A 115,343-nucleotide genomic window follows, 5' to 3' on the forward strand; every position below is an offset into this window, starting at 1 on the left:
TTGAAAGCTTTGAAGATGGTGGGAGGCTTTTTTATATTGGTAGTGGCACAAGTGGAAAATTAGGAGTAATGGATGCATCGGAATGTCCTCCTACCTTTGGTACCGATGATTCTATGGTTCAAGGAATTATTTCTGGTGGAAAAGAGGCAATAAGTGGATGGCTTGAACATACAGAGGATGATCCAGAACTGGCGATTCTAGATTTAGAAAAGGTAAATATAAATAAAAAAGATGTAATAGTCGGTGTAACAGCTAGTGGAAATACACCTTATGTTGCAGCTGCTATGGAATACGCTAAAGAAATGGGTTGCAAAACTATAGGACTTATATGTAATTCAAATGGTAAAATCAAAGGCATTTGCGAAGTTACTATAGCTCTAGAGGTTGGACCAGAAATAATACTAGGGTCCACTAGAATGAAGGCGGGCACCGCACAAAAAATGGTTTTAAATATGTTAAGCACTGTGCCTATGATAAAACTTGGCAAAACTTATACTAACTTGATGGTTAATGTACGACCTATTAATAAAAAGCTAAAGCAACGTGTACGTGAAATAGTAAAGATTGCAACAGGTGTAGATGATGTCCTAGTAAATAAAAATTTAGAAATCTGTGAATATGACCCTAAAGTGTGCATTGTTAAAATTAAAAAAGATGTAACCCTTAAAAAAGCAAAAGAAGCCTTGGATAAGAGCAAGGGAAATGTAGCAAAGGCATTAGCAATATTATAATAATTATATTCAAATATTTGATGAGGTGATGGATATTAAAGCTATAGTTAATGGAAAACTTATTATGATAGATAGGATAGTTTATGACAGCGTAATAATCTTTGATACAAAGATTATAGATATTATAAATAACGATGACTTCCTTCAGTATAAAAAAGAGTATAAAGAAGAGTATAAAGAAGAAATACAAGTAGTAGATGCTAAGGGTAAATATGTATCCCCTGGTTTTATTGATATTCATATCCATGGGTCTGGGGGCTGTGACACTATGGATGCGACGCCGGAAGCATTAAGAATTATAAGTACTACAATAGCAGCAAATGGAGTAACAGCATATTTACCTACTACAATGACAATGGATACTATTAGTATATATAAAGCACTAGACACTATAAGAGAAGCAATGAAGCTAAAAGTTGAAGGGGCAAAGATTTTAGGGGTACACATGGAGGGACCTTTCATAAATGAAAAGTACAAAGGGGCTCAGAAGGCAGATAATATTATAAAGCCCAATTATGATATTATAAAGGATTATTTAGATATTATTAAAATTATAACCCTTGCGCCAGAAAAGGATGAAAATCATAGTTTTATAAAAAAAGTAAAAAGTAATTCTAAAATTACATTATCGGTAGGTCATTCAGATGCAAGTTATGAAGAGGCTGTGCGAGCTATTGAGGATGGAGTAACGCATGCGACACATACATTCAATGCTATGACTCCCTTGAATCATAGAAAACCAGGAATTGTAGGTGCAATTTTTACAAATGATATAACATGCGAGCTAATAGCGGATCTAATACATGTTCATCCAGCCATTTTTAAGATGCTCATAAATATCAAACATAAAGATAAAATGGTACTTATAACAGATTCTATGAGGGCTGGATGCATGAAGAGTGGCAATTATGAGCTTGGTGGGCAGAAGGTAATAGTTGAAAATGGAGCTGCAAGGCTTCAAGATGGTACTTTAGCAGGCAGTGTTTTAACCTTAAATAAGGCCGTGAAAAACATGTTAAATCATAGTGATTTAGAAATCTATGAGGTAGTGGCAATGGCATCGCATGTTCCGGCAAAGGTTATTAATATGGATAATAAAAAGGGAAGGTTAGAGGGCGGATTCGACGCAGATATAGTTATTTTTAATGATGATATAGGTGTATTTTTAACGATAGTAGAAGGCAAAATAGTTTACGAAGCTCAAGAGTAAAATTTTGAGTATTATTATGAGGTGGTGCGAATATGAGAATATTAGTTTTAGACAATTATGAAGAAATGAGTAAAAAAGCTGCTTTGATGATTGCAAGCCAAGTTATGTTAAAGCCAGATAGTGTATTAGGTCTGGCTACTGGAGATACACCACTTGGAATGTATAAGGAATTAATTGAGTTGTATAACAAAAAAGAAATAGATTTTAATGAGGTCGAAACATTTAACCTGGACGAATATTATGGAATTAATAGAGAAAATCCTCAAAGTTACTATAATTATATGATTAATAATTTGTTTAATAGTATAAATGTAAACAGAAAAAATATTAATGTGCCTGATGGTATGGCAATGGATGTTGAGGCTGCATGCAGAGGCTATGAGAATAAAATAAAAGAAGCTGGTGGTATAGATATGCAAGTGCTGGGCATAGGTGGAAATGGGCATATTGGATTCAATGAACCAGATGAAAACTTCGAGGCAGAAACGCATTTGGTTAATCTTAATGAACAAACAATAGAAGCTAATTCTAGGTTTTTTAAATCAATAAAGGATGTACCAGTAAAAGCGATAAGTATGGGAATAAAGACAATAATGAACTCTAAGAAAATCATTTTACTTGCCAATGGTTTAAATAAGGCCGAAGCTATAGAAAGAGCTGTTAAAGGTAAAATAAATCCTAACATACCCGCTTCAATTCTACAGCTTCATAATGATGTAACAATAATTTTAGATAAAAAGGCTGCTAGTAGTTTATAAAAGTAAAACACCTATACTAGATATTAAGCTAGTATAGGTGTTTTATTTTAAATTATATATTTATTCTAATATGCTTTATGTTGCTATTAAATTAAAGCTTTCAATTCATTATGTTCGTATAATAAATTATAACAATAAGTTATTATATCACTTCTTTTAATTATTCCTATAAAAACACCATTATCATCTACGACGGGGACAAAGTTTTGATCCTTTGCTAGTGATATTAAACTCTCTATATCTGCACTAATTAATACTGCTTTATTAGAGATATGTCTTGGTATATCTTCAATTAAAATTTTACTTGTATCATTAAAACTTAAATTTGGAGTATTCTTTAGTTTCCATAATAAATCACCTTCTGTTAAAGTACCTACATAATTACCTGTTTCATTTACTAATGGCACAGATGTATACCTGTGGTACTCCATCCGTTCTAATGCTTGCCGCATCGTAGAACTTGGCTTTTCATAAACAACTTCATTTTTAGGCGTAAGAAAAAATGCTATGTTCATAGTTTACCCATCCTTTAAAAATTTATATTTTAATTTGTTAGATATCTTACAATATCATTATATCATGTTTAATAGGGTTATTTATTAATAATCTATTAAATCATCTAATTCTGAAATGTCATTAAACATATCTATATCTTCCAAAATGTTGTTAAATACAGTTTGGAAGATTATAATATATAAAAGAATATTTTCTATAATAGGCTATTATGGTAATGGTATGAATAGCTAAAAAAATATTAGGTATCTGAAAAAACTAAGGGGTGAGTGTATGATCAATTTTTCATCTGTTGAAGAGTATAAAAAGGCTAGCAAATTGGCTAAAGTTAAATACTACATGGACATATCAAGAGGGACTTCAGGTCATATAGCATCCCTAGATAGTATTTTAAAAAAAATGGATATAGTAGCGGAAGTGCCTTTAGGAATAAAAAGCATTCCATTAAAAAAAATAATAGGATCTTATTTTTATACAAGGAGCAGAGATTTTGCAACGAACTTTCTTCCTCTAGCTAGTATTGATAGCGAGTTTTCTATGAAATGGCAAGCGGTCTATACTCATCATATTAAGGATGGAATAATTGACCCTGTAAGAATTTATGAGTACATGAATGAATTTTACGTTATGGAGGGAAATAAGCGTGTAAGTGTATTAAAATACGTGGATGCATATGCAATAGAGGGAGATGTTACTAGGCTAGTCCCTAAAAAGGATGAAAAGGATTTAAATAACATAATATATTATGAATTTTTGAACTTCAATAATAAGACAGGGATAAATGATATTTGGTTTTCCAGGGAGGGTAGCTTTACTGAGCTTTTGAAGTATTTAGATGAGTATAATCCGAAGCTTAACTTGTTTTCAAACAAATACGAGCATTTTTTAAAAAATGTTTATTCACCTTTTAGAAACACATTCTACGAATTAGGTGGAGATAAATTAAATATTACCACTGGGGATGCGTTTTTAAAATATATAAAAATTTATGGAATATCAGACGAATTCATAGAAACAAAAAGAAAATTAAGGGTTCATAAGTTCTTAGGAGAACTTAAAATACTTTCAAAAAACAATGCAGTAGATATCCAAACAGAACCTTTTGATGTGCATAAGAAAAATGTTATTACATCATTTACAAATTTAGTAGCCCCACATAAAAAGTTAAGAGTGGCTTTTGTTTTTGAAAAGACTATCGATACATCGGGTTGGAGTTATGTTCATAATCTAGGAAGACTGTATGCGCAAAACCAATTAGAAGGCGAAATAGAAACTTTTGTTATAGATAATTTTCAAACTGATGGAGATAGTTATGAAAAATTAAGTGAGTTATGTGAAAAAGATTATGACATTATATTTACTACATGCCCATCTTATCTTAATATGACGTTGAGGGCAGCTTTAAAGTATGACAATATTAAATTTTTTAACTGCTCGCCAGTAAAGGCTTTTAGAAATGTAAGCACTTATTTTGGGCGTTCTCATGAACCTAGGTTTTTATTAGGGCTTATTGCTGGGGCTATTACAAAATCAAATATTATAGGATATATAGATATTTATAGTGAAACAGAGGTTATAACAGGTATTAATGCTTTTGCATTAGGTGTTAAAACTGTAAATCCAAATGCGAAAGTTTTGATTTCATGGCTTAATGAAACAGGGGATATTAATCATTCAAAAGAATTAATTCAAGGACTTCAAAGGCATGGTGCAGATCTTATAATGCAAAATGACCTAATTGCTTTAGGTAAGGGGTCAAGAGACTTTGGACTATATTCACTAAAATATGGTGAAAAAGAGGAGAAATGGATACCGGAAGTAAACTTTGCTTTAATTACATGGGATTGGGGACAGTTTTATGAGAAAGTACTTAGAAATATAGTAAATGGTAGTTTTAAAGGTATTTTTAGTACTGAATCTAAACGTGTAAGTTTTTGGTGGGGGATGGACTCAGGACTCGTGGATATTATATATTCAAAACATAATGTACCAATTCAAACTCAAAAGTTAGTAGATATAATGCGCGAATTAATTATTGAAAACAGATTCCACACTTTTGTTGGCCCGGTGTACGATGCACAAGGTCAACTTAGGATAAATGATGGTGACATAGGAAACTATGAGGATATGTTATATATGGAATGGTTTGTAGACAATGTTGTAGGAAAACTTCCGGTGGAGTAGTAGAATAATCAGAAGATAAGTAGGTGATTAAAGTTAAAGTTCTATTAGTGTCAGATGTAGAAGATAGTTATATTTGGGATCATTTTGATTGTGAAAGGTTTAAAGAAATTCAGATGGTAATTTCATGTGGAGATTTAAAAGCAGATTATTTAGAATATCTAGCTAATATGATTAAAGCACCTGTATTTTATGTTAACGGTAATCATGATATAGCATATTTAGAAAAACCGCCAGCTGGATGTATCCCTATTGATGATAAGATAATAGTATATAAAAATATTAGAATACTAGGCCTTGGAGGATCTATTGACTATAATAAAGGCCCTTTTCAATATTCTCAAAAGGAAATGCAAAAAAGAGTTTCGAAATTAAAATTGTGTTTATGGAAGAATAAAGGGTTTGATATATTAGTCACCCATTCACCTGCAAAAGGTATGGGGGATGGAAAGGATCTTTGTCATCAGGGATTTGAAGTATTTATCGATATTTTAAATAAATACTCTCCGAAATATTTTTTTTACGCTCATCAGCATTTGGACTATGGGAAAGGTGATAGAAAAATGATTTATAACACCACCACTCTTATAAATGCATTTAAATATCATATTATTGAAATATAAAGAACTCATGGGCAATGATTTTGCCCATGAGTTCTTTATATTTGTTTTATGGAGTAGCGGATATTTTTTTGATTTTTAAGAAATTCAATTTAGTTTCTGTTGTTATAATTGCGATAAATATAGTTAAACATCCTAAAATCATTTTTGATGTAAATATCTCATTAAGCATTACAACAGATAAAATAGAACCGAAAACAGATTCTAAACATAAGATAATAGCAGCATGAGTAGAAGTGGTATATTTCTGTGCTACATTTTGTATAATAAATGCAATCATTGTGCTAAAAATTGCTAAATAACCAATTGCAAATATTGTATCTGAATTTAATGATTGTGGCATTGGTTCATAAATTAAAGCGGCTATAATTGAAAATACTGCAGCGGCACCTAACTGTATTATTACAAGTGATATAGCATCAACTTTTTCAGTGAAAAATCCAACAGAAACTATATGAGCTGCAAAAAATACTGCACATAGTAGAGTCAAGCCGTCACCTAGCCCAATATGTATACCTCCATCTAAGGTTAGCATTCCTATCCCAACAAAACACAAAAATGCAGATATTAATGAATATGTATCTGGCTTTTTTTTGCTGATTACCCAATAGAGGAAGGGTACAATAACTACGTTAGTCCCAGTCAAAAAAGCATTTTTACCAGCAGTTGTATATTTCATACCAATAGTTTGAGCAGCGAATCCTAAAAACAAGAGAAGTCCAACCAAAGTTCCAACCTTAAGCTCATTTTTAGTAATAAGTTTAACTTTTTTTCTGAAAATTAATAGCATAATTATTGCAGAAATACTAAAACGCATTGCCATAATATAAAAAGGTGTAAGACTATCTAAAGCACCTTTTACAGCTATAAAACCACCTCCCCAAAAAATTGCAACTAAAAGCAAAGACATATCCGCGATGATACTCTTTTTTTTGTCAGTATTTTTCATGGTTATCACTCCTTTAATTTGTGTGTGTAATACTAAGGTTAAATAATTTAAATTAACGACATTTCAGAAGGAAGTCTACCATTTCTGTAAGTGAGAGTTACATACCCTAACAAACAGAAAACTTCAGTGGGGGGATAACAATTGAGAATCGTTATCTACCCCAGAGGTCTACAAAGGGGTAAATCTCCTTCTGAAGTCGTTAACACTTCAGCTCCGCAGGAGATGATTTAACCCATAAATTTAGTGAAATTACTCAAATGTCAGTTGATAAATTCTATTCTCCAATAAAGTTATTTTACCATAAAAGTAAGCATTAACCTATATATTATATCCAAATAAGTCAATATGCTTGTCGATTATCATCTTTTAATGACATTTCAGAGGGAGATGATTTAATGGATTATATTTATTAAAAATATTTTTATATAGTCGTCTACATTTTTTATACCATAAATTACGTGTTTTAGTAATTGTTAGTTGAGGGATATATGCTTACTTTTTTATTTATTGACATTGATTATTAACATATTTATAATTAAATAAAACAGAGCGAAATAGTAAGAATTAATGTATACATTTAGTAGATTTTTTAAAGGAAAATATAGATAGGAGAGATAAAAAATGGAAATATATTTAGATAACAGTGCAACTACCAAGCCTTATGAATTGGTTATTAAGGATGTATGTAGTACTATGAAAAATTATTATGGTAATCCATCTTCAGCACATAGTTTGGGGTTTAAGGCAGAGCAAAAACTTAGGGAGATAAGAGTAAATATTGCAAGTAGCATAAATGCTAGCAGTGAGGAAATAATATTTACATCAGGAGGAAGTGAAAGTAATAATTTTCTTATAAAGGGGTTTGCTAAAAAATCTTCAAATATAATAACTACTAAAATAGAGCATCCGAGTGTATTAAACACATTTAAGGCATTACAAGATTTAGGAATAAAGGTTACTTATATTGATGTAGATGAAAGTGGTAGAATTGATATAGAAAATCTTATAGACAGTATAGATAAGAATACTCAAATTGTTAGCGTAATGCACGTTAATAACGAAGTAGGTGTAGTGCAGGACATTGAGCTTATAGGGAAACGAATTAAAGAGAAAAGTAGTAGGGCTAAATTTCATGTGGATGCAGTACAAAGTTACGGAAAGATTCCTATTGATGTACAAAAGTGTAATATTGATTTATTATCTACTAGTGCACATAAAATACATGGACCACGCGGAATTGGATTTGCATATATAAGGAAAGGACTAATGCCTGGTAGTTTAATAAATGGTGGAGGACAAGAAAGAAATTTAAGATCTGGTACAGAAAATCTTGCTGGAATTGTGGGATTTGGAACTGCAGTACAGATTAGCTACAAAAATCAACATGAGAATTTTAATAAAGTTTTAGAGGTAAAGAAATATTTTATAGAAAAACTGTCTAAGTTAGATGATGTTATAATTAATAGCAAACTAGAAGAGCACTTTACACCGTATATATTAAGTGCTTCATTTAAAGGGGTTAAAGGAGAAGTATTACTTCATTCCTTAGAAGAAAAAGGAATATATGTGTCTACAGGATCAGCATGTTCTTCTAAAAGTCATAAAAGCAGTGAAATATTAAAGGCACTTGGAAGAAGTTTAGATGAGCAAGGTGGAACTATACGGTTTAGTTTTTCTGAATGCAATAATAAAGATGAAATAGACTATGTTATAATCGAATTAAATAAATCACTAAAGTTTTTAAGAAAGATGAACAAAAGATAATGATCACAGAAGGAGTGTCAAAAGATGAGAAAATTAATTTTAGTAAAATTTGCACCAGAAATCTTTTTAAAAGGGCTCAACAGAGGTAAATTCGAAAAAAAACTTAAAGACAATATAAAAAATGCAATAAGAGACTTAAATTACGAATTTGTTGAGGATCAAGGAAGATGGTTTATATACTCAGAAATGATGGAGGCAATTATAGAGAAGGTTAAAAATGTTTTTGGAGTAATGGAGGTTTGCGTAGTTACGCAGGTTGAAGCTTCCATGGAGAGTATTGAAAAGCAAGCACTTTTAGACATGATAGAAAGCTCCGCTAAAACTTTTAAAGTAGAAACTAACAGAGCAAACAAAAAATTTAGCCCAGGGTCTATGGACGTAAGTAGAAAAGTAGGTGGCTATATATTACAAAATAATGAAGACGTAAGTGTAGATGTGCATAACCCAGAGTGCACAATAAATGTTGAAATAAGAAATATGGCATATATTTATTCTAAAAGAATAAAGGCAGTGGGTGGATTACCTTATGGGATGAATGGTAGTACTATGCTTATGTTATCAGGTGGTATAGATTCTCCTGTTGCAGGCTATATGATGGCAAGACGTGGGGTAGAACTTCATGCGGTTTATTATCATAGCCATCCGTATACTAGTGAGAGAGCAAAGGATAAGGTAAAGCAATTAACTAATATTTTAAAAGAATATACTGGTAAATTGACTTTGTATGTTGTATCTTTTACTGAAATACAAATGCAAATTATAGAAAAGTGTAGAGAAGATGAATTAACAATAATTATGAGAAGATTTATGATGAGGCTTGCTTGTACACTCGCCGAAAAATATGGTATAAATTCAGTAACTACAGGAGAAAGCATAGGGCAGGTAGCTAGTCAAACTATGGAAGGCCTTGTAGTAAGTGATGATGTTTCAGATAGACCAGTGTTTAGACCACTGATTGCTATGGATAAAGTAGATATTATAGATGTGTCAAGAAAAATAGAAACTTATGAAACCTCTATTTTACCTTATGAAGATTGTTGTACAATTTTTGTTCCTAAACATCCAAAAACAAAACCAAGGTTAATTGAGATTATTAAATCTGAATCAGTTTTAGATATTGATAGTCTAGTTGAGAAGGCTATTTTGGATATGGAAATTTATAAATAAATATATTTATGTTAGTTAACCAATCATGTGTATTAAATTAAAGAAAGTGTAAATAATAAAATAATAAACACATATCGAAGGGGTGATTAACATAGCTAAAAAAGGTACAGAGAAAAGATCGGGTTCTAAGGACACAAAAGATAAAACTCAGAAAAAGAATCAAAAGGGTAATACAGTCAAATAAAAAGTAACATAAAAAGTAACATAAAAAACTAAAGATGTAATTGCAAAAAATAAGCTAACAAAATGATTTATAACTTTGTTAGCTTATTTTTATTCGATAGAGAAATTTGTCATTAAAAAAAATCAATTATTAAAAGCTAATAGCGTTATTAAAGATATTAAAAAAAATGTTGAAAAAAGTAATAATGCATGATATTATGTATATACAAGATGAAAATGAGTGTGAGTCTGCGTGTAAAAGTTTACAATGAAAACTAATTTAATAATTAAAATTGCGTGTTACTGATACAATCAGGCATGAGCAAAAGTTGTTATAATATTATAGCTACATTTAGGTGAAGCTATAATATTATAATGACTTTACTCATGTTTTTTGTTTTTGCTACATGCCACAAAAGAGAGGGGAATATAAATGAAAAAAGCTTTTGGTGTTTTACAAAAGGTAGGAAAAGCTTTAATGCTACCAGTAGCGCTATTACCAGCTGCAGGGTTACTACTTGGATTCGGTAATATGTTTCAAAGTGAACAATTTTTAGTGAATGCTCCGATATTTAATGCTGGTTGGTTCCAATTAGTAGCTAAAATTATGGAACAGTCTGGGGATGTTATTTTTGGTAATCTTGCATTATTATTTGCAGTAGGGGTTGCAGTAGGTCTAGCCGAGGGCGAAGGAGTTGCAGGACTTGCAGCAATAGTTGGGTTCTTAATAATGAACAAAACTTTGGGTATCGTTGCTGGTGTTACTCCAGAATTAATAGGTAAAGCACATCCAGAGTTTGCAAGCGTATTAGGAATTCCATCACTTTCAACAGGAGTATTTGGCGGTATTATAATAGGTATTGTAGCTGCACAATTATATAAAAAATATTACAACATTGAGTTACCTTCTTACCTCGGATTCTTTGCAGGTAAGAGATTTGTACCTATAGTTACAGCAGTATGTGCAATTGGAATAGGTATTGCAATGAGTTTCATATGGCCTCCAATTCAAAATGCTTTAAATGTTTTTTCAAAAAGTATGATTGAGGCGAATCCAACAGCAGCAGCGTTAATATTCGGAGTAATAGAAAGATCATTAATCCCATTTGGATTACATCACATTTTCTATAACCCATTTTGGTATCAATTTGGTGAGTACATAAACAAAGCTGGTCAAGTAGTTAACGGAGATCAAGCTATTTTTATGGCTCAGTTAAAAGATGGAGTATCATTTACAGCAGGTACATTTATGGCCGGTAAATTCCCATTTATGATGTTTGGGCTTCCAGCAGCAGCGCTTGCAATGATACATGAAGCAAAACCTGAAAAGAAGGTATTTGTAACTGGTATTATGGTGTCTGCGGCTTTAACTTCTTTCCTAACAGGTATTACAGAACCAATTGAATTCTCATTCTTATTCGTAGCACCAGTATTGTTCGGAATCCACTGTGTATTTGCAGGATTATCCTTTATGACAATGCAGCTTTTAAATGTTAAAATAGGAATGACATTTTCAGGTGGACTTATAGATTACTTGTTATTTGGTGTAATTCCAAATAGAACAGCTTGGTGGTTAGTAATCCCTGTAGGATTAGTATTAGCAGCACTTTACTACTTCGGATTCCGTTTTGCTATAAGAAAATGGAATCTTAAAACTCCAGGTCGTGAAGTAGATGAAGAAGAAAACGCAAGTACTACAAAAACTAATCTTAAAGGTCAAGAACATGCAATATTAGTATTAAAAGCATTAGGTGGAAAAGAAAATATAACAAATTTAGATGCTTGCATTACTCGTTTACGTGTAAGTGTTGTAGATGCTAAAAATGTCGATAAGGCAGAACTTAAGAAATTAGGAGCTGCGGGCGTTCTTGAAGTTGGTGACAGTATTCAAGCAATATTTGGAACAAGAGCAGAGCATATAAAAACAGAGGTTAAAGAAGTTATAGCTAAGGGTTTAGAGAAATAAAACTCTTATCCCTAATTAGAAATAAATTATAACATGAAAAAACATTAGATAAGTATAAAATGTACCCTATAGAGTAGACGATTTAAAAAAAACTACCCTATGGGGTTTTTCTATGTATAATGGAATAAAGGATTAGGGGTGAATAAATGAGCATTAAGAATTTTACAGAAAAAGAAGTGAAAGTGTTATCCAAAAATAAATATGTAACAAATGTTAGTATTAAAGGTATAACTTACACTGATGAATATAAACGCATTTTTGTAACAGAGAATGAAAAGGGCAAATCTATAAAAGAAATATTTAAAGAATATGGTTTTGATATAGACGTTCTTGGAAATGATCGAATTAGATCAGCAGCTTACAGATGGCGGACTGCATATAGAAAAAAAGGTGTAATAGGACTGAATGATACAAGGAAATCAATGTGCGGAAGATCAAGAGGGAAAGATCTTCCCATAGAAGAAAGATATAAACGTCTTAAGGTCCAAGTTAATTTACTTAAAGCTGAGAATGAATTACTAAAAAAAATCGACATCCTAGAAAGAAGGCTGGTAAAGAAAAAATAATATTAGTAGCAGAAGAAAAATATATTCTTATCAATTCACAAATTAAAAAATATAAACTCAGAAATATGCTTAGCCATTTATGCAGTGTGTCGGGGGTATCCCGTTCAGGCTACTACAACTATTTCTCAGTTAGTTCACAAGGAGTTAGGAATCAACGTGACGATCATGATCAAATAGTGCGAGATACTATCTTAAAAGCATATAACTTTAAAGGCCGCAAAAAAGGAGCTAGACAAATTAAAATGACGTTAGAAGGCGAATTTGGTATCGTTTACAATTTGAAACGTATCCGTAGGATAATGAAGAAATACCAAATTGTATGTCCTATTAGAAAAGCAAATCCTTATAAAAGGATGATGAAAGCCACCCTCGAACATGCTGTTTTACCAAATCTATTAAATAGAAACTTCAAGCAAAATATACCTGGCAAGGTATTGCTTACAGATATAACTTATTTGTTTTATGGAAAGGGTCATAGGGCGTATTTATCAACGATTAAGGATTCCTCTACAAATGAAATACTGGCATATAATGTGTCAGCTAATATTAAGATGGATATAGTCACTGATACTATACTAAAGCTAAAAAAGAATAGAAATATTAAAATATCTAAAGATGCATTTATTCACTCAGATCAAGGTTGTCATTATACAAGTCCAATCCTTCAAAATCTCGTTAAAAGTTGTGGACTAGGACAATCTATGTCAAGACGTGGAAACTGTTGGGATAACGCTCCACAGGAATCATTCTTCGGTCATTTCAAAGATGAGGCAAACATAAAAGAGTGTCAAACATTAGTAGAGTTAAAGAAAGAAATTAAAAAATATATGATCTATTATAATAGATATAGATATCAATGGGATTTGAAAAAGATGACTCCTGTTCAATACAGAAATCATCTTTATAATTCAATATAGTTTTTTCTAATTGTCCTTGACAAAGGGTACAGATTAGTATGTTACTTATCTAATGTTTTTTATGTTTATTATGAACTGTATTGCTTTTTAGTGTTAATATGAGAAAAAATATGGGAAAGTTGTATAGAATAATAAAAAAGTTATATTAAGGTAAAGCCCTAATTATTCAATTATGAATAATTAGGGCTTTATAGTATAGTAAAATTAATTAGATTTTGGTTTATGTTTAAAAATATTAAGTTTAATAGTGAAATGTTCATCTAAATATTCGTTTAGGCCTTTGTTCATACAAAACCTATAAGCTGCAAGACTAATGAAAGACCATAGTATAGCGATAAACCATCCACCAAGCACATCTGTTGGATAGTGAACACCCACATAAACCCTACTAACTCCTACAAGAATTAAATATGCGAATATAAAACAGCTAAGTAGATAGGCAATTTTTTTATTCTTCATTCGCTTAAGTATAAAGTAAATAAGAACAATACCAATAGCTGTAGAAATTGAAGAATGGCCGCTAGGAAAACTATAGCCATCAGCTTCAACTAATCTTATTCCCATGGGTCTAGATCGTTGTACCGTGTTTTTAAGTATCAAATTGGTAAAGCCAGTAATTCCAATATTAAATACACAGCAAATGGCTTCCAATTTGTTATTCAAAAGATATAATATAATAAAAACCAACAGGGTTATTAAAATCTGTAATTCAGGGTCAGAAGATTTTGAAACAGCAATATAAAATTGATTCCATCCCAAATTCATAGAAGTTGCTAAATAATAAAGCATGTTAATTTAATCATCCTTTCTATATTACATTGAACATTAATATTCATTCGATAGTTAATGTATAAAATTCCAATTAAGTCATAAGCATCAGCTAATATTATATCAAAATCTACAATTAAAAGATACATTTATATTATTTGTTAACACAGGGGTAAGATATTATTCATGGTTTACAATTTTACAATTATATAATTATATAATTATACAATTGAATAGAAATGCATATCAATATATTTTTATTGAAAAACAATAAAAATATATTGATAAATAATTCATATAGTAGTAATATAGAATTTGTAGAGAGTTGAAATGCATATCAGGGAATATATTTGAATGCAGGGTAGAACATTAAAATTACGGAGGGGTACTTATAATGGAGAAGAGGTTTGTGCAAGCTATTATTATAAAAGATGATAGGGTTCTTATGGCATATGGTCATAAAGAAAATAAAGAACCTATTAATTTTTTTGTAAAAGGAGCAATTAATGAATGGGAAAGTGCTGATAATGCAATTGGTCGCGTGATTACAGAGGAAATAAATATGCCTTATAAAGTTGTTTTTAAACTTAATACACAGTCTTGTTTAGATACAGAAACTTATTTAGTTAATATAGAAAGTGTAAATGATAAATTTGATTTTTCACCAATAAAAATTGAAAAACCTATAGATAATTTAGAGATGGAGGGTCTTAAATGGATTTCTTTATCTGAAAAAGGACAATTTCGTAGAAGTGTTATAAATTATTTGAGAATTTTAGTGGAAGAATGTATAGAGCAAGATTATAGTGAAAATTGGTTGAAATCAGTGGAAAACTTACTGTTTTCTTATCCGGATTATAAGTATAATAATATGCAATTATTAAAGAAAAAACGTATGAAAGAAATAAAAAATATAGATTCCCAAATTGGTATGAATGAAAAAATATGTACTATGGGCATCGCACTTATTTTATCAATAATTTGTGAAAGATTTTTTAATGGTAAACAAATCGGTGTGTCTATTCCTATTTTTTACATTATGTTTATGGGATTTTTTTTATGGAGTGTAAGAGAAAAGATTAGGGTTAAAAACAGTATTGGACTTATTGCCATTATTCCTACATTGCTAATAGCATTAAATTATTCTATTCATTCTAATAATATTTTGAACTTATTTAATGGGATTATGATATTGGTACTCACTGGAGTAAGTACAGTATTAATTAGGTATGAGAATATAAAATGGGATAGTACAGATGTAATAAAGAAAGCGGTTAGCATAGCTATTAAAGCTATTGTAGAGAATGCTCGTAAGCCTTTCACATTTAGTAAATGTAGTATAACTACGAGAAATAAAAAAGAAATAAGTTCTACAAAGAAAAATATATTAAGAGGAGTAATTATTTCTATCCCATTATTAATTGTTATTTTAGTTTTATTAACATCAGCAGATATGGTATTCAGGGACTATGTAACTAATTTTTCAATTGGACTTAAGGATATAAGCATAGGTAAAATCATAGGCAGTTTATTAGTTATTATCATAGCTTTCATAATTATATTTTCATATATATGGAGCTTTAAATATAGCTGTGATTGGGGCGAAAATAAAAAGAAGGATATACAATGGGAACCAGTTACTGTATTAACAATTATTTTTATGATAAATATAGTATATCTTTTATTTTCAATAGTACAGTTTTCTTATCTTTATGGTGGAGGAGATAATTTTCTTCCTCACGAATTTACTTATTCAGAATACGCACGAAAAGGGTTCTTTGAGCTTGTGGCTGTTACAATAATTAATTTTACAATATTACTAAGCAGTATGAAATTTATTAAAAAGGACAATAAGACAATAAACATGATATCCAATGTATTTTTAACCGTGCTTGTAGCATTTACATTAAACATGCTATTTTCAGCTCATTATAAGATGTCTTTATATGAGCAATTTTATGGGTTTACTTATTTAAGGATTTTCGTTCATATATTTATGCTAATGTTATTTATGTTATTTATAGTAGCTGTAATTGGCATTTGGAATAGAAGAATACCGCTTAATAAGATTTTAATAGTAATTGTTTTGAGTATGTTTATATTAGTGAACTATATTAATGTAGATAGAATAATTGCTGAAAAAAATATAGACATATATTATAAAACTCAGAAAATTGATGTACAGTATCTAAAAACTTTATCATATGACGCTATTCCAGAGATAGTAAGACTAAAAGATGATTCTAATGCTTTCATTTCTAGTGAGATAAATACTTATATAAATAATGTGAAGAAAGAGTTATTAGAAGGCGATTCCTGGTATGAATTTAATTATTCTAAATATAGAGCTAGAAAGATTATAGAGTAAGCAGGAGGAATTATAAGATGAAAAAAATAAGAGAAAATTTATTAGGTGTTTACGACTTGATGTTAGCAGTAGGGGCTATTTGCATTGGAGTAATGATGGTAAGTTCAAGTAATGGAATATTTAGTGAGTATCCAAAAGAATGGCTATCAAAAGTTCCATTTGAAAGCTGGGTTACTCCTGGTATTATTGCAATGATATTATTTGGAGTCGGAAATATTATAGCAGCAATCTTTAGTTTTAGAAAAGGAAATAGTAGGTCGTGGGTTGTGTCTGCTGTAATGGGTGGCATATTAATTATGAGCCTTATTGCTCAAGTAGTAATCCTTGGGGAATGGTACTTGGCAACTGTGGAATTTATGATATTAAGTATAATTCAGTTATGTTTATGTTGGTATGTTTTTGATGGCTATAGTAAAAATTTAATATAATATTGGGGGCTTAAAAAATATATTATTATTTCACAATCTTCTTAAAATGGGAACTAAAAACTAATAAAAATAGAAAGGATTATTCATGTTAGCCCGCTTAAAGGAAGCCGGGTTAGTAATAACTAGGATTTTTTATTGGCTTTCAAGCTTTTGGGGATGGTAAATATATGGAGAGAGAGGGCAAGGTATGACTTACAAACGTAATAGGTTATTGTATTCGGTCATGATAATAATTGTAGTTATTTTAGGATTATGTTCAAGAAAGTTGACTAATGCCATACCATCTTTTTTGAATACATATTTGGGCGATGCTCTGTGGGCGTTGATGATTTTTATTGCTTTTGGTTTTATTTTTAGAGAGATGAAAACAAAGATAATTGCATTAATCGGAATATCATTTTGCTATCTTATTGAGATGAGCCAATTATATCATGTTAACTGGATAGATAATATCAGAAAAACAACTTTAGGTGGATTGGTATTAGGATATGTATTTTCGTGGATTGACTTAATAGGGTACGCTATAGGAATTTTAGTAGGCATAATTCTTGATATTTTAGGGGGAGTAATTCAAAAACGTAATGAAAAAAATAAAATTGATTTGGATGTGAATAAAGTCGTAAAGCCTAATTGAATACACTGAAATATTTTAGTAATAAATGACACTGTGGTTACGTATACATCTATATATAAAGAAAAAATTACTTTAGGGGGAATTGTAATGAATAGAGAACATTTACGTAATAGTGGATTTGCAACTAAAGCTATACATGGTGGAAATAAGAAGGATCAATATGGTGCATTGGCAACTCCAATACATCAAACAGCCACTTTTGTTTTTGATTCAGCACAGCAAGGTGGAAATAGATTTGCAGGAACGGAAGATGGCTATATTTATACAAGACTTGGGAACCCTACTAATACAGTTTTAGAAGAAAAATTGGCAATGCTTGAAGGCGGAGAAGCATGTATGTCTATGGCATCAGGCATAGGAGCTATATCTTCAACTATGTGGACAGCATTAAAGGCTGGAGATCATATAATTGCAGCACAAACCCTTTATGGCTGTACTCATGCATTTTTGGCTCATGGTATTTCTAGATATGGTGTTGAAGTTACTTTTGTTGATGTTTCAAATCCAGAAAATGTTAGAAATGCTATGCAAGAAAATACAAAAGTTATTTTCTTAGAAACACCTGCAAATCCAACATTACTTATAACAGATATTGAGGAAATAGCAAAGATTGCTCATAAAAAAGAAAATTGTATGGTTATAGTTGACAATACATTTAGTACTCCATACATACAAAGACCATTAGAACTAGGTGCAGACGTTGTAGTACACTCTGGAACTAAATTTATAAATGGGCACGGTGATGTAATTTCTGGTTTTGCTGTTGGATCTAAAGAATTTATTGATGCAGTTAGATTATTTGGTGTTAAGGATATGACTGGAGCTAGTTTGAGTCCTTTTGATGCATTTTTGATTATAAGAGGAATGAAAACACTAGAAATAAGAATGGAAAGACACTGTAAAAATGCAATGGCTGTAGCTGAATTTTTAGAAGCTCATCCAGCAGTAGAAAACGTATATTACCCAGGACTTAAAAGTTTTCCTCAATATGAATTATCAAAAAAACAAATGGATCTTCCAGGCGGGATTATTGCTTTTGTAATAAAAGGTGGAATTGAAGAAGGTAAAAAGGTTATAAATTCTACTGAACTGTGCAGTATAGCTGTTAGTCTAGGAGATGCTGAAACTTTAATTGAACATCCTGCTTCAATGACTCATTCACCATATTCACCAGAGGAAAGATTAGAAGCTGGTATAAGTGATGGTTTAATAAGATTGGCAGTAGGCCTTGAAAATGTTGAGGATATTATTGCTGATTTAGACCAAGCTCTTAATTTAATTATTAAATGTTAAGTAGCATAATAAATAAGTGAAAGAAGGAATTATTATCTACGTGTTAACATGTAGATAATAATTCCTGTTTTTTTTATTTTCTCTTATCTGTTATTGATAATCTTATTAATACATTCCATATAACATCAGTATCCTCATTTTTATCTTATATTAATTAAACCCTCTAATCATGATTATATCGGATATTTTGATTGGGTGTTTTTGTTTGTTATTGTAGTTATTAATTTCCTTAAATGTTGATCTTCTTGAAGTTAGAGGGCCATAAAAATTTATTAGTCCCCAAGATGCCAAAAATTTATTGTATTTAGATTTAATTGAAATTGTGATCAGTAATGCTCCTTTATATATATTGATTCTAAATATTATATAATACATGTTAGAAAATTGTGATTTAATAATTAATTGATTTGTGCATTTGGACATAGAAGCCATGAAAAAAGTGTCCTTCGTATAGTTGATTTTTTATAAATTATATAAAGGGTGGATTTCATATTTTTAATTTTTATTATATAAGAAACAGCTTGCGGAAAATAATGTGGATAGCTTGAACTCATAGGCCGCAGGTCTTCTCTAGCATTGATTTTAAGAATTTATGGGTTACCGCACTTCGATTTCATTTCACCGAAGCGCAAGAGATTCTTCTTGGATGATAGATATACTGATTGCACTCTTATTTTATGCAAGGTTTAAAAATTGTTTTACTCTGGAATGGTTAGAATTAGAAAATAATGATTCTGGAGCGGAGTTATCTAGTATTTCTCCATTTTCCATGAAAATAATTCTATCTGATATTTCTCTTGCAAATTGCATTTCATGTGTAACTACTATGAGTGATATTTTATCAATGGCAAGAGATTTAATGACCTTCAACACTTCGCTTACTAGTTCAGGGTCTAATGCAGAAGTTGGTTCATCAAAAAGAATTAATTCTGGATTCATTGCAAGACATCTAGCAATTGCAATTCTCTGCTTTTGTCCACCAGAAAGAGTACAAGGATAAGAATTTATTTTATCTAATAAATCCACTTTTAAAAGTAGTTTTTCTGCAATGTCTATAGCATCTTTCTTATCTATATTATTTACTATAATAGGAGCTTCAATTATATTCTCAAGAACGGTTTTATGAGGGAATAGATTGAAGTTTTGAAAAACCATACCTATTTTTTTAGCAGCATTAATTGATTCAATATTATTAATTTTCTTTTTAGATTCTGCAATAGTTGCGCCATTAAATTCAATGAGTCCATTATCTATATGCTCAAGACGACTTATGCACCTAAGCAGAGTGCTTTTTCCAGAGCCAGAAGGACCGATAATTGATATTACTTCGCCTTTTTTTAAACTTAAAGATACATTCTTTAGAACCTGGGTTTTATCATAACTTTTATTTATTTTACATATTTTGAGTAAATCCATAGTAGCACCATCCTTCATTTAGCAGGTTTTTCTTTATTCGTAAACTGAATATTTTTTTTCTAGTTTTTTAAAAGCCAACACAATAAGAGAAGTAAAGATTAAATATATTATTGCGGCAATAAAAAAAGGAGTGATTGTAAAATCTCTAGTTACAATTTCTCTAGCAGCTCTTAGTAAATCTTGTAATCCAATTGCGGCTACTAAAGCAGTATCTTTTATTAGAGTAATTGCCTCATTACAAGTTGGTGGAATTATACGTTTAAAGGCTTGGGGAAGTATTATTTTTGACATAGTTTGTCTATAATTCATGCCTAACACTTTAGCGGCCTCATATTGGCCTTTATCTATAGATTGAATACCGGATCTGAATATTTCTGTAAAATAAGCTCCGTAATTTAAAGAAAAGGTAAGAGCTGCTGCAGTAAAAGGAGAAAATCTAATCCCAATAATAGGTAGCCCGAAATATGTAAAAAACAGTTGGAGAAGTAAGGGTGTTCCGCGAAATAACCAAGTATAGAGGTCCACAATCTTACTAAGTATTTTTAAATTTGAGACTTTAATTAGTGCGCATATTATTCCAAGTGGCATGCAAAAGATTATTGTTGCAAAATACAATTTAATTGTAAAGAGGCTCCCTTTTAAAATATAAGTTGTAATGTCTATATAATTAGCCAAATATAACACTCCTTCAGAATAAGTTCATGATTATTTGAGTAGAAATTTATTGTTTATAAATTATATCTTTTCCGAACCATTTCTTTGATATAGTATTGGCAGTTCCATCATTTTTAATTTCTACTAGTAGTTTATTTATTTCTGCAGTAAGGTTTGTATCAGTTTTTCTTATACCTACGCCATAATCTTCTACTCCTAGGTTTTCATTAAGAACTTTATAATCACCAGGTTTTTTACTAGCATAGTATCTGCCAACTACTTCATCCATTATAACAGCATCAATACGATCAGCGTTTAAATCGAGTAGTGCTTCTGTATTGTTTGAATATTTCTTGGCCTCTTTTAGTGAATTAGTAAGCAGCGAATCTTTAGTAAGTGCAGTTTCGCTGCTACTACCCATTTGCAGGCCTACAATTTTATCATTTAAATCACTTTTTTTAGAAATACTTGACTTGTTTTTTACAATTATTATTTGCTTATTTTGAAGGTATACTTTAGAAAAAGCAATTTGTTCTTTTCTCTTATCTGTCATTGTTAATCCATTCCATATAGCATCAATATCTTTATTATTTAGACTTAATATAATGCCGTCCCATTCTACTGGTTTAAAGGTTACTTTAACGCCCATTCGCTTGCCTACTTCTTTAGCCATATCAATGTCAAAACCTACAATTTCACCGCTATTATCTCTAAATCCCATTGGTGGAAAGTTATCATCAAGACCAATTATTAGTTCTTTTTTATCTTTTATATCATTTAAAGAATTATCAGCTGTGGGGGTGTTTCCGCAGCCAGTTAAAATAGAGGTTGAAAGTATTGCCACAATTAGTAAGTTAAATTTAATTTTCATTATTAACACTCCTTTATAAATCCTATAAATATAATATTACTTTATTACGTTAACTATGTAAAGTGGTAAAATAAAAATAGTTAAACATTAATTAACTTATATATAAATATAAAATCATTACAAGTAGAAATTTTATTAATTTTTTTAGAATAGATGGGAAAATCATAGTAGTATAAATCTCTTTTCCAGTGGAAAATATAAATGAATCTTCTAAAAGTGTTTATAGCTAATATTCTGATTAATTGTTTATTTTTACAGAATTTGCTTGACACTAAAATAACAAAGTGGTATTCTTAAGTTGAAAATTTAATAGATCCTTCAGGGTAGGGTTAAATTCCCAACCGGCGGTATAGCCCGCGAGCCGATAGGTAGATCTGGTTTAATTCCAGAGCCGACAGTAAAGTCTGGATGAGAGAAGGAGAATAATGATAAATATAGGAGATTTCCATTTATTAACTATGGAAGATAGTTAATACTGCTTTTGTATTTTATTGTGAATATATTTAGTAAACAGCACCAGTAGGTGATGATTTAACAGCACCGCAAGGTGATGATTTAACAGCACCGCAAGGTGATGATTTAACTAGATATGTAATTAGTTTATTAAGCCCTGAAAACTTTGTTTTCAGGGCTTTTATTATTTTAGTTAAATATATGATTTTATTTGACCAAAGTTATGCATACTAAGAAAGAAATACTTATGAAGATTGGCGCCATAATTATAGAATTAGGGGTGATAAATTGGACAATTATTATATGAGAAGAGCACTAGAATTATCTAAAAAAGCGGTGGGGTTCGTAAATCCTAATCCATTGGTTGGTGCTGTTATTGTAAAAGATAATAGGATAATCGGTGAAGGGTATCATGAATATTTTGGTGGACCACATGCAGAAGTAAATGCTTTTAAAAATGCCAAAGAAGATGTAGAAGGTGCAACCATGTACGTAACTTTGGAACCTTGTTCGCATTATGGTAAAACGCCACCTTGCGCTGATGCTATAGTGCGAAACAAAATATCTAAAGTAGTAATTGGAATGATAGATCCTAACCCGATGGTAGCAGGGAGAGGCATAGAAATTCTTAGAAACAACGGTATAGAAGTTACTACGGGCATAATGGAAACTGAAATAAAGAAAACAAATGAAATATTTATAAAATACATAACTCATAAAAAACCATTTTGTATCATGAAAACTGCTATGACAATAGACGGAAAAATAGCAACTGAGATTGGTGATTCAAAGTGGATAAGTAATGAAAAATCTAGAGCATATGTGCATGAATTAAGGCAAATGGTAATTGGAATTATGGTGGGAATTGGAACTGTATTAAAGGATGACCCAGAACTTACTACAAGAAGAGAAGGCAAAATTAGCATAAATCCCATAAGAATAATTATAGACAGCACGGCAAAAATACCCTTAGAATCAAAGGTATTAAAATGTGATGATAATACAAAAACTATTATCGTTACAACAAAACTTGCGAAAGATACTAAAATTGAAGCTATTAAACAAAAAGGTGCAGAGGTTATTGTAACTCCGAGTAAAAATAATCGGGTGAATTTAGAATATTTAATGAGAGTACTAGGTGATATGGGAATAGATAGTATTCTGCTTGAGGGTGGCAGTACTCTAAATTATTCTGCATTAGAAGAAGGCATCGTTGATAAGGTTATTACTTTTATTTCTCCGAAAATATTTGGGGGAACAACAGGTAAGACTCCAGTAGGAGGACAGGGAATAGAACATGTGAGTGATGCTATTTTGCTTACGGATACTGAAGTAACTAGATTTAACGAAGACATTATGATAGAAGGTTACGTAAAGAAAGTTGATTAATTGAAAACTATCATCTGATAGTAGTCAATGATGATAATTTATATCGCAACATAGAAAGGAGGTGAATAGATGTTTACAGGGTTAATTGAGGAAATTGGAGAAATAAAGTCTATAGAAAAAGGTGCGAGGTCTGCGAGAATTGCCATAAAAGCTGCAAAGGTTATGTGTGGAATAAAGATTGGTGACAGCGTTAGTACAAATGGAGTGTGCCTTACCGTAACAGAATTTAATAAAAATAGCTTCAGTGTAGATGTAATGGCAGAGACTATAAGAAGTAGTAATTTAGGAAAATTAAAACCTGGTTCTCATGTCAATTTGGAAAGGGCATTAATGGCTAGTGATAGGTTAGGAGGCCATATAGTAAGTGGACATATTGATGGAATAGGAATCATTGTAGAGTTGTGCATCGAAGGAAATGCCACTTGGGTGTCTGTTGAAACTACAAAGGATATATTAAAGTACATTGTACATAAAGGATCAATAGCAATTGACGGTATTAGTTTAACTGTAGCATATGTTGATGAAAACATTTTTAAAGTATCAATTATACCTCATACAAAAGGTGAAACTACTTTAATAAGTAAAAAGATAGGTGACGAGGTTAACCTTGAAAGTGATATGATGGCGAAGTATATTGAAAAACTACTTAAATATGGTGAAACTCCAAAAGAAAAGGAATCTATTGGTATGGATTTTCTCGAGAAAAATGGATTTGTATAGGGCATCAGTCGTAGACACAAGAAATAATATTACATCACCAAAAGTGATGATTATAGCACGAAAGTGATGATTACAGCACGGAAGTGATGATTAAGGGGTGGAAAAATGTATAAATTTAATACTATTGAAGAAGCTTTAGAAGATATTAAAAATGGAAAAATGGTTGTTGTGGTAGATGATGAAGATAGGGAAAATGAAGGAGATTTAATTATAGCAGCCGAGAAAGCTACTCAGGAAAACATAAATTTTATGGCTAAGTATGCACGTGGACTTATATGCATGCCTATAGTTAAAGATAGATTAGATAAGTTAAATATAAATCCAATGGTTGTAAATAATACTGATGTGCATGGAACAGCATTTTCTGTTTCTATTGATGCTGTAACTACCACTACAGGAATATCAGCTGCAGAAAGGGCAACTACTATATTAAAGGTGATAGATCCGGAGGCTTCATCAAAAGATTTCAATAGACCAGGCCATGTATTTCCTCTAGCAGCAAGAGAGGGTGGCGTACTAAATAGGGGTGGTCATACAGAAGCTGCAGTTGATTTAGCAAGACTTGCAGGATTATATCCTGCAGGTGTGATTTGTGAAATTATGAATGAAGATGGATCAATGGCTAGGGTGCCAGAGCTTATGGATTATGTGAAAAAACATGATTTGAAAATGATTACCATAGTAGATTTAATTGCTTATAGAAGAAAAACTGAATGCCTTGTAGAAATGGTTACGGAGGCACAAATGCCAACTAGATATGGAGAATTTATTATCTATGGATTTGTCAATAAGATAAATGGAGAGCATCATGTAGCATTAGTTAAAGGTGATGTAAGAAGTAGTGAATCTGTACTTGTTAGGGTGCACTCTGAATGTCTTACTGGAGATGCACTAGGCTCTATGAGATGTGATTGTGGAGAACAATATGATGCGGCCATGAAAGCAATAGCAAAAGAGAAAAATGGAATTTTGCTTTACATGAGGCAGGAAGGACGCGGAATAGGATTAATTAATAAGCTAAAGGCATATAATCTCCAAGATAAAGGAATGGATACCGCAGAAGCAAATTTAGCTTTAGGTTTCCCCGTAGATATGAGAGATTATGGCATTGGAGCTCAGATATTGGAACTCTTAGGTGCTACAAAGATAAGACTCATGACTAACAATCCTAAAAAAATAACAGGAATTTCAGGCTATGGTATTGACATAGTTGAAAGAGTACCAATAGTGATGAATCATAATGAAAAAGATAAGTTTTATTTGCAAACTAAAAAAGAAAAAATGGGACATATACTTGATTTTAAACAAGTGTAAGTGTTAATCACATTAAAGCAAACAACAAGATATTAAATTAATAGGAGGAATAGAAATGAAAACGTATGAAGGTAAATTAATAGCAGAAGGTTTAAAATTTGGAATTATAGTAGCAAGATTTAATGAATTTATAGGTGGGAAATTATTATCAGGAGCACTAGATGGTTTAAAACGTCACGGCGTTGCAGAAGAAAATATTGAAATTGCATGGGCGCCAGGTGCTTTTGAAATACCTTTAGTTGCAAAGAAAATGGCTAAGTCTGGTAAGTATGATGGTGTGATATGTTTAGGAGCAGTAATAAGAGGCGCTACATCTCATTATGAATATGTGTCTGGTGAGGTAACTAAAGGAATTGCATCTGTATCACTCGAAACAGGAGTTCCAGTTATTTTTGGAGTGCTTACTACTGAGAATATCGAGCAAGCTATTGAAAGAGCGGGTACAAAAGCAGGTAATAAAGGATATGATGCTGCAGTATCTGCAATAGAAATGGCAAATTTATTAAAAGAAATATAGGGAGAAAAGGTATGCAATTTCTCAAGTGTGTCTTCCTGGTAGTCTTACGAGGATTATAGTTGCAAAAGAAGAATTGATAAATAGAATTTAATAGTTTCTACGTTTCTTATTGCAAGTCACTTCGGAGAAATTCCATACTTACTATTTAGTTACTACCTGACACTTGCCTACATGCTTTCAACTTCATCTATACTTATGATATACTATTCTTAAAGATAAGTAGAATGGGGGTAGTCCAAATGGGTATAGGCGATAGTGTATTTACTATTATATTTATTATGATGGGTGCGTCGGCTGTTGTTTCTGGCTTGAATTTTGAGAAGAAGCAAGGTGAAAAATATAAGGGCGAAAATTTAGATGAATATATAAAATTAAATAAGGTTATTCTAATTTCAATGGGAGGAATAATCCTAATTGGTACTTTCCTCGGACAAGGGATACCTTTATTAAAAGATATAATAACAAATATAACAATTGGGATTTTGTTTCTCATATGGATTGTTTATTCGGTAGTATCCAAAAAGAAATTTCCAACCAAAAAATAATAAAGAGAATGGAAGGTTACGGACTTCCATTCTCTTTATTATTTTTTTAGATGAAAATATTATATTTCAATGTGTTCTGGTCTTAGCTTGTAAACCACATCTTTTCTTTCTAGCATTATATTGATTTTTTCTTTTAATTCATCATCGTCTAGAATCATTAGTAATAATTCTTTAGTGGGGTTTATTGTGGTAGGGTTACCAATTAGCTTTAACATGGTGTAATCTCCGGAAGTATCCCCATAAGCATAACTTTGATCCAAATCAATATTATATTTACAAACAAAATTTTCTATGGCAGTTTTCTTACTGACACTATCCCACATAGGAATAATATCACCAGTGTAAATATCATTTTCGTTTAATATATACTTTGTTCCTATATAATCATCAAAACCGTATTTTATAGACATTTCGCGTACAAGTTCAATGGGGCTACCTGAAACGGTAATAATTAAGTGACCCTGACTTTTGTGCCATTTAATTCTATCACGAGTGTATGTGTAAACTCTATCCCCTTTTTGCTTTATAACTTGCTTAGCTATAAACTCGATTTGAGACCTATGAAGTCCAATTATGGCTTCTGTATAAATATCAGCCATTTTAAGAAGGTAATTATCATAATTTCCTATTCGCTTATCCCATTTAAGGTAATAGGGTTTTACTTCTTTGTACCATTTATCATTTTCTATTATTTCACTTTTGATTAATTTTTTAAATACCTCTGTTAATAAACCTTCCCTATAGAGAGTACCATCAATATCAAACAAAGCAGCTATTCTTTTTTTCAAAGGGATCGCCTCCAACATCAGTATAATATAATTGTTTAAAAATTTATAATTGGCTATTCGGGAAATATTATTCTTTTTTCAGTGATTATGAAATCCAATGGCACATCATATTCACCAGTGGGAACTTTATCAACTATTTGATAGTCATAGGCTATGCCTATAGTAGGAGTAAGTTTCGTTTTTTTAGGTAAAAATCTATCATAATAACCAGCACCAAAACCTATCCTATTACAATGTTTATCAAATACTACGCCAGGAACTATAATTAAATCTATATCCTCAATATTAACTTTCTCTAATGAATCATGTTTTGGCTCCATAACACCGAGACTAGATTTAGTAAGATCATTTGTAAGATTATTTATTTTAAAAGGTATTATTTCCCGATTAGATTGTATACAATAGGGTGCAATTACTGTTTTGCCATTATCCAAACACCATTTGGCAAGAGGATATGTATCCACTTCTTTATTGAAACTTAGGTATAACATGATATTTTTGCAGTTTATAAATTCAGGTAACCCCATAATAGTGCCTATAATTTTATTACTAAAATCACTTATATTCTGGATATTCATGTTTTTTCTTTGATGTAGCATATTTTTTCTTAAAATATCTTTAAGATTATCTTCCATAAGTACCCTCCCCTAGAAATTATTTAACTATTATACTATAAAATTTTAATTAGTATAACATATGTTTATCATATATGCAATTTATAGAATTATATATAAGTTTATATTATTTTAGATAACCAATCTTAAGCAAAATAAACACTTTTGTAAGTCTCCAGTAATATATTAATACATTAAAAATTACAAATTGGGAAGTCTATAATTATAATATTAAAGATGCAGGAGTATTAAAAATTACTAGGTATCTTTAAGAAATATAAGGAGGAATATTCATGGACAATTCAAAAATAAGAGAAGTTAATGGAATAGACCACGTTGGAGATGTGCCAAGTGCAAAGAAAGGAATCGTAGATTTTCTTTCAGGTGAGGACAGATATAAAGACTCTATCCCACAGGATAGGCTTAATTCTTACAAAAAAGGTCGTGAAATAGCAGTAGAAATAGAGAATATTTTAAATGGGGATCAAAGGGATTATTAGAATTAAATAAATTTAATATTATTCAAAAATGGGTATAGAGTTTTAAGTCTATACCTTTATTCTTTTTAATGCAGTTTAAATTGATAAAGTTGAAAAATGATTATAGATTTCTGAAAAGTCTGATACTAATCATTATTATATCTGTAATAGTGTTTGTAAAATTACGAAGACATAAAGAACTTTTTACGTGTTTTTATGTATATTCCAAGCAATATAGAGAGGTTATTTTTAAAATATATATGCTATAATGTATATTGTATTTAAAAACAATCTAGGGGTGGTGATGTACCATAAAAGGTTCACGTAAAACATGTCATATACTATTATTATTATTGTCCATTTCAATATTTTTAACATCTTGCAAAGGTAACACAAAACCTGTTGAAAAAGAGACCTACCTGATGGGCACGATTGTTCAATTAAAGGTATATGGTGGAAACGCGGAAAAAGCAAGCGAGAAAGCATTAAAGAGGGTAAGTGATATAGAAGATAAAATGTCTGTTAATATTGAAACTTCTGAAATTACAAAATTAAATGCTAAAGCTGGGATTTCAGGTGAGAAACTTAGTGCCGATACATATTACGTAATAGAAGAAGCTATTAAATATGGTAAATTAACTGGAGGTGACCTTGATGTAACTATAGAACCAATTGTAAAGCTATGGGGTATAGGTACTGACAAGGAGAGAGTTCCATCAAAAAATGAAATTGATGAAAAATTAAAGCTAGTTGATTATAATGATATTATTCTAGATAAAAAAAATTCAACTATCAAGTTAAGGCGAGCGAGTCAAGCTATAGATTTGGGTTCTATAGCAAAGGGATATACGGCTGATGAGATAAAGAAGGTTTTAATAAATAATAAGATTAGCAGTGCGCTTATAAATTTAGGCGGTAATGTTTATGCTGTAGGAAGTAAACCAGACGGAACTAGCTGGAATATAGGAATACAAAATCCACTAGATACGCGTGGACAATACTTAGGAACTGTTAGTTTTACTGATAAATCCGTGGTTACATCAGGTAATTATGAGAGATATTTTATAAAGGATGGTGTGCGTTATCATCATATATTTGATCCTAAGACTGGATATCCAGCAAATAACGGTATTATAAGTACAACTATAGTATCAGATAAATCAATTGATGGAGATGCACTATCTACAAGTACTTATATAATGGGCCTTGAAAAAGGGATTAAATTGATAGAGTCTATTAAAGGTGTAGATGCTATTTTTATTACCGCGGATAAAAAAGTATACGTTACAGCAGGGCTAAAAGATAGTTTTAATCTAACAAACAAGGAGTTTATTTATGAAAAAGGGCGATAAGATAGTTTTCATAATGCTTTTAATTATTGTAGTAATAACTTTAAGTGTAGCTTCGATATACAAAATCGCAATCAAAGGGTCAGAAAACATTGCGGTTATTAAAAGCGCCGGCAAAGTACTTAGAACTATTGATTTAAATAAGGTAAAAGAGCCACAAGAGTTTACTATAAAAACAGAACATGGCCATTATAATACCATACTACTTACTCATGATGGTGTTAAGATGAAAGATTCTGATTGTGCACATAAAGAGTGTGTTAAAAGTGGAAGTATATCAGAGCCAGGTGGGATGATTGTATGTCTACCCAATAAACTTATGATTAGTATTGAAGGAAAAGCAAATAAAGACATTGATGGCGGGACTTTTTAAAATTAAAAAAATGTAGGTGAAAATATGGGAAAGATTAAAAGGATGGTTTTACTCAGTGTGCTAGTTGCAATAGCATTAGTTATTTATTTAATTGAGGCTCAAATTCCAGTACTATTTCCAGGAATAAAATTAGGGCTTGCTAATTCTATATCGTTAGTTGCATTAATAATACTTGGGTGGAAAGAAGCGTTTTTAATAATGATTTTAAGAACATTATTAGGTTCTATTTTTGGAGGAAGCATGTCAGCCTTTATGTTTAGCATTGCAGGTGGATTGCTAAGTAATATAGTAATGGTATTGCTTTACAAGTATCTTAAGAATTTCTTAAGTATACCTACAATAAGCGTTTGTGGATCTATTTTTCACAATGTAGGTCAGCTACTGGTAGCTGCTTTTATAATTAATGATTTAAGAATATACGTGTATTTACCGGTTTTATTAATTTCAGCTATTGTTACAGGGTATTTTATTGGAATCCTATCTAGCATTTTAAAAAGCAGATTAGAAAAAATATTATAAAAAGGATAGAAAATTTCTCCTGTGTGCCTTGAAATAAGAGTTTGAAACGTGAAATTCTATTAAGAAATTCTAATGTTTCTGCACTTCTTATTTCAAGTCACTTCCGGAGAAATTTCCTATCCTCTTATTATGCCTCGAAGGGGGAGAACACTTTTTCACAATATTATAAGTTTCATAAATCATAATTCTACGATAGTTAAACAATTGTAAGATATTGTTCATCAATATAAAATTCAAAATTAATATTTGTTTTTTAAGGAGATTTAAAGATGAAAAGATTGAGGTTACTGAATTCTATACCACTATTGATAGCAGCCCCATCAATAGTTATTGGTGTAATAGCGATGTACACCAATAAAGTTCCAATCTATATTTTCGGACAAAATATTTTTTGCTTAGTAATAGCAGGATTAATTTCTTATTTTATAATATCAAAAGAATCTAAAGTAAAAAAGAATACAAGTACTATTTCTATTCTAATAGCGGTAATGTTTTTATTTTTAACTTTTATTAATTCAGGAATAGGGGGAGTTCATAGGTGGGTATCTATTGGACCAATTAAGTTTTATGTTGCAGTTATCGTATTACCTATTATAATGATAGACTTATGGAGGGCATTACAAATCAAAAATTGGTGGTTTTCAGCCGCTATTACAATAGTTATATCAATATTACTTGTTCTACAGCCCGATGCTTCTATGTTAACTGCATTTGCTATTCCAATGATAATATTGTTATGGAGTAAGACTAATAATAATATTTTTCGTTCTTGTGTTGTAGCGTTACTTTTTGTTTTGATTATTTTTTCGTGGATGTTTTTAGATAGATTACCAACTGTATCCTACGTTGAAGGAATAGTTAGTTTGGTAGCAAATATGGGAATAATATGGCTTAATTTAGGGGTTATTTCTCTTGCAATATTGCCATTGCCATTTATATTTTTTTCACCAAAGAAATATAAACTATTATCAGTAAGTATTGGTATTTATTTTATAATTATTTTGATTTCTACTCTATTTGGGAATTTTCCAGTTCCATTGATGGGATATGGAGTTTCCCCATAGCCATCAAGCTAAGAGAATTCTATAAAAATAAAACCCCCCATTTGTAAAAATGTTATCATTTAAAAGATAATAAAAACACATCAATGGGGGTAATTTACAAATGATAGAAGAAAACTTAAAATTGGATAAAGATATGAAACATTTTGCAGCTGAAATTAAAAGATGTTTTTCAAAAGAGGAGATTGAAGAAATTGCGAGAGAAACAGGTTTTGTGAAAAGAAAAGGTAAGATTTGCGCATGGGAATTCATTTGCTTATGCTGTTTTATGGATGCAGAGGTTGCGAATAATACACTTGTTACCTTATGTACAAAACTTAGTGCAAAAATAGGAATAATTATTTCTAATCAAGCATTAGATCAACGTTTAAATGAAAAATGTGTTGAATTTTTAAAGAAGATTTTTGAGAATCTGTTGCTCCAAACAATAACGAATAATACTTGTATACCAAGTGTATGGGATGAACATTACAAACGAATAAGAATACTTGATTCTACTGCTTTTCAAGTACCGGAAAGCTATAAAGATATTTATCCTGGGTCTGGCGGCTGCTCTCAAGCTTCAGGTGTAAAAATACAACTAGAATATGAATTGAAATCTGGAAATCTTCTTAATGTACAAGTAGGAGCTGGTTCGGGAAGTGACAATACTTTTGGGAGCAAAATAAGAGATACTATCAAATCTGGTGATCTTATTTTAAGAGATCTTGGATACTTCAATTTTGAAGATTTTTTGGATATAGAAGATAGAGAAGCATTTTACATATCAAGACTCAAACCTAATATAGCAGTATATATAGAAAATAAGGATATAGAGTACTATAAGAATGGTTCCCCTAAAAAATCAAGCTTTTTTAAAAGAATCTACATTTCTGACATAATGAAACAGATGGGCGAGGGTGACCGTTATGAAATTAAGGATGTCTATGTAGGTAAGGAAAAGACGCTAAAAACAAGGCTTATTTTATATAAACTAACAAATGATCAATTAAAAAAAAGAACAGAAAAGTCTGTGAAGAATGCTAAAAAGAAGGGCATAGAAAAAAGTGATAATACTATTGAATTATTAGGAATATCTATTTATATAACCAATATTACAGAAGAAGTTTTAAGCGCAAAACAGGTTCATGAGTTTTACAGCTTAAGATGGCAGGTGGAAATAATTTTTAAAACGTGGAAATCCATATTTAGTATACATGTTGTAAAGTTAGTTAAAATAGAACGGTTTCAATGTCAGCTTTATGGAAAACTTATTTTGCTACTCATAAGTTCTGCTGTAATGTTTAAAATGAGGACTTTAGCATTAGAAAATAAAGGCCTTGAAGCCAGTGAAATTAAGACTTGTGAAATAGTTCATGAATATATTGATAGTCTATATTTTGAGTTTATCAAATTCCCTAATAAAGTTTTTAATACCTTAAAATTAATATTTGAAAATGTAGTTAGGAATGGTCTGAAATCTCATAAAAAGGATAAGAAAACTGTTTTTGATATTCTTGGAGTTTGTTATAAATTAACATCATCGCAGGCTAAAGTTGCAGCATAAACCAATTTAACAAAATTGCGAATATTCCCACTATATAGTGGTTTTTTTGGCGTGCCATGAAATTATTTGAATACTAGTATGCACTTAAAATACACCATTTAAATTCACAAATGAAAAATTAATGGTAAAATATTGTAGTTGGTGATAATCCAATATTATTTAATGTGGCTTAGCTTGATGGCTATGTTGCCGTACCCCGGTTAAGCTCGTAAGAAGATGAGAACAGGATACTATTTCTTTTACAGGTAGGTCATTAAATGGCGCCATAGCATGATCGAATAATTGTAATCTTGCAGTACCAGTCCATGCCTCATGTATAGTAATCTCCGTAATTTGTGTAGATATGAGCTCGGAAATTCTTTGAGTTCCATCATAATTAGGTACAATTTTTAGCATAAAATTAGGACGGCTGTACGTGTACGTCTATGTGAATGTTTGCGGTGACGTGTACGTGCCTGTTACCGTTTAAAATGATAGTGGATAAAGATAAAAACAAGATAAGTAATTTATTAAAATGTAACTGAAATTATTAATATAACATGAGAAGAAATTGCTCACGTTCTATTGATGTGAGCAATTTTCTCTTTTATAATATAGCTTCAGATTATTTAATAGCATTAGAAAAAGAAGGATTTCTATCATCTCAAATGGTTGGTAAGGAAAAGATTTATCTTAACAAGAGGTTATTTGAAATTGTAAAAGGATCAAATGTACAGTGAGGTATAATCAGTAATGGAGCAGAATTCAGTAGCGCCCATAAACCCGTGAGACTTGACCCTAGAAAAGACCCCGGAGAACTATCCCAGCAAATACCACTTGTGGTAAAAACCTTAGGTAACTACATAATAAAGCTCGTGTTTTCATTAAAATAGCTATTTTAAAATTTAAATATAAACCTAAAATTTACGATTAGCTATTTTATGAGAAAATCGTTAGCTGGTTCATAAAACCTCTACACCTGAGAGAACTACTAAACCATCTTTATATCAAAGGGAAGTAAAAAAGGTTGGACTATGAAAAATCAGTATACTTAGTATAGTAAATATACTAGTCATAGGAATAAAGTAAGCCTCTAATAATTATTATAAACTAACTTTAAACTTAATTTAAAATAACGTTTAACGACATTTCAAAAGGAAAGTCTCCCACTTCTATAAGTGGGGATCCCATACTGTAACAAAGAGAAAACTTTAGTGGGAGTATAAATCTCCTTTTGAAGTCGTTAATATTTCAGCACCGCAGGTGATGATTTAATAAAGATATAAGATTAATCTTTTAGTATTAATTAAGTTTAAATCATAGCTAAGGACATTGTACCTATCAAAAATGCAGATTGGATCTATGTCAATATCTTAGACATAAAAAGTCGAACTTTTTATGAAGCCTTTTTAGCCAAATCTTCACTCTGTTGAGGAGTGATATATCCAATGCAAGCATTATCATATGGGCAACCCTTGGCACTAAATGAGTGTTTAATAATTTTAGTGCTTTCTATATATTCTTTAAAATCGGAGCTTGTATATCGGAATACTAAATCACTATGAAGTATTAGATATTTAGTTGGCTTTTGTAGCTGGTTACTATTTTTGACAGCCTGTAGAGCTAATGTAGTGTCTACAATATTATAGGCGTACTCAGTACCGGCTTGCATGATGATGTATGTTTATTTTTAATATTTCAATAATTACCACAATCCGACAAAAAAAATGAAAATTATGATGTATAATATGTTTGTCCACAAAAATATTAAATTATTAGGAGGAATTAGCATATGAAAAATAAACTTAAAAAGGGTATGGCAATGATACTAACATTGGTACTAACATTGGGGTTAGGTATAGTAAATACTAAACAAGCGAGTGCAGCATCAATAACAATAGATGGAATAGCCCCATCAAAGATTTTGGTTAATACATCTAAAACCTTTTCTGTGACAGGATCTGGACTTGATTTAGTAGATCATATTAAAGTACAAGACCATTATTATTCAATATATGAATGTGTAATAATATATCAAGATGCAGATGTAATTAATGTAAAAATACCTGGAATTAGAAACTATGGGTTAGCTACACTTAATTTATATGATGCTAGTGATAATTTATTAACAAGTTCTTCATTCGATGTAACAAGTGGTATAACAATAACATCTTGCCCAACAACTGTTACTAGGGGAACAAATTTTACAATAGGTGGAACAAACTTAAATAGTAATTTAAGTTTTAGACTACTAACTAGTAACTATGATTGGGTAGGAGATGCAACTACAATTGGAACGCCTACATCTACATCAAGAGTATTAAATATATCAAATAGCTTACCTCAAGGAACGTATAAATTAGCTATGTATGATGCACCTACAGGATATCAAATAAGCGAAAATACAATAATAGTTAAATAATAAGGGGCTAGAAATAGCCCTTTTTTAATTAAATTACTACTTTAATAACATAACATTTTAACTATATATTTTCTGTTGCCGCTTTGCTTATCGAACCGAAAATAATTTATTTTAAAATATGATTTAACTAATTATTATGAATGAATATGATTTTAAGAGTATAGACCTTGTATATAAACATGTAACTACCACTTCTATAACTGGTAGTTACATGCCCTAACAAATAAAAAATTTCAGTGGGAGTCTAAACCTCCTTCTGAAGTCATTGATATTGCAGGTCCTCAGGAAATTATTTAATATAGTTTAAAACAATAAAAACTCTAAGGAAATATTAATCCTTAGAGTTTTTTATTTTTATAAAAACAACATGCAGGTTTACAATTTACTAATTAAAGTCTTCTTAATATACGTAAATGTTAAATTTACAAATATAAAAATAAAAAGGAGACTTTAATATGTTATTGAGAATGGGTAGCACAGGAGATTTAGTAATAGAATTACAAAAGGCGCTTATAGCAAAAGGTTACAATTGTGGTTCATACGGAGCAGATGGAACTTTTGGACAAGGCACTTATGATGCAGTTGTTAAATTACAAAACGATCATGGATTATCAGCAGACGGTATAGTTGGTCCTGATGTTTGGAATGCTTTAGGTAATTCTACAACAGGAGGTTCTAGTTCAACTTTATTGAGAATGGGCAGCACAGGAGATTCAGTAACAAGGTTACAAAGTGCGCTTATAGCAAAAGGTTACAATTGTGGTTCATACGGAGCAGATGGAACTTTTGGACAAGGTACTTATGATGCAGTTATTAAGTTACAAAATGATCATGGATTATCTGCAGACGGTATCGCAGGTCCTGATGTTTGGAATGCTTTAGGTAATTCTACAACAGGAGGTTCTAGTTCAACTTTATTGAGAATGGGCAGCACAGGAGATTCAGTAACAAGGTTACAAAGTGCGCTTATAGCAAAAGGTTACAATTGTGGTTCATACGGAGCAGATGGAACTTTTGGACAAGGTACTTATGATGCAGTTATTAAGTTACAAAATGATCATGGATTATCTGCAGACGGTATCGCAGGTCCTGATGTTTGGAATGCTTTAGGTAATGGAGGCTCTAGTTCTAGTTCAACTTTATTGAGAATGGGTAGCACTGGAGATTCAGTAACAAGGTTACAAAGTGCGCTTATAGCGAAAGGTTACAATTGTGGTTCATACGGAGCAGATGGAACCTTTGGACAAGGTACTTATAATGCAGTTGTTAAATTACAAAACGATCATGGATTATCTGCAGACGGTATTGCAGGTCCTGATGTTTGGAATGCTTTAGGTAATTCTACAACAGGAGGTTCTAGTTCAACTTTATTGAGAATGGGCAGCACAGGAGATTCAGTAACAAGGTTACAAAGTGCGCTTATAGCAAAAGGTTACAATTGTGGTTCATACGGAGCAGATGGAACTTTTGGACAAGGTACTTATAATGCAGTTATTAAGTTACAAAATGATCACGGATTATCTGCAGACGGTATTGCAGGACCAGATGTTTGGAATGCTTTAGGTAATGGAGGTTCTGACTCTAGTTCTGGTTCATGTTTTGTACCAGGAGCACCTGGAATTAATAAATTTATTGCGGTTGCAAAGCAAGAATTGTCAAAAGGATTTAGTGAACATATTATATCTAGTAATGGAGAAGGTGACAATATGACTCCATATGGTGCATGGTATGGAATGAATGGCGAACCTTGGTGTGCTATGTTTGTATCTTGGTGTGCAAATCAAGCAGGAATACTTGGAAATGTCGTACCTATGTATGCTTATTGTCCTTATGGTAAAAACTGGTATGCCGACAAAGGAAGGTACCGTTTTCCAATAATGGGCTATACACCAAAGGAGGGCGATGTAGTATTTTACCAGTCAAATGGTGTAAGTTGTCATACTGGTATTGTTATAGGTTGTAATGCAAGTACACATATGATAACTACAATAGAAGGAAATGAAGCACAAGCTGTTCGCAAAGTAGAACGTTCTTATTTAAACAATTCCTATGTAGACGGATTTGGAGATAATGGAGGCCCAACTGCTACTATAAAACCTACTCCTATGCCAGACATAACGAGTAATGCTGAATATGATAAAGCAAAAGTTAAGCTATGGGATGTAGTTTATCAACAGTACCCAGCAGCACGCATAAGATTCAATCAAAAAAATAAAATTGAAGATGTTCTAAAAGACTATAAGGATGAAATAAATAAAGCGGCTAAAAAATATGGTGTTCCTCCTGCATTAATAGCTGGTATAATTGTTAAAGAACAAATTACACAATCTATTCCTGATGAAGTCGCGCTAATAGATTCTGTCATTAGAGAGAACCTACATTCTACGGGGTTAGGAGCTATTTTCGCATCGACAGCACAAAAGGCTTGGTACACTGTTGATCCTCGTGTGGCTTATATAAATAGTATGGATCATTCTGCTATTGAAATCGAATTAATTCTTGCATCTAATAATATAATTAGTATTAATACAATTGCTGTTGTGTTAACATATTATGCAAGGGAAAAATATATTACAAAGGATACATCAAGTCTAACAATGGAGCAATGGAGGATTGTGGTTGGAAGATATAACGCTAATTATGATAATCCTAACGCTCAAAAAAAATATTCGAATAATGTTTATGGTTATCTAGACTCATTAAATACAATGTTAAAGTAAGGAGGAAAGTATATTGAGGTTAAAGGTAATATCGATTATTACTATAATAGTTTCTGTTTCGTTAATTTTTGGAACAATTTATTATGTGAAAAGTGGTCCTAAAATTATTAACGAAAGTATTCCTGATAATAAATTTTCGGCAAAGGAACTTGTAAAAATATCAAAAATATATGTAGATAAGTTCTGGAGTAAAAAAAACTATCATATTAGTAAAATAAATATGGAATTGGATAAAGATCAGCGGGGTAACGTTGAAATATGGTACGAGGATGATAATGAAAATAAAAATGGTGTGCCTAATATAATAACAGTAGAAATAAATACTAAAAGCAAGAAAATTCTTAAAATAGCTACTCAACCCAGAGACTCAAAAATTGCAACTGGTGATGACCTAAATATTGAAAAATGGTCTATAGATAGTAATGAGGCAATTAACATAGCAAAAGAAAGGTTTAAGAGCAAAGGTAACTTTGAACTCGCTTATATTTCAGGTGAAAAGCAGTGCAACACCGGTAAAGAAACATGGGATATTATTCTTTGGAATGAAGTGGTATGTCATATTAAAATTGACGTTTATACAGGGGAAATTTACACAAGTGAGGAACAATAAATACAAAAGTTATATTAGTATTATGTAACATTCAATTTATGCTTTTAATATAAAATATTCAAAATCATTGTTAAATAAGGGGTAGTGCTCGCAATTTGTGCAAAAGTCCCATTAATAAAAAACAGTTACCATAAATTCAATTTAATTGAAAAAGGAATTCAAATATATAACACCCTTCATAAATAATAAAATAACTAGTGTAATTTTTAAAATTACACTAGTTATTTTATTTGAAGTTGGATTTTACAATTTTAAATCCCCTCTCCCCTATATCAATTAATAACGTTTATGATTTGTCATTGACATTGAGCCTCTATGTATATATTTTTCTGACATAAAGAAACTACCATAAATAATGTGATAGCCATGTATATAGGCTATCATATAAGTCCTCAATTACTTTTATGTTATATTCAGAATAGTAATATAGCAAAAACCCATATCTATAATTGATATGGGTTTTACTTACGACGACCTGTATGAGACTGTGAACTATTTTTTTATTGCTTATAATCATCTTTCATTCGGACATCATAAGCTACTCGGAGTACAGTGCCAATTATACTTGCCATTACTACACTTATATACACGCACGCTATCATCCCTAGACCCAAAAGCCCAGCGCCAAAATCATTTGGATGGGTATGAGTGTTGAAAAAATTTGGTACTTCAAATGTGATTTTAGGAGAATAAACTAAATAATAAGGAACAGAAATTAATGGTATATTTATCCAATTTGCTTTTAAAAAAAATGTTATTATAATTATATAAAATAATGTTAATAAACTAATCCCCAACACTAGTATTATACCATTCTTAAACATCAAATCGCATTGTAAATATACTCCTCCAGTAATAGCAAAAATAATACTTATTATTTGAGTTATAATAATCTGTTTTAAAACTTTTGAAATATTTCTTTTAATATAATTCACCTTCTTCATTTAATACTTCAGCTGCGCAGGAGATGATTTAACAATCACTTTGCCAGTCGTATCAATAAATTTTGCTGTAGAACTATCAGTTTTAAAAACAATATGTACTTTAGAATGTATTGATATAATAAAAATTAGTTTATACTTTCAATAGTACTTACAACCGATGAGAGTTCTTTAGAAAGTTTTCTATAATTAACGTACTCAGGGTGGTCGGGTGGAAAACCTACATCCTGAGGACCACCTATAATATAAGTAACTCCCTTTGCAGTAATATATCTTTTACCTATATCATCCGACATACCTTCATTAAAATCGGGGGATTTCTTTACAATTTCAAAGAGCATACCCCCATCTATAGGATTACTAGCTGGTTTAAATTTTATAACTAACCCATTATTATCTTCTTCAACCGTATACTTATTTTCCCAAGATGCTGGGAAAGTAACAGAAAAGCCCAAATTATTACTGACATATTCTTGCGGTGATGCTGAGATAACTTTTTTTTGTGAAGTCACTGTTTTTGCTGAAGGAACCGTTTGTTTTGAAGAAACAATTTTTTCAGAAGGCGCTGTTTTTTCTGGAGAAACTGTTTTTTCAGAAGGCACTGTTTGTTTTGGGGAAACTGTTTTTTCAGAAGGCGTTGTTTTTTCTGGAGAAACAGTTTCTTCAGAAGAAGGCTGTGCCTTCGAATCTTGTACTGCTTCCGATTGCTGTGGTGATGCAGCCTGTGAAGTAACTGATGGTTTTGTATTTGCAGTTTTTTCACTAGATGATGACTTTGAACTAGGTGCAGTATTACTAGCAATCTTTGTGCCCGTGGTGTTTTTATTTGTGGTAGTAGTATCTTTATTTGGTTGTTTTCTACCTGTTATACAAAAAGTTCCAACTAAAATAATGAATACAATAACTATTATAGACCATCTAGCTGATTTTTTTTTAAATAAGGCAATCATATTTATTCTCCTTTTAATGTTAGATTTATTATTAAACAAAGTGGTTATACCTAAAAGATTTCTTTGTGAGGATGTTAATTTATATAGGGAAATAAGAACATTCCCATATTGAGATTTTTTTTCAGGGGTTATATGTCTTAATACCATTGTGTCACAAGCAATCTCACAATCTTCACTCATTATATAAAACCCATACCAAATAAGCGGATTAAACCAATTTATGATTTTTAGAAAAGTTATTAATAAATTTATTATATTATCTTTTCTTTTATAGTGAGAAAGTTCATGCATAATTATATATTTTAAATCTTCATCAGTTAATCTATTTTCTAAAGATATAGGTATTAAAATCTTTGGTTTTAAAACTCCAAGCAATGATGGAACATTAGGACATTTAGCTGTAGTATAAATAGGTATAGCTGATTTTATTTTCATTTTATATTTACAGTGTTGAAGAATTTTTTCCAATCTTTCATTTTTATATAATGGATCTATTTTTAGATTCCTATATGATAGTATATTTATTATTAAAACATAAATTAATATAGCTATTGATCCAACAGCCCAAATAATTGATAATATCGATATAGGTGTTAAATAAATACTATTATTTGATTTAATAATAGGTTTTTGCGTTTTAGAAGTTTCTGAAATAGACCTAAATGATGTATTGTGAATAACTTCAGCATTGCTTATGGTATATTCCGGTAAAAATCTTTGTGCAATATTTAGCCTGGTAATATTACTATGATTATATAAACTTAAATCTGCTTGTATATTATAAGGAATAAGCAATTTTAATAAGAGTAGCATCCAAATATAATAATTCCATTCTCCCGTTAAGTGTTTTTTTAGTAATAATTTTGCAAATAAAATTAACAAAACAACTAAACTTGCCATTAAAGATCCTAAAAAAACGTGATTATATACTATAGAATGAAACATATCTACTCCTCACTTTCGTGTATATTTTCATCTAATATATCCTTTAGTTCTTTCACTTCGGTTTCACTTAAATTTCTAGCTTTTAAAAAATTTGACATCATTAAATTAAATGATCCTCCATACACTTTGTTTATGAATGAATCATTTTCTAATCTACAACAATCTTCTTCTTTCACAATAGGATAATATAAATAACAATTACCATCTTGATTAAAAGCTACCGCATTCTTTTTTATTAGTCTTCTAATAAGAGTTTTTATAGTTTTAGGTTGCCAGTTGGCTATATTGTCAAGTCTCTTAATTACTTCAATTGCCTTTAGTGGGCTCTCTTTCCAAAGAACTTTCATTACCAGCCATTCTGAATCTGATATTTTAGGTAAATCTTTCATTGCCAACACCACCTATAAGAATTTAAAATCATAATTGACTACACTTGTATTCCATATGTTTAGTGTAACAGAAAAATTTGTAAAGTCAATATTTTCTTTAGCCATATCAAATTTATTTTTAACAAAATTTCAGTTCCGCAGGAGATGATTTAATAACCGATTTACTCAAAATTATATACTAAGTTTAAAACGCAAAACAATCGTAACCCTTATAAATTAAAGATTCACGATTGCTTCATCAATTCAACACAATTTCCATTGTGTTGAATCACATTTATGTTATAAGATTAAATCTAGTTATCTAAAAGCATTCCAAGTATCAGATCCTACTATGCCGTCTGCAGATAATCCATGATCTTTCTGAAGCTTAACAACTGCATCATAAGTACCTTGTCCAAAATCTCCATCTGCTCCAGTCGAACCACAATTGTAGCCATGAGCAATAAGTGCATTTTGTAATGTTTTAACAGCATCACCTTTACTACCCACTCTAAGCAATGAAGATTTATTAGTAGTGTTATTTAAAGCATTCCAAGTACCAGGACCTACTATGCCGTCTGCGGATAATCCATGATCTTTCTGAAATTTAACAACTGCATTATAAGCACCTTGTCCAAAATCTCCATCTGCTCCGTACGAACCACAACTATATCCACGTGCAATAAGCGCATTTTGTAAATTTCTCACTAAATCTCCCTTACTACCCATTTTCAATAAAGTTGAGTTAGAACCTGCTGAATTACTTAAAGCATTCCAAGTAGCAGGTCCCACTATACCATCTGCGGATAATCCATGGTCGTTCTGAATCTTAACAACTGCATTATAAGTACCTTGTCCAAAATCTCCATCTGCTCCAGTCGAACCACAACTATACCCATGAGCAATAAGCGCATTTTGTAATGTTTTAACATCGCTGCTTTTGCTACCCATTCTCAATAATGTTGAATAGTTATTTATAGAATTATTTAATAAAGCATTCCAAGTATCAGATCCTACTATGCCATCTGCGGATAATCCATGATCTTTCTGAAACTTAACAACTGCATTATAAGCACCTTGTCCAAAATCTCCATCTGCTCCGTACGAACCACAACTATATCCACGTGCAATAAGCGCATTTTGTAAATTTTTAACCGAAGTACCCCTACTGCCTATTTTTAATAATGCGGAGCTATTGCTACTTGAGGAATTGTTTATTAAAGCATTCCAAGTGTCAGATCCAACTATACCATCTGCAGATAATCCATGATCTTTTTGAAGCTGAAGAACCGCATTATAAGTGCCTTGTCCAAAAGTTCCATCTGCTCCATATGAACCACAATTGTAGCCATGGGAAATAAGCGTATTTTGTAATGATTTAACATCGCTACCTGCACTACCCATTCTCAACAACGTTGAATGGTTATTTGCAGAATTATTTAATAAAGCATTCCAAGTGTCAGATCCGGCTATACCATCTGCAGATAATCCATGATCTTTTTGAAGTTGAAGAACCGCATTATAAGTACCTTGTCCAAAAGTTCCATCTGCTCCGTACGAACCACAATTGTAGCCTTTTGCTATAAGTTTTGTCTGTAAATTTCTAACAGCATCACCTGCACTACCCATTCTTAATAAAGTAGAACTATCAACTGTTGATCCACTTGCGGACCCATCGCTTACTCCATATCCATGTATATATGTGTTATTTATATTATATTGATGTGTTACAACAGCATCTCCAGAATTACCCTCAATCGTAGTTACAGTATTTGAACCATAATTTGTAACAATACCTGTATGCGAAACAACTCCACCACTTTGAAACATAATAACATCTCCAGGATTAGGAGCATATCCTGATGATCTCCTTCGATATTTACCACGGCCTTCATACCAATTTACCCCATAAGGACAATAAGCATACATAGGTATATTACTTCCAATTATTCCCGCTTTATTTGCACACCAAGATACAAACATAGCGCACCAAGGTTCTCCATTCAATCCATACCATGCTCCATAAGGAGTTATATTGTTACCATTATTTTCTTTAAATCCTTTTTTTAGTTCCTCTTTTGCTACAGCGATGAATTTATCAATTCCTGCTTCACCTAAAGTGGTTGGTTTACCAGCCCATTCAATTGTTTTTACAATTATTTTAAATTCTTTAATTATACCCGAATCTAGCAATATTTTACCATAATCATTTGCTGCATTTGGAGCAGTCTTATTTTTGAAAAATCTAAAGTTATCAAAATCATAATCATCATTTATTTCAACATATAAATTACCATCATCGCGTATTTCTCCCTTCATTTCTACGGCACCAAATGAAACATATAAATCTTTTATAATACAATTACTTTTGAATTCAACTTCCCTGGTATTCCTATTAGTAATAAAAGTTCTTTTTCCATTACTTTTATAAGTTTTTATCCATTCTGCGATTTTAGTCTTATACTCAGATGATTTTCTGATTGTTTTTGAGACATCAGAATCATTGTTAAATGTTAGTGCAGACCCTCCTCCATAGAGCGCGTGTGACATTAATGTCGCAGTAATATCCCAATTTTCTAGTTTACAAGTAGCAATTCCAGCTATCCAAATAGCTTTTTCCGTAAAATGTGGATCAATCATACCCATAATATTATCCATCTCCTCAATATTTTTAATTTGCAATAAAGCTTGATTGTTTTGTATACATCTATAAAGAGGGTTTTAATAGGGAATTTGTAAACCTTAAGTAAAAACATTTTTTAATTCGCAAACTGAATAGTATGACAATAGTATCTAACTTTATAAAAAATTGACTTACTAGGATTATTCAATTAAACTAATTAAGAATAATCAATTTTAGGAGGAATTTTATGACAAAATCTAAAAAGTTATCTACTATATTTATAGCTATATTGTTGATTGCATTGTTTACCGGTTGTGCTAAATCAAAGGAAAGAAAATATTCTTCTAGCGATGATTGGGGAAAAGATACCGTAATTTCTTTTGGTGATACCGATGGTCGTTTTGCCATTTTAGATGTCACTCATTCAACAGACATTCCAACTATATTGAATTTATTCGACATGAAATACGACTCATCAATTGCCATTGAAGAATATATTACTAATTATAAAGAGGTTAATCCTTATGCCTATACAATAGGAAAAAAAGGGTATACAAAATTAAATTACAATGATGGAAAAATTATACAGTCGAAGAATTTAAAAGATTTCACTGATGTTGATATAGAAATTTTCAAGAAATTAAAATTAAAAGATCTGACCAAATGAAATAAATTTTAATAGGCCTCTCATAAACATCGCAGGCAAAAAACACATTATTACATATATGTACACTATTTAAAAATCTCAAAATAACCTAAACCGCACGTTTATAGAATTTCATTCATTAATGTGCGGTTTGTCGATTCAGTTGTTTGAACCCCTATTATGAAGGACAAAAAATCATTTTGGTTAGAAACTTAAATAATTAAATACATTATTTTTTAAATATATACTCTTTAATTTCTACAATATCCTTTTTTACATTTTCAACAATATTAAATTTTTCTGTTAATTTCGATATAATATCCTGATAATTTTTTTCCCTTTGGTCTTGTTTGTCATCTCTTTTTTCTTGAGTTTTTAATATGTAAAAAACAAGAACAACTGATAATGCAGCCCATATTCCTTGGGTGGATGCAATTTTTAATAATTCATTTTCCAAAAAAAACACTTCCTTTGATTTATCCTATATATTTTTTTAAATTTTTTAATGCACGTCTTTTAGTGCTATTAACAGCTTGTCTAGAAATATTTAAAGATTTTGCCAGTTCTACTTCTTTAATATTTAACAAGAATATACCACTTAGTATTTCTCTTTGAAGTTTTGGCAATTCTTTTAACAAATCTTCTATTATAAAATCATAAATATCATCATGCCCCTGTAAATTATTTATTATATCATCTTTACAATATATTTCAGTTTGAAAAATTCTACCATATTTTTGAGATAATCTAATATATTCATTTTTAATAGAAACAAATATATATGAAACTATTGCTTTATCTTCCTGCAATAATTCACTTTTATCAATAGAAAAATTTTTTATGAGTTTTATAAGAGAAATTTTCAGGTCTGTATCTGCACCATCATAGTTTAATTTTCTAGTGTATTTATTTATTAAAGGCTTGAATTTTTCTATAATTTTCATTGTAGCATCTTTATTTTTGTTTTGAGATTCCTTTATTAATATTAATAGTTCGTCCTTCATAATTATTTACTCCTTATGACAATATTTTAATATATCGTCAATTAAAGAGTGTTTTTTATATAAAATGTAAACCATGGATTTAAAAAAACGAACTAAAAAGAATTTGATTCTTAACAAAAAAAGCACTATTACTAGTGCCTTTCATTTTTCTTATTCTAATCTATTAAATTTAATTCTAACAGTTCTCCTTGTTCATGTGATTGCTTCAAAAGATCATTGTAAGTCTCTTTGTATTCTTTTGGAGATATAATCCCTATTCTTTCGTTGTTGTTTTTATGATTTTCAAAATATTGTTTTGCACTAATGAATTCTCCAAAAAGAGCTTTTAAAATAATAAGCATATCATCTTCATTAATTTTTATGTCCATGGTTCATCACCTCTACAATACATTAAATTCAATTAATTCAATAAAATACCTCTTTTTTCTTAAAACAAATATTACCATAGATATGTTATCTGGCAAACTATTATCTTAAAATAAAATTAACAGAGTTTTTTTCAATCAGAATGATGAGATTTACAATTTTTCTAATCAGCAATGGTATATTCTTAGAACTTAATACTATTATGGCCTCCGCAGTAACCAATATACATTTATTAAGACATCAGTCCAGCATTTTATGGATTAATCAACATATTTCATATTATATGGAGTATCATATACATTACTATATTCTACATTATCATCATCTTCAATTTGAGTAAATAGCATATCTAAAATATCATTTTGCCTTGATGTTAAAGCAAACCTAGCTTCTATAATCTTCTCAGGTCCTACTGCTATTAATTCACCTTTATAACACCGGTCATTTACTCACCTCTCAATCTGTTTTTCTTTTTGGATGTATATTAAATAAGAGCTTCTATTTTTAATTATTCACAAAAATATTCCACTAAAGATTAATTTAGTGGAATATTTTTGCTATGGTCATTGAACTAATTTAATATAACTTGCGCTAACAAATCCACCATGATTACCATAAAATATAGAATACCACACTGTTATTCCAGTTCTAAGTCCGGGCAGTGTTTCTCTTTTAAGCAGTTTCATATGTTACTCTCCTTCCTTCCTCCGGAATTACCCGTTATCTTCAGTACTATGAAAGTATCCGACTTCCTACTGGCATTTGTTTTCCTTACTTCTTCAGTTTGTACTGCATACTTTTCATTTGGAAAGACCAAATAGGACCTCCCCGAGTTTACGTATATTCTCAATGTTTAGCTAGGTAGGGCCTCTGACTACGGATGTGTTTATTTGCACTCGCTTTAACGCACAAATAAATATTGCTTTCCACGTACGTGAGCGTTTCTGCCACATCATCGACCAACTTTTCAAAGCTCAATACCATTCACTGCTGGGTTACCACCCAGTCAATTCTACCTCGCTAACTTTCTGTCTACGCTTAAAATGTTACGTTACCGCAACAGCTCTAAGAGTCTATACAAAGCGATTTGCTAAATCTTACCTTGACAGGATTCCCACCTGCTAGAATATACGCCCTGTCGGGACGCACCACGAATGGTTGCCGTATGCCTAAGTAAGTAAATATTGGGTTTTATAAATACGTCCAAATTCTCCTATTGCCTTCCCTAACATTATTTGAAAGATAATAAAAACACATCAATGGGGGTAATTTATAAATGATATAAGAAAACTTAAAATTTGATAAAGATATGAAACATTTTGCAGCTGAAATTAAAAGCTGTTTTTCAAAAGGGGAGATTGAAAAAATAGCGAGAGTAACAGGTTTTGTGAAAAGAAAAGGTAAAATAAAAGCATGGAAATTCGTTTGCTTATGCTGCTTTATGGATGCAGAGGTTGCGAATAACTGGCACTATTATTCATAAAAGATTCCCAAATGCCCGGACAATTAATCTAAAGATTCGTTGATTTTGAACTTTAACAAGTAACCTGTCCATTTTCCACCCGGGCGAAGCGAGGTTCTATATTTGAAATATGTGGATTTTTTTAAAATACTAGTAGAAAAACTTCTTCTAAATTGGGGTCTAGCTTTGCCCTACCCCCAGTTGCTGAAAAGGAGTCGAAAATTAATTTTCGACTCCTTTTCTATCAAATAAAGTTACGTCCAGAGCGCTCATAGGGTGACTTCTTTAGATGTTTAATTCACAACAATTGAAACCTGTATAGTATATAAATATATACTATACAGGTTTACACTTACAATTTTTTTCTCTTTATATTGTATGTAACTAAAAATAAGAAAAGAGGTTGTATAAAATGGATTTAATGGTTTTAAGTGTTCAAGCATGGGTAAATAGTAAATATACAGGTAAATCAGGCTACACACCTGTAACAGAAGATGGAATAACAGGAGGTACAACTGAAGCAGCCTTAATAACAGCTCTTCAAATTGAAATAGGGATTCCATCACCAAATGGTTTCTTTGGACCAGCTACAGAGTCAGCATGTCCAACAATACCAAGTGCAAGTGCTTCAAAGAATGAAATTTATATACTACAAGGAGCATTATATTGTAAAGGATATAATCCAAATGGACTTGACGGTGGGTATGGCAATGGTATTATGACTGCCATTAAAAAATTCCAGTCAGACGCTGGACTTACAACTCAAGATGGAATCACGACTCCTATGATTTTTAAGGCACTATTAAATACAGATGCATTTGTATTAATTTCAGGGGGAGATTCAAAAATTCGAACTATTCAGCAAAATCTTAATCGAGATTATAATAGTGTAATTGGATTAATGCCTTGTGAGGGCATATATTCACGTTCAACCAATGTAGCTTTAATAAAGGCACTACAACATGAACAAGGAAATTCGCCTGATGGTTTTTGGGGAGCAAATACCATGAAAGCATGTCCAACGATTCCTGGAAGTAATTCCACTCAAAAATTCATGTTATTACTTCAATATGCTTTATATTGTAACGGTTATGACCCTAAAGGGTTTGATGGATTATTTGGTCAAGGATTTCAAACAGCAATAATCGATTTTCAAAAGTTTTCATGTCTAACTGCGGATGGTTATGCAGGTGGTCAAACCTGGGCATCACTTTTAGTTAGTACTGGTGATCCGAGTAGAAAAGGTACAGCATGTGATTGTTCAACAACTATCACAGTAGAAAAAGCACAATCAATTAAAGCAAACGGTTATAAAATGGTAGGAAGATATCTTACAGGAATGTTTAAGATGACATATTCAGAAGTAAATACTATATTAAATGCTGGTCTTAATATTTTTCCTATATATGAAACTGGAGGAAATAAGTTAACCTATTTTACCAAAAGTCAAGGAACCACTGATGCATATAAAGCAACAAAAGTAGCTAAAAATTTGGGGTTCCAAGATAATACAATAATTTACTTCACCGTAGATTTTGATGCTCTGGCTGGAGATGTTGAAAGATCTATACTGCCTTACTTTAAAGCAGTACATGATGCAATGACAGGTATATCTCCATATAGAATTGGAATTTATGCACCAAGAAATGTTTGTAGTAGTGTTGCAGCTAAAGGATATTCTTGTAGTAGTTATGTATGTGATATGTCTAGTGGATTTAGTGGAAACTTAGGTTATTCACTTCCAAAAGATTGGGCAATTGATCAAATTTCTACTATTACTATTGGAAGCGGAGAAGGCTTAATAGAAATTGATAACAATATATGCTCTGGTAAAGATAATGGCGTAAGCTATATTAATCCCATTGTTTTAAAAGAAGGTTCTATTGGTGATGATGTTAAAAATCTTCAAGACGATTTGCGAAAAATAGGTCTTTTTAAAGGTGTATCTAGTGGATATTATGATAGTCTTACTGCAATTGCAGTAAGTCAATTTCAAATGAAGTATAATATAGTAGGAGAAACGGGTACAGCAGGCCATAATACATTATCAACCTTACTTAATCTTTTACTTAATAATGAAGAAATGATAGTAGTAACTGGTAGTGAATACCAAAAGTGGTATCAAGCTGTACCTTTAATAGGAGAGCTTATTGGACACTTCTTTGGAGGTAGGTATAAGTATACATTTGTTGAGCCTTCAATCAAGCACATTATTGAATTAAAGAATCATTATCCTAACAATATAATAACGTGGCTAGTATCGGCGACAGGTTATTCAGATACTGATATTACTAATTTTTATGATACTGCTCAGAATCTTCAAGTTAATATTAAATTTTTTGGTAATGATACTCAATTTATAAATCACTTTAATGAAAGACTATATTTACCAATTTCAAAAGTAACGATTTTTTCACATGGACTGGTAGGAATTCTGGCTTTGGGATATAAACAAGGTGATGAAGGGGCTATTGATGTGAGTGAAAATGAATTATATAAAATAAATAAAAACATTTTTAGCTCTGATGTTTATACTATGTTTTATAGTTGTAATACAGCAACACCTACTGAAAATAATGGTATAAGCTTTGCAGAACATTGGTTCAATATAACAGGCGGAAAAGTAAAAGCCGCTATTGGTAGAACTGATTATGTACCAACTGTAGGTAATTGGGATGAAAATGAAACCGTCATAAAAGAAAAAAGGAAAATAAAAGGTTATATGGAAAGTGGCTCTTATGAATATCCAGGATTGGGTGATGATGCTAGTTGGAAAGAATTTAGTTAAAATAATATGATAATATATTATATTGAAATTTAAGTGGAGGGTCTTAAAGTAGAAATTACTTTCTATTTTAAGACCCTCCACTTTTTCTGTTATAAAAATGAGATTCAAAGAATCTGTTTTTAGTGAAGGTCATAGAAATGAATCATCTATACGTGAAAATATTTTACAAAGCCTTTTTTTATTTGAATTCCTATGAAAAACATTGTTGATGGATAAATTCCACTAAGCACAATTAAAAATCTACTTAACTTATTAGGTTGTGCAAATAGTATAAACCATGATTCTGGTCTGCTCCATGGTTCAATAGTATCCAATATAAAAAACGGAAAAAAAGTTGGATCCGGTGTACTTTGATGTAAATTTGCATCAATATAAGAAAAATCTACTGCTAATATAAATAAAAATAATGACATTATTGCCCCTATTCCTATAACTGAAATAAAATCAGTAGTTTTATTCTCTTGAATTTTCAACAGCATTCCTAAACCAACAAGAAGTATAGATGCAAATATTGTTATTATATAACTCTTACCGAATATAAGCATTGAAATTGAAAATGATGGACTGTAAATTTCCATTAATAAACCACATGCCATTACTACTATAAAATACATGAAAATAGCTTTAACATTATTCGTTAGTATATAATTTTTTTTCATTTCTAACCCTCTTCTAATCAAGTAATTGTAAATTATATAGACAAGTATACAATTAAATTCTATCCAGTGCAACGATTTACATAATTAGGTGTAAAAGTAGGCTACATGATAGAATCAACATATAAATTATGGATGAATCATTATATCCCTAACGAACTTACGATAATTTTGCAGCAAAAAACAATTGAATATTGATACTGATATTGGTAGCTCTATGGAAGAGATTCTTAGAGAAAAATTTGCATGGTTATTCCAGGAGGCATTTGGTGAGGTGATAGTGTATTGGTGTTTGTTGTATATAATACAGATAACTATATTTATATTGCTTTTACAATCATTCATTTTTTACTTCTTACATATACATTATATTTTTTTAATAAAATTAATCTTTATGTTGGGTATTATAATAAATTATATGACATATAAACATTCTCAATATCTTGGATATGATGGTGATTTTTTAGATATAACTTCAGTGGGATCTCTTTATAGCGTATGGCCTGTATTTTTAATTTATTTAGCTACCGCACTAGATTACTTTACTTGTAAAAAATACGGTAATCCTCAGCAAGATTAAAAACGCAATACTTTCATACTATGATGAATACTTTAATGCTGATTTATTTGAAACTTATAAATTCAAAAAAAATTTATAATAAGACAATACATATATTAATTAGCTAAAGTATATGACTATAAGTATATTCAATATAATAAGTCGCAGTCAAAGGCTGGTTCACATCAAATTTTCTCCTTCATGCTTCATACGAAAACCTGATGTGGTACAAGCTCTTTTACTGCCCCTAGTTTTCGGGATCCCTATAGTATCGTATAAAGAGGCTTTGGACAAGTTTACTCACTGTATCTTAATATTGTTTAAATAAAGTATAATTAGCAGTCAGTAAACTTGTCCAAAGCAAAAAAAGCAATTATTCACCATTTTTAAAAAACATCCATAGATTTGTGTAAATCAAATCTATGGATGTTCTTTTTTGAATAAGCAACTGGTATTTATTGTAATCATTTCTAGTACGTGATCACTTATTGTAAGAATTATTACAACATGTAAGAGATAAAAAATAAAATTAATTAAATGTTAGGTTTACAAAATACAATTTTTTAGCTTTATAGTTTATGTAAGTTATTTAACAGCGCTGTTACTTATTTAATACCAATTAAAATTTTAAGGAGGACTAATTTATGTCAAATAAATTTATAAATGTGGAAAAAGAGGAATTGGACAATTTTGTTAAGAAAGTAAAAAATACAGAAGAGTTTAAAATGATTATTTCAGAATTAATATACAAAAATAAAATTGCTTCAGAAAAATTTGAAGTGGTGGAAGCTAGCAGATTAGAAAATAGCGAGTTTAAAATAGCAATGTTAATTTTGGTTCAAGATAACATTAAAGTAGTATTTATTGATTATGGAACAGAATATAAATTTACACTAAGAATCATTGAAAAAAATGATGGAATAGAGATGGCTTACTTATATGAAATTTTAGATAAGGATTTGGTTTTAACTAATAAAAATAAATATGAAGATATACTATATGGGGTAGAGCCACATAGCCATCAAGCTAAGAAAATCCTATAAAAATAAAGCCCCCCATTTGTAAAAATGTTATTATTTGAAAGATAATAAAAACACATCAATGGGGGTAAATTACAAATGATAAAAGAAAACTTAAAATTGGATAAAGATATAAAGCTTTTTGCAGATGAACTTAAAAGATGCTTTTCAAAAGAGGAGCTTGAAGAAATAGCGAGAGAAACGGGGTTTGTGAAAAGAAAAGGTAAAATTGAAGCATGGGAATTCGTTTGCTTATGCTGTTTTATGGATGCAGAGGTTGCAAATAACACACTTGTTACCTTATGTACAAAACTTAGTGCAAAAATAGGAATAGTTATTTCTAATCAAGCATTAGATCAACGTTTAAATGAAAGATGTGTAGAATTTTTAAAGAAGATTTTTGAGAACCTATTGCGCCAAACAATAACAAATAATACTTGTATACCAAGTGTATGGGATGAACATTTCAAACGAATAAGAATACTTGATTCTACTGCTTTTCAAGTGCCAGAAAGCTATAAAGATATTTATCCTGGATCTGGTGGCTGTTCTCAAGCTTCTGGTGTAAAAATACAACTAGAATATGAATTGAAATCTGGAAATCTGCTTAATATACAAGTAGGAGCGGGATCAGGAAGTGACAATACTTTTGGGAGCAAAATAAGAGATACTGTCAAAGCTGGCGATCTTATTTTAAGAGATCTTGGGTATTTCAACTTTGAAGATTTTTTGGATATAGAAGATAGAGAAGCTTTTTTCATATCAAGACTCAAACCTAATATAGCAGTATATATAGAAAATAAGGATATAGAGTACTATAAGAATGGCTCTCCTAAAAAATCAAGCCTTTTTAAAAGAATCTATATTTCTGACATAATGAAACAGATGGGCGAGGGAGACCGTTATGAAATTAAGGATGTTTATGTAGGTAAGGAAAAGAGCCTAAATACAAGGCTTATTTTGTATAAACTAACAAATGAGCAATTGAAAAAAAGAACAGAAAAATCTGTGAAGACTGCTAAAAAGAAGGGTATAGAAAAAAGTGATAATACTATTGAATTATTAGGGATATCTATTTATATAACGAATATTACAGAAGAAGTTTTAAGTGCAAAGCAGGTTCATGAGTTTTACAGTTTAAGGTGGCAGATCGAAATAATATTTAAAACTTGGAAATCCATATTTAGTATACAAGTTGTAAAGTTAGTTAAAATAGAACGGTTTCAATGTCAGCTTTATGGAAAACTTATTTTGCTACTCATAAGCTCTGCTGTAATGTTTAAAATGAGGACTTTATCTTTAGAAAATAACGGGCTTGAAGCTAGTGAAATTAAAACTTGTGAAATAGTTCATGAATATATTGATAGTCTATACTTTGAGCTTATCAAATTCCCTAATAAAATTTTCAACACCTTAAAATTCATATTTGAAAATGTAGTTAGGAATGGTATGAAATCTCATAAAAAAGATAAGAAAACCGTTTTTGATATCCTTGGAATTTGTTATAAACGAACATCAGCGCAGGCTAAAGTTGCAGCATAAACCAACTTAAAAAAATTGCGAATATTCCCACTATATAGTGGTTTTTTTGGCATGCCATGAAATTATTTGAATACTAATATGAACTTAAAATACACCATTCAAATTCACGAAAGAAAAATTAATGGTAAAATATTGTAGCTGGTGATAGTCCGATATTATTTAATGTGGCTTAGCTTGATGGCTATGGGGTAGAGCCAACATTTCCGACAAAACCCACGCTAAGACATAAAATGGATAAAAAATTTACAATTTACTTCAGAATAGTATTTAAGAACTAAGTAAATATTATTCATAAATAGCGTATATGAATTAGGGAGAGTGAAGATTGTGCTTTCTCTTTTTGGGTTGACACATAATTTAATAAAAAGTATAATAAGTTATACAAGTTATATAAGTTATACAAATAAAACAAATCATACATAAAGGAATGATAAGTTATGACAGTACAGATACCAGAAGGAAAATTTATGAGTACGGTGAAAGTTGGAGAAAAGGGCCAGATTGTGATTCCCAAAGGTGCAAGGGATATATTTGGTATAAAACCAGGGGACACTTTACTTTTACTAGCAGATAAAGATAAGGGAATTGCTATTGTACAGAATGATGGATATCAACAGTTTGCAAAAGAAATTTTTGCAGCACAGGAAAAACCGGAAGAGGCAGAATAGCAGCGCAGTTAAGGAAATCAAATGGAGGGGGATTGCATATGGACGTATTATCAATACAAAATTTAAATAAGAGATATGAGAAATTTGAATTGAAGAATGTTTCATTTTCTATGGAACAGGGGACAATTATGGGTTTTATCGGACGTAATGGAGCGGGTAAGACTACCACATTAAAAGCTTTGCTTAATTATGTTCATGCAGATAGTGGAACTATTAAAGTTTTTGGGGAGAATTTTTCCGATAACGAGTTTTTAATCAAGCAAAAACTTGGTTTTGTATCGGGGGGAGTAAATTACTATCCGAAGAAAAAATTAAAAACCATCACAGAAGTTACCAAAAGGTTTTATAAAAAGTGGGATGAGGCGGCTTATGAAGCATACTTAGAGCGGTTTCATCTGGATCCTGAGAAAAAGGCGGATGAGTTATCTGAAGGAATGAAAGTAAAATACCAGCTGACATTAGCCTTGTCTCATCATGCCAAATTATTGATTTTTGATGAACCTACCAGCGGACTTGATCCTGTTTCAAGAGATGACCTGCTTGACTTATTTATCACCCTGGTAGAAGAAGAACGGGTAAGTATCCTGTTTTCTACCCATATTACATCGGATTTGGAAAAATGCGCAAAGTATGTTACCTATATTAAAAATGGCGAGATTCTTGCAAGTACAGATAAGAAGTCGTTTTTGGATGCTTATAAGATTGTAAAAGGAAGCCCTGATCAGCTTACGGAGGTAATCAGTAAAAAACTGATAAGCTTTAAAAAACATGCGGATGGTTTTTGCGGACTGGTTCATACTGAAAATCTGCCAATTGATGGAGATGTAGAGATTTTACCAGCTGATTTGGAATCCATCATGATTTATATTGAGAAGGAGTGAACACAATGAAAGATTTAATGTATAAAGAGTTTAAACTTTCTATGCATCCTGTTCCATATATTTTCTTAAGTTTAAGTACACTTTTATGTATTCCAAATTACCCGTATTACGTCACATTTTTCTACACTTGTCTGGGAATTTTCTTTGTATTCCAATCAAACCGTGAAAATCGTGATGTATATTATATGATGGCCTTGCCAATTCGGAAAAGGGATATCGTAAAGGCGAGATTTTATTTAGTGGTATGTATTGAACTGGCACAGGTCATCACCTGTATTCCATTTGCTTTTATCCGCGATAAATTCATTCCGTTGAATAATCAGGTGGGTATTGAAGCAAATGTTGCATTCATTGGCTTGTCATTTATCATGCTTGGTTTGTTCAATTTTATTTTCCTTACGCAATATTATAAGAGCGGGTATAATATCGGAGTGCCTTTTTTCCAGTCAAGCATTATGATGGTTATTTATATCGTGGTAGCGGAGGTTATGCTTCGTGTCATCCCGTATATGCGAGATTATTGTGACAGCATTAGTATCGAAGACCAGATAAAGCAGATACCTATACTTCTTCTGGGCGTTATCATATATACAGCAATAACCTTGCTAGCTTATAAAAAGTCAGCTGACAGTTTTGATAAATTGGATCTTTGATGGTGACTTGTATTTTGGAAAATTTTCTATCTTTATATATTGTGAAATATCAAGGGCAGAAATGCTCTTTTTATTTTTTTATAAAAGCCCCATAAACGGTCGTTTTTGGAACTAAAAGGGTTAGATCCTTTTTTAGTTCTTATTTTTATACTTTTCAGCCCCAAAACTATTACCAAAAACAAAGTTTCAAAATTGACTATCACCTAACGTTTTTGGTACTATTTAAGTGAGGTGATATCATGAATTTAGGTTATGCAAGGGTAAGTACTGAAGAACAAAACTTATATAGACAAATAGATATACTAGAACAGGTTGGTTGTGGCAGAATTTATGAAGAAAAAGTGTCCGGTGTAACGAAGAACCGTCCTGAACTTAATAAAATGTTAGATCAAATTCGTACTGGTGATGTAATAATAATATCGGACCTTACAAGATTGAGTAGAAGTGTTAAAGACCTTTTTAGTATTGTAGAGCAGATTGAAGAAAAAGGAGCTAATATTAAATCAATTAAGGAGTCTTGGTGTATTTGTCAAGTGAAAACTCCCCCATATTCTAACCCAAAACTCCTCCACCAAAAATTGTAAAAAATAATATTCCCTCCAAATTAATTATATAGTGAAGAGAAATTTTATTATTGTTTTGCGAGCCATTCTTTAGTTTCCTTTAATCTGTAGGAGGTACCATTCATATTTACTATATATGCCTTATGCGTAAGTCTATCGATCATTGCAGCGGTCATAATAGGGTCTTTAAATATCTCATTCCACCTTTCAAAGGATAAATTTGTGGTTACTATAGTTGATTTTCTACCTGCTCTTAATGATAAGTGACTAAATAAAAGTTCTGAACCTTCTTTATCATAAGAAATATATCCCAATTCATCAGCAATAATTAAATCATACTTATCAAATTTATTTTCAAATGCTCTTAATACTTTCTGAGAACGACTTTCTTTTAATTGGGTGATAAGCGATGATACCGTAATAAAAAGAACTTTATAGCCAGCTAAACAAGCTTTTATTCCAAGGCCAATACTCATGTGGGTCTTGCCTGTCCCAGGATTTCCAGCTAAAATTACATTTTGTCCTGTACTAATAAATTCAAGTGAACTTAACGTCTTTAATTTCTTTTTAGCATCAACTGGTAAATCTTCAACTACAAGATCTTCGATATATTTTTTATAAGGAAACTTTGCTATTCTAATTCTATTTTGTTTACTACTTTCACTTCTTAAAACAGATTCTTTTTCCAATAATTTGTAAAGAAATTCTTCATAGCTTATGTCATTAATGCAAGCATCTTTCGCACCCACCTCAAAGTTATTTTTTATACCTGCAAGTTTAAGATCTATTGCTAATTCTTCAATATCTTTATATAATTTCTTCTTATTTATCATATTATAGCCACCTCATTATTAAAATCTTCCGTTGATATTGGGATTAAAGCTTTATACACATCTAGTAAACCGTTAGGTTCAAATTCAACAGTTGAATTTAGTTGGATAACATTATTTTCGATAAAATTAGTATAATCTCTATTACAAATAGACTTTATTTTTTCGGTTGTTATATCCGTAGGATTTATTTTATTTAATAAATTTATTGCATTTAGGACCTTAGAGATATTACTTTTACCTATAAATAAAAGTAATTCTATAAAATCTTTCTCTTTTTTGTTATAATAGGTATCATAGATGTTTTGAATCCTAGGGTCTGCTTGTAGCATTGCAGTGCTTGAAGCTAATGATCCTGGCTTTCTTTTAAAGGTATTAAGATAATGTTCAAGCTTAATAGACCATTCATGAAATCCTAACTTCTTTTCATGGGAAGCTATTTTTTTACCCTCACTAAAGCAAACAATGTCATTGGAATATATTTTTATGAATATTCTTTTTCCAACATACATATCAGGTACAGAATACCGACAGGTATTCACTGAGAATGTCGAATATTTATCCACTCTAGGTTCTTCTATCCTAGCAGTGTCAAGTTTTGCAATATAAGGCCCCATATGTTGTCTTTCCTCATTAAGAATTTCTTTTGCAGTTTTCATATTTTTTATTTTTTGTGGTTGGCTATTCAATTTATCGCATGTTTCCATCAGATATTTATTAGCTTCTTCTAATGATTTAAAACTATCATTTTTACAAAAAGACTTACGTCGTACTACCTCTACACTTCGCTCGACATGACCTTTTTCATTTCCAGCTCGAGTATTGCAAAACCTAAAGTCAAAGCCATAATACATGGACATTTTAAGCAATGCATCCGTAGGTTCTTTCTCAGTAGGTCCTACAAATTTTTTAACTGCAACTCTCATGTTATCATAAACGATTGTTCTATATACTTGTCCTATATGTTCAAAAAACAAAGCATGAGCTTCTTGAAAACACTCTGAATTTTGTTTAGCAAATAACTGTGCATATCTATAATTCCCTTTTGCAGATGTAAATACAGCCATTTGAAATGTTCTATCCAGAGCATTAATAGTTAACTTTACTTCCCCCCAATCAAATTCACAAATATCCCCAAGCTCATATTCTGATTTTATAAATGCCTCGGCTCCATTCTCAAGTAATTTATTTATATAGTTACTCACAGTTGGATAACTTATATCGTAATCGTCTTCTTTTAACGCTTCATATATATCAATTTTCTTTTTTTGCTGCTTATGCCTCCCGGCATGCCGTTTTTGCTGGTTTTCTTCAATATACCCCTTTATCTTATTTATAATTTCTTCGGTTAATTTTTTCTTTTTTCTATTTATGCAATAGTATTTAGGTTTCTCAACAATACTGTCCTGAAGTTCTCTTATATCATCAATTCCTCCATTAAAATTCAAAATTTCTTGTCTTGCCACTTCGTATTCTTTAACATATTTACTAATAGTTTTTCTATCAATTCCAGTCTCTCTAGCTATGGACCTTTGAGACTTTCCGTTTAGATGTGCCGATATTATGATGTGTTGTTTTTCACTCAATTTAATCATCTCCATTTCCCCCTCTTATGATGCCTCTCATAAGAAAGTTTACTGTAAGGTGGGGGATATTTCAATTAGAATTGTGGGGTAGTTTTAGATTAACATATACAACATTAACATACTAACATACCTTTTCGGGGGGATAGGCAAAAACACCCAATAAAAAAGTAAAATTTAGTGATATAAAGGTTAGTACTGTACCCACTTTTGAATCCAAACATATTCAAAAAAAGAAGGTGTAAACGATTGACAAATTAAACATAACATGTATAATTATTGTAAGGGATGGTTAATATTACCTGGTGTTGATTGTTTCAAGGATAATCTCCACAGGGAGAGGCACCTATTCCAAAATAAAAAAAAGGGGGTAGTAATATTATGACTAGTATATTAGAATTACAAGCTATTGAGGAAGAAAAAGTTACTCAGTACGAAGCCGGCTGGAGTATGATAAGCGGTATTTGCAATAATTAGAAAATGTTTAAGATAAAACGAAAATGAGGCGTATATAACTAATTATTTAATTACATACGACTCATTTTTGTTTTTATTTATATTAAAATAAAATATATGCTTGTTTTACAAGCTAATAATTTTAATATAAACAAAAAATAATTCGAATAGTTAACAAATTTAATATTATGTATAATTATGTTGAAAAGTATTTGATTTGAAAGGGGTAGTAATCTATGAAAAAAAATATTTTTTTGTATAATTTAACTAATAAATATTATTGTGAAAACATTGAAAATAGAAAGAATTCTGATGAGTTTTATGAGATAGTTAAAAATTTATTGCCTAGTGAATGGGATATAAATAGATATGGTATATATTTTACATGTACAAATGTAAAACACAAAATTCCATTTCAAGGTTGGAAAATTCATGTTTCTGCTACTTTAACTAATCCAAAAGAAATACTGTATATTGTAACTAAAATAGCTATAGATAATAATGTTTCCTTTAAGTTTATGATGGACACTGACATACTAAAACTAACAAGTCAAAAAATGTACCCTAGAGGTTCTTCAGGAAAATTCATAACAATTTATCCCCAAAATACTGATGAATTTTTAAAATTACTTGATATTCTATATTGTATGCTTAACCCTTTTAAAGGTCCATATATTTTATCAGATAAAAGATATAAAGATTGTGAAGTTTTATATTATCGTTATGGTGGAATGATTGGACAGTTTAGAGTAGAAAAAGATGGGGAGCTTACTCCGGTGATTTCGGATGAAAATGGTTTTTGGGTTGATGATTGTAGAATGCCATATTTTCAAATACCTATTAATATACCAAATCCAGTAACTGAACATTTAGAGGATGAGGAAGCATCATACCTGAAAAAAAATTATAAAATTAATAAAGCCATTCACTTTACAAATAGTGGTGGAGTTTATGAAGCTATTAATCTGGATGATAATAAAAAAGTGGTTATTAAGGAAGCGAGACCTTATACATGTTTTATAAATTCTAAAAAAGATTCAATATATCTAAGAAAAAAAGAATTTGAATTTCTACAAAGGTTAGAAGAATACAATATGACACCTAAACCTGTTAAAATATTCAAGGAGTGGGAACATGTTTTTTTAGTCGAAGAATTTATCGAAGGTCTTACTTTGGAAAGGTTTTGTGTTGAAAATAATCCGTTTTATAAGACATTCAGAAATAGTGATCAAATAAGTGCCTATATTGATAACTTAATCAATATATTTATTGAGATAGTTATATTTCTTAAAATTGTTCATGAAAATGGGTTAATACTTTCAGATCTATCACCCAACAATATAATGATTACAAAAAAAACAGATGTTAAATTTATAGATCTAGAGGCTTGCTTAGAAAAAAGCGATAAATCTTTTTCCCAACTGTCTACAGCTGGATTTAGTGAAAAAATAGGACAAGATAATTTTATAGAATCAGATTCATATGCTCTTGGATGCATTTTTTTTAGTTGTTTATTAAGAAGAAATGAAATGATTTCTATTGATCAAAATATTATTAAAAGATTTTTAGATAGTCTATTTAAAGATTATTGCTTGCCCAAAGATTTAAAACATATTATACTTGATTTAACTCAAAATGAAGTTAAAAAAAGACCACAATTAGACGAAGTAAAATGCAGATTGAATAGAATTCAAACAACAACATATTCTTGTTTAAAGATAAAAGTAAACCATAATTACAATGAGCTAAATTTTAAATATAGTAAAACAATAAATGAATGTTTAATGGCTATAGAGAAAACGGCCGATATACAAAGAATTGATAGACTTTTCCCTAATACACCATTTATAAACACTCCATTGAATATAACATGTGGAGCATTAGGAAATATATATGCCTTCAGCTGGTTGAAACAGGAAGAAATGATTAAAAAATATATACCTTGGATTATGGAAAGAACTTCTAAATTGGATGTATATCCTCCAGGATTGTATGTTGGTCTTGCAGGAGTTGCATGGGTACTTCTTGAAATTGGGCAAAAAGAGAAAGCAATAGAAATATTAAAAAATTGTGATGAAAATCAATTGTTTAAGAATAATTTTGGAATTCGATGTGGATTGTCAGGATATGGATTAACAATGCTAAAATTTTGGATAGAAACGAAAAATAAAGAATTTTTAGAAAAATCGATAGCTATTGGTGATGAATTAATTTGCCAGGCCAAGATAGATCATTCAAAAGGATTCGCATACTGGCAAGAAGGAAAGGATCCGATTAACATAGGATATGGAGATGGGGCAAGTGGAATTTCTTTGTTTTTCTTATATTTAAATTTAGTAACTAATGAACAGAAATATTTAGAAATTGGACAATTAGCTTTAAAATATGACTTATCGCATAAAATAAAAATAGGAGATAGTGATTTTTATGCGTTTTCTTCAGATGATGTAAATGTTGAGACACTTTATCCATATTTTTTGGAAGGAAGCGCTGGAATAATTTCCGTTTTAGTGAGATATTATAAAGTTACGAAACAGGATTATTATTTAGAAGAAATTAACAATATCTTGCCGGGTATATATGTAAAATATGCTATTAATCCAGGTCTATTTTGTGGAATGGCAGGACTAGGTAACACATTGTTGGATTGTTATCAATTTTTGGATGATACCAGTTATAAAGATAGGGCATATGATATGGCAGAAGGTCTTGATTTATATAAAGTAATGTCTCCGGATGGAGTTCTCTTTCCAGGGGATTATATAACTAAGTTATCAACAGATTTGGGAAGTGGAACATCAGGTATTATTCTTTTTTTCAACCGATTACTAAACAATGAAATGAATTTTTGTTTCTTTTTAGATGAATTATTTATAAATGGTTCAAAAGGAGTATAGGCTCATTAGGATGGGGGGAAATATGAAAAAGGTTATTAGGCAAAATAAAAAAATAGTGGTAATTGCAAGCATTTTGAATATATTGTCATCGTTGTTATTGGTATTAACAGCGTTAATGTTAGCAAATCTCTTGAATGTTATTATTGCAGGTGATGTTCATGCCTTAATAAAACAAAGTATTTTTATGATTTTGATGTGGACTATATCTATCATTATGAATTATGAAAGTAAAATAAATACAGCAAAAGCCGTTGCAAAAATGAATTTTACTTTAAGATATCAAATTACAGATAAATTAACCCAAATGGACTATGAGCAATTTTATAAAAATGAGACCGGAAGCTATGTTTCTTGGTTAACTAATGATGTAACTCAGATTGAAAGTACAACATTCAACCAATTTTTCGTATTAATTTCACAATTATCTATGATTATATTTTCATTATGTGGACTAGTATATATTCACTTGTGGGTCGCAATGCTTGCAATTATTTTATGTGTTTTAATGTTAATTCCCCCAAAGTTGATGAACAAAACTGTTGAAAAAGATTCAAAAGCTATGTCTGATCAACAAGAAGAATTTGTAAAAGTTACAAAAGAAACTATGATGGGACATGAGGTATTATATAGTTATAATTTATTGTCACGATTTAAATCCAGTATTTTAGAAAATTCTAAGATTTTAGAATTTACGAAGTACACATTTAAGAAGACACAGACAGTAGTTAACACCTTAATTAGTTTATCAAATATAATTTCTCAAATTGCAATGACTTTTATTACTGGATATTTGTCAATTAAGGGATTAACATCTGTAGGTTCAATTTTACCAGCTGCAAATTTAGCTGGTTCATTTTTCGGTTCATTTGCTACTTTATTAAATTGTGTTACAACAATAAGATCTTCTAAACCTGTTTTGGAGAAATTTGATACCGATCCTAATGAATTTACAACTTTAGAAATGTGCCCACCTTTTTCTAACTCCATTGAACTTAGAAATGTAAGTTTCGGTTATAAAAATGAAGATGTTTTTAAAAATCTTTCACTTATCTTTGAAAACGGAAAAAAATATGCAATCATTGGTAAAAGTGGAAGTGGTAAAACCACATTGATTAAATTGATTTTAGGTCATTTAAATAATTATGAAGGAAACATATATATTGATAATGTTGATATAAAACAATATAGTCAAGAAAGCATTAGGGACAATATTGCATATATTAGTCAAAATGTATATATATTTAGTGGGACTATAAAAGATAATATAACATTATGCGAAAACTTTACTGAAGAGGAATTAGATAATTCATTAAAAGAAAGCTGTCTAAGTGATTTTGTTTTATCTTTAGATCAAAATTTAAATACTTTTTTAGGAGAAGAAGGGAATAACATTTCAGGTGGCCAAAAACAACGCCTTTCTATAGCCAGAGCTTTGATTCGTCATAAACCAATCATCATTATTGATGAAGGAACCTCGGCATTAGATAAAAAAAATGCATTTGAAGTTGAATCCATATTATTAAAAAATTCTAATTTCACTATTATTCTCGTCACACATCATTTAAACGAAGAATTGATAGATAATTTTGACAAAATAATTGAGCTATAACCACTTAAAAGATTGGCTATGTTTAAGAAATTCGCTAATAATAGGGGAGACACCGAAAAATAATAAAGTATAAGGGGTTCTACGCCCAAAACCCCGCATTTTTTGAAATTTGAATATATGAAAATACAGGTTTTAAAGGTCTTAATCATATAATATCCAACCATCATTTATGGGAAAGTTGATATAAAATCAATATTTTGATGAAGTCGAGGTCGTCAATAACCGACCAATGAATATATGGCTTTATGCCAAGTGCAGAAAATATATTGACCCAGATGACCCTGAAAAAGATGAAGCATTGCATGAGGCAGAGGTGGAAATAGATGGTGACTATGACGGGAATCCTACATAATATTTATACCAGGATGTTTTGCTTATTCCACCTTTTCGGGGGGATGGGCAAAAACACCCTATTAAGTAACATTCAAATTGATATTCTATATCAAAACACAAAAAATCGTTGGTAACTAAGGAAAGTACCCACTTTTGCTCAAACTTTTTTACTAAGCTACAATTGAACCTTTTTATGCTTCTTGTAACGCTCCATATATTCAACTAGGGACATACTTATTAAATCCATAGACTTAAACTCGCTGTATCCACTCATAAACTCTCTGAATTGTTCCCAGACCTCCTTATACAGCCTCACAGTAGTAGAGTTTTTATATCCCCCTGTAATTTATCACTATCAATCTTTAACTCGCTTACATCCACTTCTATGACATTTTTTTGATTATTATACCACTCTAGCATTTCCTTAATATTATCATGTTTTTCTATTATATCTAATATCTTAGTTGTAGCTTCTTTTGAGTTGAATATATTTGTATTAGTTTTATATTCATGCTTTGCAATCGCTTTGATTTCAATAGGTTTGACTATGGGTAATATGTTTATATTAGATTTATATTCACTTGATTTTATAAACATTTTTTCTTGTTTGCTGAACGTATACCCTACAGATTTTAATTTTTTTGCTATAGTTTTTCTACTAATTTTAATTTCCTCACTTATAGTGGTTAAGGTTAATCCTTCTTTTAATTTATCATTCATAAAATTAATTTTTCCCTGTGGAGCAAGTTCTTCAAATTTAATTTTATCCATTTCAGCCCCCTCTAATATGTTTGTATTGTAAATATAAGTATAGCATTAATATATTTGTATTATAAATATATTTTATTAATTTTTCTTTGGGTGTCTGGGCAGGCTTTCCGTTCCAATTAAGAAACTTTAAATAAAATTAATTATATTTTATGAGTCTCATTTAACTATAGTTATATGATGCGTTAAAAAAGGAAGACAATAACCTATATGAACCCATTGAACAGGTCGTAAAAGTGTTTCATATTTTTTGATACAGATTACAATAAAACCATAAGTTGTTGCGCACTTTTATCCAACTACGCAACAAATTTTTTTTAAAAAATGCTTAATTTATGAGTGTAACAGTTGGTATATCTAAATCAGAGTTTATAATTTCTGTTATTTTTAAGGTTAGTTGTTACGCAGTTTCAGCCAAATGCGGGGGAAGTGCTCGCAAAACGCGGAAAACATACGTTAAGACAGTTATTACCCAAAAAGTCTTTTATCAAAACATTCTGACTCAAAAAAGTGTATAACATCAGTTTAAATCATTGATATATCTAGGGTTTAATCACTAAATGATAAAGCTCTTGTTTTTTTGCTCGAAACAATTTAGTTAAAGTACAATTATAGTATTGATAGGGGTAGAGCCACATAGCCATCAAGCTAAGAGAATTCTATAAAAATAAAACCCCCCATTTGTAAAAATGTTATCATTTAAAAGATAATAAAAACACATCAATGGGGGTAATTTACAAATGATAGAAGAAAACTTAAAATTGGATAAAGATATGAAACATTTTGCAGCTGAAATTAAAAGATGTTTTTCAAAAGAGGAGATTGAAGAAATTGCGAGAGAAACAGGTTTTGTGAAAAGAAAAGGTAAGATTTGCGCATGGGAATTCATTTGCTTATGCTGTTTTATGGATGCAGAGGTTGCGAATAATACACTTGTTACCTTATGTACAAAACTTAGTGCAAAAATAGGAATAATTATTTCTAATCAAGCATTAGATCAACGTTTAAATGAAAAATGTGTTGAATTTTTAAAGAAGATTTTTGAGAATCTGTTGCTCCAAACAATAACGAATAATACTTGTATACCAAGTGTATGGGATGAACATTACAAACGAATAAGAATACTTGATTCTACTGCTTTTCAAGTACCGGAAAGCTATAAAGATATTTATCCTGGGTCTGGCGGCTGCTCTCAAGCTTCAGGTGTAAAAATACAACTAGAATATGAATTGAAATCTGGAAATCTTCTTAATGTACAAGTAGGAGCTGGTTCGGGAAGTGACAATACTTTTGGGAGCAAAATAAGAGATACTATCAAATCTGGTGATCTTATTTTAAGAGATCTTGGATACTTCAATTTTGAAGATTTTTTGGATATAGAAGATAGAGAAGCATTTTACATATCAAGACTCAAACCTAATATAGCAGTATATATAGAAAATAAGGATATAGAGTACTATAAGAATGGTTCCCCTAAAAAATCAAGCTTTTTTAAAAGAATCTACATTTCTGACATAATGAAACAGATGGGCGAGGGTGACCGTTATGAAATTAAGGATGTCTATGTAGGTAAGGAAAAGACGCTAAAAACAAGGCTTATTTTATATAAACTAACAAATGATCAATTAAAAAAAAGAACAGAAAAGTCTGTGAAGAATGCTAAAAAGAAGGGCATAGAAAAAAGTGATAATACTATTGAATTATTAGGAATATCTATTTATATAACCAATATTACAGAAGAAGTTTTAAGCGCAAAACAGGTTCATGAGTTTTACAGCTTAAGATGGCAGGTGGAAATAATTTTTAAAACGTGGAAATCCATATTTAGTATACATGTTGTAAAGTTAGTTAAAATAGAACGGTTTCAATGTCAGCTTTATGGAAAACTTATTTTGCTACTCATAAGTTCTGCTGTAATGTTTAAAATGAGGACTTTAGCATTAGAAAATAAAGGCCTTGAAGCCAGTGAAATTAAGACTTGTGAAATAGTTCATGAATATATTGATAGTCTATATTTTGAGTTTATCAAATTCCCTAATAAAGTTTTTAATACCTTAAAATTAATATTTGAAAATGTAGTTAGGAATGGTCTGAAATCTCATAAAAAGGATAAGAAAACTGTTTTTGATATTCTTGGAGTTTGTTATAAATTAACATCATCGCAGGCTAAAGTTGCAGCATAAACCAATTTAACAAAATTGCGAATATTCCCACTATATAGTGGTTTTTTTGGCGTGCCATGAAATTATTTGAATACTAGTATGCACTTAAAATACACCATTTAAATTCACAAATGAAAAATTAATGGTAAAATATTGTAGTTGGTGATAATCCAATATTATTTAATGTGGCTTAGCTTGATGGCTATGTGGAGTTTCCCCTATAATAGGTTATTTTATATCTATAACTTGGTTCGTGAAATCTACAATCAATTCACAATATTCGTAAATAGTGCATCAATCATGAATTCATGATTGATGCACTAACGTAAGATATTATGGTTTAATAAGTAGTAAAGGAGAGTAATAATTATGGTTACACAAGGTTCATTTACCATAATACTTAATTAAAATGAACGTAAAGTTTTACTTGTTAAAAGAAAAGATATTCCAATATGGGATTTGACAGGGGGAAGTTTAAATGTCTTCCAGTAAATAAAAAAGATAAGGAGAGGGTTATGTTAAACCTTCTCCTTATCTTTTCTAACTTTCTAACTATTTAATTACTACACTCTCGTCTTTAGGAGTGTCTTTACTCATGTTTACACGATCTTTTAATGGTTTTGAAATAACCTTTGTAGGACACTTAGTAGAACATAGTCCACACTGTGTACATTTTTCAAAGTCTATTATAGGTAAGTTATTAACCATAACAATTGCCTCAGATGGGCAAACTCTTGCGCACATTCCGCAAGCAATACATCCAACGCCGCAATTATCTTTTACTGTTTTACCCTTTGATTTTGAGTTACATTCAATAAGTACTTCTTGAGTAGCGGGAACGAGCTCTATTAAATCCTTAGGGCATACTGCAATGCATGCGCCACAAGCTACACAATTATCCTTATATACTACAGCGATGCCATCAATTATATGAAGGGCATTGAACTCGCAGGCCCTTACACAACTTGCAAAACCTAAACAACCATCGGCGCAAGCTTTAGGACCACCACCAGGAGCAATAACTGCTTGGCGGCAATCTTTGATTCCATCATACTCATATTTTTCTTTAGCAACCGTGCAAGTTCCTTTACATTTAACAAAGGCAACTTTAGGATTTGCGGTTTCAACGGATACGCCCATTATTTCTCCGATTTTTTGAGCAACAGAACTTCCACCTACGCTGCATGCATTTAGGAGTGCACCTCCCTCAACTACAGCTGTAGCATAAGCATCACAGCCAGCATATCCGCATGCACCACAATTAGCGCTAGGTAATGCTTCTCTAACTAGTGGTATTTTAGGATCAACCGCTACGAAGAATTTCTTGTTAGCATAACCAAGTACAACTCCAAATACAAGCCCCATACCGCCAATGCTTAATACTGGGTAAATTAAATTATTTATATCCATTTAGATACCTCCCAATTTTAAACCGCTAAAGCCTAAAAATGCTATAGCCATTAATCCAGCTGTAATTAATGATATAGGTAGACCTCTAAATGCTAGTGGCATATTATCGTTCTCTTCCATTCTTTCTCTTAAACCTGAAAGAAGTACAATGGCAAGCATATAGCCAGCCGCTGCTCCGAGAGCATTAACCATGGATTCTAATAATGTATATTTCTCACCTATGTTGATAACAGCCATACCAAGAACAGCACAATTAGTTGTTATTAATGGAAGAAATATTCCAAGTGCTTTATAGAGACCTGGCTGAGTTTTTTTGATAACCATCTCAACAAATTGCACGAGTGCTGCAATAACTAGCACGAATGATAGTGTTGATAAATAAGTTATGTTCAAAGGAACTAAAATCCAGTTATAGACTCCATAAGTCATGAATGAGGCTAGGAACATAACAAATACTACTGCTAGTCCCATACCTTTTGCAGTTTCGGTTTTTTTAGAAACTCCAAGAAAAGAACATACTCCAAGGAATTTAACTAATAAGAAGTTATTTACCAAAAATGCACTTATAAAAATTGAAAAAAGTCTCATTTCCATCCACCTTTCTTAAAAAAATTATTTTTTACAACTATGAGCACAAGACCCACATCCAGTACACTCACCAGTCACTGGATCAATTTCATGAAAATGTGCAATTTTATCATTAACTTTATTTGTTTGATTAATTGATTTTTGATTTAATAGAGCCATTAAAATTCCTAGAGTAATAAAAGCTCCAGGTGCTAAAACCATAATTATAGCAGGTTCAAAAGAGGCTCCAAATATATTTTTTCCATATATTGAACCAGATCCTAATAATTCTCTTATAGCACCAAGAATTGCTAAAGCTACTGTAAACCCAAGTCCCATTCCGATAGCATCAAAAATTGAAGGAAGTGCTTTGTGTTTTGATGCATATGATTCAGCTCTTCCAAGAATTACACAGTTTACAACTATAAGTGGAATAAAAATTCCGAGGGACTTATATAGAGATGGAACAAAACCTTGTAATAAAAACTGTATTAACGTAACAAAAGCAGCTATTATTGTAATATAAGCAGGTATACGAACCTTATCAGGGATTGCTTTTCTTAATATGGATATAAAAAGATTAGATCCAATTAACACTGCTGTAGATGCTAGGCCCATACCTATAGCATTTTCTACGCTGGTGGTAACAGCCAGCGTAGGGCACATAGCTAGAACTTGCACAAATATTGGATTTTCGGTTACAATACCATTTTTTAATCTTTCAGAAAATATGCTCATTATTTTTTAGCTCCTTTCAATGAAGAGTTGTAAAAATCAATAGCATCGCTAACACCAAGAGTTACTGCTTTAGATGTAATAGTTGCACCTGTAATAGCTTGTATTTGATTGTCCTTTGAAGGGGCTACTTTTACAACTTCTAATTTTTCGTTTATAGGTTTATTCTTAAATTGATCTGAAAACTTTGGGTCTGGAGCATTAGCACCAAGACCAGGAGTTTCAGTGTGGGCTAAAATTTTTATTCCAGTAACTTTTCCTTCGCTTGATATTCCAACCATGATTTCTACTGGGCCACCGTATCCTTTTGGAGCAACTTTTATAGCATATCCAGTTATTTCAGTACCCTTTAGTCCAGAATTAACCTCAGAAATTTTTTCATTAGTCTTTACATCTGTCTTTTCAAATTTATCAGCTGTGGGTAATATTGCTTTCATAGCAGCTTGTTTATCAGCAGTTATGGAAGTTGCGATAGGTGCTTTTGTTATTTCATAGGCACCACCTAGTAAAAATCCTGCAATTCCTGTAATTAAAAGCAAAATCATACCTAATTTAATATTTTCTTTCAATTATTTCACCTCCCCAAAAATACGTGGAGCAGTAAACTTATCAATAAATGGAACAAATAGGCTCATTATTAATATAGAGTAAGATACTCCTTCAGCATAACCACCATATAAACGTATAATTGTGGTTAAAATTCCACAGCCAAGTCCAAAGATAAGTTGTCCTTTTTTAGTCATTGGCGAAGTTGAATAATCTGTTGCCATAAAGAAAGCACCAATCATTAAGCCTCCAGCGCAAATTTCATATAATGCATTTCCAGTCATTAAACCATCTCTGCCTAATATTGAAGTTAAAACAAATACAGTACCAATAAATGCTACTGGAGTATGCCAGCTTATTATTTTCTTATATAATAGATAAGCTGCACCAATTAGTAATGCAAATACAGAAGTTTCACCAATGCAACCACCGACATTACCAATAAAAACGTTCATTAGACTAGGCAAATTGTCACCACCAGTTTTAAGTATTCCAAGTGCCGTAGCAGCGGAAGTACCATCAACGGTAAAATTAGTCATGTGAACTGGCCAAGAAGCAAGTAAAAATGCTCTAGCGGCTAAAGCGGGATTCATTACATTTTGTCCAATTCCGCCGAAAAATTGTTTTACAATAATTATTGCGAAAAACCCTCCAATTGCAGGAAGCCAAAGTGGAACAGCAGCTGGCAAATTAAAAGCAAGTAATAAACCAGTTACCACAGCACTAAGATCTCCTATTGTGATTTTTCTATGAGTAAGTTTCTGCCATAAAGCCTCTGCTACAATACATGATAGCACAGATACCAATGTAACTAAAAATGCTTGCATTCCGAAAAAATATATGCCGGCAAAGGTAGCAGGTATTAATGCTATTATTACGTCTCTCATTATGCCCTGCACAGAATCATTTGATTTTACGTGTGGGGATGAAGATACTGTATACATATAAGTCACCTCTATCTATTTTTTTCTTCTATTGATATTTACTGTTCGTTTACCTTCACGGCAAGTTTGAGTTAAATGACGTTTTGCTGGGCATACATAAGAGCAACAAGCACACTCAATGCAATCCATACCATGATATTCTTCAAATTCATCGTACTTACCTCTTAAAACTAAAGAGTTAAGTTTTGTAGGGTTTAAAAACATAGGACAAGCATTCATGCATTTTCCACATCTTATGCAGCTAGATTCTTGTTCTAATTTAGCTTGCTGTTTTGTTAAACAAAGTATCCCTGAGGTTCCTTTAATAACGGGAGTTTTTAATGAACTTAAAGCCATTCCCATCATAGGTCCACCTGATATTACTTTAACTGGGTCTTCTTTAAATCCACCAGCAGCCTCGATAACTTCTTCCATAGAAGTTCCAAATTTTACTCTTAAATTAAGAGGTTCTTTAATTGCTTCTCCGGTTACGGTTAGTACTCGCTCCATAAGTGGTCTACCATTTACTACAGCGTTGTATATCTCAAATACAGAATCAACATTTTGAACTATGCATCCAACATCTGCAGGGAGCTTACCAGAAGGTAATTCTCTACCAGTAATTGCATAAATTAATTGTTTTTCTGCACCTTGAGGATATTTTGTAATAAGTGGAGTAACTTGCACATTATCCAGGCTTTTACAAGCTTTTTTCATAGCTTCAATTGCATCAGGCTTATTATCTTCTACTCCAACATATCCCTTTACACCAGGGAACATTTGAAGAATAATTTTTAAGCCGAGAGCTATTTCATTGGATTTTTCGAGCATCATTCTGTAATCGCAAGTTAAATATGGTTCACACTCTGCAGCATTTATTATAATGCTGTCGATAATTTTTCCCTCTGGAGGGGTAAGCTTAATATGTGTTGGAAAGCCTGCCCCACCCATACCTACTATACCAGCTTCTTTAATGATAGCTACTAGTTCATTTTTTGATAGCTTTTCATAATCCGTGTGAGGAATCATAGTAAGTACTTCTTCGTAAGTGTTATCGTTTTCGATAATGACTGACAACGCCATTGTTCCATTACTATGTAGCCACGGTGCTACATCTTTTACAGTTCCAGATACGCTTGAATATATTGGCGCAGATACAAAAGCTTTGGATTCACCTATTTTTTGCCCCACCAATACTTTATCACCTTTTTTTACTAAAGGTTCGCAAGGCGCGCCTATATGTTGTTGCATAGGAAATACTAAGTTGCCCTTTGGAAGCAAATCTTGAATTGCTTTGTGCATACTTAAGTCTTTACTACCGCTCGGGTGAATACCTTTTTTAAAAGTCAAAAGTCCCATAATAAACCTCCTTGTAGTTCTCTGAGAGGCATAACAATTATCAATTGCTACCCCCCCTTAGTGTTTTTATAGGGTGGATAACAATAATTAATTGTTATTTACTCTATAAAAATTATAGCTAAGATTATTAAAAATGTAAAAAAAATGTAAAAGCTTGGACGCAGTTACAATTAGAATCCACTATACCATATATATTACACCTTTTGCGTATATAAAAGAATACCTTTTATGAAAAAAAACCTATTATGAAAAAGTGAGATTATTCTAATAATTCTATCAGTATAAATTATTTTTTTTAGGAACATTACAATGAAAAATATAAGATTAATATGATATACTTAATATGGATAATAAACTATATTTACGAGAAAATATAATTGAAAAGGTAAGGCGAATATGGAAAATAATAGTTTGAATAATTTGGAGATTCAAAGTGTGAATTTAGACATTAATGAGGATATCATAAATAGTTTAAAAACAGAGATTTATAAAAGAAGCAAATTTGAATATAATTCTAATGTTGTTACTATTCCCAAATATTTTTATAGGTTTATAGGTATAAAAAACAATGAGAAAGATTACTATGAAAATTTACATAGTTTAGACAATGAATTAAAGAAAATAGGGTCATGTTACATGCGGTTTGGTGAAGGATTAGATAAAGACATTAGCATAAGACTTCAAAATGTATTAAATGATATTTTGATAAAAGTATTCAAAAAAGAAGTTCTAGATGTATCCTTAATTATAAATTTAATAAGTGATAATGGACTTTTTCCGAATTTATCTAATAAAGTTTTACTCAGGCAAATTAAAAATAATTTAAAGGGACTAATAGAGTATTATATTAAGAGCAATGAAACAATTGATAATCATAAAATTAAAGTTATTATCAATTATGTGATTCATTGGATAAATATTTATTCTAAAGAATTATTCGAAAAATTTGATTATATGAAAATTAATCCTAAGATAGTTTTTTATGGAGACATTTCAAAAGAAGAAGTTTTTTATTTAATATTATTATCAACCTTGGGTTGCGATATTTTATACTTTAATCCGAAAAACGCTGGAGCTTTTCATGAAATTGATAAATATAATGCTTTTTCAAATGAAATTGTTTATAATTGTAACTATGAAATAAAAACTTTCCCTACTAATATTGAGGAAAGAGTTAAGACCACTGCATACAACGCTAAAGAAGAGCTTGATAAGACATTGTATATGGATGATTCTGGGTTTTATAGACCTTGGCAGTTTTCAGATTATAATGTAGAGGCAGTAACCCTTAATACTACATATGAGGAAATATACATATGGATTAGGGAAAAGGCATATATAAGGGAAGGTTTTAAGGTTAAAGACTCAACTGTAGTCGTGCCCAACATGTTCTCAAAAATTTGTGGTACTCATGAAAACATTGATATTTACTGGAAGGAAATTAATGAGGTATCAACTGGAAAATTTACTAGGTTTTATAATGAGCTACCTATAATGGATGTAGTTCATTTGGAATATGGGAAATTTAATAAAATATACCCGAGTAATGTTTTTTCAGAGTTTAATATTGATGAAATGCTTAATTCATCTTGGTGGAAATACAAGGAACTTCGATCCGGACTTCAAAACACTATGGCTGAGAAAATTAAAGACTTATGCCTTAATCCTGTAATAATAAACGTTGAACAGGAAGAGTTAAGGGATTTACAAGTGGATATTTTCTCAGTGCTAATAAATTTAGATACAACATTACTTGAATTACTGCAAGCATATGATTATCCAGAAGAAGTTCCTAAAATTGTAGTTTACAATAATGAAGAAAATGGGAACTTATCTTTTGAAGATTGTATAATGCTTGCCTTTATGAATTCTATGGGAATAGATATAATTATATATAATCCTTCAGGGTATAACGACATAGAAAATTTTATATTTCCTGAGCAATATGACATTCATAGACTAGAAAATGTAAGTTTTAAGTTGCATTTTAAAAAACACGTGGAGAAGAAAAAAGGTTTTTTTGAAAATTTGTTCCGGAGTTAATATTTTGATAGTTGAGAAGTGAAGTTGATTTTTATGCTATAGCACAAAAATTTTAAAAATAAGTTAGAAAAACATAGGTGCACGAGATATTAGGAGGAGTGAAAAACATGGAAAAAAATAATCAAATACTTAAAATTGAAGATGAAAACATTGAAGATAAGGCTATAGAGCAAAAAGCCATAAGCATAAGTCGGCAGCTTAAAGTCTCACCACAAGTGATGCAACTTGCAGCCAATATAAATATTAAAGATGCAAATGCAATATTAGAATTTGGAAATGAACCGGCTCAGCAAATATCAAAATTTGCCGATCAAATATTAAATTCTATTAAAAGCAGTAGTGTTGAAGACTCAGGTGTTATGATAAAGGAACTTACAAGTATAATGAAGAAGTTTGATAAGCAAGATTTTGAGGAGAACAAAACTGGTTTTCTTGCAAAGCTATTTAGTAAACCAGGTAAGGCAATTGACAAAATGATGGGTAAGTATAAAACCATTGGAGGAGAAATAGACAAAATTTACACGGGGCTTAGTGGTTATAAGGCGGAAATAAATAGTTCTAATTTATCACTTGAAAACCTATATAATCAGAATTTTGAGTATTATGGAGAATTAGAAAAATACATTGCAGCAGGAAATATGGTTGTTGAAAAAAATGAAAATGGAGAGATTCCTAAACTTGAGGCGTTAGCAGCGAGTGGTGAACAAATAAATATGATAAATTACGAGAATGCTAAAGCCACTGTTGAAATGTTAAAACAGAGAATTTATGATTTGGAAATGGCTAAGATGGTATCATTACAAACTGCCCCTCAAATTAAAATGATCCAAAGGGGAAATTATAAGTTGATATCTAAAGTTCATTCTGCTTTTATAATAACTATACCTGTATTCAAAAATGGAATAATTCAAGCTATTGCTTTAAAAAAGCAAAAGTTAGTATCGGATTCTTTAGCAGAACTCGACAGGACTACTAATGAATTATTAATGAAAAATGCTGAAAATATAAGAGGTCAAAGTGTCGACATAGCAAAACTCGCTGGAGGAACAAGTGTAAAAATAGAAACTCTAGAGAAAACTTGGAATACTATTATGCAAGGGATAGAGGAAACAAAGAACATTGAAGATGAGAACAAAAGATTAAGAGAAGCTGGAATAGTTAAATTACATGATATGACAGAAAAACTAAAACAAAAATCTTTAAGCTAATTAATTACAATAGGGCAGAATAAACTAAACGAAAGATTTAAAGGTGATTATATGGATCTATTTGAATTACAAGCACAAAAGAACTTACAAAAAGAAGCGCCACTCGCTGAGAGATTAAAACCTGAAAAATTAGAATACTATGTAGGGCAAGAGCATATTTTAAGCAAGGGAAAGCTTTTGCACCGAGCTATAAAAGCAGATAAGATAACATCTTTAATACTTTATGGTCCACCAGGTACAGGTAAAACTAGCTTGGCTAAAGTTATTGCAAATACAACGAAATCTAATTTTGTTAGACTTAATGCTGTAACAGACGGGCTAAAAGAATTAAGAGAAGTGGTAGCGTCCGCTAAGAATAATCTAGGAATGTACAATATTAAAACCATATTATTTATAGATGAAATTCATAGATTTAATAAAGCTCAACAGGATGCATTGTTACCATTTGTAGAAAAGGGCACAATAATTTTAATTGGGGCAACCACAGAAAATCCATATTTTGAAGTTAATAATGCATTACTATCTAGGTCTATGTTATTTAAATTGGAACCGTTAGAGAAAAAACATATTGAAAAGATTATTGCACGTGCACTCGACGATAAAGAAGTAGGGTTTGGAAATACTAATATTTGTATGGAAAGTGAAGCTATGAGTTATCTTGCAAATATGGCAAATGGAGATGCACGGCGTGCACTTAATGCTTTGGAATTATCAGTACTCACTACGGATAGAGATGAGGATGGTAAAATAAATATAACCCTTGCGGTTGCCCAGGAATGTCTTCAAAAAAAGCATATAAAGTATGATAAAAATAGAGACGAGCATTATGACGTAATTTCTGCTTTTATTAAAAGTATGCGAGGATCTAACCCTGATGCTACAGTACATTACCTTGCTAGAATGATATATGCTGGGGAGGATCCCAAATTTATTGCTAGGAGAATTGTAATAGCGGCATCCGAGGATGTGGGAAATGCTGATCCTATTGCGCTACTCGTAGCAAATAATGCAGCACAGGCGGTTCAGTTTATAGGTATGCCAGAAGCAAGAATTATTTTAGCACAGGCTGCAATTTATGTAGCTTCAGCTCCTAAAAGTAATGCATCTTATATGGCTATAAATAATGCACTTAAAGATGTAGAAGAAAAGAACATAGGGGAAATACCTGTACATTTAAGGGATCAAAGTTATAGTGGTGCAAAGAAACTAGGACATGGAGTAGGATATTTGTACCCGCACGCTTATGAAGGAAATTATGTAAAGCAGCAATATTTGCCTGATGAGCTAATTGGGAAAGTATATTATGAAGCCCTCGACAATGGATATGAGAAAAAAATCAAGGAGCGACTTAAGGCACATTCAAAATGAAGCAGATAACATAAACTTAAGTTTATGTTATCTGCTTCATTGCTGTAAAAGTATGTGTATATTTCATTTATTTTTTATTTGAAAATATCTTTTTTATAATAGTTAAAATATCTACTATATATACTAAATATTTTTCAAAGTATTCTGTTGTACCAAGGGCAGAGGCAGTTGTTTGAACCACTACTTCAGTAACATCTTTTATATTGTCTGTTACCTCATACAAATTTTTAAATGTTTTTGGTAAAACAGATAATACTTCATCAATACTATCTTTATTATTTTTGATAATTGAATTTACACTTGATATAGTTTTAATAAGTTTTAACAACCCTATTATAAGTATAATTAAAATGACTATACCAAGAAAGATCAATAAGCCTTGTCCTAATTTAAAAAAGTTTACATACATTAATAACACCACTATTCTATAAAATTTTGTTTATTTATTAGTTTCTTTCTCAACTATAACAGTTTGCCCTGCGACATCATCTAAATCGTCATTGTTAGTTAAAGCTATGTTATCCTTTGTTTCAGAAAGTACTTTCGAAGTTTTTTTTTCATTTAAATATTGGGAAACTTTAACTTTAGCGTCTGTTACATTATCTTTGGCATCAGAGACTTTATTGTTAATAGATGCCTTAAGTTTTGTACTTTTTTGTTTGATTTTAACTTTAGCGTCTGTTACACTATCTTTAGCATCAGAGACTTTATTATCAATGGTTCCCTTAAGCTCTTTTGAGGAGTTAGCAATATCTTCTCTAGTTTCTTTGCCGGATTTTGGTGAAAAAAGTAAACCACCTAATAACCCGCTAAGACTTCCAGCTGCGGTACCGATAAGTATTTTTTTCGCAGTTTTAATTCTTAATTTTCTTTCTTTTTCTTTTTTTTGTTTTTTATACCAATTTGAAAATATCATAATTTTTTCCTCCTTCAAAGATAAAAACATTATATGGTATGTATATTATACAATATGCAGGTTTTTGTCAATAGATGGAACTTATAATGTATTAGAAATAGGTAAAGAAATAAAAGATTAGGACTTAGTTTTATACTAGGTCCTAATCTTTTTTATTTTCATATGATTAATTAGAGCTTACAACCATTTGTGCAATATTATTTGAATGGTCTCCAACTCTTTCAAGATTGGTTAATAGCTCTAGATACACAGAGCTGCCAGCGGGAGTACATTCAAGGCTACTCAACCTAGCTATATGTTCCTTTTTAAGCTGTCTTTCCATGGTATCTATCTTTTTTTCTACGTTCATAGCTTTGCGAGCAGAATCTAAGTCAGAATTTTCTAAAGCTACTATTGCGTTATCAACACAGTATTTTACAGTTTCAAACATATATGTAACATCAGAAAGTGATTTTTCTGAAAAAATGAGCTTATTAACCATTCTGCTTTTAGCAAGCTCGCCTAAGTTGTCAGCATGATCTCCAATTCTCTCTATATCATTTACAACATTATATAGAGAAGTAATAATCTCAGATTGATGTTCGGATAGAGGTGTATTTGAAAGTGACACCATATAACTAGTTATTTCTCTTTCAAGATAGTTTATTGTAACCTCATGATCAATAACTGAGCTCATCATATTTTCATCACAATTGAGGAAAGCTTGCATTGCATTAGAAAGATTTACTGAGGCTAATTTTCCCATTCTAGTAACTTCCTTAATAAGCTGTCCAACAGCGATAGAAGGAGTTTCGAGTAGTCTGCGATCTAAGTATTCCAATACAAGAGCAGATGATTTTCCATCATCTCCAGGTACTAATTTATTAACGATTTTAACTAAAACATCTATAAACCAAACTTGGATAAATACATTAGATATATTAAAGAGTGTGTGTGCATTTGCAATTTGTCTTTGAACATTTCCACCAAACATTGGAACAACTTTTAACACTAACCTGAAAGCTATCATAAACATTATTGTGCCTGTAAAGTTAAAAATCAAATGTAGTAACGCAGCCCTTTTAGCATTTTTAGTTGTTCCTATACTTGCTAGCAGTGCAGTAGCACAGGTTCCAATATTATCCCCAAAAAGTATAGGAAGCGCAATAGCAAGTGAGATACTGCTATTTGCAGCAAGTGCCATTAGTATTCCAATAGTAGCACTACTACTTTGAATTGTTGCTGTCATACAAAGACCAACAATAACTCCCATGAATGGGTGTTTTCCTAAAACTAAAATAAGGTTTTTGAAGCCATCTAGTTCACTTAAAGGCCTCATAGAAGTTTCCATCATTGCCATACCAACAAATAATATACCAAAACCCAAAACAATCTCGCCAACGTCTTTAGTTTTCTTTTTTTTGCTGAACATAACTAAACCAGCACCTATTGCAAGAATAAATGGTGCGATATCTGTAAGTTTAAAGGCTATAAGTTGAGCTGTCATTGTAGTACCAACATTTGCTCCCATAATAACCCCAGCAGCTTGGAATAAATTCATAAGCCCTGCATTTACAAAGCCTATAGTCATTACTGTAGTTGCACTACTACTTTGAATAATTGCAGTGACCCCTGCACCAACGAGTACAGCGAAAAACCTATTGCTAGTTAGAATCTCTAGCATTCGTTTTAACTTTTCGCCGGCAGTCTTCTGGAGGCCATCCCCCATAAGTTTCATTCCGTAGACAAAAAGCCCTAAACCACCTAAAAGTTGAAAAATCATCTTATAATCCATATTAACACTCCTCTTAAAAGAATATTCCGATGAAATTTTATCACAACAATGTTAAGTTAGTGTTAAGTTTCGATAATTTATGTTAAATATTTTAAAAGTTTGTACATTATTTCAACAAATATTGCAAAATATTAAGCTGCGGCTAACTTAAAACTTATAATTGTTATGAATTATGACAAAAAAAGGTCTATAAGACCCTTCTTTTAGTTAAAATATCAATTAGTATTAATGCAAAAACTCCTCCAACGAGTGCAGTTATAAGTTGAGGTGACCCCATAGTAATAACTATTTTATTAACTATTTTTGGAGGCATATTTAGATTGAATAAGGGGATAAGCTTTGACGAGGAAATTGATAGAAATATATATTTTATAAAAGCTCCAATTATAACTCCTGAATATCTACCATATTTTCCACGTTTATTTAAAATTACAAAACTAAGAACAAATATTATGTTGCCAATAATTATAAAGGGGAGGAAGGGTCCTAAAACGCTAGCAAGTTGCCCGGTTAAGTAGGCGAGTAGGGGAGTTAGACAACCTACTAATACTCCGTAAACACCTCCGCAAATTACAGCTGTAAGTATAAGAATAGCATTAACAGCTGGTCCAACAAAAAATTGACTTATTCCAGGCAAAGTCTTTCCTACTACCTGAAAAACTATAGCCAGAGCAAGAAAAAGACTTGCTTTTACCAGAGCATTAACATTCCTATTTTTCATATTGCTCACTCCTAAACATTTTTTTTACATACTAATAATACCATAATAATAATAATAAATATTGAAAGAACATTATTGCCGTAACATTTGTTACCGACTTTCAATTGGTGTGAAGATATAATAAAGGTAGTTCAACAATAAATGTTAAATTATTTATGTCTATATTAATTATTCAAAACAATAAATTTTAATGTATGGAAGGCGACTAAGTAAAATTGTTGTCTATCCAGAAAAATAATAGGAGGAATTTTTAATGAGTATGTTTTGTTATCAATGTCAAGAAGCTTCAAAGGGCACGGGATGTACCTCGCGAGGAGTTTGCGGTAAAACAGATGATTTAGCTAATATGCAGGATTTATTAATTTATGTTTTAAAAGGAATATCAATTTATGCCACAAGAGCAAGAGAACTAGGGGTAGAAAATGAAGAAGTGAATAAAATTGTAGTAAATGGATTATTCATGACTATAACAAATGCAAATTTTGATAAAGCTAGATTTATAGAAACAATAACAAAAGCATTAGAATTACGTGAAGTAATTAAGAATGAATTAGTAAATGCTGGCGGAGTAATAGAAGGCGATTTACCAGAATGTGCAACATGGACAGGTACTACTGAGGAATTTGAGAGTAAATCTATGAATGTAGGAGTTCTTAAAACAGAAAATGAAGACGTAAGATCTTTAAGAGAACTTGTAACTTATGGTATCAAAGGAATGGCAGCTTATGCTGACCATGCATTTAACTTAGGATATGAAAACAATGACCTATATGCATTTATGCAGAAAGGACTTGCACAAACTACTAATGATAGTTTATCTGTTGATGAATTAGTTGCATTAGTACTTGAGTGTGGTAAATATGGAGTAGATGCTATGGCACTACTTGATGGAGCTAATACTACTACTTACGGAAATCCAGAAATCACAAAGGTAAACATCGGAGCTCGAAATAACCCAGGAATATTAATTAGTGGACATGATTTAAAGGATATGGAAGAATTATTAAAACAAACAGAAGGCACAGGCGTAGATGTATATACTCATAGTGAAATGTTACCAGCGAACTATTATCCAGCTTTTAAAAAATATGATCACCTTGTAGGTAACTATGGAAATGCGTGGTGGAAACAAAATTCAGAGTTTGAAAGCTTTAATGGACCAATACTCATGACAACAAACTGTATTACTCCTCCAAATGATTCTTATAAAGAGCGGGTTTATACTACTGGAGCATCTGGATTTGCTTCCATGAACCATATAGCTGATAGAGAAGGCGGAACTGCAAAAGATTTCTCAGCTATAATTGAGCATGCAAAAAAATGTAGTGCACCAATTGAAATTGAAAGAGGAGAAATAGTTGGAGGATTTGCTCACAATCAAGTAATAGCATTAGCTGATAAAGTTGTGGATGCTGTTAAAACAGGAGCAATTAAAAGATTCTTTGTAATGGCTGGTTGTGATGGAAGAATGAAAGGCCGCGAATACTATACTGATTTTGCAAAAGAATTACCGACAGATACAGTTATTTTAACTGCAGGTTGTGCAAAATATAGATACAATAAATTAGAACTTGGACATATTGGTGGAATTCCTAGAGTACTAGATGCAGGACAATGTAATGATTCATATTCATTAGTTGTTATTGCAATGAAGCTACAAGAAGTATTTGGACTTGATGATATCAATAAATTACCAATAACATACAATATTGCATGGTATGAGCAAAAAGCTGTAATAGTGTTATTAGCATTACTTCACCTAGGCGTTAAAAATATTCACTTAGGACCAACATTACCAGCATTCTTATCCAAAAATGTTGTCAATGTATTAGTAGAGAACTTTGGAATAGCTGGAACTTCCAGCGTAGAAGACGATATAAAAATGTTTATGGCTTAAAAATTTGAAGCACCCTAAAAAGGGTGCTTGTACTTATTTAACGACATTTCAGAAGAGAAGTCTTAAGCTTCTGTAAGTGGGAGTTAACTGTCCTAGCAAAAATAAAACTTCAGTGGGAGTATAAATTTACTTCTGAAGTCGTTAATATACAGCTCCACAGGAGATGATTTAATGACATTGCATAATAAGTTTACATTAATTTAAGAATTAAGGGCAAAATAATTATGTTATAATATATGTAAAGAAACTAAAGGGCAATCTTTATAGTAAGCAAAAACCGACAAATTAGGTGGCAATATTTAAATTTCCAAGAATATATTTTAAAAAACCCTTGAATAATTTCAAAATCTATTTTAAACTATAGAAGAGGTAATGTTAACATGAATATTGATTATAAGGTATTAAAATCTCTTAGTAGTAATGTTGTTGTTTCAGAGAAAGACGATAATGTCTATGTTCTTTTTGGTAAAGGTATAGGATTTGGTAAAAAACCTGGTGAACTTATAGCTAAAGGGAGTGCCATAGACCAGAAATTCATTAAAATAGATGATAGTGAAAAAGCTAACTATGTGGAAATCATTAAAAATGTAGAAGATAAAGTATTGGCAGTAGCAGAAGAAATAATTTCTTTTGCAGAAGATAGGTTACAAGAAAAATTAAATTCACATATACATGTTGGTCTAAGTGACCATATTAGTTTTGCAATTAAAAGAATGGAACTTGGAATTAATATAGTTAATCCGTTTCTAAATGAAATACAAACATTATACCCTAATGAATATAGCATAGCAGAAAATGGAACAAAATTTATCAAAGAAAAATTAAATGTGGCTTTACCGGAAAGTGAAATCGGTTTTATTACTATTCATATATATTCTGCTAGAGTTAACGAGGAAGTGTCTCAAAGTCTTAAATATACTAGAATTGTTAAAGAAGTAATGGAATATATTCAAGAGTTAATTGGAATAAACACTAGTGAAAAATCAATGGAATATGGGAGATTAGTATCTCATTTAAGGTATGCTTTAGATAGAATAGACAATGATAAGGTTCTAAAAAATGTAATGCTAGGATCCATTAAAGCTGAGATGAGTGAAGACTTTGAAATTTCTAAGAAAGTGTGTAAATTTATATCAGAAAAACTTTCAAAAGAAGTTTGTGAAGATGAAGCTTCATATATTTGTATGCATATACATAGATTAAAACAATCAAATTAAAAAACAAAGTTTATAATGTTAGGTGTGTTACTGATTAGATCAGGCATGAACCATATAAAATGCTAATGAGCATCTTATTAGTTTATGTCTTTTTTTAGGACGTTTTAAAAAAGAAGGTATTAAAGTACTTTAGTGAATTTTTAATAAATGTATTTAAAATTCGAAAGACTGCACAAACTAATGTTTATATAATTGGTTAAAATTTAAAGTAAAATTTCAAAATAAAGAAATTTTATGTAGATATCAATTAATAATTGTTATCTATCTTAGAGAAAGGCGAGGATGATAAAAATGTTTAGTTTTTTTAAAAAAAGCAAAGATGGAAAGAGTTTGATTTTAAAATCTCCAGTTGTGGGAAGATGTTTTGACATATCAGAAATACCTGATGAAGTTTTTTCGTCTAAAATGTTAGGTAATGGGATAGGATTTGAATCTACAGAAGGAGTATTATATGCACCAGTTGATGGTGAAATTCTTCAAGTATTCCCTACAAAACATGCCTTAATTTTAAAGAGCAAAGAGGGTATAGAGATACTACTTCACATAGGTATTGATACTGTAGAGATGAAGGGTGAGGGCTTCGAAGCTTTCGTTGAAAAGGGACAACAAGTTAAAGCTGGAGATAAATTATTAACTTTTAATAATGAATTAATAAAATCTAAAGCTAAAACTAATTTAAGTGTTCTAGTTCTTACAGATAATGAAATAATGGAATCCGTAGAATTTAAGTTAGGTACTGTAGATAAAAATGATGAAGTAATAACAATAAAAATAAAAAAATAGGGAGCGTATATTATGATGGAAAAAAAAGCAATAGTTAAAAGTGAAAGTGGAATACATGCTAGACCAGCATTAACAGTAGTTAAAGAGGCTTCTAAGTTTAAATCAGAAGTTCTTATAGTAAAAGATGGCAATGAGTATAATGCAAAAAGTATAGTTGCTATAATGTGTATGGCGGCTGTTAAAGATGATGAAATAACAATAAAAACTACTGGTGATGATGAAGAAGCCGCTGCAGTAGCTATGGTAAAACTTATAGAAGAAGGACTTGTAAAATAGGAGGAATAAGCTATGTTAAAGGCAATAGGTGTATCATCCGGAATAGCTATAGGTAGAGCATTAGTTATTAGAGAAGAAATCGTAGAAGTAAATAAATGCAAGATTGAGGATTCTAATTGCGAGCTAACTAGGTTTAATGATGCCTTGCAAGAAGCGGTTACGGAGCTTGAGAAAATAGTTGAAAATGTAAAAGAAAAGCTAGGCAGTGAGAAAGCAGAAATATTTGAAGCTCATTTATGTATGCTTGAGGATCCAGAATTTATAGGATCTATTCAAAAGAAAATAGCGAGCGATAAAGAAAGTGCTGAATACGCTTTGCAAACTGTAGCAGCGGAAACAGCAGCTATTTTTGAAAATATGGATAATGAATATATGACTGAGAGAGCAGCGGACATTAGAGATGTAAGCAAAAGAGTGTTAAATATTCTAATGGGGATAAAAGTAGTTTCAATTGCAGAAATTGAAGAAGAATGTATACTAATAGCAAAGGATCTGACTCCATCAGATACAGCACAAATTGATAAAGATAAAGTATTGGCATTTGTAACTGAAGTAGGTGGAAAAACTGCACATACATCAATTATTGCACGTTCTTTAGAGTTACCAGCAGTTGTAGGTGCAGGTAATGGTATAAGTAAAATTAAAGATGGAGATTTAATTATTGTAGATGGAGAAGAAGGTATAGTTATAATTAATCCAGATGAGAAAACTTTGAAAAACTATCAAGAAAAAAGAAAAGAATTCATTGAAACTAAACATCAGCTACTTAAATATGCCAATATGAAATCAACTACAGTAGATGGCAAAACAGTTGAATTAGCTGCAAATATAGGATCATCGGAAGACTTAGAAGCGGTTTTGAAAAATGGTGCAGAAGCTATAGGATTATTTAGAACAGAGTTTTTATATATGTCAAAAGATGCGCTTCCAACTGAGGAAGAACAATTTGAGGAATACAAGTCAGTTGTTGAAAAGATGAATGGAAAACCTGTTATTATAAGAACCTTAGATATTGGTGGAGACAAGAAATTGAATTACTTACCTATGGACGAGGAAATGAATCCATTTTTAGGATATAGAGCTATAAGACTTTGCCTTGATAGAACAGATGTATTTACAACTCAATTGAGAGCTTTAGTAAGGGCATCTGCATATGGCAAGCTTAAAATCATGTTTCCTATGATATGTAATCTTCAGGAACTGAGAATGGCCAAAAAAATACTTGCGCAGTGTAAAAATGAACTTAAGTCAGAGGGCGTAGTATTTGATGAGAATATTGAAGTTGGTATTATGATAGAAATACCATCAGCTGCAATAATGTCAGATGTATTAGCTAAAGAAGTAGACTTCTTTAGTATAGGTACTAATGATTTAATTCAATATACGTTGGCAGTTGATAGAATGAATGAGAAAATATCATATTTGTATGATTTTTATCATCCAGCGGTTTTAAGACTTATTAAAATCGTAATAGATAATGGTCACAAGGCAGGAATAAAGGTAAACATGTGTGGCGAAATGGCAGGGGACATAAATCTTATTCCTATACTACTTGGATTTGGATTAGATGAATTTAGTATGAGTGCCTCTTCAATATTGAGAGCACGTAAAACTGTTACAAATTCTAACTATGAAGAATGCATAAAGTTATCAGAGCCAGTATTATCATTTGGAGATTCAGATGAAATAAAGGAATATATAAAAGTTAGTGTTAAAGCATAACTCTTATGCTAACGGATAAGTTATAATTAAAAGCAATCTATTCTTAATTAAGGATAGATTGCTTTTTTGTATTAAAATTCTGTATACTATATTTATATGTAAAATATTTATTAATCATATGACGCAAAATAATAAGTTAAAGTTTCTAAAGATATTTTTTTGAATATGCATTATATAAAGGGTGAGATTAGATGATTAAATTTAACAAGAAACTTATATTTCATATAGATGTTAATTCAGCATTTCTTTCTTGGAGCGCTACGGATAAACTTAGGCAAGGCTCGGATATTGACTTAAGGGATATAGCATCAGTAATAGGCGGAGACGCGGAATCGAGAAGAGGAGTAGTACTCGCAAAATCTATGATAGCTAAAAAAAGTGGAATAATAACAGGAGAGAGTTTATTTACTGCAAGAAATAAATGTAAAAATCTGGTAGTTATATCGCCTGACTTTAGGTTATATGAAAGAAGTAGTATTAGTATGAGAGAAATTTTTGGCGATTATACACCTTATGTGGAGAAGGTTTCTATAGATGAGTGCTTTTTAGATATGACAAGTTATAATACTTCAAGACAAGCAGCACTCAAGATAGCTTGTGATATTAAGGATAGAATAAAAAAGGAACTTGGGTTTACAGTAAATGTAGGTATGTCAGAGGTTAAGCTTCTAGCTAAGATGGCATCTGATTTTGAGAAACCTGATAAAGTGCATACGCTTTTTAAAAACGAAATAGAAAAAAAATTATGGAACCTTCCAGTTGGTGAGCTTTTCATGGTTGGAAAGAAAACTGTTCCAAGGCTTAATAATTTAAATATATTTACTATAGGAGATTTAGCTCAGTATGATGTTGAATTTTTGAAATACAACTTTAAAAGCAGTGGGATTATGATGTGGAAATATGCTAATGGTATAGATAATAGAGAGGTAAAGGCAAACAAATATGAGCTAAAAGGAATAAGCAATTCAACTACACTGCCTGATGATATTAAAAGTAAAGATGAAGCCTATAAAGCATTATTAGCATTGGTAGAGCACACATCTACTAGGTTAAGAAATATAAAAAAGTGCTGTTACTGTATTTGCGTAACTATAAGAAATCATGAATTTATTGATTATTCGCGTAGCACGACTTTAAAAAGCGCTACGGATTCAACGCAGGATATACTAAAAACAGTAAAAAAACTTTTTGATGAGTTATGGAAGGGAGAGCCAATAAGACTACTAGGAGTTTCTCTTAATAATTTAAGTGAGGATAATTTTAAACAAATATCAATTTTTGATCTTGATAATGCTAGTGATGAAAAGAAAAGGGCAATAGACAAGACTATAGATAGTTTGAGGCAGAGGTATGGTGAAAATTCAGTAATGAAATCAATATTGATAAAAAATAATGTAATTAAGTAGCAAAAATAATAAATATACATTATACGTTGTTGTTCTAAATAATAAAAAAATGTTATAGACTAGGTAAGAAGTATTATTTGAGAAAATGTAACGGAGGTATATGTAAATATGGATAATCGAGCACTTATACCCTTATACCTTAATGAGAATATGATAAATAATTTATATACAATTGTAATACAAGAATTTGCCGAAATCAAAAGTGAAAGTACTAGAAAGCAGTTAACTATTTGTACCAATACACCTTTATATGAACTTACTTGTGGTAAAATAAGGCAAGGTGACTTAAATGTTCAACTTCTCAATGAATTCTCGTCACAGAAAATTGAAGAAAGAGTTTCAATTGTAATAACAATATTGTCAAGAATAAAAAACATACTAAATGATCAAAGTATGTTAAAAGTTATAAATAGTGAGAGTGATGTAGCAAATATGAAGGAATTTGATTTTGTTCAGTTTACTAGTGAATTGTATAAAAATCCAGTTATAGAATATATAGAAGATATGATTAGGGTTATGGAAATGCAATTGGCTTTTTCACCGGAAAGTGTAGAGAACGGGGGTGAAAGCCAAGAGCAAAAAGTTAAGAGGCAAGTTTTAAAGGTCTTGAAAGATGATATGGAAAATTGTAAAAGAGAAAAATGTTTAAAATTCATTAGTAGTAATATAGGAACGGGCAATACAAAAGTTGTAGTGCCCTTAGAGATAAAAAATATGGCGGACAATTTAGATTATATTGAAGGTGCTAAAATCACTGTCCTTGGCAAGGTGGTAAGAATTCCAAAGGAAAATGAAATTGATAACAACTATAGTTTACTAAGTGGTACATACTTTGATTATTTGAATGAAGAGTATTTTAAAGAATTTAAAAATAGATTTCTAAAAGATACAAGTTTAATTAGTGATTATGATAAAAAACAAATAGAAATTAGCGGGTCTGTGATTGAAATTATACCTATAGCAATGTATATTTAGAATTAAGATTACAGAAAATAAAGGGTGAGTTAATGAGTAAAGATAATACAATGTTTGGAGGAGTTATGTTTATACCAAATGATGTAAAAATAATTTTAGATACTTTAAAAAATAATGGATATGAATCTTATATAGTGGGAGGAAGTATACGTGATTCCAAAATTGGGACATTCATGCCCAAGGACTATGATGTAACTACAAATGCCCTACCAGAAGAGGTTATTAAACTCTTTGACAAAACCGCGCCTACAGGTTTAGAACACGGAACTGTTACTGTTATGATAAATGGAGAGGGATATGAAGTTACAACTTACAGAATAGATGGTGAATACCTGGACAATAGAAGACCTGATGGTGTTACTTTTGTTTCAAATTTAAAAGAAGACTTAGCAAGACGTGATTTCACTATAAATGCTTTAGCTTTTAATGAGGAAGATGGGCTTATAGATTATTTTGGTGGCACCGAAGATTTAGATGACAAAATAATTAGAGCAGTAGGAGAGCCCAATAAAAGGTTTCAAGAAGATGCGCTAAGAATGCTTAGAGCTATCCGTTTTTCGGCCAGGTTACATTTTGAAATAGAAGAAAAAACTTTAGAGGCTATAAAAGCAAATTCGTTGCTTATATTAAATGTAAGTAATGAAAGAATTAGAGATGAATTATGCAAAATACTAGTATCTAATAATACAACAAAAGCTTTAAGATTACTTGTAGAGACTAAACTATTAGAGTTTATACTACCAGAACTTCAAGTAGCTGTAGGATTTAATCAGCAAAATCCTCACCATGACAAAGATGTATTTGAACACACTTTAGCCGTTGTAGAAAAATGCCCACATTCGCTTAATGTGAGAATAGCAGCATTATTACATGATATAGCTAAACCGGATTGTTTTACTCTAGATGCGGAAGGGATAGGTCATTTTTATGGACATGATAAAAAAGGTGTTATATTATCTGAGAAAATACTTAGACGACTTAAATTTGATAATCAAAGTATAAATGAAATTGAAATTTTAGTAAAAGAACATATGAATATACTTACAAAGCCAACAGATGCTTCTGTAAAACGCCTTATTAATAGAGTTTCTGTAGATTTAGTACGTGACCTCTTCGCCTTGCAAAGAGCAGATGCATTAGGTTCACGTTCTCCCAAAATACGATTAGAACAAATTGATAGAGTGGAAGAAAAAACATTTGCTATTTTAGAATCCAAAGTTCCACTATCTATAAAAGAACTTGCAGTAAATGGTGGAGATTTAATGAATGAATTTTCTATTAAACCAGGAGAAGAAATAGGTAATATGCTTAAATTTCTTTTAGATAAAGTATTAGAAAATCCGCAGTTTAATACAAAAGAGAAACTTTTAGCTATAATTTATGATGAATATGTAAAATAAAAAATTAAAAATGAAGGCTTCAGAAAGGAGATTTAAACTCCCACTGAAGTCTTTAAGTTTAGTTATTATGAAAACTTGGTATAAAACATTTACTTAGGCACAAAATAATAAGGCGCATCAAAATAAATAAAAAGTTAAAATAAACTAGCATACTAATTTGTTATTTATTTGAATGTTCCTACGTGAAAGGAGATATGTGTATGAAAACTAATGAAATAATTACTGTGCTAAATGGAAATGGTGAGAAAGTTGACTTAGAACTGATTGATGCTATTAAAATGGATGGAAATGAATATGTGATAGTTGGTCCTAAGGATTCGGATGAGGCATATGCTTACAAGTCAGTGGTAGTTAATGGAGAAACAGAATATTTGTCCATAGGCCAGGGTGAAGAGTTTAAAAAAGTATTACAGAAGTATACCGAGCATTAAAAAAATATAAATAATAGGTAGATAGGAGGGTTTTATATGAAGGATATGAAGGAAGCTAAGAAGGAAAATCTACGTGATTATATTAAGAAAGACATAAAAACAAAAAATGGACATTCTAAAAATCAAATAATTCAAACTATTGAAGAAAGTGCATATAATGAAAGTGTCTTTGAAACCAAGAAAAATGGATATTAGGTACATGAAAATAAAATAACTAATAAAAGATACATTAACAAAAAGAGCAGGTGTTTGTTAACTAAACTATAATAATATATAGTTTAGTTAAGTTTAGCTTGCTCTTTTGTTATGGTAACAAAATATGGTTGAAATAAAAATAGTAAATAGAAGGGAATTGACATATGATAAAAATGTTTGAAGAATTTGAAAGTCATTTAATGGAAGATGAGAAGCCATCTGAATATTTTAAGAAAATAATAAATAATCAGGATATATTTGAGAATTATCCGTATATATTATTAGGCGGCTTAGTAGATACTCCGCAATCTCCACAACATCACCCAGAAGGAAATGTGTGGAATCATACAATGTTAGTTGTAGATAATGCAGCAAAAGTAAAAGATATAAGTGAAAATCCTAGAGCATTTATGTGGAGTGCACTATTACATGATTTAGGAAAAGTACCTACCACAAAAATCAGAAAAGGAAAAATAACATCTTATGACCACGATAAGGTTGGTGCAGAACTTAGCAGAAAATTTCTTGAAGCATTTACAGAGGAGGAGGCATTTATTAAACAAGTTACAGCTTTAGTTAGGTGGCATATGCAAACTCTCTTTATAATAAAAAATTTACCTTTTGGGGATGTTAAAAGCATGTCGCAAGAAATATCCATCAAAGAAATTGCTTTGTTATCGCAGTGTGATAGGCTTGGCAGAGGTGAAATCAGTGAGGATAAAATTAAAGAGGAGAAGAAAAATATTAAATCTTTTATTCGTACTTGTGAAGAGTATTTATCAAGTTCCAAAAAAATCACATAGAATTGTAGGCCTAAATTTTTTTGTAAATTTAATAATTATAGTATAAAAAGGATTTATTTTTATATAAAAACTTATGTTATACTTATAAAGTATGTAACGAATAACATTCATTAAATTTACGAAGTTTGGAGATGATTACAGTGAGATATGAAGGAACAGTATACAGACCACCCAGTGAGGCCTACAGTCTTATACTGCAAGTTACAATCGGATGTTCACATAATGCGTGTAGCTTTTGCAATATGTACAAAGATAAGAAGTTTAGAATACGTGATTTAAAAGATATTATGGCAGATTTACAGCATGCTAAAGCAACCTATGGGGTAGTTAAAAAGATATTTTTAGCAGATGGAGATGCTTTAGTTATTGAGACTAATAAATTGAAATTGATTTTATTAAAAATAAGGGAATTATTTCCTGAATGTGATAGAGTGGGGATTTATGCTACTCCGAATGATATTTTAAGAAAATCTTTAGAGGAGCTTAGGCAACTTAAGGATCTTGGCGTTGGAATTGTGTATCTAGGCGTTGAATCTGGAGGTAATGAAATATTAAAAAGTATAAATAAGGGCGTAACTGCTGAGAAAATGATTATTGCAGGCTGCAAGGTTAAAGAAAGTGGAATAAAGTTATCCACCACCTTGATTTCAGGAATAGGTGGCACAGAAAAAATCAGTGAACATGCAATAGAATCGGCTAAACTTATAAGTGCTATAAACCCAGATTATGTAGGATTTTTGACTTTAATGTTAGAGAGGAAAGCTCCTATATATGAGGATGTACAGAATGGGACTTTTCATATATTAACGCCAGAACAAATAATGTATGAGATGAGAGAGTTCCTTAAAAATGTAGAAGTTACTAACTGTATTTTCAGAAGCAATCATGCTTCAAATTACATGGCACTTTCTGGAACGTTGCCTCAAGATAAAAATCAGTTAGTAGGAGACATTGACCTTGCACTGAAAGGCAAACATAGGTATAAGCAAGAGGAATACAGAAGATTATAAGACGACTTTCCTCAGAATTTGGTAAAACAAAAAAGGGCGTGGATGTTATGAAGGAAAAAATTATTAAGCTACTTAAGGGCAGTGGGAATAATTTTGTGTCTGGTCAAAAAATCAGTGAAGATTTAGGCGTTAGTCGTGCAGCTATTTGGAAACATATAAATATGATTAAAGAGGATGGCTACGAAATTGAAGCAATTTCAAGAAAGGGTTATAGAATAATCTCCTCACCGGATATACTTACATTTGAGGAGATTGAAAACTTTCTAAGCACAGAATACATAGGTAGGAATATTATTCACTACGATTCTATAGGGTCAACAAACTCTAAAGCTAAAGAATTAGCAGAGATGGGGAAAGACCACGGCACAGTTATAATAAGTGAAGAACAAACATTAGGACGTGGAAGGCTTGGACGAAATTGGGTATCTCCAAAACATAAGGGCATATGGATGTCCATAATACTTAGACCAAATATTAACACAGAAAATATATCACAAATAACCCTACTTGGAGCAGCAGCTGTTCAAAAAGCTATTATGAAAATTGGAATTAAAGCCGGCATTAAGTGGCCTAATGATATAGTACTTAATGGTAAAAAAGTATGTGGTATATTAACAGAAATGAGTGGGGAAGTAGATCATATTAATTATCTAGTTATGGGAATTGGTATAAATGTAAATTTGGAAAAAGAAGATATACCAATTGATCTAAAAGATGTGGCTACGTCTATTAAGCTTGCGAGTGGTAAATGTATGGAGAGGAAGCTTTTGCTTGCCAATATATTAAACATTTTTGAGGAGCTATATAGTGATTTTGTCTTAAATGGAAATATAAAAGAAACTATAGAGATTTGTAGAAAAAATTCCATGCTTATAGGTAAAGAGATCCAATTGATTAATAGAGGAAAAGTAACAACAGCTAAAGCAATAGATATAAGTGATCAAGGAGAATTGGTTATTGAAAATTACAAAGGGATAGTAGAACATATTGTTTCAGGAGAAGTTTCTATAAGAGGAATTTCCGGATATAGTAAATAAACTTATGTTTCATATGCTTAAGGTATAATGTAGGATAATTTCCTTGTGAAATGTTGTTAAATCTATATTTTTATATAGACAGTATAGCTAGATTAACGGTATAATGTGGTTATTAAGATTGAAAGGAGAATAGAAATGGAAGAGAACAAAATTATAACAATGATAGATGAAGATGGAGAAAAGGTTGATTTTGAATTAATCGAAATCATTGAATTAGATGAAAATAAATATGCTTTATTAGCTCCTATAGGAGAAGAAGATGATGCTTTTGTCTATAAAATAGAAATGGTAGATGATAAAGAGCAATATATTGCAGTAGAAGATGAAGAAGAATTCGAAAGAGTTTTAGAAGAATATGATTCAACTTTTGAGGAATAAATAGTATACCAAAAACCCAATAAATCGGTAAGGTTTATTGGGTTTTACTATAAATATTATAATTTTTTTTAGATATCAAAAATTGTTGTAGTAAGTAGAGGAGGTGAAATTTTGAATTTAGTAGAAATTAATATGGAAGCACTTATAGAAACAATTTCGCATGTTGATGACAATTTAGGGAAAAGTTTTCTAGATACAACTACTGGTGAGGTTATATATATTCCTACAGAAGTAAGTCTAGCATTAGAAAATGGGACTTTAAAAGAAGATACATTTGATAAGTGGTTAAAAGAATTTGTCAGCACCGCTATACTTATTAGCGAAGATGATGTTAATAGGTATTTGAGCACGCCTCTAATAGATGAAGACTTTTATATAAGTGCAATGAAAAAATATGTTAATAGTATAACTAGTAATTCTGATTTAAAACTAGAATTTAAAAAGGCACTAATTAGTGAAGAACCTATAAAAAGGTTTAAACATATTCTAATGGATAGACCAGATGCAACAGATGGATGGTATGAATATGAAGACAAATGCATAGAAGAATTTGTTAGAGCATGGTTAAAGTCAATCGGCATTGAGTTAAGTCAATGAGAATTCAGATAAGGAGCAGTGGGATGCAAAAATTATGTGCTTTTGAAGAAATATACAAAGCCACTATATTATAAAAGAAAAATAAGAATTCAGAAGTGTACTTATTTATAAACTACATATATTAGGGAAATCTCAATTAACAAGATAAAAATTAATGTGTAAATCAGTTTTTTAAATTTATTCATTATTATCACCCCCTTTATATTGTATGTTAAAAAAGACGATAACATAATCAAATCATCCCCTGCGGAGCGAAAATATTAATGACTTGAAGAAAAGTCGTTAATAGTAAATAAAAATACGCGAAAAAGAGCACTTATTAATAAGTGCTCTTTTGATTTAACAAATCTATCTTCTAGATTTAGCTACCTCAATATTTACTTTTCTACTATTTAATTTCTTACCTGAACTATTGTTTAAAATAGAATCTACTAAGTTCGCAGGAACATCTAAGAAAGAAAATTTATCTAAAATATCGATACGTCCAAGTTCATTTTTATTAATATTAGCAGTCTCGCATAGGAAAGATATAATATCTTTAGTCATAACTTCATCCATTCTTCCTATAGATAAGAATAGTCTAACACTATCTGTCGTTGTTGTTGTTGTATCGTCTGCATAGTTATAGTTAACTTCTTTATCAAAAATAATTTTTATTAGAGAAGCAGCTACATCTTCAGCACCATATTCTTTTATAAGATCGTTTCCGAGTGGAAGAAAGTTTTCATATAAATTTTCTTTTAGAACTAATTTTATAGAATCTAAAATAGTTTCTGATTTTGCAGCAAAGATATCTGTTATAGTAGGTACAGTTTTTTTAGCGATTACACTTTTAGTATCACGTTCAATTTGTCTTATGGAAGATGCTTCTCGTCTTGTAATAAGACTATAAGCTGTACCTTCTTTACCAGCTCTACCTGTTCTACCAATTCTATGTATATATGATTCACTATCTTGTGGTAAATCATAGTTTATTACATGAGTAACATTTTCAACGTCGATTCCTCTTGCAGCTACATCTGTCGCAATTAAGAAATTCAGATTACCATCTTTGAATTTTTTTAGAGTATTCATTCTTTGACTTTGTTTCATGTCTCCGTGCATACCTTCTACAGTATAACCTCTAGGTTGTAATGCATCAACTAAATCATCTACACCCTTCTTAGTTTTACAGAATAGTATACAAGTTTTAGGAGCATCAACATCAAGAATTCTACATAATGATTCAAATTTATTTTTTTGGTTCACTTCATAATAATATTGTTTAATCTTAGAAACAGTTAAAGATTTCTTTTCTATTGCAATAATCTTTGTTTGAGGATGCATATATTTTTTTGACAATATTTTAATAGCTCTTGGCATAGTAGCTGAGAAAAGTAAAGTCTGTCTATCTTCACTTAAATTACTTATAATACTTTCAATATCTTCAATAAAGCCCATGTTTAACATTTCGTCAGCTTCATCTAAAACAAGAAACTTAGCATTTGCTAATTTCAAAGTGCCTTTTCTAATATGATCTAATAATCTTCCTGGAGTTCCAACTACAATATCTACTCCTCTTTTTAAAGCGGATATTTGTCTATCAATAGATTGGCCACCATAGATTGGTAATATCTTAATTCTTTCATGTTTTGCAATACGTGAAAGTTCTTCAGCAACTTGGACAGCAAGTTCTCTTGTTGGTGACATTATTATTGCTTGAACTTTTCCATTTGATCTTTCCATTAGGCTTAAAATAGGTGCACCAAAGGCTAATGTTTTACCAGTTCCTGTTTGAGCCTGACCTATAATATCAAAGCCATCTAGTACAACTGGAATAGCGTTTGCTTGAATATCAGATGGATATTCAAATTTTAAATCTTGTATAGCGTGGAGCACGGATTCGCTTAGTCCTAGTTCATCGAATTTAAGTTTGTCAATTTTGTTCATTAAAATTCCTCTTTCTTCTCATAAAGTATCAAATACATCTTATTATTACAAAATATATACAAAATAATAAATATTAAATCAAAAAAGCAAATTTAAATTGCTTTTTCATAATTATTTTAAAAAACCCCTCAAAATTGAGTTTTTCTCAATAATATAAATAAGAGGTAATCCAATTCCATAACAGCAGACTAATTCTCCCCATGCAACTTGCAGCATACAAACTAAAAGGGGCATGTCTTTAACATATAAAAGCTTTAACAGTATGCCTATAATAATGGCATTAACTACTACAGCCGGTAATGGAGCAAGTATTCTTTTGAACTTCAGTTTGCTTTTACCAATATAGTAAGTTGAAATCGCGGCTATAAGTGTTGCAAGGGAACCGAAAACCATATCCATAATACCTAGTGGACTTATGATATTAGAAACTACACAACCAATTAGCAGTCCTGGAATAGAAAAGGATGCAAAGTAAGGTAAGATAGTAAGTCCTTCAGCAATACGATATTGAACAACTCCAAAGCTGAAAAACGATAAGCTTAGAGTTAAAGCTACATAAATAGCAGCCACCATTGCTGCAAAAACAATTCTTCTTATTTTTACAGACATAGTTCCTTCATTTAATTTAATATTCATTTTTGCGCCTCCATAGTTTTATTTTAAGACAGGATGGTTGCGAACTGTCTATGAGTATTTGACTCGAACTTTTATTCTACTCCATTTTTCGTAATTAGTCAATGGGGATTCGCAATTTTATAGGGAATTAACTATAGTTTTAAATACGTTGAAATTATGGTCTAAAATAGTTAAAAGTGTGATATAGTTAAAATATATATGCATTTGTTTTTTGAAGTTCATAAATTATTTAACGACAGTTCAGAAGTAAAGTCTCCCACTTCTATAAGTGAGAGTATAAATCTCTTCTGAAGTCGTTAATATTACAGCGCCGCAGGTGATGATTTAACAACATAGTTTTTGGCTAAAGGAGAATATGATGAGTAAAGAAATTTTTAATACAAAACAAACACAATTAAGTAATGGTATTAGGCTTATTACTATTAAAAAGGATAGTCAAATTGCAGCAGTTCATGCTGGAGTAAACATAGGTTCTCTTTTTGAAGAAAAAAATGAAAAGGGAATAGCACATTTTATAGAACACATGCTTTTTAAAGGAACTGAGGGCAGAACTAATGAAGAGCTGAACAGCAATCTAGAAAATTTAGGTGGAGAATATAATGCATACACGGATTTTAATTGTACAGTATATACCGCTACAATTTTAAATGAAGAATTAGAGAACTCGTTAACACTTCTCGGAGATATGCTATTAAATTCGACCTTTCCAATTGATGAAATTGAAAAGGAAAGGGGAGTAATACTCGCTGAAATTAGAACAATCAATGATGACATTGAAGATTTAAGCTTTAAGAGGGTTAATGAGATTGCGTTTAAATATAGTCCACTTAGAGAAGATACTATTGGTAGCGAAAATATAATAAAAAAAGTTACAAGAAAGCAACTTGTTGATTTTTATGAAAAATATTACTTGCCTAATAACTGTTTCATAACTATTGTATCACCGTTTGAACATGAGGATATAATAAACATGGTTAACAAATATTTTGGTGATTGGATAGAGAAAAAATTTGAAAAGAAAAAAATAACTTTTGAACATCATCAATTCATAAAAAAAATCTCATATAAAAAAGAAATTGAGCAATGCACTATACTCTATTTATATACCTTTAATGGACTATCTAAAGATGAGGAATTAGCACTTAGAATATTAAATTATAAATTTGGAGAAAGTTCTAATTCTATATTATTTAGAGAACTTCGAGAAGAAAGAGGATTGTCATATGATGTTTACACTCATTTAGATACTTCAAATAATGTTAAAACATTATATATTTATACATCAGTGTCTGAAAAAAATGTAGATGTAGCAATCAATGTAATAGATACTGCTATTAAAGATATTGGAAGTGAAAAAATAGTTTTTGATGATAATACGATAGCACTAATGAAAAAAATAATGAAAACTGCTATAGCTTCAACCTTAGAGGACTCTACAGACCTCGGAAGTTATGTAATACATCAGGCTATGGATAATGAAGATATATATCAGTTTACCGATGATATGGATAATATGGAAAATATTAAAAGCGAAGACCTATATAATATTTCAAGAAAAGTATTGCAGAAGCCAACAATTCACATATTTTTACCGGAAAAGAGAGTGTAAAATTGAGTAGCATTATAACAAAAATTGAAATACAAAAAAAAAATAAACATAGAGTTAACATCTATATGGATGACGAATATGCATTTGCTTGTGATGCAGAACTTATATATATCCATAATATTAAAAAAGGCAAAATCATGGACAAACAGAATTTAAAAGATATAGCTAATGAAGATAATTATATAAAAGGGAAAACCTGCGCACTTCACTTTTTGGAGAGAAGCAATAAATCAGCTAAACAAGTAGTTGATAAATTAACGATAAAGGAATTTGATATTAAAACTATAGATAGAGTACTGGAGTTTTTAAAGCAGTATGATTTTATTGATGATAAGCGTTTTGTTGAATTATTTATAAAAGAAAAAATTAAGTCAAGTGGTAAAAATAAAATTAAGTTTGCTTTATTAAAAAAATCTCTTCCAAAAGAATTAATTAAAGAAGAACTTAATAAGATAACTAATGAGCAGCAGCTCGAAACAGCTTTGAAATTAGGCGAAAAAAAAATTGTTACAATATCTAAGAGTGAGAATGATACAAAAAAACTTTATAAAAAAATATCAGACTATTTAGCTCGCAGTGGATATGATTACGAAATAATTAAACAGGTTTTGGATAAAATCACTGAAAATGACAAAGAAGAGGAATCATGCGATAAGGCGCCCTCTGAAGATACTTGTCAAGAAGATTATGATAAATTATACGAGTTAGCTAGTAAAAGATACAACATATTAATTAAGTCGGAATCCCACAAAATAAAGCTATATAAAAAGCTAGGAGACTATCTTTTAAGAAGAGGATTTCAGTGGGAACAAATTAAAAAAGTATTAAAAGATTTAATTAATGGCGTGGAAGATATTGTTAATGAAAGCGGTGATAGGAGTGTTTAAAGAGCCTGTAAGTTTAATTTTACTGTTATTGTTTATATACCCAATAATTAAAGGATTTATATATAAATTCTCATCTGAACATTTAAAAGGGGGCATTGAGGGAGTTTTTCAAAGTATATCTTTTTTGCTTTCTTTATGTCTAGGTATTTATTATACGAAAAAAGTTCTTATTCAGCGTGATGAAGGTATGTATGAGAAAATATATAAAAGTATACCAATAAATGTTATAGAGTTTATTAATAGCAAACCATTAGTGATTTATGTATTAATGATGCCAATAGTGATACTAATAATTTATAGTGTTATAAATTTTGTAATTAATATTATATCTCGCATTACTTTTTATCCTTTGTTTGATAGCATAGAGCGCAAAGTAAAGCAAAAAAGTGTTTTATTTAATAGAATTATAGGTGCAGTATTTCAGTTGCCTAAAGCAACATGTTATGTAATTGTTATTACTTTCATATTGAATTTCCTGTCACTTCTTAATATAACTGATACATATAATAAGTATTTGGAAGAATCACAAATATATAATTATATATCTAAAGAGGTAGTTATTCCACTTACTAATTCAAAGCTTGCAAAAAAGCTTCCGAATGTTGTTGATAACTCTTTTAAAATCGTAGTAAAAGAGGCCTCTACTTTAGAACCTGATTTACAAAACAAGCCAAAAGGTATAATTTATTACAACGGCATTACTCTGGATCAAGGGGTTAAGTCTAATGATGAAATTAATAAGTTTGCAATTAACCTGGCTGAAGGTAAAAATGGAACAAGGGATAGAGCAAGGGCTATTTATAAATGGGTAGGTAGAGAAATAGGTTATAGCGATGATAAAGCAAATAGAGTATTAAATAACGATTTAGAAGTAAAATCTGGTGCCATCCCAACCTTTAACTCGAAAAGCGGTATATGTTTTGATTATGCATGTCTATATGTAGCTATGTGCAGAGCTAATAATATAAAGGTGAGAATTATAACTGGCCAAGGATTCAACGGAAGTAATTGGGTTAGCCATGCTTGGAATCAAGTATATATAGAGGAAGAAAACACCTGGATTAATGTAGATCCAACATTTTTAATTGGTGGGGATTATTATGATAGTAAAAGATTTGATATAGACCATAAAGGAGAGAATATAGCTGGAGAATGGTAATAGAATAGCTCCCTAAGTTTTAGGGAGCTATTCTATAGCTTTTTAATAATAAATTAATGGCTTTTTCGCAATCTGTATCTTCATTATTTAATGACCAAGCGGTATTGAAATAATATAACGCTTTTTGCTTGTTAACACACATAGCATAGCAGTAAGCTAAGTTGAAAAAATATTTGCTTTCACGGCGCAGGCTTATAGCAGCATGAAATAAAGGTATTGCATTTTTGTATTTTTTTAAGTGAATAAAACATACTGCGGTATTATAAAGTGAACCAGCCTCATTATCTTTCATTTCTGCGGATTTTTTATAGAGAATTATTGCTCTATTATAATCTTTAGTATTGTATATTTCGTTAGCTTTTTGGAAGTATTCCATTATTATCCTCCTTGTAATTCTCCGAAGAATTATAAATTTGTTATTCTAAATACTGTCCAAGGGTTTTAAAATGTATTCATTTAAGTGGAATTTTATTTGTTTTTATTAACCACTTTTTTTTCGAAAAGTGCAACCATTTCATACATAAGATAAGCTAATATAGAAAGTATCACTATGCTCATCATTACCATATCTAGTTGGGAAACTTGACCACCATAGATTATTAAAAATCCTAAACCCTCTTTAGCCACTAAGAACTCACCCATAATTACGCCCACCCATGAGAGACCTACGTTGATTTTAAGTGCAGAAATAAAAGCTCCAATAGATGCAGGAATAATTAGATTGATTAGTATTTGGTATTTAGAAGCTCCAAAGGTTTTTAAAAGTTTAATTTTATCTTCATCCACTTCACTAAAACCGCTTAGTATGCTAATTATGGTAACAACTATTGATATTAAAAGAGCGATTACTATTATTGCCTTTACTCCGTTGCCTACCCAAAATATAATAATAGGTGCAAGGGCTACTTTAGGCAAAGCATTTAATACTATTAAGTAGGGATCCAAAACTTTTGAAACAAAATCAGACCACCACAATAAGACTGCAATTAAGGCACCTAAAATGGTTCCAAGTAAAAACCCTGTTACCGTTTCAAAACATGTTACTGATATATGAGTTAGCAGTGTGCCTTCATTATATATTTGTATAAATGAATTAAACATTTTTGTTGGTGTGCTTGTCAAAAAAGGATCAATCCATTTAAGTCTTCCAGCTATTTCCCAAAGGCTAAAAAAAACAATTAGTATTAGTATTCTTGTAAAAATAATGGTATATTTCTCCCTTTTTACATTTTTGATATAATTCTTTTGTTCATCACTTTGAATCAACATTGCCATTCAACTCCTTCCAAATTTCATTGAAGTAAACTCTGAAATTTGGAGCTTCTCGACGTTTGAGAGGACAAGAAAAATTTTCTCCAAATTCAATATCTATCTTTTTGACGATTACAGCAGGTCGATTTGAAAGGATAATAATTTCATCTGACATAGCGATGGCTTCAGAAATATCATGAGTCACCATTATAGTAGTCTTTTTTTCTTTTTTTATAATTTCATAAACTTCATCACTAATGTTTAATCTAGTTTGGTAGTCTAAAGCTGAGAAAGGCTCATCTAAAAGAAGGACTTCAGGGCTTAAAGCTAGGGTGCGAATTAGAGCAACTCTTTGGCGCATGCCTCCGGATAATTCTCTAGGATGATGATTTCTAAATTCCCAGAGATTATAGCTTATTAAAATATTTTTTACCATTTCCTTATTGTCATCTGTAATACGGTGGTTAATTTTAAGACCCAAAAGTACATTATCCCATATGGTTAACCAGTCGAATAATTGATCCTTTTGAAACATATATCCAATTTTTGAAAAGCTTGAGCTACCATCATGACTTTTAATTACTATTTCGCCATATGACGGAGTAATTAAGCCTGCTATTATATTTAATAGCGTAGATTTTCCACAGCCAGAAGGGCCTACAATACTTAAAAAGTGACCTTCTTCTACACTAAATGAGATATGCTTTAAAGCAGGAGTTTCTGCAGTTAAAGAGTGATAATTCATGCATATATTATTAATTTCTACTTTATTCACTTTATCAGCCCCTTGAGAGTTATAGTTTAGTATATGAGGTTAGATAATGTATTGTTAACGACATTTCAGAAGGAAAGTTACCCATTATATAAATATGGACATAAACACCATAATAAAAAGAAAACTTCGATGGGAATATAAAACTCCTTCTGAAGTCGTTAATATTGCAGCTCCGCAGGAGATGATTAACGACATTTCAGAAGGAAAGTTACCCATTATATAAATATGGACATAAACACCATAATAAAAAGAAAACTTCGATGGGAATATAAAACTCCTTCTGAAGTCGTTAATATTGCAGCTCCGCAGGAGATGATTAACGACATTTCAGAAGGATCACCTACTTATTTAAATAGGGATATACATACTATAATAAAGAAAAAATAGGTTGAAAATATTATGGTTATTGAGTTATAATCTTATATACTTATGTTTTAATATTATACAAATACAATTAATAATTACAAATTTTATCAATAATGATATGTAATTAATAGAAAAAATATTATAAGTATTTGTAGTAGAGGGAATAAATTCAGTTTTTGAAGAATAAAGATATATAATAAATAGGCTATTTACTGAAATATTAGGTTATTTAAAAAATGGAGATTGAATCCAACTGCATTAACATATATAATAAAATATTAGGGTCAAAAAACACAAATAAATCCAGACTTGCGGGGAAAGAGAAGATAATTATGAAAAAAATATTACATGTTGGATTAGATGTAGGATCTACCACTGTTAAAATAGTAGTGTTAAATAATCAAGAAAAAGTAATCTATAGTAAGTATCAAAGGCACTTTTCTGATATAAAAAGTACAATAGCCGAGCTTTTATATGAGGCTTATATTAATTTCCGTGAATGCGATATTACTATAGTGGTAACGGGATCTGGTGGACTAGCCTTATCTAAATGGCTCAATATTACATTTATTCAAGAAGTAGTTGCAAGTACGTATGCAATAGAAACTATTATCCCAAGAGCTAATGTGGCTATTGAACTAGGTGGAGAAGATGCAAAGATTATCTATTTTGATGGAGGGATAGACCAAAGAATGAATGGTACTTGCGCTGGGGGTACTGGCGCATTTATTGATCAGATGGCATCACTTCTTCAAACAGATGCAGCGGGACTTAATAAACTTGCAAAGACCTATAAAACTATATATCCAATTGCAGCTAGATGCGGAGTTTTTGCTAAAACTGATATTCAACCCTTATTAAATGAAGGTGCTGCAAAAGAAGATATCGCTGCATCAGTCTTTCAATCAGTAGTTAATCAAACTATTAGTGGTCTTGCCTGTGGCAGACCTATTAAGGGGAATGTTGCATTTTTAGGAGGACCATTATATTTCTTGTCTGAACTACGACAAAGGTTCATTGAAACGTTAAAATTAACAGAGAATCAAGTTATTTTTCCAGAAGATTCTCAATTATTTGTGGCGATTGGCGCTGCTATGTCATCAAAGGATGAGGACATTATTTCTTTTGAAGAATTAAAGAAACAGCTTCCAAAGTTAAAGGAAACATCAAGCCAAGAGGTTCGGAGACTTAAACCACTATTTATAGATGATGAGGAGCTACAAGTCTTTAACAAAAGGCAGAGCGAATATAAGGCAGCAAGAAGAGAATTAGGGGATTACATGGGAAATTGTTTTTTGGGAATAGATGCGGGGTCTACAACTACCAAAGTTACACTTATAGATGAGGAAGGCGCGCTTTTATATTCTTACTATGGAAGCAATGAAGGTAATCCATTGAATGTAGTTAGAAAAATATTAAAACATATATACACTATTTTACCGAGTGAAGTAACTATTTCAAATTCAGCGGTGACTGGTTATGGTGAAGGTTTAATAATGGCAGCTTTAAAAGTGGACATTGGAGAAATTGAAACTATAGCTCATTACAAGGCAGCAAAATTCTTTTTACCAGGGGTAGACTTTATATTAGACATTGGTGGACAAGATATGAAGTGCTTAAAAATAAAAGATGGTGTGATTGATAGCATAATGTTAAATGAAGCTTGTTCCTCTGGTTGTGGTTCTTTTATAGAAACATTTGCTCATTCTTTAGATATGCAAATATCAGATTTTGCAAATGTAGCCTTATGCGCTAAAAGTCCAGTGGACTTAGGTTCAAGATGCACTGTATTTATGAATTCAAGAGTTAAGCAGGCTCAGAAGGAAGGCGCATCTGTTGGGGATATATCAGCAGGACTTTCTTATTCTGTAATAAAAAATGCACTGCTTAAAGTTATTAAGATAAGAGATCCGAAGGATATGGGTAAAAAAATAATAGTTCAAGGCGGAACATTTTATAATAATGCAGTACTTAGGGCTTTTGAGATTATTTCAGGACGAGAGGCGGTTAGACCGGATATTGCAGGGCTAATGGGAGCATTTGGCGCCGCACTTATTGCAAAGGAAAGAGCTGAGGATGGCCAAATTTCTACACTATTATCATTAGATCAATTGGATAATTTTAATGTAGAAACTTCAATGGGAAGATGCAAGCAATGCGCAAATCAATGTGTTCTTACAATTAATAAATTTGATAATGAAAGGGAATTTATATCTGGTAATCGCTGTGAAAAAGCATTGGGAAAAAGCAGTGGAAAAGAAGAGGTTCCTAATCTCTATGACTATAAATATAAAAGAATATTTGATTATACTCCATTAAAGAAAGAAGAGGCAATTAGGGGCGTAATAGGTATTCCAAGAGTACTTAACATATATGAAAATTATCCATTTTGGTTTACATTCTTTACAAATTTAGGATTCAGGGTAGAAGTGTCCCAAAGATCTTCTAAACAGGTATATGAAATGGGAATTGCGACTATTTCCTCAGAATCTGCTTGTTATCCGGCTAAAATAGCACATGGGCATATAATGAGCCTTATAAATAAGGGGGTAGACACTATATTCTATCCTTGTATTCCATATGAGAAAAAGGAGCAAGCGGGCGCGGATAATCATTTTAACTGTCCTATAGTAACTTCATATCCTGAGGTAATAAAAAATAATATGGATATTTTGAAGGACCGAGATATTAAGTTCTTAAATCCTTTTATTTCTTTAGACAATAAGAAAAAATTAATTAATAGATTAGCTGATGAGTTGGCGAGTTTTGGAATTGATAAAAGAGAAGTTTCTATGGCGGTTAAAAAGGCATGGACCGAGACTGAAAAGGTTAAATTGGATATTCAAAGTAAAGGCACGGAAGTTGTAGAATATATTAGGCGGACCGGAAAGAGGGGTATTGTTTTAGCAGGGAGACCCTACCATATAGACCCAGAAATTAATCATGGAATTCCAAGCTTAATTGCGGGGTTTGATATGCCCGTGCTTACAGAGGATTCTGTAGCTCATCTAGGTATTGTTGAAAGACCTTTAAAAATAGTAGATCAATGGGTATATCACTCTAGGTTATATGCAGCGGCGAGTTTTGTAGCAAAAGAGCCTAATATTGAGCTTATTCAGCTAAATTCTTTTGGGTGTGGACTTGATGCAGTTACCACGGATCAAGTTGGAGAAATTTTAGAAAATAATGGTAAGATATATACAAGTTTAAAAATTGATGAAGGAAATAACTTGGGAGCTGCTAGAATTAGAATTAGATCCTTAAAAGCTGCCCTCGATGAAAGGGACAAGAACGGGATTTTTCCTAAAAAAACTGAGAAGATCAACAGTAGAATTATTTTCACTAAGGAAATGAGAAAAAATCACACGATTTTATGTCCACAAATGTCTCCGGTGCATTTTCAATTTGTTCAGGAAGCTTTTAATTCATCAGGATACAATTTAGAAATTTTACCTTCGGTAGATACTAAAGCTGTGGATGAAGGCTTAAAATATGTAAATAATGATGCTTGTTATCCCACAATAATTGTAGTAGGACAAATAATTGCTGCTTTAAAATCAGGTAGATATGAAATAGATAATACTTCTGTTATAATTTCTCAAACATGTGGAGGATGTAGAGCTACAAATTACATTGGATTCCTTAGGAAAGCCTTGAAGGAAGCAGGATTTCCAAAAGTTCCAGTGGTATCCTTAAATGCGGCTGGTCTTGAGAAAAATCCGGGTTTTAAATTAACATATCCAATTCTTAAAAAATCTATAATGGCATTAGTGTATGGAGATTTGATTATGAGGGTCCTATACAAGGTTAGACCTTATGAGAAGATACTAGGCTCAGCTAATTTACTTTATGAAAAATGGGTGAAAATATGCAAAGAAGCTGTGACAAAAGGTAATAGTCGCGAGTTTAATAATAATATATCTTCTATAGTAGCTGATTTTGACAATATAGAAATCAAAAACATTTCGAAACCTCAGATAGGTCTAGTAGGAGAGATTTTAGTTAAGTTCCATCCTATAGCTAACAATAACATTATAGATGTTATTGAAAATGAAGGTGGGGAGGCTGTTATGCCGGATCTAACGGACTTTTTCTTATACTGTGCATATGATGATGACTTTAAATATAAGTATTTGGGTAAGAGTAGGACTGATAAAGTATTAAGTAATATGGCGATTCGATATATAGAAGGTTTCAGAAAACGTATGAAATCAGTTTTAGAAAGTAGTAAAAGATTTCACGCACCTAAAACTATACAGGAATTAGCAGAAGGAGCATCGCCTATTTTATCACTAGGTAATCAAGCAGGCGAAGGATGGTTTCTCACTGCTGAAATGGTTGAGCTTATCGAAAGCGGAACAAGAAACATAGTGTGTATGCAACCTTTTGCTTGTCTTCCAAATCATGTAACAGGTAAAGGAATGATTAAAGAATTAAAGAGAAGGTATCCAGGAGCTAATATAACTGCTATAGATTATGACCCAGGTGCAAGTGAAGTAAATCAAATTAATAGAATAAAGCTTATGATGTCCATTGCTTTTAAAAACCTTAAGAGTGAGGAAGAAGTTAAAATTGCGCATCAAGAAGTAGCTAGTGATAAAAAAGTATGAAATTTCTCCTGCGTGCCTTGCAACCGAACTCAAAACAAGAAATTCCATTAAGAAATTCTAATCTCTTGCGAATATAAAATTCTCTGGCGCTCACATTCGGCCTCCTGCCTCAGGTTCGCTAGCCTGACGTCCTGGCAGGCTCACGAGGATTTTATATTCGCAAAAGAAGAATTTCTAAATGAAATTTCAATACTTTTGTCGTCTCTTATTGCAAGTCACTTCGGAGAAACTTCATACCTTATTAGTAGTCAAAATAAGCAATGAAGTAAGATTAAAAAGTATAAATTTTCTTGTTATATAGACATATAAAAGAATATGGAATATAAAAGAGGGTTAATACCTTCTTTTTTTATTCCACTTATATAAAATCAAAGTTATGACACTTCCTAATGCTAACCCACCTATAATAGGCATAACATGTTCAATAGGGTCTTCACCAAAAATATACATACCCCAAAAACCACCTACCATCATACATAACATGATAAACACCCAACCAAAGATTTGTAACTTTTTCTTTTTCATAATTATTTCACCTAAATTTTTCCAAATAAAACAATTCCTCAATTGGCACATCAAAATACTGAGTGTAAAGATATATTTACACTAAATATAATATACTATTACCTTGAATGATTTTTAAATAGCGTATGTTGTTTCAATATAGAATTATGGTTATAATAAAGAATATAGGAAGTAAAGATTATATGTACGTGTAGTGAAGAGTGAGGTGAAAGAAAAAGTGGAAATCGAAAATATAAGGAATTTTATAAATAGTTCATCGCTTGGTGTTTATGAAAAATACATTATAATTAGAGGGAATCATAAGTATTTGGTGAAGTCAGGAAGAGGAAGCGCAGAAAAAGAAAGCTCAATATTGGAACCAGTAACAGAATGTATTTGCTATGAATTGGCAAAATTAATGGGGATAGATTGTGCAGAATATACATTAGAAAAAAGAAATGGTAGATTGGTTTCAGTTTCTAAATGGTTTTACAATGAAGAAGAAGAACGATTTTATAGTGCCAACAGACTGATGAGAATACTTGGTATAGCTAGAGAAAATTTATATAATAAATTAGTTGAAACTTTTCCTGGAATAAAGATAAATTTAAATAATATGATTATTTTTGATTATATTGTAAATAATACAGACCGGCATTTGAAAAATTTTGCTTTTCTTGAAAAGGATGATGAATTAAGATTCGCACCTATTTATGACAATGGATTATCTTTAGGTTCACATTTAGATGAAGATGATTTAATAAATGAAGACATAGATGATTTATTATTAGACGCGGACTATGCTAAATGTTTTGAAAGTAGCAATAAAAAACAATTAAGACTAGTAGATAAACATAGTTTAAATATTGATATTGATTTTGAGCAAATAATAGATAAGTACAAAGAGCATTTTAGTGAAAAACGAGTGGATTTTATTTTGCAATTGTTGAGAGAAAGAATAAAGGAGGTTAAAATATGCTTCCCAAATCAGTAATTGAAACAGTAGATCTTATGAATAAAGATTATTTTTTAGGACAATTGTCCTATGACATAGTGTCAGAAGAATATAGTTTTAAGCGAAATAAAGAAATTAGTGATTTAAAGTTATATCCAGCAGAATTTTATGGATTGTTTGAGCTTAAAGAAATAAAAGTACAAAGTGATGTTATTAGAGAATTTATAGTTAATAGAATAATACCATATAATCGGATGAACTTGAGTAAATATCTAAAATATTATGATATGGAATTTTGGGATGAATGGGAATTGTTTTTAAAAGCAAAGGGAATGTGTTTTTTGGATACTTTTTGGGTAAGAAGAAATAGTAAAGAAACTTATAAAGAATGTCATATTAAATTTACTAATTCGGTTAGAGATGATTTATTAACAGAGGAATATTTTTTGAAAAATTAAGGTGAGGTTCATATTTTTATATTGGTATATGATGGTTCAAGTGGATTTAAATCTTCTTGTGCCTTTTTATTTTTTTGAATGTGCATTAGAGTATCCTTAAATCTAAATATATCTCTATATCTTAAAAAAATGGTACAATTAGCATTATAAATATAAACTTAGGAGATTTACTATGAATAAAATTTTAATAATAGAAGATGAAAGTGTTGTGAGGATTTTTAGAAAATAAGGATGATTGCCATTGGAATTGTTCATTTGATAAAATAGAAAACGAACAAATTATTAAAATAGATGAATCTAGATCTTACATGATTGAATGTTTTAATAATATACTAAATAATTACAATTTTAAAAACAAAATAAACAAAATAGATGATGAAAAATTTAATTATTTATCACAAGATTAAATTTATGAAGGGAATTGAGATTTACAATTATTTTTTTATCTGTCAGCTCTATTAGATACATCTTAATGTAGATATGTATAATAGTATGAAATTTCTCCAGAGTGACTTGAAATAAGAAGAGCAGAAACACTAGAATTATTTAATAGAATTTCACGTTTCAATCTCTTGTTTCAAGGCACGTCGGAGAAAGTTCATACTTGATATTTATTTTAGATTTTTTACCGCTTTGTCGCTAAAGCTATTGTTAACAATTTTATTAAAGGATGGTCTTTCAGGAATTAACGCTGCGTTATAAGATTGTATTATATCCATAAGCTTTGTTAAGTCATCTGATTTTAATATTGGATTTGGCGCAAAAGCATTTATATCTCTATAGTTTTTAATAGATGAAGTAAGAATAGCTTCATCTGCGCCAGGGAAATAAGATTTAATTGAAGTCATTACTTCTTTATCGGAATGACTACTTACCCATTTTTGACCTTTATATATTGCATTAGTAAATTTTTGCACCATTTCTGGATTTTTTTCTATATAAGATTTTGTAGTAAAAAAGCATGTATAAGGTATGGTTCCAGCGGACTCTCCGACGGAGGCTACAATATGTCCAGAATTATCTTTTTTCATCATACTAGCACTAGGTTCAAAAAGAGTAACATAATTACCTGTTCCGCCCTTGAAAGCACCAGACGTAGCTGTGAAAGCGAGGTTCGTAACAAGCTTTATATCAACGCCTGGTTTAATACCATGATTTTTTAAAACATATTCAAAAGCCATTTCAGGTACGCCGCCAGGTCTTCCTCCTATTATAGTTTTACCCTTTAAGGATTCCCATTTGAAATTCGCTTCAGCATTTCTACCTACTAAGAAAGATCCATCTTTTTGTGTTAATTGTGCAAAAATAACAGGATAGTCTTCTCGGTGTTGATTATAGATGTAAATAACTTGCTCAGGTCCACAGAAACCTATATCTACAGATTTACTTAATACTTGCTGCATAGTTTTGTCTGCTCCTTGCCCAGTTGAAAGGTCGATTTCAATACCCTCTTCTTTAAAGAAGCCTTGAGAAATAGCTGCATACATAGGGGCATAGAAAATAGAACGAACTACTTCATTTAATTTTACTTTTACTAAAGCATCGGTGGTGTTTTTTTTACATCCAGAAAATAAGGTGGTTATTAAGGCAAGAGAGAGAAAAATGGGAATCGAAAATTTTTTAATCTTCATAGATACCTCCATATATAGTTGTTATCATTATATAATATGAAAGATTGTGTAGAGGTGACAATTTAAACTGAAAGATGAAATATCTTGACATATACAAATTAAGAGGTATAATAAAAATAAATTACAATTAAACAATAATATTATAAAATTACAAATAAACAATAATATTATAAAATATTCAAAAGCTTAGATGAAGAGGAGTAGGGGAAAATTAATATTAAGAGAGGAAGATCCAGAGGCTGTAAGATCTTCTATATGAAAAACCTTGAAGGTAGCTTCGGAGTTTCTTTGCCAATTCATATAATTATGAGTAGATGGCAAAGACGGTTTTCTTAATCGTTAAATTTTAAAGAGCCTGCAAAATTGCAGGAAAAAAGGTGGTACCGCGAGCTTTTCGTCCTTTTATAGACGAAGGCTCTTTTTTTATTGTTTTAGAAATTCATTGCCAAAATAAATTGACATACTAATTATTGTTTAGGAGGAATTAATAATGGAAGAAGATAACAATATAGCTAAGAATTACGATCCCAAAGAATTTGAAGAACGACTTTACGCGTGGTGGGAAGAAAAAGGATTTTTTACTCCAACCGTTGATAAAGATAAAAAACCTTTTACAATAGTAATGCCACCACCAAACATTACAGGAAAATTACATTTAGGTCATGCTCTTGATAATACTCTTCAAGATATTCTAATAAGAACTAAAAGAATGCAGGGCTACAACACCTTGTGGCTTCCTGGTGAGGACCATGCTAGTATTGCAACAGAAGTAAAGGTTGAAAATGAACTTTTAAAAAAAGGGCTTAAGAAAAAAGAAATGGGAAGAGAAGCCTTCCTTGAAAAAGTTTGGGAGTGGACTAATGAATATAGAGAAAAAATAAGAGGTCAAATAAGAAAAATGGGATGTTCTGTTGATTTTACCCGTGAAAGCTTTACTATGGATGAAAATTTAAATCATGCTGTAAGAGAAGTTTTCGTTAAATTATATAATGATGGACTTATTTATAAGGGAAATAGGATAACAAACTGGTGCCCAAAATGCAATACGGCAATATCTGATGCTGAAATAGAGTTTGAAGAACAAGAGGGTCACTTTTGGCATATAAAATATCCAATAGTAGGTAGTGATGAATTCTTAGAAATAGCTACCACAAGGCCAGAAACCATGCTTGGAGACACGGCAGTAGCGGTAAATTCTAAAGATACACGTTATACACATTTAGTAGGAAAAAAAATAATGTTACCACTAGTAAATAGAGAAATACCAATAGTTGCAGATGATTACGTTGATATAGAGTTTGGAACAGGCGCAGTTAAAATTACTCCAGCACATGATCCTAATGATTATCAAATAGGAAAGAGACATAATCTACCGCAAATAGTAGTTTTAAATGAAAATGCAGCTATATGTGAAGGTTATGGAAAATATTCAGGTCTTGATAGATATGACGCAAGAAAGGTCATGGTAGAAGATTTAGATAGTGCAGGACTACTTGTTAAAATAAAAGACCATGCTCATAATGTAGGTACTCACGATAGGTGTAAAACTACAGTAGAGCCAATGCTTTCAGAGCAATGGTACGTTAAAATGGAATCTCTTGCAAAGCCAGCAATTGACGCCGTAAGGGAAAACAAAACTAAATTTGTCCCTGAAAGATTTGAAAAAACATACTTTAATTGGATGGAGAATATTCAAGATTGGTGTATATCAAGACAGTTATGGTGGGGACATAGAATACCAGTATGGTACTGCAAGGACTGTGGGGAAATGATAGTTAAAGTTAAGGACCCAACAAACTGTACTAAATGTAATGGTACAAATCTTAATCAAGATAAAGATGTGCTTGATACTTGGTTTAGTTCAGCATTGTGGCCTTTCTCAACACTTGGCTTCCCAAACAACACAGAGGATTTAAAACAGTTCTATCCAACAAGTGTTTTAGTAACGGGATATGATATTATATTCTTCTGGGTAGCAAGAATGATTTTTTCAGGAATTTATAATTTAGGGGAAGTGCCATTTGAAACAGTAGTAATACATGGAATGGTTAGAGACGAGCAAGGAAGAAAAATGTCTAAGTCCCTGGGAAATGGTATTGATCCATTAGACGTAATAGACCAATACGGTTCAGATGCGCTAAGGTTTTCGCTCGCAACAGGAAATTCACCAGGTAGTGATATAAGGTTTTATGAGTCAAGAGTTGAAGCAGCTAGAAACTTTGCTAATAAAATTTGGAATGCTTCTAGATTTGTTATGATGAACAATAATT

At 31.0% G+C, this 115,343-nt stretch carries 107 protein-coding genes, 1 pseudogene, 1 riboswitch and 1 other annotated feature (2 of these 110 only partly in view); of the genes and pseudogenes, 69 read left to right on the forward strand and 39 right to left on the reverse strand.

What is annotated here, in order from left to right:
• The 3 genes in view from murQ to nagB are tightly spaced (at most 34 nt apart) and all read left to right on the forward strand, a layout consistent with a single transcriptional unit that may run on beyond the window.
• Nucleotides 1-731, forward strand: the 3' portion of a protein-coding gene (murQ, locus tag ACWJJ7_RS15770; protein ID WP_462965021.1) for an N-acetylmuramic acid 6-phosphate etherase. It extends 175 nt beyond the left edge of the window; the window shows 731 of its 906 coding nt (coding positions 176-906); its start codon lies off the left edge, out of view; it ends in the stop codon at nucleotides 729-731.
• Between the two features lie 34 nt (nucleotides 732-765).
• Nucleotides 766-1,941, forward strand: a complete 1,176-nt coding sequence (nagA, locus tag ACWJJ7_RS15775; protein ID WP_462965022.1) for an N-acetylglucosamine-6-phosphate deacetylase — start codon at nucleotides 766-768, stop codon at nucleotides 1,939-1,941.
• A 32-nt stretch (nucleotides 1,942-1,973) separates the two neighbouring features.
• The gene (nagB, locus tag ACWJJ7_RS15780; RefSeq protein WP_462962917.1) at nucleotides 1,974-2,699 is read left to right on the forward strand and encodes a glucosamine-6-phosphate deaminase; all 726 of its coding nucleotides are present in this window, start codon (nucleotides 1,974-1,976) and stop codon (nucleotides 2,697-2,699) included.
• A gap of 86 nt (nucleotides 2,700-2,785) precedes the next feature.
• Here the strand turns inward: nagB and ACWJJ7_RS15785 are convergent, their stop codons facing one another.
• Nucleotides 2,786-3,214 carry a CBS domain-containing protein gene (locus tag ACWJJ7_RS15785; RefSeq protein WP_462962918.1) on the reverse strand — a complete coding sequence of 143 codons (429 nt, stop codon included), beginning with the start codon at nucleotides 3,212-3,214 and terminating at the stop codon, nucleotides 2,786-2,788.
• Nucleotides 3,215-3,485: 271 nt separating this feature from the next.
• On the opposite strand from ACWJJ7_RS15785, the gene ACWJJ7_RS15790 reads away from it, so the two are divergent.
• Both ACWJJ7_RS15790 and ACWJJ7_RS15795 read left to right on the forward strand, forming a co-directional pair.
• Nucleotides 3,486-5,396 carry a BMP family ABC transporter substrate-binding protein gene (locus ACWJJ7_RS15790; protein ID WP_462962919.1) on the forward strand — a complete coding sequence of 637 codons (1,911 nt, stop codon included), beginning with the start codon at nucleotides 3,486-3,488 and terminating at the stop codon, nucleotides 5,394-5,396.
• A 23-nt stretch (nucleotides 5,397-5,419) separates the two neighbouring features.
• Entirely contained in the window at nucleotides 5,420-6,016 is a 597-nt protein-coding gene (locus tag ACWJJ7_RS15795) for a metallophosphoesterase family protein (RefSeq protein WP_462962920.1), read from the forward strand.
• Nucleotides 6,017-6,062: 46 nt separating this feature from the next.
• Here the strand turns inward: ACWJJ7_RS15795 and ACWJJ7_RS15800 are convergent, their stop codons facing one another.
• A complete protein-coding gene (locus ACWJJ7_RS15800) occupies nucleotides 6,063-6,962 on the reverse strand; it encodes a DMT family transporter (RefSeq protein WP_462962921.1) in 900 nt (299 codons plus the stop codon).
• A gap of 621 nt (nucleotides 6,963-7,583) precedes the next feature.
• Here ACWJJ7_RS15800 and ACWJJ7_RS15805 point away from each other — a divergent pair.
• The 4 genes from ACWJJ7_RS15805 (at nucleotide 7,584) to ACWJJ7_RS15820 (ending at nucleotide 13,504) form a co-directional block, all read left to right on the forward strand.
• Complete coding sequence (locus ACWJJ7_RS15805; protein ID WP_462962922.1) at nucleotides 7,584-8,726, forward strand: cysteine desulfurase family protein; 1,143 nt, start codon at nucleotides 7,584-7,586, stop codon at nucleotides 8,724-8,726.
• A 24-nt stretch (nucleotides 8,727-8,750) separates the two neighbouring features.
• Nucleotides 8,751-9,893 (forward strand): tRNA uracil 4-sulfurtransferase ThiI, encoded by a 1,143-nt coding sequence (gene thiI / locus ACWJJ7_RS15810; protein WP_462962923.1) that lies wholly within the window; start codon nucleotides 8,751-8,753, stop codon nucleotides 9,891-9,893.
• Between the two features lie 595 nt (nucleotides 9,894-10,488).
• Nucleotides 10,489-12,021 carry a glucose-specific PTS transporter subunit IIBC gene (ptsG, locus tag ACWJJ7_RS15815; RefSeq protein ID WP_462962924.1) on the forward strand — a complete coding sequence of 511 codons (1,533 nt, stop codon included), beginning with the start codon at nucleotides 10,489-10,491 and terminating at the stop codon, nucleotides 12,019-12,021.
• Between the two features lie 146 nt (nucleotides 12,022-12,167).
• Nucleotides 12,168-13,504, forward strand: a protein-coding gene (locus ACWJJ7_RS15820; protein ID WP_462962368.1) for an IS3 family transposase whose coding sequence is annotated in 2 segments (ribosomal slippage) — nucleotides 12,168-12,549 and nucleotides 12,549-13,504 — 1,338 coding nt in all. Because the reading frame shifts where the segments join, the coding sequence is not laid out codon by codon here.
• Between the two features lie 204 nt (nucleotides 13,505-13,708).
• On the opposite strand, the gene ACWJJ7_RS15825 is transcribed toward ACWJJ7_RS15820, so the two are convergent.
• Nucleotides 13,709-14,293, reverse strand: coding sequence for a phosphatase PAP2 family protein (locus tag ACWJJ7_RS15825; protein WP_462962925.1), 585 nt, complete (start codon nucleotides 14,291-14,293; stop codon nucleotides 13,709-13,711).
• 373 nt (nucleotides 14,294-14,666) lie between these two features.
• Between ACWJJ7_RS15825 and ACWJJ7_RS15830 the strand changes: the two genes are divergently transcribed.
• The 4 genes from ACWJJ7_RS15830 (at nucleotide 14,667) to megL (ending at nucleotide 18,995) form a co-directional block, all read left to right on the forward strand.
• Entirely contained in the window at nucleotides 14,667-16,640 is a 1,974-nt protein-coding gene (locus tag ACWJJ7_RS15830; RefSeq protein ID WP_462962926.1) for a DUF4153 domain-containing protein, read from the forward strand.
• Nucleotides 16,641-16,657: 17 nt separating this feature from the next.
• Nucleotides 16,658-17,068 carry a hypothetical protein gene (locus ACWJJ7_RS15835; protein WP_462962927.1) on the forward strand — a complete coding sequence of 137 codons (411 nt, stop codon included), beginning with the start codon at nucleotides 16,658-16,660 and terminating at the stop codon, nucleotides 17,066-17,068.
• 187 nt (nucleotides 17,069-17,255) lie between these two features.
• Nucleotides 17,256-17,702: a ribosomal maturation YjgA family protein gene (locus ACWJJ7_RS15840; RefSeq protein ID WP_462962928.1), complete on the forward strand. Its 447-nt coding sequence runs from the start codon at nucleotides 17,256-17,258 to the stop codon at nucleotides 17,700-17,702.
• A gap of 87 nt (nucleotides 17,703-17,789) precedes the next feature.
• Nucleotides 17,790-18,995: a methionine gamma-lyase gene (gene megL / locus ACWJJ7_RS15845; protein WP_462962929.1), complete on the forward strand. Its 1,206-nt coding sequence runs from the start codon at nucleotides 17,790-17,792 to the stop codon at nucleotides 18,993-18,995.
• Nucleotides 18,996-19,670: 675 nt separating this feature from the next.
• Here the strand turns inward: megL and ACWJJ7_RS15850 are convergent.
• Genes ACWJJ7_RS15850 through ACWJJ7_RS15860 form a run of 3 tightly spaced genes read right to left on the reverse strand, consistent with a single transcriptional unit; the run spans nucleotide 19,671 to nucleotide 21,936 of the window.
• A complete protein-coding gene (locus ACWJJ7_RS15850; RefSeq protein WP_462962931.1) occupies nucleotides 19,671-20,411 on the reverse strand; it encodes an amino acid ABC transporter ATP-binding protein in 741 nt (246 codons plus the stop codon).
• A 33-nt stretch (nucleotides 20,412-20,444) separates the two neighbouring features.
• Nucleotides 20,445-21,086 carry an amino acid ABC transporter permease gene (locus ACWJJ7_RS15855; protein ID WP_462962932.1) on the reverse strand — a complete coding sequence of 214 codons (642 nt, stop codon included), beginning with the start codon at nucleotides 21,084-21,086 and terminating at the stop codon, nucleotides 20,445-20,447.
• Between the two features lie 46 nt (nucleotides 21,087-21,132).
• Complete coding sequence (locus ACWJJ7_RS15860) at nucleotides 21,133-21,936, reverse strand: amino acid ABC transporter substrate-binding protein (protein ID WP_462962933.1); 804 nt, start codon at nucleotides 21,934-21,936, stop codon at nucleotides 21,133-21,135.
• Nucleotides 21,937-22,246: 310 nt separating this feature from the next.
• Nucleotides 22,247-22,360: riboswitch (FMN riboswitch) on the forward strand.
• 317 nt (nucleotides 22,361-22,677) lie between these two features.
• Between ACWJJ7_RS15860 and ribD the strand changes: the two genes are divergently transcribed.
• The 5 genes from ribD (at nucleotide 22,678) to ACWJJ7_RS15885 (ending at nucleotide 26,874) form a co-directional block, all read left to right on the forward strand.
• Nucleotides 22,678-23,778 (forward strand): bifunctional diaminohydroxyphosphoribosylaminopyrimidine deaminase/5-amino-6-(5-phosphoribosylamino)uracil reductase RibD, encoded by a 1,101-nt coding sequence (ribD, locus tag ACWJJ7_RS15865; RefSeq protein ID WP_462962934.1) that lies wholly within the window; start codon nucleotides 22,678-22,680, stop codon nucleotides 23,776-23,778.
• A 69-nt stretch (nucleotides 23,779-23,847) separates the two neighbouring features.
• A complete protein-coding gene (locus tag ACWJJ7_RS15870) occupies nucleotides 23,848-24,498 on the forward strand; it encodes a riboflavin synthase (protein WP_462962935.1) in 651 nt (216 codons plus the stop codon).
• Between the two features lie 105 nt (nucleotides 24,499-24,603).
• Nucleotides 24,604-25,812: a bifunctional 3,4-dihydroxy-2-butanone-4-phosphate synthase/GTP cyclohydrolase II gene (locus ACWJJ7_RS15875; RefSeq protein WP_462962936.1), complete on the forward strand. Its 1,209-nt coding sequence runs from the start codon at nucleotides 24,604-24,606 to the stop codon at nucleotides 25,810-25,812.
• Nucleotides 25,813-25,867: 55 nt separating this feature from the next.
• Complete coding sequence (gene ribH, locus ACWJJ7_RS15880) at nucleotides 25,868-26,329, forward strand: 6,7-dimethyl-8-ribityllumazine synthase (RefSeq protein ID WP_462962937.1); 462 nt, start codon at nucleotides 25,868-25,870, stop codon at nucleotides 26,327-26,329.
• A gap of 239 nt (nucleotides 26,330-26,568) precedes the next feature.
• Nucleotides 26,569-26,874 carry a hypothetical protein gene (locus ACWJJ7_RS15885; RefSeq protein ID WP_462962938.1) on the forward strand — a complete coding sequence of 102 codons (306 nt, stop codon included), beginning with the start codon at nucleotides 26,569-26,571 and terminating at the stop codon, nucleotides 26,872-26,874.
• A 59-nt stretch (nucleotides 26,875-26,933) separates the two neighbouring features.
• Here the strand turns inward: ACWJJ7_RS15885 and ACWJJ7_RS15890 are convergent, their stop codons facing one another.
• Complete coding sequence (locus ACWJJ7_RS15890; protein WP_462962939.1) at nucleotides 26,934-27,680, reverse strand: HAD-IB family hydrolase; 747 nt, start codon at nucleotides 27,678-27,680, stop codon at nucleotides 26,934-26,936.
• Nucleotides 27,681-27,715: 35 nt separating this feature from the next.
• Nucleotides 27,716-28,297 (reverse strand): 5-formyltetrahydrofolate cyclo-ligase, encoded by a 582-nt coding sequence (locus ACWJJ7_RS15895; protein ID WP_462962940.1) that lies wholly within the window; start codon nucleotides 28,295-28,297, stop codon nucleotides 27,716-27,718.
• A gap of 272 nt (nucleotides 28,298-28,569) precedes the next feature.
• On the opposite strand from ACWJJ7_RS15895, the gene ACWJJ7_RS15900 reads away from it, so the two are divergent.
• The 6 genes from ACWJJ7_RS15900 (at nucleotide 28,570) to ACWJJ7_RS15925 (ending at nucleotide 33,603) form a co-directional block, all read left to right on the forward strand.
• Nucleotides 28,570-28,776, forward strand: coding sequence for a hypothetical protein (locus tag ACWJJ7_RS15900; protein ID WP_165411693.1), 207 nt, complete (start codon nucleotides 28,570-28,572; stop codon nucleotides 28,774-28,776).
• Between the two features lie 401 nt (nucleotides 28,777-29,177).
• The gene (locus tag ACWJJ7_RS15905; protein ID WP_462962941.1) at nucleotides 29,178-30,107 is read left to right on the forward strand and encodes an FAD:protein FMN transferase; all 930 of its coding nucleotides are present in this window, start codon (nucleotides 29,178-29,180) and stop codon (nucleotides 30,105-30,107) included.
• Nucleotides 30,091-30,477, forward strand: a complete 387-nt coding sequence (locus ACWJJ7_RS15910) for a NusG domain II-containing protein (protein ID WP_462962942.1) — start codon at nucleotides 30,091-30,093, stop codon at nucleotides 30,475-30,477. The genes ACWJJ7_RS15905 and ACWJJ7_RS15910 overlap by 17 nt, the downstream gene beginning before the upstream one ends.
• Before the next feature lie 24 nt (nucleotides 30,478-30,501).
• Nucleotides 30,502-30,996, forward strand: coding sequence for a Gx transporter family protein (locus ACWJJ7_RS15915; RefSeq protein WP_462962943.1), 495 nt, complete (start codon nucleotides 30,502-30,504; stop codon nucleotides 30,994-30,996).
• Between the two features lie 269 nt (nucleotides 30,997-31,265).
• The gene (locus ACWJJ7_RS15920) at nucleotides 31,266-32,060 is read left to right on the forward strand and encodes a cell division protein (RefSeq protein WP_462962944.1); all 795 of its coding nucleotides are present in this window, start codon (nucleotides 31,266-31,268) and stop codon (nucleotides 32,058-32,060) included.
• Nucleotides 32,061-32,160: 100 nt separating this feature from the next.
• Complete coding sequence (locus tag ACWJJ7_RS15925) at nucleotides 32,161-33,603, forward strand: IS4 family transposase (RefSeq protein ID WP_462962131.1); 1,443 nt, start codon at nucleotides 32,161-32,163, stop codon at nucleotides 33,601-33,603.
• A 159-nt stretch (nucleotides 33,604-33,762) separates the two neighbouring features.
• On the opposite strand, the pseudogene ACWJJ7_RS15930 reads toward ACWJJ7_RS15925, so the two are convergent.
• A pseudogene (locus ACWJJ7_RS15930) lies at nucleotides 33,763-34,011 on the reverse strand (acetoacetate decarboxylase family protein); the annotation flags it as partial.
• A gap of 131 nt (nucleotides 34,012-34,142) precedes the next feature.
• Here ACWJJ7_RS15930 and ACWJJ7_RS15935 point away from each other — a divergent pair.
• The gene (locus tag ACWJJ7_RS15935; RefSeq protein WP_462962945.1) at nucleotides 34,143-34,322 is read left to right on the forward strand and encodes a hypothetical protein; all 180 of its coding nucleotides are present in this window, start codon (nucleotides 34,143-34,145) and stop codon (nucleotides 34,320-34,322) included.
• Nucleotides 34,323-34,978: 656 nt separating this feature from the next.
• Here the strand turns inward: ACWJJ7_RS15935 and ACWJJ7_RS15940 are convergent.
• A complete protein-coding gene (locus ACWJJ7_RS15940) occupies nucleotides 34,979-35,254 on the reverse strand; it encodes a hypothetical protein (protein ID WP_462962946.1) in 276 nt (91 codons plus the stop codon).
• 120 nt (nucleotides 35,255-35,374) lie between these two features.
• Between ACWJJ7_RS15940 and ACWJJ7_RS15945 the strand changes: the two genes are divergently transcribed.
• The 3 genes from ACWJJ7_RS15945 to ACWJJ7_RS15955 all read left to right on the forward strand — a co-directional run bounded on the left by ACWJJ7_RS15945 (nucleotide 35,375) and on the right by ACWJJ7_RS15955 (nucleotide 39,334).
• Nucleotides 35,375-36,004 (forward strand): hypothetical protein, encoded by a 630-nt coding sequence (locus ACWJJ7_RS15945; RefSeq protein ID WP_462962947.1) that lies wholly within the window; start codon nucleotides 35,375-35,377, stop codon nucleotides 36,002-36,004.
• A 455-nt stretch (nucleotides 36,005-36,459) separates the two neighbouring features.
• Nucleotides 36,460-38,724, forward strand: coding sequence for a peptidoglycan-binding protein (locus ACWJJ7_RS15950; RefSeq protein WP_462962948.1), 2,265 nt, complete (start codon nucleotides 36,460-36,462; stop codon nucleotides 38,722-38,724).
• A 13-nt stretch (nucleotides 38,725-38,737) separates the two neighbouring features.
• Nucleotides 38,738-39,334 (forward strand): hypothetical protein, encoded by a 597-nt coding sequence (locus ACWJJ7_RS15955; RefSeq protein ID WP_462962949.1) that lies wholly within the window; start codon nucleotides 38,738-38,740, stop codon nucleotides 39,332-39,334.
• A 500-nt stretch (nucleotides 39,335-39,834) separates the two neighbouring features.
• Here the strand turns inward: ACWJJ7_RS15955 and ACWJJ7_RS15960 are convergent, their stop codons facing one another.
• The 4 genes from ACWJJ7_RS15960 to ACWJJ7_RS15975 all read right to left on the reverse strand — a co-directional run bounded on the left by ACWJJ7_RS15960 (nucleotide 39,835) and on the right by ACWJJ7_RS15975 (nucleotide 45,220).
• Nucleotides 39,835-40,278 carry a hypothetical protein gene (locus tag ACWJJ7_RS15960; RefSeq protein WP_462962950.1) on the reverse strand — a complete coding sequence of 148 codons (444 nt, stop codon included), beginning with the start codon at nucleotides 40,276-40,278 and terminating at the stop codon, nucleotides 39,835-39,837.
• Nucleotides 40,279-40,403: 125 nt separating this feature from the next.
• The gene (locus ACWJJ7_RS15965; protein WP_462962951.1) at nucleotides 40,404-42,170 is read right to left on the reverse strand and encodes a M56 family metallopeptidase; all 1,767 of its coding nucleotides are present in this window, start codon (nucleotides 42,168-42,170) and stop codon (nucleotides 40,404-40,406) included.
• Nucleotides 42,171-42,172: 2 nt separating this feature from the next.
• Nucleotides 42,173-42,559, reverse strand: coding sequence for a BlaI/MecI/CopY family transcriptional regulator (locus ACWJJ7_RS15970; protein ID WP_462962952.1), 387 nt, complete (start codon nucleotides 42,557-42,559; stop codon nucleotides 42,173-42,175).
• Between the two features lie 297 nt (nucleotides 42,560-42,856).
• On the reverse strand, nucleotides 42,857-45,220 hold the full coding sequence (locus tag ACWJJ7_RS15975) for a peptidoglycan-binding protein (RefSeq protein ID WP_462962953.1): 2,364 nt from the start codon (nucleotides 45,218-45,220) through the stop codon (nucleotides 42,857-42,859).
• 188 nt (nucleotides 45,221-45,408) lie between these two features.
• Between ACWJJ7_RS15975 and ACWJJ7_RS15980 the strand changes: the two genes are divergently transcribed.
• Complete coding sequence (locus ACWJJ7_RS15980; RefSeq protein ID WP_462962954.1) at nucleotides 45,409-45,828, forward strand: hypothetical protein; 420 nt, start codon at nucleotides 45,409-45,411, stop codon at nucleotides 45,826-45,828.
• A gap of 208 nt (nucleotides 45,829-46,036) precedes the next feature.
• Here the strand turns inward: ACWJJ7_RS15980 and ACWJJ7_RS15985 are convergent, their stop codons facing one another.
• The 4 genes from ACWJJ7_RS15985 to ACWJJ7_RS16000 all read right to left on the reverse strand — a co-directional run bounded on the left by ACWJJ7_RS15985 (nucleotide 46,037) and on the right by ACWJJ7_RS16000 (nucleotide 47,863).
• Nucleotides 46,037-46,264 carry a BhlA/UviB family holin-like peptide gene (locus ACWJJ7_RS15985; RefSeq protein ID WP_462962955.1) on the reverse strand — a complete coding sequence of 76 codons (228 nt, stop codon included), beginning with the start codon at nucleotides 46,262-46,264 and terminating at the stop codon, nucleotides 46,037-46,039.
• Between the two features lie 19 nt (nucleotides 46,265-46,283).
• Nucleotides 46,284-46,811 carry a sigma-70 family RNA polymerase sigma factor gene (locus ACWJJ7_RS15990; protein WP_462962956.1) on the reverse strand — a complete coding sequence of 176 codons (528 nt, stop codon included), beginning with the start codon at nucleotides 46,809-46,811 and terminating at the stop codon, nucleotides 46,284-46,286.
• Between the two features lie 155 nt (nucleotides 46,812-46,966).
• Nucleotides 46,967-47,179 (reverse strand): hypothetical protein, encoded by a 213-nt coding sequence (locus ACWJJ7_RS15995; RefSeq protein WP_462962957.1) that lies wholly within the window; start codon nucleotides 47,177-47,179, stop codon nucleotides 46,967-46,969.
• A 561-nt stretch (nucleotides 47,180-47,740) separates the two neighbouring features.
• Nucleotides 47,741-47,863: a hypothetical protein gene (locus ACWJJ7_RS16000; protein WP_462962958.1), complete on the reverse strand. Its 123-nt coding sequence runs from the start codon at nucleotides 47,861-47,863 to the stop codon at nucleotides 47,741-47,743.
• A gap of 623 nt (nucleotides 47,864-48,486) precedes the next feature.
• Here ACWJJ7_RS16000 and ACWJJ7_RS16005 point away from each other — a divergent pair.
• Nucleotides 48,487-48,660 carry a hypothetical protein gene (locus ACWJJ7_RS16005; RefSeq protein ID WP_462962959.1) on the forward strand — a complete coding sequence of 58 codons (174 nt, stop codon included), beginning with the start codon at nucleotides 48,487-48,489 and terminating at the stop codon, nucleotides 48,658-48,660.
• A gap of 391 nt (nucleotides 48,661-49,051) precedes the next feature.
• On the forward strand, nucleotides 49,052-51,427 hold the full coding sequence (locus tag ACWJJ7_RS16010; protein ID WP_462962960.1) for a glycoside hydrolase domain-containing protein: 2,376 nt from the start codon (nucleotides 49,052-49,054) through the stop codon (nucleotides 51,425-51,427).
• A 146-nt stretch (nucleotides 51,428-51,573) separates the two neighbouring features.
• Here ACWJJ7_RS16010 and ACWJJ7_RS16015 read toward each other — a convergent pair whose 3' ends face one another.
• Complete coding sequence (locus ACWJJ7_RS16015; protein WP_462962961.1) at nucleotides 51,574-52,086, reverse strand: hypothetical protein; 513 nt, start codon at nucleotides 52,084-52,086, stop codon at nucleotides 51,574-51,576.
• Between the two features lie 415 nt (nucleotides 52,087-52,501).
• On the opposite strand from ACWJJ7_RS16015, the gene ACWJJ7_RS16020 reads away from it, so the two are divergent.
• From ACWJJ7_RS16020 to ACWJJ7_RS16050, 7 genes are all read left to right on the forward strand, one after another.
• Nucleotides 52,502-52,663, forward strand: a complete 162-nt coding sequence (locus tag ACWJJ7_RS16020; protein WP_462962962.1) for a hypothetical protein — start codon at nucleotides 52,502-52,504, stop codon at nucleotides 52,661-52,663.
• Nucleotides 52,664-53,286: 623 nt separating this feature from the next.
• Complete coding sequence (locus ACWJJ7_RS16025) at nucleotides 53,287-53,685, forward strand: hypothetical protein (RefSeq protein WP_462962963.1); 399 nt, start codon at nucleotides 53,287-53,289, stop codon at nucleotides 53,683-53,685.
• A gap of 75 nt (nucleotides 53,686-53,760) precedes the next feature.
• The gene (locus ACWJJ7_RS16030) at nucleotides 53,761-55,203 is read left to right on the forward strand and encodes an IS4 family transposase (RefSeq protein ID WP_462962964.1); all 1,443 of its coding nucleotides are present in this window, start codon (nucleotides 53,761-53,763) and stop codon (nucleotides 55,201-55,203) included.
• Between the two features lie 437 nt (nucleotides 55,204-55,640).
• Nucleotides 55,641-55,871: an AbrB/MazE/SpoVT family DNA-binding domain-containing protein gene (locus ACWJJ7_RS16035; protein WP_462962965.1), complete on the forward strand. Its 231-nt coding sequence runs from the start codon at nucleotides 55,641-55,643 to the stop codon at nucleotides 55,869-55,871.
• 38 nt (nucleotides 55,872-55,909) lie between these two features.
• Nucleotides 55,910-56,752, forward strand: a complete 843-nt coding sequence (locus tag ACWJJ7_RS16040; RefSeq protein WP_462962966.1) for an ABC transporter ATP-binding protein — start codon at nucleotides 55,910-55,912, stop codon at nucleotides 56,750-56,752.
• A gap of 5 nt (nucleotides 56,753-56,757) precedes the next feature.
• Nucleotides 56,758-57,405: an ABC-2 transporter permease gene (locus ACWJJ7_RS16045; RefSeq protein WP_462962967.1), complete on the forward strand. Its 648-nt coding sequence runs from the start codon at nucleotides 56,758-56,760 to the stop codon at nucleotides 57,403-57,405.
• 239 nt (nucleotides 57,406-57,644) lie between these two features.
• Entirely contained in the window at nucleotides 57,645-57,989 is a 345-nt protein-coding gene (locus ACWJJ7_RS16050; RefSeq protein WP_462962968.1) for a recombinase family protein, read from the forward strand.
• Nucleotides 57,990-58,036: 47 nt separating this feature from the next.
• Here the strand turns inward: ACWJJ7_RS16050 and istB are convergent, their stop codons facing one another.
• Together istB and istA are read right to left on the reverse strand one after the other, a co-directional pair.
• Nucleotides 58,037-58,801 (reverse strand): IS21-like element helper ATPase IstB, encoded by a 765-nt coding sequence (gene istB, locus ACWJJ7_RS16055; RefSeq protein ID WP_462962969.1) that lies wholly within the window; start codon nucleotides 58,799-58,801, stop codon nucleotides 58,037-58,039.
• Complete coding sequence (gene istA, locus ACWJJ7_RS16060) at nucleotides 58,798-60,393, reverse strand: IS21 family transposase (RefSeq protein WP_462962970.1); 1,596 nt, start codon at nucleotides 60,391-60,393, stop codon at nucleotides 58,798-58,800. Before istA ends, istB begins: the two co-directional genes overlap by 4 nt.
• Nucleotides 60,394-61,073: 680 nt before the next feature.
• Here istA and lanKC point away from each other — a divergent pair.
• The 3 genes from lanKC (at nucleotide 61,074) to ACWJJ7_RS16075 (ending at nucleotide 65,695) form a co-directional block, all read left to right on the forward strand.
• Nucleotides 61,074-63,734: a class III lanthionine synthetase LanKC gene (gene lanKC, locus ACWJJ7_RS16065; protein WP_462962971.1), complete on the forward strand. Its 2,661-nt coding sequence runs from the start codon at nucleotides 61,074-61,076 to the stop codon at nucleotides 63,732-63,734.
• Nucleotides 63,735-63,756: 22 nt separating this feature from the next.
• Nucleotides 63,757-65,343: an ABC transporter ATP-binding protein gene (locus tag ACWJJ7_RS16070; RefSeq protein ID WP_462962972.1), complete on the forward strand. Its 1,587-nt coding sequence runs from the start codon at nucleotides 63,757-63,759 to the stop codon at nucleotides 65,341-65,343.
• Nucleotides 65,344-65,572: 229 nt separating this feature from the next.
• Nucleotides 65,573-65,695, forward strand: a complete 123-nt coding sequence (locus tag ACWJJ7_RS16075) for a hypothetical protein (protein WP_462962973.1) — start codon at nucleotides 65,573-65,575, stop codon at nucleotides 65,693-65,695.
• A gap of 293 nt (nucleotides 65,696-65,988) precedes the next feature.
• On the opposite strand, the gene ACWJJ7_RS16080 is transcribed toward ACWJJ7_RS16075, so the two are convergent.
• Complete coding sequence (locus tag ACWJJ7_RS16080) at nucleotides 65,989-66,447, reverse strand: hypothetical protein (RefSeq protein ID WP_462962974.1); 459 nt, start codon at nucleotides 66,445-66,447, stop codon at nucleotides 65,989-65,991.
• Between the two features lie 737 nt (nucleotides 66,448-67,184).
• On the opposite strand from ACWJJ7_RS16080, the gene ACWJJ7_RS16085 reads away from it, so the two are divergent.
• Nucleotides 67,185-68,627, forward strand: a complete 1,443-nt coding sequence (locus ACWJJ7_RS16085; RefSeq protein ID WP_462962131.1) for an IS4 family transposase — start codon at nucleotides 67,185-67,187, stop codon at nucleotides 68,625-68,627.
• 531 nt (nucleotides 68,628-69,158) lie between these two features.
• Here ACWJJ7_RS16085 and ACWJJ7_RS16090 read toward each other — a convergent pair.
• Genes ACWJJ7_RS16090 through rsxC form a run of 6 tightly spaced genes read right to left on the reverse strand, consistent with a single transcriptional unit; the run spans nucleotide 69,159 to nucleotide 74,146 of the window.
• A complete protein-coding gene (locus ACWJJ7_RS16090) occupies nucleotides 69,159-70,010 on the reverse strand; it encodes an RnfABCDGE type electron transport complex subunit B (protein ID WP_462965023.1) in 852 nt (283 codons plus the stop codon).
• Nucleotides 70,011-70,016: 6 nt separating this feature from the next.
• Nucleotides 70,017-70,604, reverse strand: coding sequence for an electron transport complex subunit RsxA (gene rsxA, locus ACWJJ7_RS16095; protein WP_462962975.1), 588 nt, complete (start codon nucleotides 70,602-70,604; stop codon nucleotides 70,017-70,019).
• Nucleotides 70,605-70,628: 24 nt separating this feature from the next.
• Nucleotides 70,629-71,321, reverse strand: a complete 693-nt coding sequence (rsxE, locus tag ACWJJ7_RS16100) for an electron transport complex subunit RsxE (RefSeq protein ID WP_462962976.1) — start codon at nucleotides 71,319-71,321, stop codon at nucleotides 70,629-70,631.
• Nucleotides 71,321-71,863 (reverse strand): RnfABCDGE type electron transport complex subunit G, encoded by a 543-nt coding sequence (locus ACWJJ7_RS16105; RefSeq protein WP_462965024.1) that lies wholly within the window; start codon nucleotides 71,861-71,863, stop codon nucleotides 71,321-71,323. Before ACWJJ7_RS16105 ends, rsxE begins: the two co-directional genes overlap by 1 nt.
• A 24-nt stretch (nucleotides 71,864-71,887) precedes the next feature.
• Nucleotides 71,888-72,808 (reverse strand): RnfABCDGE type electron transport complex subunit D, encoded by a 921-nt coding sequence (locus tag ACWJJ7_RS16110; RefSeq protein WP_462962977.1) that lies wholly within the window; start codon nucleotides 72,806-72,808, stop codon nucleotides 71,888-71,890.
• A gap of 15 nt (nucleotides 72,809-72,823) precedes the next feature.
• Nucleotides 72,824-74,146, reverse strand: coding sequence for an electron transport complex subunit RsxC (gene rsxC, locus ACWJJ7_RS16115; RefSeq protein ID WP_462962978.1), 1,323 nt, complete (start codon nucleotides 74,144-74,146; stop codon nucleotides 72,824-72,826).
• Between the two features lie 396 nt (nucleotides 74,147-74,542).
• On the opposite strand from rsxC, the gene ACWJJ7_RS16120 reads away from it, so the two are divergent.
• The 3 genes from ACWJJ7_RS16120 (at nucleotide 74,543) to ACWJJ7_RS16130 (ending at nucleotide 78,765) form a co-directional block, all read left to right on the forward strand.
• The gene (locus tag ACWJJ7_RS16120; RefSeq protein ID WP_462962979.1) at nucleotides 74,543-76,189 is read left to right on the forward strand and encodes a YceG family protein; all 1,647 of its coding nucleotides are present in this window, start codon (nucleotides 74,543-74,545) and stop codon (nucleotides 76,187-76,189) included.
• A 107-nt stretch (nucleotides 76,190-76,296) separates the two neighbouring features.
• Nucleotides 76,297-77,397: a toxic anion resistance protein gene (locus tag ACWJJ7_RS16125; RefSeq protein ID WP_462962980.1), complete on the forward strand. Its 1,101-nt coding sequence runs from the start codon at nucleotides 76,297-76,299 to the stop codon at nucleotides 77,395-77,397.
• Between the two features lie 51 nt (nucleotides 77,398-77,448).
• Entirely contained in the window at nucleotides 77,449-78,765 is a 1,317-nt protein-coding gene (locus tag ACWJJ7_RS16130; protein WP_462962981.1) for a replication-associated recombination protein A, read from the forward strand.
• 67 nt (nucleotides 78,766-78,832) lie between these two features.
• On the opposite strand, the gene ACWJJ7_RS16135 is transcribed toward ACWJJ7_RS16130, so the two are convergent.
• From ACWJJ7_RS16135 to ACWJJ7_RS16150, 4 genes are all read right to left on the reverse strand, one after another.
• Nucleotides 78,833-79,174: a hypothetical protein gene (locus ACWJJ7_RS16135; RefSeq protein WP_462962982.1), complete on the reverse strand. Its 342-nt coding sequence runs from the start codon at nucleotides 79,172-79,174 to the stop codon at nucleotides 78,833-78,835.
• Nucleotides 79,175-79,204: 30 nt separating this feature from the next.
• Nucleotides 79,205-79,681, reverse strand: a complete 477-nt coding sequence (locus ACWJJ7_RS16140; RefSeq protein ID WP_462962983.1) for a YtxH domain-containing protein — start codon at nucleotides 79,679-79,681, stop codon at nucleotides 79,205-79,207.
• Nucleotides 79,682-79,847: 166 nt separating this feature from the next.
• Entirely contained in the window at nucleotides 79,848-81,455 is a 1,608-nt protein-coding gene (locus ACWJJ7_RS16145; RefSeq protein ID WP_462962984.1) for a Na/Pi cotransporter family protein, read from the reverse strand.
• Nucleotides 81,456-81,642: 187 nt separating this feature from the next.
• Entirely contained in the window at nucleotides 81,643-82,176 is a 534-nt protein-coding gene (locus tag ACWJJ7_RS16150; RefSeq protein ID WP_462962985.1) for an ECF transporter S component, read from the reverse strand.
• Nucleotides 82,177-82,429: 253 nt separating this feature from the next.
• Here ACWJJ7_RS16150 and hcp point away from each other — a divergent pair, with 253 nt between their 5' ends.
• From hcp to ACWJJ7_RS16225, 15 genes are all read left to right on the forward strand, one after another.
• A complete protein-coding gene (hcp, locus tag ACWJJ7_RS16155) occupies nucleotides 82,430-84,073 on the forward strand; it encodes a hydroxylamine reductase (protein WP_462962986.1) in 1,644 nt (547 codons plus the stop codon).
• 380 nt (nucleotides 84,074-84,453) lie between these two features.
• Nucleotides 84,454-85,290, forward strand: a complete 837-nt coding sequence (locus tag ACWJJ7_RS16160; protein WP_462962987.1) for a PRD domain-containing protein — start codon at nucleotides 84,454-84,456, stop codon at nucleotides 85,288-85,290.
• Between the two features lie 291 nt (nucleotides 85,291-85,581).
• A complete protein-coding gene (locus ACWJJ7_RS16165) occupies nucleotides 85,582-86,073 on the forward strand; it encodes a PTS sugar transporter subunit IIA (RefSeq protein ID WP_462962988.1) in 492 nt (163 codons plus the stop codon).
• A gap of 12 nt (nucleotides 86,074-86,085) precedes the next feature.
• Nucleotides 86,086-86,349, forward strand: coding sequence for an HPr family phosphocarrier protein (locus tag ACWJJ7_RS16170; protein ID WP_462962989.1), 264 nt, complete (start codon nucleotides 86,086-86,088; stop codon nucleotides 86,347-86,349).
• 12 nt (nucleotides 86,350-86,361) lie between these two features.
• A complete protein-coding gene (gene ptsP, locus ACWJJ7_RS16175; RefSeq protein ID WP_462962990.1) occupies nucleotides 86,362-88,071 on the forward strand; it encodes a phosphoenolpyruvate--protein phosphotransferase in 1,710 nt (569 codons plus the stop codon).
• 191 nt (nucleotides 88,072-88,262) lie between these two features.
• A complete protein-coding gene (locus ACWJJ7_RS16180; RefSeq protein WP_462962991.1) occupies nucleotides 88,263-89,477 on the forward strand; it encodes a DNA polymerase Y family protein in 1,215 nt (404 codons plus the stop codon).
• A 108-nt stretch (nucleotides 89,478-89,585) separates the two neighbouring features.
• On the forward strand, nucleotides 89,586-90,452 hold the full coding sequence (locus ACWJJ7_RS16185; protein WP_462962992.1) for a DUF6414 family protein: 867 nt from the start codon (nucleotides 89,586-89,588) through the stop codon (nucleotides 90,450-90,452).
• Nucleotides 90,453-90,484: 32 nt separating this feature from the next.
• Nucleotides 90,485-91,852, forward strand: coding sequence for a CCA tRNA nucleotidyltransferase (locus ACWJJ7_RS16190; RefSeq protein WP_462962993.1), 1,368 nt, complete (start codon nucleotides 90,485-90,487; stop codon nucleotides 91,850-91,852).
• 200 nt (nucleotides 91,853-92,052) lie between these two features.
• On the forward strand, nucleotides 92,053-92,283 hold the full coding sequence (locus ACWJJ7_RS16195) for a DUF1292 domain-containing protein (protein WP_462962994.1): 231 nt from the start codon (nucleotides 92,053-92,055) through the stop codon (nucleotides 92,281-92,283).
• Between the two features lie 36 nt (nucleotides 92,284-92,319).
• Nucleotides 92,320-92,478 (forward strand): hypothetical protein, encoded by a 159-nt coding sequence (locus ACWJJ7_RS16200; RefSeq protein ID WP_462962995.1) that lies wholly within the window; start codon nucleotides 92,320-92,322, stop codon nucleotides 92,476-92,478.
• A gap of 164 nt (nucleotides 92,479-92,642) precedes the next feature.
• Nucleotides 92,643-93,281, forward strand: coding sequence for an HDIG domain-containing metalloprotein (locus ACWJJ7_RS16205; RefSeq protein WP_462962996.1), 639 nt, complete (start codon nucleotides 92,643-92,645; stop codon nucleotides 93,279-93,281).
• A 140-nt stretch (nucleotides 93,282-93,421) separates the two neighbouring features.
• Nucleotides 93,422-94,291 (forward strand): radical SAM protein, encoded by an 870-nt coding sequence (locus ACWJJ7_RS16210; protein ID WP_462962997.1) that lies wholly within the window; start codon nucleotides 93,422-93,424, stop codon nucleotides 94,289-94,291.
• A gap of 47 nt (nucleotides 94,292-94,338) precedes the next feature.
• The gene (locus tag ACWJJ7_RS16215; protein WP_462962998.1) at nucleotides 94,339-95,328 is read left to right on the forward strand and encodes a biotin--[acetyl-CoA-carboxylase] ligase; all 990 of its coding nucleotides are present in this window, start codon (nucleotides 94,339-94,341) and stop codon (nucleotides 95,326-95,328) included.
• Between the two features lie 135 nt (nucleotides 95,329-95,463).
• Nucleotides 95,464-95,706 carry a DUF1292 domain-containing protein gene (locus ACWJJ7_RS16220; protein ID WP_462962999.1) on the forward strand — a complete coding sequence of 81 codons (243 nt, stop codon included), beginning with the start codon at nucleotides 95,464-95,466 and terminating at the stop codon, nucleotides 95,704-95,706.
• Nucleotides 95,707-95,817: 111 nt separating this feature from the next.
• Nucleotides 95,818-96,303, forward strand: a complete 486-nt coding sequence (locus ACWJJ7_RS16225; protein WP_462963000.1) for a UPF0158 family protein — start codon at nucleotides 95,818-95,820, stop codon at nucleotides 96,301-96,303.
• A gap of 348 nt (nucleotides 96,304-96,651) precedes the next feature.
• Here ACWJJ7_RS16225 and ACWJJ7_RS16230 read toward each other — a convergent pair whose 3' ends face one another.
• Together ACWJJ7_RS16230 and ACWJJ7_RS16235 are read right to left on the reverse strand one after the other, a co-directional pair.
• Nucleotides 96,652-98,223, reverse strand: coding sequence for a DEAD/DEAH box helicase (locus ACWJJ7_RS16230; protein ID WP_462965025.1), 1,572 nt, complete (start codon nucleotides 98,221-98,223; stop codon nucleotides 96,652-96,654).
• 120 nt (nucleotides 98,224-98,343) lie between these two features.
• Nucleotides 98,344-98,868, reverse strand: coding sequence for a QueT transporter family protein (locus tag ACWJJ7_RS16235; RefSeq protein ID WP_462963001.1), 525 nt, complete (start codon nucleotides 98,866-98,868; stop codon nucleotides 98,344-98,346).
• A gap of 358 nt (nucleotides 98,869-99,226) precedes the next feature.
• Between ACWJJ7_RS16235 and ACWJJ7_RS16240 the strand changes: the two genes are divergently transcribed.
• The 3 genes from ACWJJ7_RS16240 to ACWJJ7_RS16250 are packed head-to-tail and all read left to right on the forward strand — an operon-like array spanning nucleotide 99,227 to nucleotide 102,523.
• On the forward strand, nucleotides 99,227-100,477 hold the full coding sequence (locus ACWJJ7_RS16240; protein WP_462963002.1) for a M16 family metallopeptidase: 1,251 nt from the start codon (nucleotides 99,227-99,229) through the stop codon (nucleotides 100,475-100,477).
• 2 nt (nucleotides 100,478-100,479) lie between these two features.
• Entirely contained in the window at nucleotides 100,480-101,364 is an 885-nt protein-coding gene (recX, locus tag ACWJJ7_RS16245) for a recombination regulator RecX (RefSeq protein WP_462963003.1), read from the forward strand.
• On the forward strand, nucleotides 101,318-102,523 hold the full coding sequence (locus ACWJJ7_RS16250; protein WP_462963004.1) for a transglutaminase domain-containing protein: 1,206 nt from the start codon (nucleotides 101,318-101,320) through the stop codon (nucleotides 102,521-102,523). The genes recX and ACWJJ7_RS16250 overlap by 47 nt, the downstream gene beginning before the upstream one ends.
• A 19-nt stretch (nucleotides 102,524-102,542) precedes the next feature.
• Here ACWJJ7_RS16250 and ACWJJ7_RS16255 read toward each other — a convergent pair whose 3' ends face one another.
• The 3 genes from ACWJJ7_RS16255 to ACWJJ7_RS16265 all read right to left on the reverse strand — a co-directional run bounded on the left by ACWJJ7_RS16255 (nucleotide 102,543) and on the right by ACWJJ7_RS16265 (nucleotide 104,549).
• Nucleotides 102,543-102,899, reverse strand: coding sequence for a tetratricopeptide repeat protein (locus ACWJJ7_RS16255; protein WP_462963005.1), 357 nt, complete (start codon nucleotides 102,897-102,899; stop codon nucleotides 102,543-102,545).
• Nucleotides 102,900-102,991: 92 nt separating this feature from the next.
• Nucleotides 102,992-103,792 (reverse strand): ABC transporter permease, encoded by an 801-nt coding sequence (locus ACWJJ7_RS16260; protein WP_462965026.1) that lies wholly within the window; start codon nucleotides 103,790-103,792, stop codon nucleotides 102,992-102,994.
• Complete coding sequence (locus ACWJJ7_RS16265) at nucleotides 103,776-104,549, reverse strand: ABC transporter ATP-binding protein (protein WP_462963006.1); 774 nt, start codon at nucleotides 104,547-104,549, stop codon at nucleotides 103,776-103,778. The genes ACWJJ7_RS16260 and ACWJJ7_RS16265 overlap by 17 nt, the downstream gene beginning before the upstream one ends.
• A 94-nt stretch (nucleotides 104,550-104,643) precedes the next feature.
• Here ACWJJ7_RS16265 and ACWJJ7_RS16270 point away from each other — a divergent pair, with 94 nt between their 5' ends.
• From ACWJJ7_RS16270 to ACWJJ7_RS16280, 3 genes are all read left to right on the forward strand, one after another.
• Nucleotides 104,644-104,772: a hypothetical protein gene (locus tag ACWJJ7_RS16270; RefSeq protein WP_462963007.1), complete on the forward strand. Its 129-nt coding sequence runs from the start codon at nucleotides 104,644-104,646 to the stop codon at nucleotides 104,770-104,772.
• A gap of 2 nt (nucleotides 104,773-104,774) precedes the next feature.
• On the forward strand, nucleotides 104,775-104,936 hold the full coding sequence (locus tag ACWJJ7_RS16275) for a hypothetical protein (protein ID WP_462963008.1): 162 nt from the start codon (nucleotides 104,775-104,777) through the stop codon (nucleotides 104,934-104,936).
• A gap of 311 nt (nucleotides 104,937-105,247) precedes the next feature.
• Nucleotides 105,248-109,525 carry an acyl-CoA dehydratase activase-related protein gene (locus ACWJJ7_RS16280; RefSeq protein WP_462963009.1) on the forward strand — a complete coding sequence of 1,426 codons (4,278 nt, stop codon included), beginning with the start codon at nucleotides 105,248-105,250 and terminating at the stop codon, nucleotides 109,523-109,525.
• Nucleotides 109,526-109,858: 333 nt separating this feature from the next.
• Here the strand turns inward: ACWJJ7_RS16280 and ACWJJ7_RS16285 are convergent, their stop codons facing one another.
• Nucleotides 109,859-110,050 (reverse strand): hypothetical protein, encoded by a 192-nt coding sequence (locus tag ACWJJ7_RS16285; RefSeq protein ID WP_462963010.1) that lies wholly within the window; start codon nucleotides 110,048-110,050, stop codon nucleotides 109,859-109,861.
• Nucleotides 110,051-110,255: 205 nt separating this feature from the next.
• On the opposite strand from ACWJJ7_RS16285, the gene ACWJJ7_RS16290 reads away from it, so the two are divergent.
• Nucleotides 110,256-111,023 carry a HipA domain-containing protein gene (locus tag ACWJJ7_RS16290; protein ID WP_462963011.1) on the forward strand — a complete coding sequence of 256 codons (768 nt, stop codon included), beginning with the start codon at nucleotides 110,256-110,258 and terminating at the stop codon, nucleotides 111,021-111,023.
• The gene (locus ACWJJ7_RS16295; protein WP_462963012.1) at nucleotides 111,005-111,442 is read left to right on the forward strand and encodes a hypothetical protein; all 438 of its coding nucleotides are present in this window, start codon (nucleotides 111,005-111,007) and stop codon (nucleotides 111,440-111,442) included. Before ACWJJ7_RS16290 ends, ACWJJ7_RS16295 begins: the two co-directional genes overlap by 19 nt.
• 611 nt (nucleotides 111,443-112,053) lie before the next feature.
• On the opposite strand, the gene ACWJJ7_RS16300 is transcribed toward ACWJJ7_RS16295, so the two are convergent.
• Nucleotides 112,054-113,073, reverse strand: coding sequence for an ABC transporter substrate-binding protein (locus ACWJJ7_RS16300; RefSeq protein ID WP_462963013.1), 1,020 nt, complete (start codon nucleotides 113,071-113,073; stop codon nucleotides 112,054-112,056).
• Nucleotides 113,074-113,251: 178 nt separating this feature from the next.
• Nucleotides 113,252-113,478, forward strand: a binding site (T-box leader).
• A gap of 85 nt (nucleotides 113,479-113,563) precedes the next feature.
• On the opposite strand from ACWJJ7_RS16300, the gene ACWJJ7_RS16305 reads away from it, so the two are divergent.
• Nucleotides 113,564-115,343, forward strand: the 5' portion of a protein-coding gene (locus ACWJJ7_RS16305) for a valine--tRNA ligase (protein ID WP_462963014.1). Its footprint extends 863 nt past the window's final position; 1,780 of the gene's 2,643 nt are visible here — the first part of the coding sequence; its start codon is at nucleotides 113,564-113,566; the stop codon falls past the right edge of the window.

This window comes from Clostridium sp. CM042 (assembly GCF_055080995.1).

What these genes read in the sequence shown, in the direction of transcription:
- ptsG (WP_462962924.1), top strand. Translation starts at nt 10,489, where the DNA reads ATGAAAAAAGCTTTTGGTGTTTTACAAAAGGTAGGAAAAGCTTTAATG.
- ACWJJ7_RS16180 (WP_462962991.1), top strand. Translation starts at nt 88,263, where the DNA reads ATGATTAAATTTAACAAGAAACTTATATTTCATATAGATGTTAATTCA.
- ACWJJ7_RS16145 (WP_462962984.1), bottom strand. Translation starts at nt 81,455, where the DNA reads ATGGATTATAAGATGATTTTTCAACTTTTAGGTGGTTTAGGGCTTTTT.
- ACWJJ7_RS15925 (WP_462962131.1), top strand. Translation starts at nt 32,161, where the DNA reads ATGATAGAAGAAAACTTAAAATTGGATAAAGATATGAAACATTTTGCA.
- lanKC (WP_462962971.1), top strand. Translation starts at nt 61,074, where the DNA reads ATGAAAAAAAATATTTTTTTGTATAATTTAACTAATAAATATTATTGT.
- ACWJJ7_RS15935 (WP_462962945.1), top strand. Translation starts at nt 34,143, where the DNA reads ATGAGAAGAAATTGCTCACGTTCTATTGATGTGAGCAATTTTCTCTTT.
- ACWJJ7_RS16275 (WP_462963008.1), top strand. Translation starts at nt 104,775, where the DNA reads ATGGACATAAACACCATAATAAAAAGAAAACTTCGATGGGAATATAAA.
- ACWJJ7_RS16015 (WP_462962961.1), bottom strand. Translation starts at nt 52,086, where the DNA reads ATGAAAAAAAATTATATACTAACGAATAATGTTAAAGCTATTTTCATG.
- ACWJJ7_RS15910 (WP_462962942.1), top strand. Translation starts at nt 30,091, where the DNA reads ATGAAAAAGGGCGATAAGATAGTTTTCATAATGCTTTTAATTATTGTA.
- ACWJJ7_RS15940 (WP_462962946.1), bottom strand. Translation starts at nt 35,254, where the DNA reads ATGCAAGCCGGTACTGAGTACGCCTATAATATTGTAGACACTACATTA.
- ACWJJ7_RS15870 (WP_462962935.1), top strand. Translation starts at nt 23,848, where the DNA reads ATGTTTACAGGGTTAATTGAGGAAATTGGAGAAATAAAGTCTATAGAA.
- rsxC (WP_462962978.1), bottom strand. Translation starts at nt 74,146, where the DNA reads ATGGGACTTTTGACTTTTAAAAAAGGTATTCACCCGAGCGGTAGTAAA.
- ACWJJ7_RS16050 (WP_462962968.1), top strand. Translation starts at nt 57,645, where the DNA reads ATGAATTTAGGTTATGCAAGGGTAAGTACTGAAGAACAAAACTTATAT.
- ACWJJ7_RS16215 (WP_462962998.1), top strand. Translation starts at nt 94,339, where the DNA reads ATGAAGGAAAAAATTATTAAGCTACTTAAGGGCAGTGGGAATAATTTT.
- ACWJJ7_RS16250 (WP_462963004.1), top strand. Translation starts at nt 101,318, where the DNA reads ATGGCGTGGAAGATATTGTTAATGAAAGCGGTGATAGGAGTGTTTAAA.
- ACWJJ7_RS16125 (WP_462962980.1), top strand. Translation starts at nt 76,297, where the DNA reads ATGGAAAAAAATAATCAAATACTTAAAATTGAAGATGAAAACATTGAA.
- ACWJJ7_RS16080 (WP_462962974.1), bottom strand. Translation starts at nt 66,447, where the DNA reads ATGGATAAAATTAAATTTGAAGAACTTGCTCCACAGGGAAAAATTAAT.
- ACWJJ7_RS16030 (WP_462962964.1), top strand. Translation starts at nt 53,761, where the DNA reads ATGATAAAAGAAAACTTAAAATTGGATAAAGATATAAAGCTTTTTGCA.
- ACWJJ7_RS16200 (WP_462962995.1), top strand. Translation starts at nt 92,320, where the DNA reads ATGAAGGATATGAAGGAAGCTAAGAAGGAAAATCTACGTGATTATATT.
- ACWJJ7_RS16005 (WP_462962959.1), top strand. Translation starts at nt 48,487, where the DNA reads ATGAAACATTTTGCAGCTGAAATTAAAAGCTGTTTTTCAAAAGGGGAG.
- ACWJJ7_RS16190 (WP_462962993.1), top strand. Translation starts at nt 90,485, where the DNA reads ATGAGTAAAGATAATACAATGTTTGGAGGAGTTATGTTTATACCAAAT.
- ACWJJ7_RS15945 (WP_462962947.1), top strand. Translation starts at nt 35,375, where the DNA reads ATGAAAAATAAACTTAAAAAGGGTATGGCAATGATACTAACATTGGTA.
- ACWJJ7_RS15790 (WP_462962919.1), top strand. Translation starts at nt 3,486, where the DNA reads ATGATCAATTTTTCATCTGTTGAAGAGTATAAAAAGGCTAGCAAATTG.
- ribH (WP_462962937.1), top strand. Translation starts at nt 25,868, where the DNA reads ATGAAAACGTATGAAGGTAAATTAATAGCAGAAGGTTTAAAATTTGGA.
- ACWJJ7_RS15970 (WP_462962952.1), bottom strand. Translation starts at nt 42,559, where the DNA reads ATGAAAGATTTACCTAAAATATCAGATTCAGAATGGCTGGTAATGAAA.
- ACWJJ7_RS16285 (WP_462963010.1), bottom strand. Translation starts at nt 110,050, where the DNA reads ATGAAAAAGAAAAAGTTACAAATCTTTGGTTGGGTGTTTATCATGTTA.
- ACWJJ7_RS15830 (WP_462962926.1), top strand. Translation starts at nt 14,667, where the DNA reads ATGGAGAAGAGGTTTGTGCAAGCTATTATTATAAAAGATGATAGGGTT.
- ACWJJ7_RS15915 (WP_462962943.1), top strand. Translation starts at nt 30,502, where the DNA reads ATGGGAAAGATTAAAAGGATGGTTTTACTCAGTGTGCTAGTTGCAATA.
- ACWJJ7_RS16160 (WP_462962987.1), top strand. Translation starts at nt 84,454, where the DNA reads ATGAATATTGATTATAAGGTATTAAAATCTCTTAGTAGTAATGTTGTT.
- rsxE (WP_462962976.1), bottom strand. Translation starts at nt 71,321, where the DNA reads ATGAGCATATTTTCTGAAAGATTAAAAAATGGTATTGTAACCGAAAAT.
- ACWJJ7_RS16140 (WP_462962983.1), bottom strand. Translation starts at nt 79,681, where the DNA reads ATGATATTTTCAAATTGGTATAAAAAACAAAAAAAAGAAAAAGAAAGA.
- ACWJJ7_RS16075 (WP_462962973.1), top strand. Translation starts at nt 65,573, where the DNA reads ATGAATATATGGCTTTATGCCAAGTGCAGAAAATATATTGACCCAGAT.
- thiI (WP_462962923.1), top strand. Translation starts at nt 8,751, where the DNA reads ATGAGAAAATTAATTTTAGTAAAATTTGCACCAGAAATCTTTTTAAAA.
- ACWJJ7_RS16165 (WP_462962988.1), top strand. Translation starts at nt 85,582, where the DNA reads ATGTTTAGTTTTTTTAAAAAAAGCAAAGATGGAAAGAGTTTGATTTTA.
- ACWJJ7_RS15840 (WP_462962928.1), top strand. Translation starts at nt 17,256, where the DNA reads ATGACTTACAAACGTAATAGGTTATTGTATTCGGTCATGATAATAATT.
- ACWJJ7_RS15960 (WP_462962950.1), bottom strand. Translation starts at nt 40,278, where the DNA reads ATGAAGAAGGTGAATTATATTAAAAGAAATATTTCAAAAGTTTTAAAA.
- ACWJJ7_RS15885 (WP_462962938.1), top strand. Translation starts at nt 26,569, where the DNA reads ATGGGTATAGGCGATAGTGTATTTACTATTATATTTATTATGATGGGT.
- ACWJJ7_RS16295 (WP_462963012.1), top strand. Translation starts at nt 111,005, where the DNA reads ATGCTTCCCAAATCAGTAATTGAAACAGTAGATCTTATGAATAAAGAT.
- ACWJJ7_RS16020 (WP_462962962.1), top strand. Translation starts at nt 52,502, where the DNA reads ATGACATATAAACATTCTCAATATCTTGGATATGATGGTGATTTTTTA.
- ACWJJ7_RS15920 (WP_462962944.1), top strand. Translation starts at nt 31,266, where the DNA reads ATGAAAAGATTGAGGTTACTGAATTCTATACCACTATTGATAGCAGCC.
- ACWJJ7_RS16130 (WP_462962981.1), top strand. Translation starts at nt 77,449, where the DNA reads ATGGATCTATTTGAATTACAAGCACAAAAGAACTTACAAAAAGAAGCG.
- ACWJJ7_RS16170 (WP_462962989.1), top strand. Translation starts at nt 86,086, where the DNA reads ATGATGGAAAAAAAAGCAATAGTTAAAAGTGAAAGTGGAATACATGCT.
- ACWJJ7_RS16110 (WP_462962977.1), bottom strand. Translation starts at nt 72,808, where the DNA reads ATGTATACAGTATCTTCATCCCCACACGTAAAATCAAATGATTCTGTG.
- ACWJJ7_RS16070 (WP_462962972.1), top strand. Translation starts at nt 63,757, where the DNA reads ATGAAAAAGGTTATTAGGCAAAATAAAAAAATAGTGGTAATTGCAAGC.
- ACWJJ7_RS16280 (WP_462963009.1), top strand. Translation starts at nt 105,248, where the DNA reads ATGAAAAAAATATTACATGTTGGATTAGATGTAGGATCTACCACTGTT.
- ACWJJ7_RS15950 (WP_462962948.1), top strand. Translation starts at nt 36,460, where the DNA reads ATGTTATTGAGAATGGGTAGCACAGGAGATTTAGTAATAGAATTACAA.
- istA (WP_462962970.1), bottom strand. Translation starts at nt 60,393, where the DNA reads ATGATTAAATTGAGTGAAAAACAACACATCATAATATCGGCACATCTA.
- ACWJJ7_RS15800 (WP_462962921.1), bottom strand. Translation starts at nt 6,962, where the DNA reads ATGAAAAATACTGACAAAAAAAAGAGTATCATCGCGGATATGTCTTTG.
- istB (WP_462962969.1), bottom strand. Translation starts at nt 58,801, where the DNA reads ATGATAAATAAGAAGAAATTATATAAAGATATTGAAGAATTAGCAATA.
- ACWJJ7_RS16045 (WP_462962967.1), top strand. Translation starts at nt 56,758, where the DNA reads ATGAAAGATTTAATGTATAAAGAGTTTAAACTTTCTATGCATCCTGTT.
- ptsP (WP_462962990.1), top strand. Translation starts at nt 86,362, where the DNA reads ATGTTAAAGGCAATAGGTGTATCATCCGGAATAGCTATAGGTAGAGCA.
- ACWJJ7_RS15900 (WP_165411693.1), top strand. Translation starts at nt 28,570, where the DNA reads ATGGACAATTCAAAAATAAGAGAAGTTAATGGAATAGACCACGTTGGA.
- ACWJJ7_RS16185 (WP_462962992.1), top strand. Translation starts at nt 89,586, where the DNA reads ATGGATAATCGAGCACTTATACCCTTATACCTTAATGAGAATATGATA.
- ACWJJ7_RS15835 (WP_462962927.1), top strand. Translation starts at nt 16,658, where the DNA reads ATGAAAAAAATAAGAGAAAATTTATTAGGTGTTTACGACTTGATGTTA.
- ACWJJ7_RS15990 (WP_462962956.1), bottom strand. Translation starts at nt 46,811, where the DNA reads ATGAAGGACGAACTATTAATATTAATAAAGGAATCTCAAAACAAAAAT.
- ACWJJ7_RS16025 (WP_462962963.1), top strand. Translation starts at nt 53,287, where the DNA reads ATGTCAAATAAATTTATAAATGTGGAAAAAGAGGAATTGGACAATTTT.
- ACWJJ7_RS16205 (WP_462962996.1), top strand. Translation starts at nt 92,643, where the DNA reads ATGATAAAAATGTTTGAAGAATTTGAAAGTCATTTAATGGAAGATGAG.
- ACWJJ7_RS16150 (WP_462962985.1), bottom strand. Translation starts at nt 82,176, where the DNA reads ATGAAAAATAGGAATGTTAATGCTCTGGTAAAAGCAAGTCTTTTTCTT.
- ACWJJ7_RS15890 (WP_462962939.1), bottom strand. Translation starts at nt 27,680, where the DNA reads ATGTTGGAGGCGATCCCTTTGAAAAAAAGAATAGCTGCTTTGTTTGAT.
- ACWJJ7_RS16195 (WP_462962994.1), top strand. Translation starts at nt 92,053, where the DNA reads ATGAAAACTAATGAAATAATTACTGTGCTAAATGGAAATGGTGAGAAA.
- ACWJJ7_RS16010 (WP_462962960.1), top strand. Translation starts at nt 49,052, where the DNA reads ATGGATTTAATGGTTTTAAGTGTTCAAGCATGGGTAAATAGTAAATAT.
- ACWJJ7_RS16135 (WP_462962982.1), bottom strand. Translation starts at nt 79,174, where the DNA reads ATGTATGTAAACTTTTTTAAATTAGGACAAGGCTTATTGATCTTTCTT.
- ACWJJ7_RS16000 (WP_462962958.1), bottom strand. Translation starts at nt 47,863, where the DNA reads ATGAAACTGCTTAAAAGAGAAACACTGCCCGGACTTAGAACTGGAATA.
- ACWJJ7_RS15860 (WP_462962933.1), bottom strand. Translation starts at nt 21,936, where the DNA reads ATGAAAATTAAATTTAACTTACTAATTGTGGCAATACTTTCAACCTCT.
- ACWJJ7_RS16240 (WP_462963002.1), top strand. Translation starts at nt 99,227, where the DNA reads ATGAGTAAAGAAATTTTTAATACAAAACAAACACAATTAAGTAATGGT.
- ACWJJ7_RS15905 (WP_462962941.1), top strand. Translation starts at nt 29,178, where the DNA reads ATGGGCACGATTGTTCAATTAAAGGTATATGGTGGAAACGCGGAAAAA.
- rsxA (WP_462962975.1), bottom strand. Translation starts at nt 70,604, where the DNA reads ATGAGACTTTTTTCAATTTTTATAAGTGCATTTTTGGTAAATAACTTC.
- ACWJJ7_RS15785 (WP_462962918.1), bottom strand. Translation starts at nt 3,214, where the DNA reads ATGAACATAGCATTTTTTCTTACGCCTAAAAATGAAGTTGTTTATGAA.
- ACWJJ7_RS15875 (WP_462962936.1), top strand. Translation starts at nt 24,604, where the DNA reads ATGTATAAATTTAATACTATTGAAGAAGCTTTAGAAGATATTAAAAAT.
- ACWJJ7_RS15965 (WP_462962951.1), bottom strand. Translation starts at nt 42,170, where the DNA reads ATGTTTCATTCTATAGTATATAATCACGTTTTTTTAGGATCTTTAATG.
- ACWJJ7_RS16270 (WP_462963007.1), top strand. Translation starts at nt 104,644, where the DNA reads ATGGACATAAACACCATAATAAAAAGAAAACTTCGATGGGAATATAAA.
- ACWJJ7_RS16235 (WP_462963001.1), bottom strand. Translation starts at nt 98,868, where the DNA reads ATGAATATTAAATTAAATGAAGGAACTATGTCTGTAAAAATAAGAAGA.
- ACWJJ7_RS16085 (WP_462962131.1), top strand. Translation starts at nt 67,185, where the DNA reads ATGATAGAAGAAAACTTAAAATTGGATAAAGATATGAAACATTTTGCA.
- hcp (WP_462962986.1), top strand. Translation starts at nt 82,430, where the DNA reads ATGAGTATGTTTTGTTATCAATGTCAAGAAGCTTCAAAGGGCACGGGA.
- ACWJJ7_RS16260 (WP_462965026.1), bottom strand. Translation starts at nt 103,792, where the DNA reads ATGTTGATTCAAAGTGATGAACAAAAGAATTATATCAAAAATGTAAAA.
- megL (WP_462962929.1), top strand. Translation starts at nt 17,790, where the DNA reads ATGAATAGAGAACATTTACGTAATAGTGGATTTGCAACTAAAGCTATA.
- ACWJJ7_RS15980 (WP_462962954.1), top strand. Translation starts at nt 45,409, where the DNA reads ATGACAAAATCTAAAAAGTTATCTACTATATTTATAGCTATATTGTTG.
- ACWJJ7_RS16120 (WP_462962979.1), top strand. Translation starts at nt 74,543, where the DNA reads ATGGAAAATAATAGTTTGAATAATTTGGAGATTCAAAGTGTGAATTTA.
- ACWJJ7_RS15850 (WP_462962931.1), bottom strand. Translation starts at nt 20,411, where the DNA reads ATGGATTTACTCAAAATATGTAAAATAAATAAAAGTTATGATAAAACC.
- ACWJJ7_RS15825 (WP_462962925.1), bottom strand. Translation starts at nt 14,293, where the DNA reads ATGCTTTATTATTTAGCAACTTCTATGAATTTGGGATGGAATCAATTT.
- ACWJJ7_RS16035 (WP_462962965.1), top strand. Translation starts at nt 55,641, where the DNA reads ATGACAGTACAGATACCAGAAGGAAAATTTATGAGTACGGTGAAAGTT.
- ACWJJ7_RS16255 (WP_462963005.1), bottom strand. Translation starts at nt 102,899, where the DNA reads ATGGAATACTTCCAAAAAGCTAACGAAATATACAATACTAAAGATTAT.
- ACWJJ7_RS15895 (WP_462962940.1), bottom strand. Translation starts at nt 28,297, where the DNA reads ATGGAAGATAATCTTAAAGATATTTTAAGAAAAAATATGCTACATCAA.
- nagB (WP_462962917.1), top strand. Translation starts at nt 1,974, where the DNA reads ATGAGAATATTAGTTTTAGACAATTATGAAGAAATGAGTAAAAAAGCT.
- ACWJJ7_RS16220 (WP_462962999.1), top strand. Translation starts at nt 95,464, where the DNA reads ATGGAAGAGAACAAAATTATAACAATGATAGATGAAGATGGAGAAAAG.
- ACWJJ7_RS16040 (WP_462962966.1), top strand. Translation starts at nt 55,910, where the DNA reads ATGGACGTATTATCAATACAAAATTTAAATAAGAGATATGAGAAATTT.
- ACWJJ7_RS15805 (WP_462962922.1), top strand. Translation starts at nt 7,584, where the DNA reads ATGGAAATATATTTAGATAACAGTGCAACTACCAAGCCTTATGAATTG.
- ACWJJ7_RS16105 (WP_462965024.1), bottom strand. Translation starts at nt 71,863, where the DNA reads ATGATTTTGCTTTTAATTACAGGAATTGCAGGATTTTTACTAGGTGGT.
- ACWJJ7_RS16300 (WP_462963013.1), bottom strand. Translation starts at nt 113,073, where the DNA reads ATGAAGATTAAAAAATTTTCGATTCCCATTTTTCTCTCTCTTGCCTTA.
- ACWJJ7_RS15995 (WP_462962957.1), bottom strand. Translation starts at nt 47,179, where the DNA reads ATGGACATAAAAATTAATGAAGATGATATGCTTATTATTTTAAAAGCT.